At 59.8% G+C, this 113,297-nt stretch carries 113 protein-coding genes, 1 tRNA gene and 2 pseudogenes (1 of these 116 only partly in view); 70 read left to right on the top strand and 46 right to left on the bottom strand.

Translation table 11 applies throughout. The annotated features are described in order from the left end of the window. From AC1D2R_RS13590 to rsmA, 4 genes are all read left to right on the top strand, one after another. Positions 1-594 carry the final stretch of an LPS-assembly protein LptD gene (locus tag AC1D2R_RS13590; RefSeq protein ID WP_477967792.1) on the top strand. Its footprint begins 1,761 nt before the window's first position, so only the last 594 of its 2,355 coding nucleotides appear in the window; its start codon lies off the left edge, out of view; its stop codon occupies positions 592-594. Between the two features lie 185 nt (positions 595-779). Beyond that, a complete protein-coding gene (locus AC1D2R_RS13585) occupies positions 780-1,733 on the top strand; it encodes a SurA N-terminal domain-containing protein (RefSeq protein ID WP_477967791.1) in 954 nt (317 codons plus the stop codon). 4 nt (positions 1,734-1,737) lie between these two features. Next, complete coding sequence (pdxA, locus tag AC1D2R_RS13580; protein ID WP_477967790.1) at positions 1,738-2,763, top strand: 4-hydroxythreonine-4-phosphate dehydrogenase PdxA; 1,026 nt, start codon at positions 1,738-1,740, stop codon at positions 2,761-2,763. Beyond that, positions 2,763-3,590, top strand: coding sequence for a 16S rRNA (adenine(1518)-N(6)/adenine(1519)-N(6))-dimethyltransferase RsmA (gene rsmA / locus AC1D2R_RS13575; protein WP_477967789.1), 828 nt, complete (start codon positions 2,763-2,765; stop codon positions 3,588-3,590). The genes pdxA and rsmA overlap by 1 nt, the downstream gene beginning before the upstream one ends. Before the next feature lie 101 nt (positions 3,591-3,691). On the opposite strand, the gene gmk is transcribed toward rsmA, so the two are convergent. From gmk to fabD, 7 genes are all read right to left on the bottom strand, one after another. Next, positions 3,692-4,354 (bottom strand): guanylate kinase, encoded by a 663-nt coding sequence (gmk, locus tag AC1D2R_RS13570; protein ID WP_477967788.1) that lies wholly within the window; start codon positions 4,352-4,354, stop codon positions 3,692-3,694. Positions 4,355-4,357: 3 nt separating this feature from the next. After that, a complete protein-coding gene (locus AC1D2R_RS13565; RefSeq protein WP_477967787.1) occupies positions 4,358-5,245 on the bottom strand; it encodes a YicC/YloC family endoribonuclease in 888 nt (295 codons plus the stop codon). A gap of 13 nt (positions 5,246-5,258) precedes the next feature. Further along, positions 5,259-6,491 (bottom strand): endolytic transglycosylase MltG, encoded by a 1,233-nt coding sequence (gene mltG / locus AC1D2R_RS13560; protein ID WP_477967786.1) that lies wholly within the window; start codon positions 6,489-6,491, stop codon positions 5,259-5,261. A gap of 116 nt (positions 6,492-6,607) precedes the next feature. Continuing rightward, positions 6,608-7,870, bottom strand: coding sequence for a beta-ketoacyl-ACP synthase II (gene fabF / locus AC1D2R_RS13555; protein ID WP_477967890.1), 1,263 nt, complete (start codon positions 7,868-7,870; stop codon positions 6,608-6,610). A gap of 95 nt (positions 7,871-7,965) precedes the next feature. After that, positions 7,966-8,202: an acyl carrier protein gene (locus AC1D2R_RS13550; RefSeq protein WP_003502080.1), complete on the bottom strand. Its 237-nt coding sequence runs from the start codon at positions 8,200-8,202 to the stop codon at positions 7,966-7,968. A gap of 289 nt (positions 8,203-8,491) precedes the next feature. After that, entirely contained in the window at positions 8,492-9,229 is a 738-nt protein-coding gene (gene fabG, locus AC1D2R_RS13545) for a 3-oxoacyl-[acyl-carrier-protein] reductase (protein WP_477967785.1), read from the bottom strand. A gap of 29 nt (positions 9,230-9,258) precedes the next feature. Further along, positions 9,259-10,203 carry an ACP S-malonyltransferase gene (fabD, locus tag AC1D2R_RS13540; RefSeq protein ID WP_477967784.1) on the bottom strand — a complete coding sequence of 315 codons (945 nt, stop codon included), beginning with the start codon at positions 10,201-10,203 and terminating at the stop codon, positions 9,259-9,261. Between the two features lie 204 nt (positions 10,204-10,407). On the opposite strand from fabD, the gene AC1D2R_RS13535 reads away from it, so the two are divergent. The 6 genes from AC1D2R_RS13535 to rplI all read left to right on the top strand — a co-directional run bounded on the left by AC1D2R_RS13535 (position 10,408) and on the right by rplI (position 16,169). Further along, positions 10,408-11,451, top strand: a complete 1,044-nt coding sequence (locus tag AC1D2R_RS13535) for an aldo/keto reductase (RefSeq protein WP_477967783.1) — start codon at positions 10,408-10,410, stop codon at positions 11,449-11,451. Between the two features lie 216 nt (positions 11,452-11,667). Further along, positions 11,668-13,425: an adenylate/guanylate cyclase domain-containing protein gene (locus tag AC1D2R_RS13530; protein ID WP_477967782.1), complete on the top strand. Its 1,758-nt coding sequence runs from the start codon at positions 11,668-11,670 to the stop codon at positions 13,423-13,425. A gap of 271 nt (positions 13,426-13,696) precedes the next feature. Continuing rightward, positions 13,697-14,167 carry a 30S ribosomal protein S6 gene (gene rpsF, locus AC1D2R_RS13525; RefSeq protein WP_057472085.1) on the top strand — a complete coding sequence of 157 codons (471 nt, stop codon included), beginning with the start codon at positions 13,697-13,699 and terminating at the stop codon, positions 14,165-14,167. A 12-nt stretch (positions 14,168-14,179) separates the two neighbouring features. Continuing rightward, positions 14,180-14,428, top strand: a complete 249-nt coding sequence (gene rpsR / locus AC1D2R_RS13520) for a 30S ribosomal protein S18 (protein WP_004680498.1) — start codon at positions 14,180-14,182, stop codon at positions 14,426-14,428. 157 nt (positions 14,429-14,585) lie between these two features. Then, the gene (locus AC1D2R_RS13515) at positions 14,586-15,569 is read left to right on the top strand and encodes a DUF2232 domain-containing protein (RefSeq protein ID WP_477967781.1); all 984 of its coding nucleotides are present in this window, start codon (positions 14,586-14,588) and stop codon (positions 15,567-15,569) included. A gap of 21 nt (positions 15,570-15,590) precedes the next feature. Continuing rightward, a complete protein-coding gene (rplI, locus tag AC1D2R_RS13510; RefSeq protein ID WP_477967780.1) occupies positions 15,591-16,169 on the top strand; it encodes a 50S ribosomal protein L9 in 579 nt (192 codons plus the stop codon). 56 nt (positions 16,170-16,225) lie between these two features. On the opposite strand, the gene AC1D2R_RS13505 is transcribed toward rplI, so the two are convergent. From AC1D2R_RS13505 to AC1D2R_RS13495, 3 genes are read right to left on the bottom strand one after another with little or no spacing between them, the layout of a single operon-like run. Beyond that, positions 16,226-17,290, bottom strand: coding sequence for an HlyD family secretion protein (locus tag AC1D2R_RS13505; RefSeq protein WP_477967779.1), 1,065 nt, complete (start codon positions 17,288-17,290; stop codon positions 16,226-16,228). A 16-nt stretch (positions 17,291-17,306) separates the two neighbouring features. After that, positions 17,307-18,944, bottom strand: a complete 1,638-nt coding sequence (locus AC1D2R_RS13500; RefSeq protein ID WP_477967778.1) for an MFS transporter — start codon at positions 18,942-18,944, stop codon at positions 17,307-17,309. 10 nt (positions 18,945-18,954) lie between these two features. Beyond that, positions 18,955-19,398: a MarR family winged helix-turn-helix transcriptional regulator gene (locus AC1D2R_RS13495; RefSeq protein WP_477967777.1), complete on the bottom strand. Its 444-nt coding sequence runs from the start codon at positions 19,396-19,398 to the stop codon at positions 18,955-18,957. A 338-nt stretch (positions 19,399-19,736) separates the two neighbouring features. Between AC1D2R_RS13495 and AC1D2R_RS13490 the strand changes: the two genes are divergently transcribed. Together AC1D2R_RS13490 and alr are read left to right on the top strand one after the other, a co-directional pair. After that, complete coding sequence (locus tag AC1D2R_RS13490; protein WP_477967776.1) at positions 19,737-21,233, top strand: replicative DNA helicase; 1,497 nt, start codon at positions 19,737-19,739, stop codon at positions 21,231-21,233. Positions 21,234-21,315: 82 nt separating this feature from the next. Continuing rightward, positions 21,316-22,500 carry an alanine racemase gene (gene alr, locus AC1D2R_RS13485; protein ID WP_477967775.1) on the top strand — a complete coding sequence of 395 codons (1,185 nt, stop codon included), beginning with the start codon at positions 21,316-21,318 and terminating at the stop codon, positions 22,498-22,500. Here the strand turns inward: alr and AC1D2R_RS13480 are convergent. Further along, complete coding sequence (locus AC1D2R_RS13480) at positions 22,497-23,132, bottom strand: LysE family translocator (protein ID WP_477967774.1); 636 nt, start codon at positions 23,130-23,132, stop codon at positions 22,497-22,499. The genes alr and AC1D2R_RS13480 overlap by 4 nt on opposite strands. A 151-nt stretch (positions 23,133-23,283) precedes the next feature. Here AC1D2R_RS13480 and radA point away from each other — a divergent pair, with 151 nt between their 5' ends. From radA to AC1D2R_RS13460, 4 genes are all read left to right on the top strand, one after another. Further along, a complete protein-coding gene (gene radA, locus AC1D2R_RS13475; RefSeq protein ID WP_477967773.1) occupies positions 23,284-24,687 on the top strand; it encodes a DNA repair protein RadA in 1,404 nt (467 codons plus the stop codon). 93 nt (positions 24,688-24,780) lie between these two features. Continuing rightward, the gene (locus tag AC1D2R_RS13470) at positions 24,781-25,407 is read left to right on the top strand and encodes a CvpA family protein (RefSeq protein WP_477967772.1); all 627 of its coding nucleotides are present in this window, start codon (positions 24,781-24,783) and stop codon (positions 25,405-25,407) included. A 146-nt stretch (positions 25,408-25,553) separates the two neighbouring features. Further along, positions 25,554-27,044, top strand: a complete 1,491-nt coding sequence (gene purF, locus AC1D2R_RS13465; protein ID WP_477967771.1) for an amidophosphoribosyltransferase — start codon at positions 25,554-25,556, stop codon at positions 27,042-27,044. A 75-nt stretch (positions 27,045-27,119) separates the two neighbouring features. Continuing rightward, positions 27,120-27,860 (top strand): SDR family NAD(P)-dependent oxidoreductase, encoded by a 741-nt coding sequence (locus tag AC1D2R_RS13460; RefSeq protein ID WP_477967770.1) that lies wholly within the window; start codon positions 27,120-27,122, stop codon positions 27,858-27,860. Positions 27,861-27,868: 8 nt separating this feature from the next. On the opposite strand, the gene AC1D2R_RS13455 is transcribed toward AC1D2R_RS13460, so the two are convergent. After that, a complete protein-coding gene (locus tag AC1D2R_RS13455) occupies positions 27,869-28,594 on the bottom strand; it encodes a glycoside hydrolase family 25 protein (RefSeq protein WP_477967889.1) in 726 nt (241 codons plus the stop codon). Positions 28,595-28,962: 368 nt separating this feature from the next. On the opposite strand from AC1D2R_RS13455, the gene cysS reads away from it, so the two are divergent. The 6 genes from cysS to cimA are packed head-to-tail and all read left to right on the top strand — an operon-like array spanning position 28,963 to position 34,386. Further along, on the top strand, positions 28,963-30,354 hold the full coding sequence (gene cysS, locus AC1D2R_RS13450) for a cysteine--tRNA ligase (RefSeq protein WP_477967769.1): 1,392 nt from the start codon (positions 28,963-28,965) through the stop codon (positions 30,352-30,354). After that, positions 30,351-30,827 (top strand): GFA family protein, encoded by a 477-nt coding sequence (locus AC1D2R_RS13445; protein WP_477967768.1) that lies wholly within the window; start codon positions 30,351-30,353, stop codon positions 30,825-30,827. Before cysS ends, AC1D2R_RS13445 begins: the two co-directional genes overlap by 4 nt. Next, the gene (locus AC1D2R_RS13440; RefSeq protein ID WP_477967767.1) at positions 30,824-31,309 is read left to right on the top strand and encodes a GFA family protein; all 486 of its coding nucleotides are present in this window, start codon (positions 30,824-30,826) and stop codon (positions 31,307-31,309) included. Before AC1D2R_RS13445 ends, AC1D2R_RS13440 begins: the two co-directional genes overlap by 4 nt. Beyond that, positions 31,306-31,782 carry a GFA family protein gene (locus AC1D2R_RS13435; RefSeq protein WP_477967766.1) on the top strand — a complete coding sequence of 159 codons (477 nt, stop codon included), beginning with the start codon at positions 31,306-31,308 and terminating at the stop codon, positions 31,780-31,782. The genes AC1D2R_RS13440 and AC1D2R_RS13435 overlap by 4 nt, the downstream gene beginning before the upstream one ends. Then, positions 31,779-32,738 carry a prolyl aminopeptidase gene (gene pip / locus AC1D2R_RS13430; protein WP_477967765.1) on the top strand — a complete coding sequence of 320 codons (960 nt, stop codon included), beginning with the start codon at positions 31,779-31,781 and terminating at the stop codon, positions 32,736-32,738. The genes AC1D2R_RS13435 and pip overlap by 4 nt, the downstream gene beginning before the upstream one ends. 31 nt (positions 32,739-32,769) lie before the next feature. Next, entirely contained in the window at positions 32,770-34,386 is a 1,617-nt protein-coding gene (gene cimA / locus AC1D2R_RS13425) for a citramalate synthase (protein ID WP_477967764.1), read from the top strand. A 3-nt stretch (positions 34,387-34,389) separates the two neighbouring features. Here the strand turns inward: cimA and AC1D2R_RS13420 are convergent, their stop codons facing one another. Next, positions 34,390-35,265: a protein-L-isoaspartate O-methyltransferase family protein gene (locus tag AC1D2R_RS13420; RefSeq protein ID WP_477967763.1), complete on the bottom strand. Its 876-nt coding sequence runs from the start codon at positions 35,263-35,265 to the stop codon at positions 34,390-34,392. Between the two features lie 114 nt (positions 35,266-35,379). Here AC1D2R_RS13420 and rarD point away from each other — a divergent pair, with 114 nt between their 5' ends. Continuing rightward, on the top strand, positions 35,380-36,294 hold the full coding sequence (rarD, locus tag AC1D2R_RS13415; RefSeq protein ID WP_477967762.1) for an EamA family transporter RarD: 915 nt from the start codon (positions 35,380-35,382) through the stop codon (positions 36,292-36,294). 9 nt (positions 36,295-36,303) lie between these two features. On the opposite strand, the gene AC1D2R_RS13410 is transcribed toward rarD, so the two are convergent. Further along, positions 36,304-36,930, bottom strand: a complete 627-nt coding sequence (locus AC1D2R_RS13410; protein ID WP_477967761.1) for an LOG family protein — start codon at positions 36,928-36,930, stop codon at positions 36,304-36,306. A 155-nt stretch (positions 36,931-37,085) separates the two neighbouring features. Here AC1D2R_RS13410 and AC1D2R_RS13405 point away from each other — a divergent pair, with 155 nt between their 5' ends. The 5 genes from AC1D2R_RS13405 to AC1D2R_RS13385 all read left to right on the top strand — a co-directional run bounded on the left by AC1D2R_RS13405 (position 37,086) and on the right by AC1D2R_RS13385 (position 43,179). After that, the gene (locus AC1D2R_RS13405) at positions 37,086-39,101 is read left to right on the top strand and encodes a LysM peptidoglycan-binding domain-containing protein (protein ID WP_477967760.1); all 2,016 of its coding nucleotides are present in this window, start codon (positions 37,086-37,088) and stop codon (positions 39,099-39,101) included. Between the two features lie 198 nt (positions 39,102-39,299). After that, positions 39,300-41,177 (top strand): ABCB family ABC transporter ATP-binding protein/permease, encoded by a 1,878-nt coding sequence (locus AC1D2R_RS13400; protein WP_477967759.1) that lies wholly within the window; start codon positions 39,300-39,302, stop codon positions 41,175-41,177. Between the two features lie 53 nt (positions 41,178-41,230). Beyond that, on the top strand, positions 41,231-42,013 hold the full coding sequence (locus tag AC1D2R_RS13395) for a phosphatidylserine decarboxylase (protein WP_477967758.1): 783 nt from the start codon (positions 41,231-41,233) through the stop codon (positions 42,011-42,013). A gap of 18 nt (positions 42,014-42,031) precedes the next feature. Continuing rightward, a complete protein-coding gene (gene pssA / locus AC1D2R_RS13390) occupies positions 42,032-42,880 on the top strand; it encodes a CDP-diacylglycerol--serine O-phosphatidyltransferase (protein WP_477967757.1) in 849 nt (282 codons plus the stop codon). A 158-nt stretch (positions 42,881-43,038) separates the two neighbouring features. Beyond that, positions 43,039-43,179: a hypothetical protein gene (locus tag AC1D2R_RS13385; RefSeq protein ID WP_477967756.1), complete on the top strand. Its 141-nt coding sequence runs from the start codon at positions 43,039-43,041 to the stop codon at positions 43,177-43,179. On the opposite strand, the gene AC1D2R_RS13380 is transcribed toward AC1D2R_RS13385, so the two are convergent. Then, positions 43,176-43,799, bottom strand: coding sequence for a LysE/ArgO family amino acid transporter (locus AC1D2R_RS13380; protein WP_477967755.1), 624 nt, complete (start codon positions 43,797-43,799; stop codon positions 43,176-43,178). The genes AC1D2R_RS13385 and AC1D2R_RS13380 overlap by 4 nt on opposite strands. Before the next feature lie 51 nt (positions 43,800-43,850). After that, entirely contained in the window at positions 43,851-44,615 is a 765-nt protein-coding gene (locus AC1D2R_RS13375) for an SOS response-associated peptidase (protein ID WP_477967754.1), read from the bottom strand. A 245-nt stretch (positions 44,616-44,860) separates the two neighbouring features. Here AC1D2R_RS13375 and AC1D2R_RS13370 point away from each other — a divergent pair, with 245 nt between their 5' ends. From AC1D2R_RS13370 to AC1D2R_RS13335, 8 genes are all read left to right on the top strand, one after another. Further along, a complete protein-coding gene (locus AC1D2R_RS13370; RefSeq protein ID WP_477967753.1) occupies positions 44,861-45,277 on the top strand; it encodes an NUDIX hydrolase in 417 nt (138 codons plus the stop codon). Between the two features lie 36 nt (positions 45,278-45,313). After that, positions 45,314-45,769, top strand: coding sequence for a TIGR02301 family protein (locus AC1D2R_RS13365; RefSeq protein ID WP_477967888.1), 456 nt, complete (start codon positions 45,314-45,316; stop codon positions 45,767-45,769). Positions 45,770-45,869: 100 nt separating this feature from the next. Beyond that, positions 45,870-46,127 carry a hypothetical protein gene (locus AC1D2R_RS13360; RefSeq protein WP_160005908.1) on the top strand — a complete coding sequence of 86 codons (258 nt, stop codon included), beginning with the start codon at positions 45,870-45,872 and terminating at the stop codon, positions 46,125-46,127. 17 nt (positions 46,128-46,144) lie between these two features. Then, positions 46,145-46,894 carry a hypothetical protein gene (locus AC1D2R_RS13355; protein ID WP_477967752.1) on the top strand — a complete coding sequence of 250 codons (750 nt, stop codon included), beginning with the start codon at positions 46,145-46,147 and terminating at the stop codon, positions 46,892-46,894. Positions 46,895-46,955: 61 nt separating this feature from the next. Then, positions 46,956-47,792 (top strand): CAF17-like 4Fe-4S cluster assembly/insertion protein YgfZ, encoded by an 837-nt coding sequence (gene ygfZ, locus AC1D2R_RS13350; RefSeq protein WP_477967751.1) that lies wholly within the window; start codon positions 46,956-46,958, stop codon positions 47,790-47,792. Between the two features lie 29 nt (positions 47,793-47,821). Then, positions 47,822-48,391: a YfbR-like 5'-deoxynucleotidase gene (locus AC1D2R_RS13345; protein ID WP_477967887.1), complete on the top strand. Its 570-nt coding sequence runs from the start codon at positions 47,822-47,824 to the stop codon at positions 48,389-48,391. Then, positions 48,388-48,951: a tyrosine phosphatase family protein gene (locus AC1D2R_RS13340; protein ID WP_477967750.1), complete on the top strand. Its 564-nt coding sequence runs from the start codon at positions 48,388-48,390 to the stop codon at positions 48,949-48,951. Before AC1D2R_RS13345 ends, AC1D2R_RS13340 begins: the two co-directional genes overlap by 4 nt. A 149-nt stretch (positions 48,952-49,100) precedes the next feature. Then, entirely contained in the window at positions 49,101-49,595 is a 495-nt protein-coding gene (locus AC1D2R_RS13335; RefSeq protein ID WP_477967749.1) for a hypothetical protein, read from the top strand. Between the two features lie 16 nt (positions 49,596-49,611). Here the strand turns inward: AC1D2R_RS13335 and AC1D2R_RS13330 are convergent, their stop codons facing one another. Together AC1D2R_RS13330 and AC1D2R_RS13325 are read right to left on the bottom strand one after the other, a co-directional pair. Next, positions 49,612-50,127: a superoxide dismutase family protein gene (locus tag AC1D2R_RS13330; protein ID WP_477967748.1), complete on the bottom strand. Its 516-nt coding sequence runs from the start codon at positions 50,125-50,127 to the stop codon at positions 49,612-49,614. A gap of 125 nt (positions 50,128-50,252) precedes the next feature. Next, positions 50,253-50,567 (bottom strand): hypothetical protein, encoded by a 315-nt coding sequence (locus AC1D2R_RS13325; RefSeq protein ID WP_477967747.1) that lies wholly within the window; start codon positions 50,565-50,567, stop codon positions 50,253-50,255. A 395-nt stretch (positions 50,568-50,962) separates the two neighbouring features. Here AC1D2R_RS13325 and AC1D2R_RS13320 point away from each other — a divergent pair. The 3 genes and pseudogenes from AC1D2R_RS13320 to AC1D2R_RS13310 all read left to right on the top strand — a co-directional run. Beyond that, positions 50,963-51,273 (top strand): annotated as a pseudogene (locus tag AC1D2R_RS13320) (EAL domain-containing protein); the annotation flags it as partial. An 88-nt stretch (positions 51,274-51,361) separates the two neighbouring features. Continuing rightward, positions 51,362-52,006: an HD domain-containing protein gene (locus AC1D2R_RS13315; RefSeq protein ID WP_477967746.1), complete on the top strand. Its 645-nt coding sequence runs from the start codon at positions 51,362-51,364 to the stop codon at positions 52,004-52,006. A 9-nt stretch (positions 52,007-52,015) separates the two neighbouring features. Continuing rightward, positions 52,016-52,870 carry an MOSC domain-containing protein gene (locus AC1D2R_RS13310; protein WP_477967745.1) on the top strand — a complete coding sequence of 285 codons (855 nt, stop codon included), beginning with the start codon at positions 52,016-52,018 and terminating at the stop codon, positions 52,868-52,870. On the opposite strand, the gene AC1D2R_RS13305 is transcribed toward AC1D2R_RS13310, so the two are convergent. From AC1D2R_RS13305 to rpoZ, 12 genes are all read right to left on the bottom strand, one after another. After that, a complete protein-coding gene (locus AC1D2R_RS13305; RefSeq protein ID WP_477967744.1) occupies positions 52,867-53,862 on the bottom strand; it encodes an aldo/keto reductase in 996 nt (331 codons plus the stop codon). The two genes, AC1D2R_RS13310 and AC1D2R_RS13305, sit on opposite strands and share 4 nt — an antisense overlap. Positions 53,863-53,970: 108 nt before the next feature. Next, a complete protein-coding gene (gene recO / locus AC1D2R_RS13300) occupies positions 53,971-54,732 on the bottom strand; it encodes a DNA repair protein RecO (RefSeq protein WP_477967743.1) in 762 nt (253 codons plus the stop codon). 67 nt (positions 54,733-54,799) lie between these two features. After that, on the bottom strand, positions 54,800-55,264 hold the full coding sequence (locus AC1D2R_RS13295) for a response regulator (RefSeq protein ID WP_477967742.1): 465 nt from the start codon (positions 55,262-55,264) through the stop codon (positions 54,800-54,802). A 134-nt stretch (positions 55,265-55,398) separates the two neighbouring features. Next, positions 55,399-56,151 carry a Crp/Fnr family transcriptional regulator gene (locus tag AC1D2R_RS13290; protein WP_477967741.1) on the bottom strand — a complete coding sequence of 251 codons (753 nt, stop codon included), beginning with the start codon at positions 56,149-56,151 and terminating at the stop codon, positions 55,399-55,401. A gap of 142 nt (positions 56,152-56,293) precedes the next feature. Next, a complete protein-coding gene (era, locus tag AC1D2R_RS13285; protein ID WP_477967740.1) occupies positions 56,294-57,235 on the bottom strand; it encodes a GTPase Era in 942 nt (313 codons plus the stop codon). 8 nt (positions 57,236-57,243) lie between these two features. Next, on the bottom strand, positions 57,244-57,963 hold the full coding sequence (gene rnc, locus AC1D2R_RS13280) for a ribonuclease III (protein WP_477967739.1): 720 nt from the start codon (positions 57,961-57,963) through the stop codon (positions 57,244-57,246). After that, positions 57,960-58,703 carry a signal peptidase I gene (gene lepB, locus AC1D2R_RS13275; RefSeq protein ID WP_477967738.1) on the bottom strand — a complete coding sequence of 248 codons (744 nt, stop codon included), beginning with the start codon at positions 58,701-58,703 and terminating at the stop codon, positions 57,960-57,962. Before lepB ends, rnc begins: the two co-directional genes overlap by 4 nt. Positions 58,704-58,819: 116 nt before the next feature. Next, a complete protein-coding gene (gene acpS, locus AC1D2R_RS13270; protein WP_477967737.1) occupies positions 58,820-59,224 on the bottom strand; it encodes a holo-ACP synthase in 405 nt (134 codons plus the stop codon). Further along, entirely contained in the window at positions 59,221-59,805 is a 585-nt protein-coding gene (locus tag AC1D2R_RS13265) for a DUF2062 domain-containing protein (protein WP_477967736.1), read from the bottom strand. The genes acpS and AC1D2R_RS13265 overlap by 4 nt, the downstream gene beginning before the upstream one ends. A gap of 141 nt (positions 59,806-59,946) precedes the next feature. Beyond that, entirely contained in the window at positions 59,947-60,096 is a 150-nt protein-coding gene (locus tag AC1D2R_RS13260; RefSeq protein ID WP_080725546.1) for a DUF3563 family protein, read from the bottom strand. 184 nt (positions 60,097-60,280) lie between these two features. Next, on the bottom strand, positions 60,281-62,527 hold the full coding sequence (locus AC1D2R_RS13255) for a RelA/SpoT family protein (protein WP_477967735.1): 2,247 nt from the start codon (positions 62,525-62,527) through the stop codon (positions 60,281-60,283). Between the two features lie 118 nt (positions 62,528-62,645). Next, a complete protein-coding gene (rpoZ, locus tag AC1D2R_RS13250) occupies positions 62,646-63,050 on the bottom strand; it encodes a DNA-directed RNA polymerase subunit omega (RefSeq protein ID WP_477967734.1) in 405 nt (134 codons plus the stop codon). Positions 63,051-63,342: 292 nt separating this feature from the next. On the opposite strand from rpoZ, the gene AC1D2R_RS13245 reads away from it, so the two are divergent. Further along, positions 63,343-63,927 carry a LabA-like NYN domain-containing protein gene (locus tag AC1D2R_RS13245; RefSeq protein ID WP_477967733.1) on the top strand — a complete coding sequence of 195 codons (585 nt, stop codon included), beginning with the start codon at positions 63,343-63,345 and terminating at the stop codon, positions 63,925-63,927. A 59-nt stretch (positions 63,928-63,986) separates the two neighbouring features. On the opposite strand, the gene smpB is transcribed toward AC1D2R_RS13245, so the two are convergent. Next, a complete protein-coding gene (gene smpB / locus AC1D2R_RS13240) occupies positions 63,987-64,466 on the bottom strand; it encodes an SsrA-binding protein SmpB (RefSeq protein ID WP_477967732.1) in 480 nt (159 codons plus the stop codon). 98 nt (positions 64,467-64,564) lie between these two features. Further along, entirely contained in the window at positions 64,565-65,449 is an 885-nt protein-coding gene (gene dapA / locus AC1D2R_RS13235; RefSeq protein ID WP_477967731.1) for a 4-hydroxy-tetrahydrodipicolinate synthase, read from the bottom strand. 215 nt (positions 65,450-65,664) lie between these two features. Between dapA and AC1D2R_RS13230 the strand changes: the two genes are divergently transcribed. Both AC1D2R_RS13230 and AC1D2R_RS13225 read left to right on the top strand, forming a co-directional pair. After that, complete coding sequence (locus AC1D2R_RS13230; RefSeq protein ID WP_477967730.1) at positions 65,665-67,737, top strand: lytic transglycosylase domain-containing protein; 2,073 nt, start codon at positions 65,665-65,667, stop codon at positions 67,735-67,737. A 60-nt stretch (positions 67,738-67,797) separates the two neighbouring features. Beyond that, positions 67,798-68,688 carry an alpha/beta fold hydrolase gene (locus tag AC1D2R_RS13225; protein WP_477967729.1) on the top strand — a complete coding sequence of 297 codons (891 nt, stop codon included), beginning with the start codon at positions 67,798-67,800 and terminating at the stop codon, positions 68,686-68,688. 89 nt (positions 68,689-68,777) lie between these two features. Here the strand turns inward: AC1D2R_RS13225 and AC1D2R_RS13220 are convergent, their stop codons facing one another. Further along, positions 68,778-69,872: a porin gene (locus AC1D2R_RS13220; RefSeq protein ID WP_477967728.1), complete on the bottom strand. Its 1,095-nt coding sequence runs from the start codon at positions 69,870-69,872 to the stop codon at positions 68,778-68,780. A gap of 724 nt (positions 69,873-70,596) precedes the next feature. Between AC1D2R_RS13220 and AC1D2R_RS13215 the strand changes: the two are divergent. Next, positions 70,597-71,109, top strand: a pseudogene (locus tag AC1D2R_RS13215) (integrase core domain-containing protein); the annotation flags it as partial. Between the two features lie 28 nt (positions 71,110-71,137). Here the strand turns inward: AC1D2R_RS13215 and AC1D2R_RS13210 are convergent. The 3 genes from AC1D2R_RS13210 to AC1D2R_RS13200 form a co-directional block, all read right to left on the bottom strand. Then, positions 71,138-71,227, bottom strand: a tRNA-Ser gene (locus AC1D2R_RS13210). A 75-nt stretch (positions 71,228-71,302) separates the two neighbouring features. Further along, positions 71,303-72,526: an NAD(P)/FAD-dependent oxidoreductase gene (locus AC1D2R_RS13205; RefSeq protein ID WP_477967727.1), complete on the bottom strand. Its 1,224-nt coding sequence runs from the start codon at positions 72,524-72,526 to the stop codon at positions 71,303-71,305. Positions 72,527-72,610: 84 nt separating this feature from the next. Continuing rightward, entirely contained in the window at positions 72,611-73,726 is a 1,116-nt protein-coding gene (locus AC1D2R_RS13200) for a Gfo/Idh/MocA family protein (RefSeq protein ID WP_477967726.1), read from the bottom strand. A gap of 200 nt (positions 73,727-73,926) precedes the next feature. Between AC1D2R_RS13200 and AC1D2R_RS13195 the strand changes: the two genes are divergently transcribed. The 5 genes from AC1D2R_RS13195 to iolB all read left to right on the top strand — a co-directional run bounded on the left by AC1D2R_RS13195 (position 73,927) and on the right by iolB (position 80,793). Further along, positions 73,927-74,781 carry a MurR/RpiR family transcriptional regulator gene (locus AC1D2R_RS13195; RefSeq protein WP_477967725.1) on the top strand — a complete coding sequence of 285 codons (855 nt, stop codon included), beginning with the start codon at positions 73,927-73,929 and terminating at the stop codon, positions 74,779-74,781. A 115-nt stretch (positions 74,782-74,896) separates the two neighbouring features. After that, the gene (locus AC1D2R_RS13190) at positions 74,897-76,831 is read left to right on the top strand and encodes a bifunctional 5-dehydro-2-deoxygluconokinase/5-dehydro-2-deoxyphosphogluconate aldolase (RefSeq protein WP_477967724.1); all 1,935 of its coding nucleotides are present in this window, start codon (positions 74,897-74,899) and stop codon (positions 76,829-76,831) included. Between the two features lie 192 nt (positions 76,832-77,023). Beyond that, a complete protein-coding gene (gene iolD / locus AC1D2R_RS13185; RefSeq protein WP_477967723.1) occupies positions 77,024-78,874 on the top strand; it encodes a 3D-(3,5/4)-trihydroxycyclohexane-1,2-dione acylhydrolase (decyclizing) in 1,851 nt (616 codons plus the stop codon). Between the two features lie 65 nt (positions 78,875-78,939). Continuing rightward, positions 78,940-79,857, top strand: a complete 918-nt coding sequence (gene iolE / locus AC1D2R_RS13180) for a myo-inosose-2 dehydratase (protein ID WP_477967722.1) — start codon at positions 78,940-78,942, stop codon at positions 79,855-79,857. 138 nt (positions 79,858-79,995) lie between these two features. Next, the gene (gene iolB, locus AC1D2R_RS13175) at positions 79,996-80,793 is read left to right on the top strand and encodes a 5-deoxy-glucuronate isomerase (protein ID WP_477967721.1); all 798 of its coding nucleotides are present in this window, start codon (positions 79,996-79,998) and stop codon (positions 80,791-80,793) included. A 100-nt stretch (positions 80,794-80,893) separates the two neighbouring features. Here iolB and AC1D2R_RS13170 read toward each other — a convergent pair whose 3' ends face one another. Continuing rightward, a complete protein-coding gene (locus tag AC1D2R_RS13170; RefSeq protein WP_477967720.1) occupies positions 80,894-81,325 on the bottom strand; it encodes a glyoxalase superfamily protein in 432 nt (143 codons plus the stop codon). A 349-nt stretch (positions 81,326-81,674) separates the two neighbouring features. On the opposite strand from AC1D2R_RS13170, the gene AC1D2R_RS13165 reads away from it, so the two are divergent. Then, complete coding sequence (locus AC1D2R_RS13165) at positions 81,675-82,007, top strand: hypothetical protein (protein ID WP_477967886.1); 333 nt, start codon at positions 81,675-81,677, stop codon at positions 82,005-82,007. A 62-nt stretch (positions 82,008-82,069) separates the two neighbouring features. Here the strand turns inward: AC1D2R_RS13165 and AC1D2R_RS13160 are convergent, their stop codons facing one another. After that, positions 82,070-82,516: a baeRF12 domain-containing protein gene (locus tag AC1D2R_RS13160; RefSeq protein ID WP_477967719.1), complete on the bottom strand. Its 447-nt coding sequence runs from the start codon at positions 82,514-82,516 to the stop codon at positions 82,070-82,072. Positions 82,517-82,673: 157 nt separating this feature from the next. Here AC1D2R_RS13160 and AC1D2R_RS13155 point away from each other — a divergent pair, with 157 nt between their 5' ends. The 3 genes from AC1D2R_RS13155 (at position 82,674) to AC1D2R_RS13145 (ending at position 84,797) form a co-directional block, all read left to right on the top strand. Next, positions 82,674-83,075: a DUF2177 family protein gene (locus AC1D2R_RS13155; RefSeq protein ID WP_477967718.1), complete on the top strand. Its 402-nt coding sequence runs from the start codon at positions 82,674-82,676 to the stop codon at positions 83,073-83,075. A 122-nt stretch (positions 83,076-83,197) separates the two neighbouring features. Then, positions 83,198-83,614 (top strand): PilZ domain-containing protein, encoded by a 417-nt coding sequence (locus AC1D2R_RS13150; RefSeq protein WP_477967717.1) that lies wholly within the window; start codon positions 83,198-83,200, stop codon positions 83,612-83,614. Between the two features lie 70 nt (positions 83,615-83,684). Then, positions 83,685-84,797: a pyridoxal phosphate-dependent aminotransferase gene (locus AC1D2R_RS13145; RefSeq protein WP_477967716.1), complete on the top strand. Its 1,113-nt coding sequence runs from the start codon at positions 83,685-83,687 to the stop codon at positions 84,795-84,797. A gap of 133 nt (positions 84,798-84,930) precedes the next feature. Here the strand turns inward: AC1D2R_RS13145 and AC1D2R_RS13140 are convergent, their stop codons facing one another. After that, positions 84,931-85,197, bottom strand: coding sequence for a sel1 repeat family protein (locus AC1D2R_RS13140; RefSeq protein ID WP_477967715.1), 267 nt, complete (start codon positions 85,195-85,197; stop codon positions 84,931-84,933). A 439-nt stretch (positions 85,198-85,636) separates the two neighbouring features. Between AC1D2R_RS13140 and AC1D2R_RS13135 the strand changes: the two genes are divergently transcribed. From AC1D2R_RS13135 to amn, 3 genes are all read left to right on the top strand, one after another. Continuing rightward, positions 85,637-85,975, top strand: coding sequence for a DUF2147 domain-containing protein (locus AC1D2R_RS13135; RefSeq protein ID WP_477967714.1), 339 nt, complete (start codon positions 85,637-85,639; stop codon positions 85,973-85,975). A gap of 282 nt (positions 85,976-86,257) precedes the next feature. After that, positions 86,258-86,434, top strand: coding sequence for a hypothetical protein (locus tag AC1D2R_RS13130; protein ID WP_196246752.1), 177 nt, complete (start codon positions 86,258-86,260; stop codon positions 86,432-86,434). Positions 86,435-86,511: 77 nt separating this feature from the next. Further along, positions 86,512-88,017 (top strand): AMP nucleosidase, encoded by a 1,506-nt coding sequence (gene amn, locus AC1D2R_RS13125; RefSeq protein ID WP_477967713.1) that lies wholly within the window; start codon positions 86,512-86,514, stop codon positions 88,015-88,017. 9 nt (positions 88,018-88,026) lie between these two features. Here amn and AC1D2R_RS13120 read toward each other — a convergent pair whose 3' ends face one another. Continuing rightward, positions 88,027-88,254 (bottom strand): hypothetical protein, encoded by a 228-nt coding sequence (locus AC1D2R_RS13120; RefSeq protein ID WP_477967712.1) that lies wholly within the window; start codon positions 88,252-88,254, stop codon positions 88,027-88,029. A gap of 155 nt (positions 88,255-88,409) precedes the next feature. Between AC1D2R_RS13120 and AC1D2R_RS13115 the strand changes: the two genes are divergently transcribed. From AC1D2R_RS13115 to AC1D2R_RS13100, 4 genes are read left to right on the top strand one after another with little or no spacing between them, the layout of a single operon-like run. Continuing rightward, positions 88,410-88,769 (top strand): YciI family protein, encoded by a 360-nt coding sequence (locus AC1D2R_RS13115; RefSeq protein WP_477967711.1) that lies wholly within the window; start codon positions 88,410-88,412, stop codon positions 88,767-88,769. A gap of 10 nt (positions 88,770-88,779) precedes the next feature. Then, entirely contained in the window at positions 88,780-89,139 is a 360-nt protein-coding gene (locus AC1D2R_RS13110) for a YciI family protein (RefSeq protein WP_477967710.1), read from the top strand. Positions 89,140-89,143: 4 nt separating this feature from the next. Continuing rightward, positions 89,144-89,503 (top strand): YciI family protein, encoded by a 360-nt coding sequence (locus AC1D2R_RS13105; RefSeq protein ID WP_477967709.1) that lies wholly within the window; start codon positions 89,144-89,146, stop codon positions 89,501-89,503. A gap of 3 nt (positions 89,504-89,506) precedes the next feature. Then, a complete protein-coding gene (locus AC1D2R_RS13100) occupies positions 89,507-90,748 on the top strand; it encodes an RNA polymerase sigma factor (protein ID WP_477967708.1) in 1,242 nt (413 codons plus the stop codon). On the opposite strand, the gene AC1D2R_RS13095 is transcribed toward AC1D2R_RS13100, so the two are convergent. Continuing rightward, positions 90,719-91,678, bottom strand: coding sequence for a lysylphosphatidylglycerol synthase domain-containing protein (locus tag AC1D2R_RS13095; RefSeq protein ID WP_477967707.1), 960 nt, complete (start codon positions 91,676-91,678; stop codon positions 90,719-90,721). The genes AC1D2R_RS13100 and AC1D2R_RS13095 overlap by 30 nt on opposite strands. A 69-nt stretch (positions 91,679-91,747) precedes the next feature. On the opposite strand from AC1D2R_RS13095, the gene AC1D2R_RS13090 reads away from it, so the two are divergent. Both AC1D2R_RS13090 and AC1D2R_RS13085 read left to right on the top strand, forming a co-directional pair. Beyond that, positions 91,748-92,764, top strand: coding sequence for a glycosyltransferase family 2 protein (locus tag AC1D2R_RS13090; RefSeq protein WP_477967706.1), 1,017 nt, complete (start codon positions 91,748-91,750; stop codon positions 92,762-92,764). Further along, positions 92,757-94,253, top strand: a complete 1,497-nt coding sequence (locus AC1D2R_RS13085) for a glycosyltransferase family 39 protein (RefSeq protein WP_477967705.1) — start codon at positions 92,757-92,759, stop codon at positions 94,251-94,253. The genes AC1D2R_RS13090 and AC1D2R_RS13085 overlap by 8 nt, the downstream gene beginning before the upstream one ends. Before the next feature lie 8 nt (positions 94,254-94,261). Here the strand turns inward: AC1D2R_RS13085 and AC1D2R_RS13080 are convergent, their stop codons facing one another. Further along, a complete protein-coding gene (locus tag AC1D2R_RS13080; protein ID WP_477967704.1) occupies positions 94,262-95,629 on the bottom strand; it encodes an aspartate aminotransferase family protein in 1,368 nt (455 codons plus the stop codon). Positions 95,630-95,712: 83 nt separating this feature from the next. Here AC1D2R_RS13080 and AC1D2R_RS13075 point away from each other — a divergent pair, with 83 nt between their 5' ends. After that, positions 95,713-97,059, top strand: coding sequence for a glutamine synthetase family protein (locus AC1D2R_RS13075; RefSeq protein WP_477967703.1), 1,347 nt, complete (start codon positions 95,713-95,715; stop codon positions 97,057-97,059). A gap of 15 nt (positions 97,060-97,074) precedes the next feature. Here the strand turns inward: AC1D2R_RS13075 and AC1D2R_RS13070 are convergent, their stop codons facing one another. Beyond that, a complete protein-coding gene (locus AC1D2R_RS13070) occupies positions 97,075-98,019 on the bottom strand; it encodes a diacylglycerol/lipid kinase family protein (protein WP_477967702.1) in 945 nt (314 codons plus the stop codon). A 312-nt stretch (positions 98,020-98,331) separates the two neighbouring features. Between AC1D2R_RS13070 and AC1D2R_RS13065 the strand changes: the two genes are divergently transcribed. Together AC1D2R_RS13065 and mgtE are read left to right on the top strand one after the other, a co-directional pair. After that, positions 98,332-99,543 (top strand): MFS transporter, encoded by a 1,212-nt coding sequence (locus tag AC1D2R_RS13065; protein ID WP_477967701.1) that lies wholly within the window; start codon positions 98,332-98,334, stop codon positions 99,541-99,543. A 369-nt stretch (positions 99,544-99,912) separates the two neighbouring features. Then, positions 99,913-101,289, top strand: coding sequence for a magnesium transporter (gene mgtE / locus AC1D2R_RS13060; protein WP_477967700.1), 1,377 nt, complete (start codon positions 99,913-99,915; stop codon positions 101,287-101,289). A 32-nt stretch (positions 101,290-101,321) separates the two neighbouring features. Here mgtE and AC1D2R_RS13055 read toward each other — a convergent pair whose 3' ends face one another. Next, positions 101,322-101,795, bottom strand: a complete 474-nt coding sequence (locus AC1D2R_RS13055; RefSeq protein ID WP_477967699.1) for an Lrp/AsnC family transcriptional regulator — start codon at positions 101,793-101,795, stop codon at positions 101,322-101,324. Between the two features lie 146 nt (positions 101,796-101,941). On the opposite strand from AC1D2R_RS13055, the gene AC1D2R_RS13050 reads away from it, so the two are divergent. Further along, a complete protein-coding gene (locus AC1D2R_RS13050) occupies positions 101,942-102,850 on the top strand; it encodes a DMT family transporter (RefSeq protein ID WP_477967698.1) in 909 nt (302 codons plus the stop codon). A gap of 60 nt (positions 102,851-102,910) precedes the next feature. Here AC1D2R_RS13050 and AC1D2R_RS13045 read toward each other — a convergent pair whose 3' ends face one another. Both AC1D2R_RS13045 and AC1D2R_RS13040 read right to left on the bottom strand, forming a co-directional pair. Further along, entirely contained in the window at positions 102,911-103,438 is a 528-nt protein-coding gene (locus AC1D2R_RS13045) for a GNAT family N-acetyltransferase (RefSeq protein WP_477967697.1), read from the bottom strand. 10 nt (positions 103,439-103,448) lie between these two features. Beyond that, a complete protein-coding gene (locus AC1D2R_RS13040; RefSeq protein WP_477967696.1) occupies positions 103,449-105,113 on the bottom strand; it encodes an electron transfer flavoprotein-ubiquinone oxidoreductase in 1,665 nt (554 codons plus the stop codon). Positions 105,114-105,366: 253 nt separating this feature from the next. Here AC1D2R_RS13040 and AC1D2R_RS13035 point away from each other — a divergent pair, with 253 nt between their 5' ends. The 5 genes from AC1D2R_RS13035 to AC1D2R_RS13015 all read left to right on the top strand — a co-directional run bounded on the left by AC1D2R_RS13035 (position 105,367) and on the right by AC1D2R_RS13015 (position 113,153). Then, positions 105,367-106,155 (top strand): SDR family oxidoreductase, encoded by a 789-nt coding sequence (locus tag AC1D2R_RS13035; RefSeq protein WP_477967695.1) that lies wholly within the window; start codon positions 105,367-105,369, stop codon positions 106,153-106,155. A gap of 219 nt (positions 106,156-106,374) precedes the next feature. After that, the gene (locus AC1D2R_RS13030) at positions 106,375-107,652 is read left to right on the top strand and encodes an efflux RND transporter periplasmic adaptor subunit (protein ID WP_477967694.1); all 1,278 of its coding nucleotides are present in this window, start codon (positions 106,375-106,377) and stop codon (positions 107,650-107,652) included. Beyond that, the gene (locus AC1D2R_RS13025; RefSeq protein ID WP_477967693.1) at positions 107,649-110,765 is read left to right on the top strand and encodes an efflux RND transporter permease subunit; all 3,117 of its coding nucleotides are present in this window, start codon (positions 107,649-107,651) and stop codon (positions 110,763-110,765) included. The genes AC1D2R_RS13030 and AC1D2R_RS13025 overlap by 4 nt, the downstream gene beginning before the upstream one ends. A gap of 163 nt (positions 110,766-110,928) precedes the next feature. Then, a complete protein-coding gene (locus AC1D2R_RS13020; RefSeq protein WP_477967692.1) occupies positions 110,929-112,221 on the top strand; it encodes an Hsp70 family protein in 1,293 nt (430 codons plus the stop codon). A 59-nt stretch (positions 112,222-112,280) separates the two neighbouring features. Then, complete coding sequence (locus AC1D2R_RS13015) at positions 112,281-113,153, top strand: uracil-DNA glycosylase (protein ID WP_477967691.1); 873 nt, start codon at positions 112,281-112,283, stop codon at positions 113,151-113,153. Positions 113,154-113,297 lie beyond the last annotated feature (144 nt).

The raw sequence follows: 113,297 nt of genomic DNA, 5'->3' as shown, positions 1-113,297 counted from the left end.
GACAACGGTTACAAACTGCACGGCATTTTCGGCCAGTCTTATCAACTGGCCGGACAAAATTCGTTCGACACGGACGATCTCGTGAACGTGGGCGCCGACTCGGGTCTCGAAACAACAACATCTGACTACGTTGGCCTCGGCGGCGTCGAGACACCCCAGGGCTTTGCCTTTGCAGCGTCGTATCGTCTAGACGAGAAGAGCTTTGAATTGCGCCGCGGCGACCTCACTGCAGGCTTCCAGACAGACGCATTCCAGAGCCAGCTTCTGTATACGCACGTCTCCGCACAGCCAGCCTACGGCTTCGATACGGATAACGACGAAGTCCAGGCAAAGGCAACGGTCAAGTTCAAGGACTACTGGTCAATTTTCGGCGGCGTCGCGTACGATCTGAACGAGAACATGGTAACCAGGCAGACCATCGGGCTGACTTACGAGGACGAGTGCACGATCTTCACGATCGCCTATTCCGACAAGCGGGACACGAGTGACGAGACCGCCAGCGATTGGAACATCGGCGCCAAGTTGACGTTCCGTACGCTCGGCGACATCAATGTCGGCGACCTGAGCGGTGCCAACTCAAACATCTACAATTAACGGGATTTACAGTGCGGCGAGAGAAGGAGAGCCTTTCTTTCGCCGTAACACTGTGCAGGACATTGTCGCCGGTTGACATCTGGGCATGCGCTGAATCTCGGCGGAAAGCAGCAATGTCCGTCTTGTCTTGATAAGTTAGGCACGCCGCGATGCGAAAGCGCGGCGTCTATGGGAAGGGTCGATAGATGATTGGCGCAAAGAGAACCGCAAAAACGATGATTGCCAGCGTGGCTTTTGCGATGCTGACGGCTTTGGCCATGCCGCAGGCAGGAACTGCTTTCGCCGCGAGCGAAGTCAGGGTCGTCGTCAACGGCACGGCGATCACCAGCGGAGACGTTGCCAAGCGTCAGGCTTTCCTGCGACTGCAGCATCAGAACGCCGATGCGAAATCTGCCGAGGACCAGCTCATTGAACAGGCGCTCAAACTGCAGGAGATTTCTCGCGTCCGTATGTCGGTCTCCAAGGAGGACGTCGACGCGTCGTTTGCGCGCTTTTCGTCCGGCAACAAGCTGACCACAGCGCAGATGACACAGATTCTCAATCAGTCCGGCGTCGGCGTGGAGCACTTCAAGGCATTCATCGCAGTCCAGATGAGCTGGCCACGGCTTGTCAATGCGCGCTTTGGCGCAAGCAACAAGATGTCTAATGCCGACCTCGTTGCCCGCATGATGCAGAACAACAAGCAGAAGCCCGAAACGACTGAGTACATTCTTCAGCAGATGATCTTCGTCGTCCCCGCAAGCAAGAAGGGGATTGTCGGCAAGCGCAAGAGCGAGGCCGAAGCGTCCCGCTCGAAATATCCGGGATGCGAGCAAGCCAAGGTTTTCGCCGCGACGATGCGCGATGTGTCCGTTCGCGAGCTTGGCCGTATCCTGGCACCCGAACTCCCCGCTGAATGGAAGCCCCTTATCGAGCAAGCCAAAGGCAACACCACGGCTACGCGCGTCACCGACCGGGGCGTTGAGTATCTCGCGATTTGCAGCCAGCGCCAGGTATCAGACGACCAGGCAGCGGAGATGGTTTTCCGTCAGGAAGACCTGGCCAGTGCGAAGGGAGGCAAGGGCGCTCCTCCCGAAAACGCAAACTCCAAGAAGTATATCGATGAACTGCGCAAAAAAGCGCAGGTTCTGCGCCCCTGAGACGATGGCAACTTCCTTCTCGCGCCCGCTTGCGCTTAGCCAGGGTGATCCCGCCGGGATCGGACCTGACGTTACTTTGATGGCCTGGCTGCGGCGGCGTGAGCTTGGCCTGCCTCCGTTCGTATTCATCGGCGATTCCGGCGTACTTGCGACAAGGGCGAGGCTCCTGGATCTGACGGTTGCAATCCGTGAGACGAGCTGCGCGGAAGCAAGCGCCATCTTTGCTGACGCACTGCCGGTCATACCCATCCCAGCCGGAATCGAGGTTGCCGCGGGTACGGCTCACGTGGCCACGGCAAAAGGAACGATTGCGGCCATCGAAACGGCGGTCTCCCTGACGCTGGACGGGGAGGCGCTCGGCGTCGTGACGAACCCGATCGCCAAATCCGTTCTATACGAAAGCGGCTTCCGCTTTCCCGGCCATACAGAGTTTCTGGCAGAACTGGCGACACGGTCGACCGGGAAGGCGGTTACCCCTGTGATGATGCTGGCGGGACCGAAGCTTCGTGCAATTCCGGTGACCATCCATATCCCGATCAAGGATGTGCCACACAAACTCACAGCAGACCTCATCATCGAAACCTGCCGCATCGCCCACGCCGATCTCCTCTACCGGTTCGGGATTGCACAGCCGCGGCTTGCCGTGGCGGGGCTCAATCCGCATGCCGGCGAAGACGGAACCATCGGCAAGGAGGACGAGACAATCATCCGTCCAGCCGTCCAGCTCTTGCGATCAGAGGGCATTGACGCAATAGGACCGCTGCCGGCCGACACGATGTTCCATGATGAAGCGCGTGCCCGCTACGACGTCGCAATCTGCATGTATCATGACCAGGCACTGATCCCCGCTAAGGCACTCGGCTTCGACGATGCCGTCAACGTCACCCTCGGTCTTCCTTTCGTGCGCACTTCCCCGGATCATGGCACCGCGTTCGGCATCGCCGGCAAGGGACTGGCTCGGGAAAGCAGCCTGGTTGCTGCCCTCAAGCTTGCCGCAAACCTTGGCCGCGTTGCGGAGGGCCACCGCTAATGGCCGCATTGGACGGGCTTCCGCCCCTTCGCGACGTCATACAGCGTCACGGCCTCGACGCGCGCAAGGCGCTTGGCCAGAATTTCCTGCTGGATCTCAATCTCACCCAAAAGGTTGCAAGGACCGCCGGTCCGCTTGAAGGCGTGACCGTCTTCGAAGTCGGCCCCGGGCCAGGCGGTTTGACGCGGGCAATCCTGGCGCTGGGCGCAAAAAAGGTCGTCGCCATCGAGCGCGATTCGCGATGCCTGCCGGCGCTGGCCGAAATTGCGTCTCACTATCCCGGTCGTCTCGATGTCATCGAGGGCGATGCGCTGAGAACCGACTTCGAGACTCTCGCGCTGGAAGGGCCGGTGAAGATCATCGCCAACCTCCCCTACAACGTCGGCACGCAGTTGCTCGTTAATTGGCTGTTGCCGAAGCAGTGGCCGCCTTTCTGGCAGTCGTTGACCCTGATGTTCCAGAAGGAAGTCGGCCAGCGTATCGTCGCGACGGAAGAGGACGACCACTATGGGCGCCTTGGTGTCCTCTGTGGCTGGCGCACGAGTGCAAGCCTGGCGTTCGACATCTCGCCGCAGGCCTTCACGCCGCCGCCGAAGGTGACCTCCACGGTGGTTCACCTGACGCCGAACGAACACCCGATCCCCTGCTCCGTCGCCAATCTGGAAAAGGTCACACACGCAGCCTTCGGTCAGCGCCGCAAGATGCTCAGACAGAGCCTGAAGCCGGTCGGCGGCGAGACATTGCTTCAGAAGGCTGGCATCGACCCACAGCGGCGCGCGGAAACGCTATCGGTGGCTGAATTCTGCCAGTTGGCAAACAGCCTATAGGAGCGGCTTCCTGGACGAACGATGCCGCCCTCCTCGGCCGACGTCACTCGGAAGACACAAAGCAGATATGAACCCCAGGGATGCCCAGGCTTCATCACGCCTCAGAGAACCGGCGTTTCTTCAAGCAGTTTGCTGACGAAATCGAACATGCCGTAGCGCCGGTCACGACGCAGCCGCTCTGCACGGACGATCGACTGCACCGCTTCGAAGGCGGTATTTAGGTCGTCGTTGACGATGACGTAGTCATATTCCCGCCAGTGTCCGATCTCGGAACGGGAGTTTGCAAGTCGGGTCGCGATCACCTCTTCGGAATCTTCGGCACGGCGATGCAGGCGGGACTGCAGCTCGGTCATGGTCGGCGGCAGCACGAAAATGGAGACGACATCCGCCGACATCTTTTCCTGCAGCTGCTGTGCGCCCTGCCAGTCGATATCGAACAGCATGTCACGGCCCTCGGCCATCGCCTGCTCGACGGGCTCCCGCGGGGTGCCGTAGAAGTTGCCATGTACCTCGGCCCATTCCAGAAGTGCGTCGGAATCGCGCAAGCGCTCGAATTCCCGCACCGACTTGAAGAGATAGTGGATCCCCTCGATCTCGCTTGGGCGGCGCTGGCGCGTCGTGACGCTGACGGACAGTCCGATCTGTTTGTCAGTCTCGAGCAGCGAGCGGGCGATCGTCGACTTTCCGGCGCCCGACGGTGAGGAGATGACGAGCATCAGACCGCGGCGTGCGATCGGGACTGACACGGTTTTCGCCGGCTTCATGGTCTACTCCAGGTTCTGAATCTGTTCGCGGAACTGGTCGATGACGACTTTCAGCTCGATTCCAGCGGCGGTTACCGCCGAGGCATTCGACTTCGAACAGATGGTATTCGATTCGCGGTTAAATTCCTGTGCAAGGAAATCGAGCTTTCGACCGACGGGGCCGCCCTTGGCAAGCAGTTCACGTGCTGCCACGACATGCGCCTTCAGGCGATCGATCTCCTCGCGAAGATCGGCCTTCGTCGCGAGCAGCGCGGCCTCGGCGTGCAGCCTGTCCCGATCGAACTTTCCAGCGCCGTCCATCAGCATGGACACCTGGGCGGAGAGCCGGGCCGCGATCTCGCGGGGCGAGCGTGACGGGTCTCCTTCGATAGTCCCGGTCAACCCTTCGATTGTCGAAACGTGGTCGTTCAGGACGCGCGCGAGCGCGGAACCTTCGTGTTCGCGCATAGATCGCAGGTCGGAGAGAGCGACCACTAGCCCATCGGCAACATCAGCGTCACGAGCGGCGAGTGCGTCCTCGCTGTCTTCGGTCTCGCGAAATTCGATGATCCCGCGGATAGACAGCAGCGTGTCCAGCTGCAGCGGCGTCGGATCGATGATGCCGCCGAGCTGGTCGCGCAAAGCGAGAACCGCGGCAAGCGCTTCCTGATTGAGAACCGTCTCGAAACGATTCTCTGCCGCCGACACGGAGAGCGACGCCTGCATGTTGCCGCGGCTGAACTGTTCGCCAACGAGCCGCCGAACGTCGTTTTCCAACCGCTCGAGGCCTTGCGGCAACCGAATACGGACATCCAGCCCCTTGCCGTTGACAGAGCGCAGTTCCCATGCCCAACGCCAGCGGCCGGTCGTCCCTTCACGCCGCGCAAAACCAGTCATGGACTGCAAAGCCATGCGACCTCCGAAATCAGTTGGTTTTCTTTTTCTTCTGTACAGGAGCGGCAGGCGCCTCGACCGGTACCGCTCCATCCGGCTGTCCGTCGACAGCGATATTGGGGTCAGCCCCCTTGTCCGCTTCGAGCTCGCGCCAGCGCTTGACGTTGGCGTTGTGCTCTTCGAGCGTGGCCGCGAATACATGGCCGCCTGAACCATCGGCCACGAAATAGAGGTCCTGTGTCTTCCACGGATTGGCAACAGCCTCCAGCGCGTCACGTCCGGGGTTGGCGATCGGCGTCGGCGGCAGGCCTTTGATAACATAGGTATTGTAGGGCGTGTCCTTCTTGAGGTCGGACTGGTAGATCGGCCTGTCAGCGGGCTTGCCGTCACCACCGAACAGCCCGTATATGATCGTCGGATCGGACTGAAGCCGCATTCCCTTCCCCAGGCGGTTGAGGAAAACAGACGCCACATGCGCACGCTCGTCCGGAACGCCTGTCTCCTTTTCCACGATCGAGGCAAGTGTAACCAGTTCGTCCTTGGACTTCAGCTGGAGCGACGGATCGCGCTTCTCCCAGACCTGATCGACCAGCTTCTGCTGGGCGGCCGCCATCTGCTCGATGATCTCGCCGCGCTTCGTACCGCGCGAGAATTTGTACGTATCCGGGCGCAGGCTCCCTTCGCTCGGAAGCACTGCCGGCAGGTCGCCTTCGAGCACCCCATCCTCGTTTATCCGGTTGAACATCTGGCGCACACTCAGCCCCTCAGGGAAGGAAACCGAATAGAGGATCGATTTGCCTGACTTGAGGAGCTCCATAATATCGTTCATCGAGGCATGCGCCTTGATCTCGTACTCGCCCGCCTTTAGGCTTTCGCCGTCATTGAGGTGGGTGGCCGTCAGATAGCGGAAAACACGCCCGTCGGAGATGATGTTGTTGCGCTCGAGGTTGAAGGCGATCTCGGTGACACCGGCCCCGTTGCGCACGATGAAATTCGTGTTCGCTTCCAAAGGACCCGGGCCCTGATAGGCCGAAATGGCGTAGTAGAAGACCAAGACTGCGACGGCGCAGCCGAGCACGACGAGCGTCATCAGGAAGTTCAGGAAGATGATAACCTGGCTTCGTGCCTTCTTGGAGCGCCTGGGCGGCTCCGGAACGCGTTCCGGACGCAATGCCTCGTTGGGCGATTTGGGAATGATCGGTCCGCTCTGCGACTGCTGGCTTTGTTGGCCAATCGTGTCGTTGCTCTGGTTCGTGTCGCTCACCGGCAATCCTCTAAACTTGGCCTCAAGTCCTGCTTCTTACGAAGCAATGCGGCAAAATGCAGGTGGGCAGCTCTGTCTAGCGCTGCCCTGCCCGTCAGGAAACGTCAAGCTTAACCTCAAGCGACGTAGCGGCGAAGCACCAGCGATGCATTGGTACCGCCGAATCCGAACGAATTCGACAGCGCCACGTTGATCTCCCGCTCCCGCGCTTTGTGCGGAACGAGATCTATCGCCGTCTCGCGCTCGGGGTTGTCGAGGTTGAGCGTGGGCGGCGCGATGTTGTCCCGAATGGCAAGCGTTGCGAAGATCGCTTCAATCGCACCGGCAGCACCGAGAAGATGGCCGGTGGCGGACTTCGTAGACGACATCGAGATCTTCGAGGCGGCATTGCCGACCAGACGCTCGACAGCTCCAAGCTCGATCGTATCGGCCATGGTGGACGTGCCGTGGGCATTGATGTAGTCAACGTCGGCAGGCGTCAGGCCCGCGCGCTTCAGCGCAGCCGCCATGCAGCGTCCGGCGCCTTCGCCGTCTTCCGATGGTGCGGTTATATGGTAGGCGTCGCCGGAGAGGCCGTAGCCAACCACTTCGGCATAGATCTTGGCACCCCGCGCCTTCGCATGCTCCAGCTCTTCAAGAACGACGATACCGGCGCCCTCGCCCATTACGAAGCCGTCACGGTCCCTATCGTAGGGACGCGAAGCCCTGGTCGGATCATCATTATGCTGTGTCGAAAGCGCCTTGCAGGCGGCAAAGCCGGCAAGCGAAATGCGGCTAACGGGAGATTCGGTGCCGCCGGCGACCATGACGTCAGCATCGCCGAACGCGATGAGACGGGCGGCGTCGCCGATCGCGTGAGCGCCGGTCGAGCAAGCCGTGACGACGGAGTGGTTCGGCCCGCGCAGCTTGTGGCGGATCGATACCTGGCCGGACACGAGATTGATCAGGCGGCCGGGAATGAAAAAGGGTGAGATGCGGCGTGGACCCTTGTCGCGAAGGGTATAGCCGGCCTCGACGATGCCTTCGATGCCTCCGATGCCGGAGCCGATCAGCACGCCCGTCGAGATCTGCTCTTCATCGGTTTTCGGATGCCAGTTGGCGTCATTCAGCGCCATGTCGGCGGCGGCCATGCCGTAGATGATGAAAGGATCAACCTTGCGCTGTTCCTTCGGCTCCATCCAGTCATCGGCGTTGAATGTACCGTCTGTGCCATCACCAACAGGAATGCGGCAAGCGATTTTGGCAGGAAGGTCGTCCACTTCGAATTCAGTGACCAGGCGGGCGCCGTTTTGACCCGCAAGCAACCGGGACCACGTCACTTCCGTTCCGCATCCCAATGGCGATACCATCCCGGTACCTGATATGACGACCCGTCTCATCGACTGCATTTCCCCCGCCTTTTGTGTTTTATGGAGAACCATGCCGGAAATAAAAAGGGCGGACTCTGGGTCCGCCCTTTCTCAATTGCTCAGGATTAAGCCTGGGCCTTTTCGATGAACTTCACAGCATCGCCGACCGTCAGGATCGAGTCAGCAGCGTCGTCTGGAATTTCAACGCCGAATTCTTCTTCGAACGCCATGACCAGTTCGACGGTGTCGAGCGAGTCGGCGCCCAGATCGTCGATAAAGCTGGCGCCTTCGACAACCTTGTCGGCATCGACGCCAAGATGATCAATAACAATTTTCTTTACGCGTTCTGCGATATCGCTCATGTCGGTTTCCTCGACCTTATGTCCTGATCAGAATGTCTCGTGACATCCCTACCCTGTTTCAGCCTGCGGCGCCCTAAAGCCACCTTCGGCAAACTCGTTGAACCCGGCTTCCAGAGATGTCCCAGGCTTGCACAAAAGCCCGCCGGTCCGTCTGCTTTCTCGGGAGACTGTTCACAGTCATGGCCCGCTTAACACGGTTTAAGTCTGCCGCAAAGCCAGAAAATCAACCCCGTCGGGTTGGTCAACACGCTATTGCGGGGAAAATCCGCCCGGAGGGCAGTTTCCCGTTTCAGATCATGGCCATGCCGCCATTTACGTGCAAAGTCTGGCCTGTCATGTAGGCGGCTTCCGACGATGCCAGATAGGCAACGGCAGATGCGACTTCGGCACCCGTGCCCATCCGCTTCATCGGGATAGCACCCATGATCGCGTCCTTCTGCTTGTCGTTGAGCTTGCCGGTCATTGCGGATTCGATGAACCCCGGCGCTACACAGTTCACCGTGACGTTGCGGGTCGCGATTTCCTGCGCCAGCGACTTGGTGAAGCCGATCATTCCGGCCTTGGAGGCACAATAGTTGGCCTGCCCCGGATTGCCGGTGACGCCGACGATGGACGTGATGTTGATGATGCGGCCATAGCGGCGGCGCATCATCGGGTGCGTCAGCTCGCGGGTTAGGCGGAACATCGACGTCAGGTTCACCTCGATGACGTTATCCCAGTCCTCGTCGCTCATGCGTACGAACAGGCCGTCCTTGGTGATGCCGGCGTTGTTGACGAGAATGTCGACACCTTGCAGTTCGGCTTCGGCCTTGACGCCCAGCGCCTTGACCTCATCGCGATCGGCAAGGTTCGCCGGCAAGATCATGACGCGCTCGCCCAGTTGGTTGGCCAGCGCTTCGAGCTTTTCGACGCGGGTTCCATGTAGACCGACGATGGCGCCCTGCCGATGGAGAATACGGGCGATTTCTTCGCCAATGCCACCGGATGCGCCGGTAACGAGAGCCTTGCGGCCGGAAAGATCGAGCATGGAAGCGTTCCTTATAATCGTTAAATCAATCAGGCCATGAGGGCGGCGACGGCCACATCGATATCGGCAGATGTGTTGACCGCGATGCCGTTGACGGTTTTGTCGATGCGGCGCGCAAGGCCAGTGAGAACCTTGCCGGAGCCAAGCTCGTAAAGGGTTGTGACACCATTGGCGCCGAACCACTCAACGGTTTCGCGCCAGCGGACCTGGCCAGTGACCTGCTCGACAAGCAGCTTGGCGATTTCGTTGGCGTCCGTCACCGGTGCTGCTCGGACATTGGCGATCAGCGGAACGACCGGGTTCGACTTTGCGACACCTGCGAGAGCTTCGCGCATGGCGTCGGCAGCTGGGGCCATCAGCGTGGAATGGAAGGGAGCGGAAACCGGCAGGAGGATCGCCCTCTTGGCGCCCTTTTCCGTTGCGAGTGCAGCGGCCTTTTCAACGGCAACCTTCTCGCCGGAGATGACGATCTGCCCGCCGCCATTGTCGTTCGCTATCTGGCAAGAGCCAACGGCCGATGCATCCTCGCAGACGGCGATCACATCAGCATGGTCAAGACCGATGATCGCGGCCATGGCGCCGACGCCGACCGGCACGGCAGCCTGCATGGCGTTGCCACGAATGCGCAGCAGCCTGGCGGTGTCGGCAAGCGAGTAGGTTCCGGCGGCACAGAGTGCGGAATATTCGCCGAGCGAATGACCGGCGACGTAGGAGACCTTTGCGTGGAGATGCACCCCTTTGGCTTCGAGCACACGTACGACCGCCATGGAAACCGCCATCAGGGCGGGCTGCGCGTTGGCCGTCAGGGTCAGCGTATCCTCGGGACCGTTGAACATGGTCGTGGAAAGCTTCTCGCCCAGAGCGTCGTCGACTTCTTCGAAAACGGCACGGGCTTCGACGAAATTGTCGGCGAGTTCCTTGCCCATGCCGACGGCCTGGCTGCCTTGTCCCGGGAAGGTGAAAGCGATGGTCATTCTTTGTCCTTTTATATGGACCCTGGTTATTTCGCCTCCAATTGACATTCTTTCCCGCAGAGTCAAGGGCTCGGCGCCTGCGTTCCAAGGCTTTCGCGGCTGCGAGAAAGCTTAGCTCTGCCTCTTGCGCTTGCTCAATTCCGGCCTAAATTGCCCCGTCCTTCCAGACCCATTTCCTTTCCCGATCACCTTCAAGGCACCCAGATGAGATACAAGAAACTTGGCCGCACCGATATTTCCGTGTCCGAAATCTGCCTCGGCACGATGACATGGGGTACGCAAAACACCGAGGCTGAAGCGCACCGGCAGATGGACTATTCCGTCGAGAACGGCGTCAACTTCTTCGATACAGCCGAGCTTTACCCAACGACGCCACTCTCTGTGGAGACCCAGGGCCTGACGGAGGAATTCATCGGCAGCTGGCTGCAGAAGACCGGCAAGCGCAAGGACATCGTCCTTGCCACCAAGGTCGCGGGCCCCGGCCGTGCCTACATCCGCGCCGGCGAAGGTGCCGATGCCAAGAACATCCGTCTTGCTATCGAAGCGAGCCTCACGCGGCTGAGGACCGACTATGTCGACGTCTACCAGATCCATTGGCCGGGCCGTGGTCACTTTCATTTCCGTCAGGCATGGCACTACGATCCCTTCAAGCAGGATCGTGCCAAGGCTCTGGCGAACATCTCTGAAATCCTGGAAACGATGGGCGCACTGGTGCAGGAGGGCAAGGTTCGCGCGTTCGGCCTCTCCAACGAGACGACCTGGGGTACGCAGAAGTATTTGACGCTTGCCGAACAGCTGGGGCTGCCGCGCGTGGTGAGCATCCAGAACGAGTACAATTTGCTCTACCGCCACTACGACCTCGACATGGCCGAACTCTCCCATCACGAGGATGTCGGCCTGCTCGCCTACTCGCCACTCGCCGGCGGCATCCTGGCAGGCAAGTATCTCGGTGGCGCCAAGCCGGAAGGGTCACGCGGGTCTATCAACGGAGACATCGGCGGCCGGCTGCAGCATCTTCAGGAAGCACCGACGAAGGCCTATATCGAGATCGCTGCCCGCCATGGTCTCGATCCCTCTGCCATGGCAATCGCGTTCTGCCTGACGCGCCGTTTCATGGCATCGGTGATCATTGGCGCGACGACGATGAGACAGCTTGAGACAGACGTAGGTGCAGCGAGCCTCAAACTGTCGCACGACGTGCTGGCCGAAATCGAGAAAGTGCATCGCCAGTATCCGATGCCGATCTAAGACGTCGTTCAAACTTTGCCGGCCCTTTGCCGCACGAAGGGCCGGCACTGCAAATCCAACCTCAGCGTCAATCTACAGTCTCCCGGAACGACGTGTATCCGACACAACGAGAGGCTTTGAGGAGGCTGTCGCCATTTGCAATTTGCCGCTTCTACAGTTTCCTCATTTAAGCTAATTTCGGATGGCCCTGGCAAATGCCGCAGGAGTGCCATCCCCGTGGAGCGCAAGCTTGCAGTCATCCTTGCCGGCGACGTCGCCGGCTATAGTCGCCTCGTTGCCACCAACGAGGAAGAAGCCCTTGCGACGCTTGCCACCTACAACGCCACTATCGGCGACCTCGTGTCGGAGCATGGTGGGCGGATTTTCGGCAGCGCCGGCGATAGTGTCGTGGCGGAATTTCAAAGTGCTGTGCAGGGTGTGCGCGCAGCCGTTGCCATCCAGCGCGCCCTTCATCGCCGAAACGCCGACTTGCCGACCGACCGCAGAATGGAGTTTCGCCTCGGGCTCAATCTCGGCGACGTCGTCGTCTCGGGAGGAAACCTGCTCGGCGACGGTGTGAACGTGGCGGCGAGGCTACAAGAGGTCGCGTTGCCAGCTGGAATATGCATCTCGGGTGCAGTCCGGGATCAGATCGAAGGCAAGCTGGATTTTCCGATGGTGCGGATGGGCGATCGCACTCTAAAGAACATCCCGCGCCCCGTCCCAGTCCACAGGGTACACTGGGGTCGAGAGGACCCGGTTGAGGCTGGCGCACTCGGCGGGCCACTCCGGCTGCCCGACAAGCCCTCGATTGCCGTGCTCCCCTTCGTCAACATGTCCGACGATCCCGAGCAGGAGTTTTTCGCCGACGGTCTCACCGAAGATATCATAACGGCTCTTTCGCTCTATCGATGGTTCTTCGTCATCGCGCAGAATTCGTCCTTTGCCTACAAGGGACGCGCCGTTGACGTGAAGCAGATCGGCCGCGACCTCGGGGTTCGCTATATTGTCGAAGGAAGCGTCCGCAGGGCGGGAACACGAGTCCGCGTAACCGGCCAGCTGATCGAAGCAGAAAGCGGGGTGCATCTCTGGGCGCAACGCTACGATCGGGAAATCACGGACATCTTTGCCATCCAGGACGAACTCACGCAGAACGTGGTTGGGGCGATCGAACCTGAGATCCTCATTGGGGAAAGCCGAAGGGCCCAGCAGAGGACTACGGACAATCTCGACGCCTACGAGAGCCACATGCGCGGCACGTGGCTCCACAATGCGCAAGACACCGCAGAGCACTTCGTGGAAGCGATTAAATGGCATCGCAGGGCGATTGCCCTCGACCCGGATTTCGGCCGCGCCCATATGATGCTTGCCCGCTCGCTCTACGCGCGATGCTTTCATGGTTTCAGCGTTGATGTCGATCGCGACAGTGTCGAGCTGCGCATCGCCGCGGAGCGCGCCGTGGCGCTCGACAACCGCGACCCCTATTCGCACTATGCGATGTGCCTTGCTCATTTCGTCGGACAGAATGCGCCTGCGGCGGTCGAGGAGGCGCAGCAGGCGATCGACCTCAATCCGAATCTTGCGTTGGCGCACATGGGGCTCGGCTGGGCGCGCATATTCACCGGGCATTTCGCACAGGCGCTCGATCCGCTGCACATGGCGCTACGGCTCAGCCCGCATGATCCGCTCACCTATCTCATTCTCGATCGCATCGCGCTTTCGCACTACCATCTCGGCAACTACGAGGAGGCAGTCCATTTCTCGGAACGAGGACTTTCGCTCCGCCGCGCATATTTCAACCGTGTCGTGCTTCTCGCGAGCCTCGGCCAACTCGACCGACAAGCCGAGGCGCGACGGCTCGTTCCCGAGACGCTGTCCAACGTGCCGGCCGACATCGAACACTACTGGAAGGTTCTGACGCCCTATGTCGATCAACGCCACCGCACGCATTTCCTCGAAGGGCTGGGCAAGGTGGGCTTCCCGGTCGTGAGCTGACGAGCAACATTCTCGCCCGCCCCTTGCCTTTCCATGAAAAACCCGTATAAGCCGCCCTGTTCGCAAACCCGGTCTTCTGGCTGGTGGCTGAACGGAGGGCCGGTTTTCGCAAGGAGATCGTCGGAACGGAAGCGTTCCAGCCTCCCGTGTCTCCGCTCTCGACCGTCTCGGAACGCTTTTCTTGCTTGGCGCTTGTCGTCTCTCAGGAGCAGTCGTTGAGGCTTAGCCGCCGAATATCGGGTTGAACCAACGCAAGAAAGGCAAAGCTGTCATGGCTCTTTATGAACATGTATTCCTTGCCCGACAGGATATTTCCGCTCAGCAGGTCGATGCCCTCGTAGAACAGTACAAGGGCGTGATCGAAGCTAACGGCGGCAAGGTCGGGCGCATCGAAAACTGGGGCCTCAAGTCCCTCACCTACCGCATCAAGAAGAACCGCAAGGCTCACTACGCCCTGATGGACATCGATGCACCGGCAGCTGCGATCCAGGAAATGGAACGCCAGATGCGCATCAGCGAAGACGTCCTGCGTTACATGACGATCGCTGTTGAAAAGCACGAAGAAGGCCCGTCGGCCATGATGCAGAAGCGCGACCGCGACGACCGCGGCCCGCGTGATGGCGCCCGTGGCCCGCGTGAAGGCGGCTTCGGCGATCGCGACCGTGGTCCTCGCCCTCCGCGTGAAGGTGGCTTCGGTGACCGTGAAGACCGTCCGCGCCGCCCGCGCGAAGACCGTGTATAAGGAGATCTGAGAATGTCTGAAGCTTCCTCCGCTCCGGTCCGTCGCCCGTTCCATCGTCGTCGCAAGACCTGCCCGTTCTCCGGCGCAAACGCTCCGCGGATCGACTACAAGGATGTTCGTCTCCTGCAGCGCTACATTTCCGAGCGCGGCAAGATCGTTCCTTCCCGCATCACAGCTGTTTCGCAGAAGAAGCAGCGCGAACTCGCTCAGGCGATCAAGCGCGCTCGTTTCCTCGGCCTGCTGCCGTACGTCGTCGCTTAATCAGGTGACGCGGCCCGAATAGAGGGAAGGCAGCGATGCCTTCCCTTCTCCCTTTCGCGATGGGCGCGGATCGGAACTCTTAAAACCCATGTTGAGGCCTTTCTGAAACTGATTCAGGAAAGTCCCTCTAACTGCTTGATGAAGCAGGACAGCGACCTTGAAACAATTGAACACTAAAATGCTGGGTATCGGCGCGCTCGCCGGATTGACCGCTGCACTTCTGGTGCTCGGCGCGAGCCTGCAGCCATCGTTCAGTTCCGTTCTCTATGCTGCCTCCGCTCTTCCGATCCTTCTGGTCGGCCTCGGCTGGGGCAACCTCGCGGCCATTTCTGCGGTGGTTACCGCTGCCGTGCTCGGCGCGATCGCCATCTCGCCGTCATTTGCACTGATGATGACGCTGGTCACCCTCCTGCCGGCGGGATGGATCAGCCATCTTGCCAATCTTGCCCGGCCTGCCGCCGAGCTTGGTGGACCCGACCACCTGATCGCATGGTATCCATTGTCCGACATCCTGCTGCATCTCTGCGCGCTTGTGACGGTTGCCGTCATCGTGGTCGGCGTGATGATCGGCTACGGCCCGGATCTTATCGATCGGCTGGTCGACGTCCTGTTCGGCTCGATCGCACAACAACAGTCGGAATTTACTCCTGACGCGGCGACGATCGCGCAGACCAAGTCGCTGGTTCTTCTGCTGCTCCCGGCCATTCAGGGCGGCATGTGGGTGATCATGCTGTTTGCAGCCTACTACATTGCCACGCGCATCGTCAGCGCCTCCGGCGGCGGCCTGCGCCCGCGCGAGGATATTCCATCCTCGCTGAGGATGAACCGCAACTCGATCTTCATCTTCCTCGTCGGACTTGCAGCCACTTTCTTCGGCGGCATCCCGGCGATGATCGGAGCAACGCTTGTCGGCACATTCGGCGCCGGCTTCCTGCTCTCCGGTTTTGCCGCGCTGCATTTTCGCACGCGCGGCAAGGATTGGCGCGTGCCAGCGCTGATCCTCTGCTACCTGGCATCGCTTCTGCTGATGGTGCCAGCCTTTTTCATCCTCGTGGTGGGTCTCAGCGATACCCGGAAGGCGATCGCTCTCACCCCGAACAAGGATGGTGATGCCCCCAAACAGACAGATACGAAAATCTAGAGACACGAAAGGAACACGAAGATGGAAGTCATTCTTCTCGAACGCATCTCCAAGCTCGGCCAGATGGGCGAAACCGTAAAGGTTCGCGACGGCTTTGCTCGTAACTACCTCCTGCCGCTCGGCAAGGCTCTGCGCGCCAACGCTGCGAACAAGACACGTTTCGAATCCGAGCGCGCCACGCTCGAAGCCCGCAACCTCGAGCGCAAGTCGGAAGCCCAGAAGGTCGCCGACGTTCTCGAAGGCAAGTCGTTCATCGTCGTTCGTTCGGCTGGCGAAACGGGCCAGATGTACGGCTCGGTCGCCGCTCGCGACGTCGTTGAAATCCTCGCTGCAGAAGGCTTCAACATCGGCCGTAACCAGGTTCACCTGAACACCCCGATCAAGGCAATCGGCTTGCATCAAATCGAGCTTCAGCTTCATGCCGAAGTCGAAATCAAGATCGAACTCAACGTTGCACGTTCGGCCGAAGAAGCCGAGCGCCAGTTGAAGGGCGAGACCCTCACCTCCGTCGACGCCATCTACGGTGTCGACGAAGACGCCCTGCGTCCGGAAGACTTTTTCGATCCGGAAGCTGACGGCAACGCAGAAGACGACGAATAGTATTTCTGGAGAGCAATCTCCGGAATGCAGAAAGCCCGGTTCGCGCCGGGCTTTTTCTATTTCGCCGCGGCGTTCTGTTCCGGCGTGACGCTCTTGTCGACGTTGACCACGACGGACAGGCCGGGCGTCAGGCTCTTGGCGATAGGCTGGTCCGGATCGATGCTGATGCGCACCCCGACGCGCTGGGCGATCTTGATGAAGTTTCCGGTCGCATTGTCCGGCTTGATAACAGCAAACTCCGAACCCGCGGCTGGCGAAAAGCGTTCTATGCGCCCAGTCAGGCGCTGCTTTCCGAGAGCGTCGACGATAACCGACACCGGCTGCCCCACTTCCATCCCTTCAAGCTGGGTTTCCTTGAAATTGGCGACGACCCAAACGTCTTCCGGGACCACGGCCATAAGTTGCGTGCCGGCCGCCACATACTGTCCCAGGCGAACGCCCACTTCGCCGAGACGGCCGTCGCGCGGCGCCACGATCGAGGTGTTATGAAGGTCGATTTCCGCCAGATGCACCGTGGCTTCCGCGCTTGCCACATTGGCTTCCAGCAACGAGCGATTGACGATGATCGTCGCAAGGCTCTGCTTGGAAACCTCCAGCGCCGCTTGCGCCTGGTTCAACGCGGCCTTGGCCTGCTCCAACGTTGCCTGCGCCTGCTCGGATTCGCTCGCAGATGTGATCCCGCGATCGTTGAGATTGCTTATTCTGTCCCAAGCGAGTTGCGCGCGCTTCAGCGAAGCGTTGGCGCTGTCGATTTGCGCCTCGCTGGACGCGATGGTTGCCCTGGCGGAGAGTTCCGACTGACGCGAATTGTCGAGTGAGGCCTTCTGGCCATCCAGCGCGGCACGCGCTTGTGCGAGCTTCTGGACATAGATCCTGTCATCGATCCTTGTCAGCAGTTGCCCCTGCGTCACCTGCTCGTAGTCCTTAACCGGCACATCGACGACGTAGCCGCCGACCTGGGGGCTCATGATCGTCACGAGGCCTCTGACATAGGCGTTGTCGGTGGTCTCAACGGAAGTGACGAACGGCGGAAGGCGCCAGGCGTAAAGCACGAGCAGCACGCCCGCTATGCCTGCCAGGAAGGCGATCATGCTTGTCGGAGACCGGAAAAATTTCAACATGCGCGGAACTCTGGGATCAGGTTTGGTTTGCGGCGGCGTCCTGCCCACTTTCCCGAGACCAGGGCAGCCGGCGCAACGCTTGATGAAGGAGAAGAACAGCCAGCGCCAGAAGCGAGGCAAGGCAGATCACAAGGAACGTGTCGTTATAGGCGAGGACATAGGCCTCACGCGTGACCTGCTGGCCAAGCAGGGCGACGCCTTCCGCGCTCAGCAGAGTCGTGTCGGTAATGACCTTGCCATAGGCGGCCGCCAGTTGGGAGACGCGCTGCGCGACCACCGGGTCTTGCAGGAGGATGTGTTCGACCATTGCGTTCGAGTGGAATTTCTCACGAATGGTCACGAAGGTTCCGAGCATCGCCGATGCGAAAAGCGAGCCGATGCTCTGGGTGAACAGAAAAATCGCCAGGAAATTGACGATGAAGGGCGTGCCGCGCGCCATCGCCGCCTTGAATCCACTTGCCATCACCGGAGGGAGGAACATGGCGGCGCCGGCGGCGACCATTGCCTGGCTCAAATACATCTGTTCCGGGCGCGTCAGGCTGGTCGATTGACTGTCGATATAGGCGCCAGCCGCGATCAGCGTCAGGGCAAGAATATGGGCAGTCTCGACGTAGCGCGTCGTCATGAGCAGCGTGCAGAACAATCCGCCGAGCAGCGATGCAAGCAGGATAACCGCATAGAGCGTGACGGTCTGATCGTTGAGAACGCCAAGCTGCTGATAGAGATTGGCGGCCGTGGAGGACTGTTCGGAAGATACGAAACGGAAGAGAAGGAGCGCGCCCGCCATCCGCATGTTCGCACCCGACAGCAGCCAACGGAAGTCGAGCATCGGATTGTCGCGCGGCAACTCGATAACGAGCATCAGGGAGAGAGAGCCGACCGCAACGGCAAGCAAAACGCCGAGCCATGGCGCTTCGAACCACCAATAGAGACGCCCAAGCGTCAGGACGACCGCAAGGCAGCCGAAGCCGATCGCAAGCAGGAGATAACTCAGGACATCGAGCCGCTGGATCACCACAGAGCGCGGAGGTGGGGTGAGCGGCATTGTATAGATAATCGCGAATGCGATCAGCGCGAGTCCCATCTCGAGCATGTAGAGAGCGTGATACCCGCCAAAATCCAAAAGGGACGGAGAAACGATTCGCGCAACGGGAGCAGCAAAAAGCGTGCACATCAGCGCGAGGCTTATTCCGACCGAAAGCTTCTTCTCGGGCGGGAAAGCCTCCAGCATATAGAGAAAGCCGAGCGTGGATAGCGGAGCAGCGGCCATGCCGCTGATCGCCCTCACAACGATTGCGGAATGCAGATCGGTGACGAGAAGGTTGAGGCCCGCAGCGACAACGAAAGAGATGATACTAAGCTCGGCAAAGCGCCTGAGGCCATACTGCGTGCGGATTTTGAAGAGGGCGATCGACAAGCTGGCGTAAGGCGCCATGTAGGCTGCCGAGAGCCATGAAACCTCCGCGGTGGTCGCCGAGAACGACCCCTGGAGCTGATAGATGTTCGCGGTGAGGAGGTTCATGCCGAGCCCCTGCGTCAGAAACAGCATGAGCGATGCGCCCATGTACATCGACGGTGTCGGCGGCGGCTTGACGGCGCCCTCTTCCGCCGCCTTCGGCGCAACCTTGTCGTTGCCGGTCTCGGCGAGGCTCATTCACACAACCTCATACACCGCGGATGACTTGAAGATTGGCCTGCATGGCCCGTATCACATTCAAGGTAGTCTTCAGATCGCTTTCGGAAATACCGGCGATCACCTGAGCGCGTACATTGACTGCAATATCGTCGATCTCGCCCGCAACCACCTTGCCGGTCTCGGTAATGTAGATTTCCTTGGCGCGACGATCCGAGCCGGCAATGCGGCGCTCGACGAAGCCCTGCCCCTCCATCGCATCCAGGATCCTGACCAGCGTTGGCGTCTCCAGCTCCAGGCGATCGGCGAGCTCCTTCTGGTTGATGCCGTCCTTCTTGTTGAGCGTGAAGAAGACGCGTGCGCGCGGCAGCGTCATGTTGCGCTCCCGGACGATCTTGTCGAAGACGGCCCTGAGCTTTCGATTGAACGCCGCCAGGTCTTCGATGAGTTCACGTCCGAGAACGGGATTTGTCATTACATTTAGTCCATTTCGTTAGTGCGCTAATTATATATATACTACCTATCATGTTTTCTAATTTGTTCAAGGGCCATCGACACGAGTTTTGGATGCAACCCTCGCCCGTCCAGCATAAACTAGCACGTACGCTGGCCAAAGTGAGTCGTTTTGTGTCGTGTCCTCAAGGTGACACTTTCGGTATTTTTGATTTGACCGCAAGTTCGGCTGTGGAGAAGTCGAACAGTGTGCAAAGCCTCCCCGTTTCGACGGCGTAGCGAAGGCATCGCCCGCCTGACACTTGATTTTGCACCCGGTGCGCTGCACACCCGAAGCTGAAAAAGACAGAACGGATCAAGATGAACGACGTCGCTCGAAAGATTGCCGCTGTTGCTCCGGCGGAGCAGCACTATCGCGAAGCACCCAACAACATCGAAGCCGAGCAGGCACTGCTAGGCGCGATCCTCATGAATAACGATGCCTACTACCGGGTGTCGGACTTCCTCAAGCCGCCACATCTCTATGAGCCGCTTCACCGCAAGATCTACGAGGTCGCCGGCGACATCATCCGCATGGGCAAGATCGCCAATCCGGTGACGATCAAGACCTTTCTGAAGGCCGACGACAAGGTCGGGGACATGACTGTCTCCGAGTATCTTGCTCGTCTCGCCCGCGAAGCCGTGACGATCATCAACGCTGAGGACTATGGCCGCGCGATCTACGATCTGGCGCTGCGCCGCGCGCTGATTACCATCGGCGAGGATGTCGTCAACATCGCCTACGATGCGCCGCTTGACATGCCGCCGCAGACGCAGATCGAGGACACCGAGCGCCGCCTGTTCGAACTCGCCGAAAACGGTCGCTATGACGGCGGCTTCCAGGCTTTCAACGATGCCGTCGCGCTGGCGATCGATATGGCGGCCGTCGCCAAGGAACGCGATGGCGGCCTCTCCGGCATCTCGACCGGCATTCACTCGCTCGATTCCAAAATGGGTGGTCTGCAGCGCTCCGACTTGATTGTCCTTGCAGGTCGTCCGGGTATGGGCAAAACCTCGCTTGCGACCAACATCGCCTACAATATCGCCGCCGCCTATGAGGGCGAAGTCCAGGCTGACGGCAGCATGAAGGCGAAGAACGGCGGCGTCGTCGGATTTTACTCGCTCGAAATGTCGTCCGAACAGCTCGCCACCCGCATCATCTCCGAGCAGACGGAAGTCTCCTCGTCGAAGATCCGCCGTGGTGACATCAACGATGCCGATTTCGAAAAGCTCGTCGCCTGCTCCATGATGATGCAGAAGGTGCCCCTCTACATCGACCAGACTGGTGGTATCTCGATCGCCCAGCTTTCGGCCCGCGCCCGCCGTCTCAAGCGCCAGCGCGGTCTCGACTGCCTGGTCGTCGACTACATCCAGCTCATGACCGGCTCAGGCAAGTCAGGTGAGAACCGCGTGCAGGAAATTACCCAGATCACCACCGGCCTGAAAGCCCTCGGCAAGGAACTGAATGTTCCGATCATCGCCCTCTCCCAGCTCTCGCGTCAGGTCGAAAGCCGCGACGACAAGCGTCCGCAGCTCTCCGACCTTCGCGAATCGGGCTCGATCGAGCAGGACGCCGACGTGGTTCTGTTCGTGTTCCGCGAGGAATACTATGTCAAGAACAGCGAGCCGCGCGACATCGCCGATCCGAAATATCCTGAATGGGAAGCACTGTTCGACAAGGTGAAGGGGACGGCGGACGTGATCATCGCCAAGCAGCGTCACGGACCGACCGGAACCGTGAAGCTCGCCTTCCAGTCGGAATTCACACGCTTCGCCGACCTCGCCGATCCGTCGTTCATTCAGTACGAGGAACACTAAGTCGCCCTGATTCAACTCGGCCTTTCGTTCTTCACAGTTGACGTCTAAGCTGGCCGGAGACTCGTCTCCGGCCAATTTTTTGATGTGGATCATGACTGACATTTCCGACGCATTCGAAGACGATCCTTTTGCCTCTGCCGGCTTGCGCGTCACTGTCGACCTGACTGCGCTCACCGAGAACTGGAAGGATATGACCCGCCGCTCCGGCAGTGCGCGGGCCGCAGCCGTGGTAAAGGCCGACGCCTACGGCACGGGCATCGAGGACGCCGGCGAAGCGCTCTACATGGCCGGTGCGAGGGACTTCTTCGTTGCCACGGTCGATGAAGGCGTGACGCTCAGGCTTTATGCGCCGGACGCCCGCATTTTCGTTCTTGCCGGTATATGGCCTGGCACCGAACGCCGTTTCTTCGAGAACGATCTGGTCCCGGTGATCTCCTCGGAGGAACAGCTTGCTTTCTGGATGGCCGTATTGTCCAACTATGGCGATTACCCCTGCGCGCTCAACGTCGATACCGGTTTCAACCGCCTGGGAATTGCCATGGACGAGGCGATGGCAATTGCCGACGACGTCTCGCGTCCTGCGAGCTTCGCGCCGGTTCTCGTCATGAGCCACCTTGCGTGCGCTGACGACCCCACGGCGGCGATGAACAAGCAGCAGCTTGAATCATTCCGCAAGGTTAGCGCCGCGTATGAAGGTATCGATTCAAGCCTTGCGGCCTCGGCAGGCATCTTTCTCGGCAGCGACTATCACTTCGACCTCACCCGCCCCGGGATCTCCATCTATGGCGGCGAGGCCGTCAGTGGGATGGCCAATCCGATGAGGCCTGTGGTGACCGCGCAGGCGCGGGTCGTCCAGGTTCGCACAGCCAACGCCGGCCAATCCGTCAGCTACGGCAGCACGGTGCGTTTGACGCGCGACAGCCGCCTGGCGATCGTTTCCGCCGGCTACGCTGACGGCTATATGCGCAGCCAGTCGAGCGGCGGTGTGCCGCTGCGCCAGAGCGTGCCACAGGGTGGGCAAGGCTTCGTGGCCGGCCGGAAGGTACCCGTCGCAGGGCGCATCACCATGGACCTGACGATCTTCGACGTCACGGGTCTGCCGGAAACCGCAGTGCTCGCAGGCGATTACGTAGAACTATTCGGAAAGAACATTGCCGTCGACGATGTCGCGCGGGCAGCGGGAACGATCGGCTACGAGATCCTGACCAACATCGGGCTGCGCCATGAGCGGCGTTACGTCGTGGAGGACGAAAGCGACGCGGTCTAGCGCGTCGTCAGAGCCAACCGCACGCCAAGGGCCACCAGCAAGGCTCCAAGCCCACGGTCGAGCCACAGGCCGACGCTCCGCCGGCGTTTGATCAGATCCGCAATGCGGCCACCGGCCAGAATGAGCGGAGGCTCGATGAAGACTGCGACGACGATGATCAGGACGCCGTGAACCGCAAGTTGGAGCCATGTAGGGCCAGCTCCCTCGACCACGAACTGCGGTAGGAAGGCCAGAAAGAAAATCGCGACCTTTGGATTGAGCAGCGAGACGAAAATCCCCTGCCGATAGACGCGACGCCAGGGCAAGGCGTCCCCCGCGTCCTTGACGAGGCCTCCCTCTCCGTTCGAGCGCAAAGACTGGATCCCGAGCCAGACCAGATAGAACGCGCCGACCCACTTCACGGCCGAGAACGCCGTCGCAGACGCGGCAAGGATTGCCGAGAGGCCGAATGCCGTGGTTGCCACATGCAGGCATGCGCCGGTCCAAACGCCGAAAAGCGCTGCAAAGCCCGTACGTATCCCACTCTTGATCGTATGGCCGAGGATGAACGCCATATCCGGCCCCGGCGACAGATTGAGAAGTACTGCTGCCGAAAGAAACGTGATCCAGTGTGCGAGCGAGTAATCGAGCATCGTCCAGCCTCTGAGAAAGTGGAGAATTGATGCCACCGAGACCTCTGATAGGAAAATCATTAGTTTTGATCGATGCCGCGAATGATTATCTGAGCAACCAGACTGATTCGAGCCGGCAACAGCCCGGCCGTTTGAACGAAAGCGGCAATTGATGGCGAAGGCCAGGACACAATTCATCTGCCAGAACTGCGGCGCGATTCACAACAGGTGGGCGGGCAAGTGCGAGGGCTGCGGCGAGTGGAACACCATCGTCGAGGAAGACCCGATGGGCGGAATCGGCGGCGGCCCGGCAAAGACACCGAAGAAGGGCCGTGCGGTGGCGCTCACAGCGCTTTCCGGCGAGATCGAGGAAGCACCCCGCATCCAAACCGGGATATCCGAACTCGATCGGGCGCTCGGCGGCGGCTTCGTACGCGGCTCGGCCGTGCTGATCGGCGGCGACCCCGGCATCGGCAAGTCGACGCTGCTGATGCAGGGGGCGGCAGCGCTTTCGCGTCGCGGCCATCGGATCATCTATGTCTCGGGCGAAGAGGCGGTCGCACAGGTGCGACTTCGCGCGCAACGACTGCAAGCTGCCGATACCGATGTGTTGCTGGCGGCGGAAACCAACGTCGAGGACATTCTGGCCACGCTCGCCGAAGGCAAGCGGCCGGATCTCGTCATCATCGACTCCATCCAGACGCTATGGAGCGAGCTTGCAGAATCCGCACCCGGCACGGTTACCCAGGTGCGCACCGGCGTGCAGTCGATGATCCGCTTTGCCAAGCAGACCGGTGCCGCGATGGTGCTTGTCGGGCACGTCACCAAGGACGGCCAGATCGCCGGTCCGCGTGTGGTCGAGCATATGGTCGATGCCGTTCTCTATTTCGAAGGGGATCGCGGTCATCACCACCGGATCCTGCGTACGGTCAAGAACCGCTTCGGGCCAACCGATGAAATCGGCGTCTTCGAGATGTCCGACAGGGGCCTGAGGGAAGTCGCCAATCCATCCGAGCTCTTTCTTGGTGAACGCAATGCGAAATCGCCGGGTGCGGCAGTTTTCGCGGGCATGGAAGGAACGCGTCCGATTCTCGTCGAGGTGCAGGCCCTGGTGGCGCCAACATCGCTCGGGACACCGCGCCGGGCGATCGTCGGTTGGGACTCCGCGCGCCTGTCGATGATCCTCGCCGTGCTTGAGGCCCATTGCGGCGTGCGGCTCGGACAGCACGACGTCTATCTCAACATTGCCGGCGGCTACCGCATTTCCGAGCCTGCAGCCGACCTTGCGGTCGCCTCGGCTCTGGTTTCATCGCTCGCTGGTATTGCCCTTCCCGCCGATTGTGTCTATTTCGGCGAAGTCAGCCTGTCGGGCGCCGTCCGGCCGGTTGCGCACACCGCCCAGCGCCTCAAAGAAGCCGAGAAGCTGGGGTTTTCTGCAGCGTTGCTGCCGTCAGGGTCCGCCGAACTGCCGAAGGGCACAAATGGTCGCTGGAGCGAGATCGAAAGCCTGCCGGATCTGGTTGCACGGATCGCGGGCTCCAAAGGCGCACTGCGACGTGTGGAAGATGAGGTTTGATCCTTTCATCGCCGCCATCGGTGATGATATAGGAAGCACGCAATGAGGCGCGACTGAGCCGCGGTTAAGCGGACGTCCTGGAGTTGAATTTATATGCCCATTACGATTTTCGACGGTATTGTCATCGGCGTCGTTCTTTTCTCCGCCGTACTTGCAATGGTGCGCGGCTTCTCCCGCGAAGTTCTTTCGATCGCCAGCTGGGGCGGCTCTGCGGCCGCGGCCTATTATTTCTATCCGTACCTCGTTCCCTATGCGAAGAAGTACACCGATGACGATCGCATCGCGATCGTCGGTTCGGCAGCCGTGGTGTTCCTGATCGCACTGATCGTGATCTCCTTCATCACCATGAAGATCGCAGATTTCATCATTGACAGCCGCATCGGCGCGCTCGACCGCACTTTGGGCTTTCTCTTCGGCGCAGCAAGGGGCATACTTCTGCTCGTCGTCGCCACCGCCTTCTGGAACTGGCTCGTTGATGTCGATCACCGCCCGAACTGGGTCAACAGTGCGAAGTCCAAGCCGTTCCTGGATTCGATGGTCGTGAAACTGCAGTCGGTGTTGCCGGCTGAGTTTGCCCAAATGGTGCGGGCAAGCGTGATGGAGAAGATTCAGCCGCAGGGCGGCAATTCGGAAGGTGGCAATGCGCCTGCATCCGATCAGGCGCCGGCCGAAGATGCCACGCCCGCCCCTGCAAATGGTGCACAGCAGCCGTCTAATTGACGCAGTGTTCAACAGCTTGACCCGGCACATGGCAATTGCCATTTGAGCGGGACGTGACTAAAGGTCCGGCCGGGCATCCGCTCCGTCGGGCCTCAGCCGTTTTTGGAAATGCCGATCCATTCTTGTGAGAGCAAAGGCCCGCATCAATGAACCAGTCCCCTTCCTCCACGCTCAACGATGAACTCGATGGCGATACGCTCCACGAGGAATGCGGAGTGTTCGGCGTTCTCGGGCACCCCGACGGCGCGACGCTGACGGCGCTCGGCCTGCATGCGCTGCAGCACCGCGGTCAGGAAGCCGCCGGCATCGTCTCCTTCGACGGCAAGCAGTTCCATACCGAAAAGCGGATGGGTCTCGTAGGAGACCACTATACCGATCCGGTAACGCTTGCGAAGCTTCCAGGCTTCATCTCGATCGGCCATACACGTTACTCCACGACGGGCGAAGTGGCGCTGCGCAACGTCCAGCCGCTTTTTGCCGAACTTGAAGTCGGCGGCATTGCTGTAGCCCATAACGGCAACTTCACCAACGGCCTGACGCTCCGCCGCCAGTTGATTGCAGACGGCGCCATCTGTCAGTCAACCTCGGATACCGAAGTCGTTCTTCACTTGATTGCCCGCTCCAAGCAGGCTTCTTCCTCAGACCGCTTCATCGATGCGATCCGCCAAATGGAAGGTGGCTATTCAATGCTGGCGATGACGCGCACGAAGCTTATTGCCGCACGCGACCCCATCGGCATCCGCCCTCTCGTCATGGGCGAACTCGATGGCAAGCCAATCTTCTGTTCGGAAACCTGTGCGCTCGACATCATCGGCGCGAAGTACATTCGCGACGTCGAGAACGGCGAAGTCGTCATCTGCGAGATCCAGCCGGACGGCTCGATCACCATCGACGCCCGCAAGCCGGACGCGCCGAAGCAGGAGCGACTGTGCCTCTTCGAATATGTCTACTTCGCCCGTCCCGACTCCGTCGTCGGCGGCCGCAGCGTTTATGTTGCCCGCAAGAACATGGGCATCAACCTCGCAAAGGAATCGCCCGTCGAAGCAGACGTCGTCGTACCGGTTCCGGACGGCGGTACACCGGCAGCACTTGGCTTTGCCCAAGCAAGCGGCATTCCTTTCGAATACGGCATCATCCGCAATCACTATGTCGGCCGAACTTTCATCGAGCCGACGCAGCAGATCCGCGCTTTGGGCGTCAAGCTGAAGCATTCCGCCAACCGGGCGATGATCGAAGGCAAGCGTGTGGTTCTGGTCGACGACTCGATCGTGCGCGGCACCACCTCCCTCAAGATCGTCCAGATGATTCGCGATGCCGGCGCCAAGGAAGTGCACATCCGCGTCGCCAGCCCGATGATCTATTTCCCCGATTTCTACGGTATCGACACGCCCGACGCGGACAAGCTGCTGGCCAACCAGTATACGAGCCTGAAGGCGATGTGCGACTATATCGGTGCAGACTCGCTCCAGTTCTTGTCGATCGACGGCCTCTACCGCGCGGTTGGCGGCGAAAATCGCGATAACGCCAGCCCGCAGTTCACCGACCATTATTTCACCGGCGACTATCCGACCCGTCTGCTCGACCAGGACAGCACCAGCAACGTGCGCAAGCTGGCCGTGATGGCCAGCAACGGCTGATCCGGGTCGTTTCATTCCCGTGGAGGGGCATACTGCGCCCCTCGCATCTCCCTGCGAAATTCGGAACAAGGCATAATGAGCGTCAATCTCAAGGACAGGATCGCACTCGTCACCGGTGCGTCGCGTGGTATCGGCTACTTCACGGCACTGGAGCTGGCCAAGGCCGGCGCCCATGTGATCGCCTGCGCCCGCACCGTGGGCGGCCTTGAGGATCTCGACGACGCCGTCAAGGCGGTTGGCGGCTCCGCGACGCTCGTTCCCTTCGACCTCGCCGACATGAACGCCATCGACGCGCTCGGCGCCTCGATCTTCGAGCGCTGGGGCAAGCTCGACATTCTCGTTGCCAATGCCGGCGTGCTCGGCGTGATCTCGCCGATCGGCCACATCGAGGCGAAGACCTTCGAGAAGGTGATGACCATCAACGTGACGGCCACCTGGCGGCTCATCCGCTCGGTCGATCCGCTGCTGGCACGCTCGGATGCGGGTCGCGCGGTCATCCTCTCATCGGGTGCCGCCCACAAGTGTCGTCCGTTCTGGGGTCCCTACTCCGCTTCCAAGGCGGCAGTCGAGGCGCTTGCCCGCACCTGGGCTGGAGAGAGCCAGAGCACGCAGCTTCGCATCACCAGCGTCGACCCGGGCGCTACGCGCACAGCGATGCGCGCACAGGCCATTCCGGGGGAAAACCCCGAGACCCTGCCGCATCCATCCGAAGTCGCGAAGGCGATCCTGCCGTTGGTGGGACCCGATGTGACCGAGACCGGCAAACTGTTCATCGTGCGCGAGAGCAAGCTCGTGGATTACCGGCTACCCGAGTAATCCTCGGGTTACTCAGAAGTCATTGTCGGGAACAGATGAGCCAGATCTGCACCAGACGGGCATAGCGCATTGAGATCGACCGGCCTCCCGATGCCGTCCAGCGTTCCGTTGTCGGCAAATTGCCATATCGACCAATGGCCGCAATCGCCCCGATCCGGCTCAGCCGCAATGCTTCGCAGCCAGAGATGGTGCTCTGGAAAGCTTGCTTCGTTGCCCTTCAGATATTGATCGAAGAATTGCTGGTTGAGGTAGAAGATCGGCTTGCCGGGATAGGCTGCCTTCAATACGCCGAGAAAGTCGTTGATCTCCGCACTCAGCTCTTCGCGTTTCGGAACCTTGCCGCAATTGCCGGTGAATTCGAGATCGATCGCGATCGGCAGCGTTCCGGACTCCACCGGGACCGTAGAGAGCACGTTCTGCGCCTGCTCGCGGCCGGGGCGGCAGAAGGTGAAAAAATGATAGGCGCCGCGCACGATGCCCGCTTCCTTCGCCGCCTGCCAATTCTCTGCAAATCGCGTGTCCCTGTGATCTCCACCCTCGGTCGCCTTAATGATGGCGAAGCGGACATTCGGCTGCGCGGCGAGCTTTTTCCAATCGATGCTGCCCTGGTGGTGGCTGATATCTATACCCTGAAGGGGATAGTCTTCGAGCGATGGAGGAGCGAAAGGAGCCATAGCGCGATCGTAAGCGAGGTACGACGCGGATGCGACTGCCAAAATCGCGATACCCGTCATGGCTTGGTTCAGTGGCTTCACGCGGATTCCTCGAGCCGGGTTTGGTTCTTGTCTAGCAGAATTTTGGGTCGCCGTGATATTTGGCGACCTGCCGGCCTGTGCTTTCGCTTAGGGCGTTCGGGGCTTCAATCGATTCGCTGGATCGATTGCTCAGGCAACGCCGTACCGCATCTCGCCCCTTGACCAAACACCAAAGCCGGGCCATAAAACCCGCCATGAAAACGGTTACCTGCATCATCTGCCGGAATATTATTCGCTAGCGCGCTCGCTGGCCTGGCCGTTTTCGTCTCCTAAAAGTCCAAGATGAGAAACGCCCCGGCCCGCCGGTGGAAGTATTTTTCGGATCATTGCATTTTGGGAGAGTAGACATGGCCGGTCAGCCGGAATCAAAGACGCCGGAACTGAAGCTGTACAACACGCTGACGCGGGAGAAGTCGGCCTTTGCGCCCATCGATCCGCAGAATGTCCGCATGTATGTCTGCGGTCCGACCGTCTACGACTTCGCCCATATCGGCAATGCGCGTCCGGTCATCGTCTTCGACGTGCTGTTCCGATTGTTGAATCACGTCTATGGCGGCGATCGCGTGACCTACGCGCGCAACATCACCGACGTCGATGACAAGATCAACGCCCGGGCGTTGCGAGACTATCCCGGCCTGTCGCTCAACCAGGCAATCCGGGCCGTGACCGAGAAGACGGAGAAGCAGTTTCTGGACGACGCCACGTCGCTCGGCTGCCTCGATCCGACCGTGCAGCCGCGCGCGACCGACAATATCGCCGAAATGATTGCTATCATCGAGAAGCTGATCGCCAACGGCCATGCTTACAAGGCCGCCGGCGAAGTTCTGTTCGATACCAAATCCATGGCGGAGTACGGGCAGCTTTCGAAGCGCAATCTCGACGAGCAGCAGGCGGGTGCCCGCATCGCCGTCGATGCGCACAAGAAGAACCCCGGCGACTTCGTGCTGTGGAAGCTATCGAGCCCGAGCGAGCCCGGCTGGGAGAGCCCATGGGGCCGCGGCCGTCCCGGCTGGCACATCGAATGCTCGGCCATGAGCGGGCGATATCTCGGCGACGTCTTCGATATCCACGGCGGTGGGCTGGACCTGATCTTTCCGCACCACGAGAACGAGATCGCGCAATCGCGTTGCGCCCATGGCACCAAGGTCATGGCGAATGTCTGGATGCACAACGGCTTCCTGCAGGTCGAGGGCCGCAAGATGTCGAAGTCCGAAGGCAACTTCGTCACGATCTACCAATTGCTGCACACCGAGAAATTCGGCGGACGCCGATGGCCGGGTGAGGTGTTGCGCCTCGCGATGCTGATGACGCACTACCGCGAACCGATCGATTTTTCGATCAAGCGGCTGGAAGAAGCTGAGCGGCTGCTTTCCAAGTGGCCGGCAGCCGAAGCGGGTGATGCAAAGCCGGATCCGGCGGTTGTCGACGCTCTGGCCGACGACCTCAATACGGTCGCAGCGATCCAGGCGCTGCACGCACTTGCCCACTCCGGCGATCACGCGGCCTTCGCCGCAAGCGCCGACTTGCTTGGTGTTCTGCCACAAGCTGCCGAAATCGACGAGGCTGTCGCCATCGAGATCGACAGGCGCGTCAGGGCGCGGCTGGACCTGTTGCAGGCGAAGAACTTCGCCGAGGCAGACAGCATCCGTGACACGCTGCTGGCAGAAGGCATCCAGCTTAAGGACAGCAAGGATGCGACGACCGGCGAGCGCGTCACGAAGTGGGAGTTGAAGCGATGATCGACTATACCGGTGGCTGCCAGTGCGGGGCGATCCGATTTCACGTCCGCGGGGCGCTGAAGGATTCGTCGATATGTCATTGCCGAATGTGCCAGAAGGCGTTCGGTGCATATTATGCGCCGCTCGTCTCGGTGCGCGACGCGGCGTTGGAATGGACGCGCGGCAAGCGGAAGAAATTCCGCTCGTCCAACTATGTGGAGCGCGGCTTCTGCGGCGATTGCGGCACGCCGCTGACCTACGAGGCGCCCGACGGCATCGCGATTGCGGCCGGCGCATTCGACGACCCGGCTGCCCTGCCACCAGTCATCCAGTTTGGAACCGAGCGCAAGATCGGTTTTGTTGACCATCTGCACGAGCTTCCCGCGCGCGTTACCGAAGACGACGCCCAGGCCGCCCCTTTCGTGCTGGAGATCGTCTCCTATCAGCATCCCGATCACGACACGGCCGCGTGGCCGGAAGGAGAGCGCGCGTGACAAGTCCTGCGGCTCTTAGCGGAGGGTGTCAATGCGGCGCGGTTCGTTATCGCGCCGCCGGCGAACTCGACTATCCGCATCTCTGCCATTGCCGCATGTGCCAGAAGGCGGCCGGAAACTACTTCATGCCACTGGCTGCCGCGCAGAAATCGGACTTCGCGCTGACCCGCGGAACACCCACGTGGTTTCATTCCTCGGATGTCGTGCGACGTGGCTTCTGCGGGACTTGCGGGACGCCCCTCTTCTACGACCTTCCAGGGGCGGATTTCATCAATATCGTGCTTGGATCACTCGACGATCCGGAAAGAGTGAAGCCGGTAATGCAATCGAACACCGTGCGTAAAATGATCTGGTTTCACGAACTGGACGGCCTGCCGATCGAACCAGATGCCAAAACGCCCGATAGAGAAAACGCGATTGTGGCAACCAATCACCAGCACCCCGATCACGACACCCATTGGCCAAGCGGAGCATCGTCATGAATGAACCCATCCGAACCGGCGGTTGCCAGTGCGGCGCCGTGCGCTTCCGCATTAGCGGTAAGCTCGGGCGGCCATCGATCTGCCATTGCCGGATGTGCCAGAAGCAATTCGGCGGCTTCTTCTCTGCGCTGGTGACGGCACCTGACGAGGGCATGGAATGGACGCGCGGCGAGCCCAGCTATTTCCAGTCGTCGATCAACATCGAGCGCGGCTTCTGCAAGAACTGCGGCACGCCGATGACCTACCGGCATCCCGGTGGGCTGGAGCTTGCAATCGGTACGTTTGACGACCGCAGCGATCTGGCGCCGCAGATTCAGGTGAACTACGCCGCTCGCATTCCGTGGGTCGAGACGATCTTCGACCAGCCGGTTCACACCGACCCTGATTTCTACTCGCGGCAGGAGGCGATCATTTCCTTCCAGCATCCCGACCACAATACCAATATTTGGCCATCCGAAGGCGTTAAGTTATGACTGAACTCCTGCGTACGCTCTATTCCGAAATCGAACCCTATGCTTCCGGTCACCTCGATGTCGGCGATGGCCACGTCATCTATTGGGAGCGCTCCGGCACGCCCGGCGCCAAGCCGGCCGTCTTCCTGCATGGCGGCCCTGGCGGCGGATTTTCGGCTAGCCATCGCCAGCTTTTCGATCCCGCCCTCTATGACGTCACGCTGTTCGACCAGCGCGGCTGCGGCAAGTCCACGCCGCATGCAGACCTCAATGCCAATACGACCTGGGACCTGGTTGCCGACATGGAGCGGCTGCGTGAGATGGCCGGTGCCGAGAAGTGGCAGGTCTTTGGCGGCTCATGGGGCTCGACGCTGGCGCTAGCCTATGCAGAGAAACATCCCGAGCGCGTCTCCGAGCTGATTGTACGCGGCATCTATACGCTGACAAAAGCGGAGCTCGACTGGTACTATCAGTTCGGCGTCTCCGAGATGTTTCCAGACAAGTGGGAGCGCTTCATCGCGCCGATCCCACCGGAAGAGCGCCACGAGATGATGCTCGCTTACAACCGGCGGCTGACGCACGCCGACAAGACCGTGCGCCTCGAAGCCGCCAGGGCCTGGAGCATCTGGGAAGGCGAAACGATCACGCTGCTGCCGGAGCCTTCGACGAGCGGCAAATTCGAGAATGCCGAGTTCGCATACGCCTTCGCCCGCATCGAGAACCACTTTTTCGTCAATGCCGGCTGGATGGATGAGGGGCAACTCCTCAGGGATGCAGGCAAGTTGAAGGATATTCCCGGTGTGATCGTGCACGGCCGTTATGATATGCCGTGCCCGGCACGCTATGCCTGGGCGCTCCACAAGGCCTGGCCAAAGGCGGATTTCCATCTGATCGAAGGTGCTGGCCATGCTTATTCGGAGCCCGGCATTCTCGACAAGCTGATCCGTGCGACGGACAGATTTGCCGGAAAACAATAGCGAGCCGCAGGGCAACGACGGGAGGAACGCCATGACACGCGAAAAGATCTACCTCTTCGACACGACGCTCCGCGACGGGCAGCAAACGCCGGGCATCGATTTTTCGGTGGAGGACAAGATTGCAATCGCCATTCTGCTGGACGAGTTCGGTCTCGACTACGTCGAGGGCGGCTACCCCGGCGCGAATCCCACGGACACCGCCTTCTTCAGCGAGAAGCGGACATCACAGGCCTCCTTCGTTGCCTTTGGCATGACGAAGCGCGCCGGTGTTTCCGCTTCCAACGATCCGGGGCTGGCGAGCCTGCTTCAGGCCCAGAGCGACGCGATCTGTTTCGTCGCCAAGAGCTGGGACTACCACGTCAAGGTTGCGCTCGGCTGCACCAACGAGGAGAATCTGGAGAGTATCGCCGAAAGCGTCAAGGCCGCCGTCGGGGCCGGCAAGGAGGCGATGGTCGACTGCGAGCATTTCTTCGATGGCTACAAGGCGAACCCGGCCTATGCGCTCGCCTGCGCAAAGACCGCTTATGATTCCGGCGCGCGCTGGGTCGTCCTTTGCGACACCAATGGCGGCACCCAGCCGCCGGAGATCCGGGCCATCGTCGAAGCTGTCATCGCGGCTGGCGTTCCCGGTCACTGTCTTGGCATCCACGCACATAACGACACCGGCCAGGCAGTCGCCAATACGCTGGCGGCTGTTGAAGCCGGCGTGCGGCAGATCCAGGGCACCCTCAACGGTATCGGCGAGCGATGCGGCAACGCCAACCTCGTGACGCTGATCCCGACGCTGGCGCTCAAGGAGACCTATTCGTCCCGGTTCGAAACCTCGATCGATGCCGATCGGCTGTTGAACCTCACTCGCCTGTCGCATGCCTTTGATGAACTTTTGAACCGGTCGCCGGATCACCAGATGCCGTACGTCGGGGCGTCGGCGTTCGCGACGAAGGCCGGAATCCATGCCTCGGCGCTGCTCAAGGATCCGCGCACCTACGAACATGTGACACCCGAAAGCGTCGGCAATCTCCGCAAAGTCATGGTCTCAGATCAAGGCGGAAAGGCTAATTTCATCAACGCGCTGAAACGGCGCGGCATCGACGTCGGCAAGGACGATCCGAAACTCGATCGGCTGATCGCGCTGGTCAAGGAACGGGAAGCCTTCGGATACGCCTACGAAGGTGCCGATGCGAGCTTCGAACTGCTTGCCCGCCGGACGCTCGGCACCATCCCGCAATTCTTCGCTGTCGAGGGCTTTCGCGTGATGGTCGAGCGGCGGTTCGATTCGCATGGGCGCGTGAAGATCGTCTCGGAAGCCGTCGTGAAGTTGGTCATCGACGGCAACACCGTGATGTCGGTTGCGGAAGGCGATGGTCCGGTCAACGCACTCGACCTCGCGCTGCGCAAGGACTTCGGCAGATATCAGCACGAGATCGACGACCTGGTCCTGGCAGACTTCAAGGTGCGCATCCTCAATGGCGGCACCGAAGCGATCACACGCGTCTTGATCGAATCGACCGATAGCGACGGCGTTCGCTGGTGGACAGTCGGCGTATCGGAGAACATCATCGACGCCTCCTTCCAGGCACTGATGGATTCGGTCATCTACAAGCTTATGAAGAACCGCCACCTGGCCGGCAAGATCGCGGCGGAATAGATCTCAGGGCAGAGGCCCGGTGGCGAGACCCCAGTCAGGTTGCGAATACCATTCCTCGCCCGTGCGCTCCTTCTTCCAGCGCAGGGCGCGGATGCCATGCATCCCGCCCTTGCGGAACGCCGCCTCAAGCTCTCTGTAGCTTTCGAACGTTCCGCTGGTCGCTTCTCCCCAAACGAAGGCTACGGGTCCGAGAAACTCGACCGCGTAGCCTTGCAGCCGCCGATCCACCAGTATGAAACCCGCATAGGACGCAAGGCCGGTCGCCCCCCCATCGCCGTCGACATCAGGAACTCCCAGAGGAAAGATCAATCGGCCACCGACGTTCAAGCGCTCGATCCATGGATCAGCAGGACGGGGAACAGCGAAATTCACGTAAATCGCGTTGGTCGCTTCCCGGGGCCACTCATGCCCATTGTCGCAGACGACATCAACGTTGGCGTAGTCCCTGAGATTATCACTCGCGCGTTTGGCAAGCGCCTCATCGAACTCGACAGCGGTGACGCTGCCGTGCGAGCCGACGATCAAGGCCATCATGGCGGTATAGTAACCGCTGCCGGCACCTATGTGGCACACTCTATCACCGTTTCGGAGCGCGAGCCTGTGCAGGCCTCGCGCGTGCAGGCTGGGACTACCGTTGTTCACATGACGCTCGCGTTGGAGCGCAAATAGCGCATCCTGGTAAACGGCAGCGGGATCGCTCGAGGGAACATTCACGTAGCCACCCCAATGTGCCATTTTCCAGGGCGGCGGCCCGAGGAAGCGCTCGCGCGGAACCGTGGCGAAGGCATCCAGCAGAGCGTCGTCGTCTGCAATACCCTCTTTCGCTAGCATATGAACGGCAAATGCATTGCGGCAGATCGCGAGAGCTCGTTTGTCCATCTTGCTCACCCTGTTGTTAAATAGGGGCCGGCATCCGTTCACCGAAATGAATTGGCCCATTCACAGCCGTTGCGATAATCGGCTCCATAGTTAGAACAATGATGGAAACACTCGATGTCCGCCGATGCAAGTGCTCCGCTGATCAAGAACGAAGATAGTCCGCGCGGCTTTGTCTTCGCGCTGACGGCCTACCTGCTGTGGGGCTTCCTGCCGATCTACATGAAAGCGGTCGCCCATATCTCCCCCGCTGAAGTAATAGCACACCGCATCCTGTGGTCACTGCCGCTGGCGGGACTGGTGCTGCTCGTTCTCGGTCGCACGCAAGATATCCGCCTTGCGCTGCGCTCACCGCGGATGTTGGCGATGGCTTCGCTGACCGCTGTGCTCATCACCATCAACTGGGGAACCTACGTCTGGGCCATTGGCGCCGGCCACTCGCTCGATGCAGCGCTCGGCTACTTCATCAACCCGCTGTTCAGTATTTTCCTCGGAGCCGTTCTGCTTCAGGAGAAGCTGCGTCCTGCCCAGATTGCGGCGATCGCTTTGGCCGGAGTTGCCGTCGTCATCCTCGCCTTCGACAATGGCGGCATTCCGTGGGTCGCGCTCACGCTCACGATCTCCTGGGGCCTCTACGCCTTTTTCCGCAAGACGCTTCCGCTTGGCCCAAATCAGGGATTTTTCCTGGAAGTGATGCTCCTGAGTGGACCGGCGCTGATCTACATCCTGTACCTGGAATTTGGCAGCGGCGATGGACACTTCTATCGCACAGGCATGGCGGATACCGTCCTGTTGCTCGGTTGCGGCATCATTACCGCCGTGCCGCTGATGATCTATGCAAACGGCGCCAAGCTGCTTCGCCTGTCGACAATAGGCATCATGCAGTACATCGCGCCGACGATTATCTTCCTGATCGCTGTCTTCATCTTCAAGGAGCCGCTCGGGACTGCGCGGATGATCGCGTTCCCGCTCATCTGGGCCGGCCTTGTTCTGTATACTTGGTCGATGCTCAAAGGGAGCCGCGACAGATAGCTCCCGGCCTCACATCTTCGAGATAACCGCCTCCTCGCCGTCGCGATCGGCGGATGCCAGTTCCGCGGCCCTGGCCATGATCGCCGGGATGATCTCGGACACGTCATCGATGACGAGCGGCTGGACGCGATGGGCAGTGTGTACGAAGCCCTCGTCCGTCATATGGCGCAGCAGCTCCATCATCGGATCCCAGAAGCCGTTGACGTTGGCAAACACCATCGGCTTTTCATGGCGCCCGAGCTGTGCCCAGGTCATGATCTCGATGATCTCCTCAAGCGTGCCTATGCCACCCGGCAGAGCGACAAAGGCATCGGAGCGTTCGAACATGGTGTGTTTGCGCACATGCATGTCCGGAGTTACAATCAGTTCGTTGAGCTGGCCGAGGGAGTGGCGCGTCGCCTCCATGTCGATCAGGAACTCGGGAATGATGCCGGTCACCTGACCGCCGTTTGAAAGGGTGCCGCTCGCAACCGCTCCCATGATGCCCTTTGTGCCTCCGCCATAAACGAGGCGCAGGCCGTACTCGGCTATTTCCTTGCCGAGAGCACGGCCAGCGGCCATGTGGCTGGGATCACGACCGGGGCGCGAACCGCAGTAGACGCAAATGGAGCGAACGGAATGAGATTGATCTGTCATAACCGCAAACAACTATCCTCTCCGCGTCCAGTCAAGAAAAATGACGGAAAACCTGCGTCTTACATTTGCATGGCTAGTTTGACTGCTTGTGCAAAGCACCGGGAATCGCTAGCAATTTCAGGAAGTCCGGCACATTTGCCGCCTGGGGAGACCTGATGATGAAAAACCGTGCCGGCTTGCTGGCCCTTGCAGTGCTCGTAATCGCAATTCTGTTGATGGTCTTTTTCGTTATGCCCCGCATCGGAGGCGAAGCAGCGAAAGTTGGCGACGCAATCAACCAGGCCGGCTCCGAGGTCAAGAATACAGTTACGGAATCTGCAAAGACATCGCGCTCCTCCGCACCGGACGATGCCGCCACGACCCAGGAATTCGGCGCTGTGACGGCAACAGCCGGGCAAGCGCTATCAGAACTTAAGGCGCTCTTCGCCGATGGCAAGGGGCCGACCGAAGAGGTTTTCGGAGCCGCCAAGTCCAAGGCGACGACATCTCTGCAGGCTATCGCCGACTTCGCCGTGCCAGAGGGGACAAGCCAGGCTACCGCAACGGCTGTTCAGAAGGCGAAGGATGGGGCATCCAAGGCGCTCGCTATCGTTCAAGCGCTACCGGAAAATATTGCGGACGCTGCCGCTGCTATTGCCAAAGCCGAAGCGGCGCTGACGGGTGCGCCTGCGTCTACTGCTCCAGCGGCAGGCAACCAGACGCAGGGCAACGGAACCCCAGGCAACGCCGGCTCTGCTCCGGCAACATCTGCCAACACCGGCCCGAAGCTCCCCACCTTCGACGTTCTGCGTGTCGAGCCGGACGGCTCGACGGTGATCGCCGGTTCAGCAGAGCCGAACAGCAAGATTGAAATCATCGACGGCGAAAAGGTCGTTACGACCACCGACGCCGGCCCCAGCGGCGACTTTGCGGCCGTCCTCGAAAATCCGCTTCAGGCAGGCGACCATCAGCTGCTGTTGAAGGCAACCGGCAAGGACGGAAGGAGCGCGACTTCCGAGGAGGTCGCTACCGTTTCGGTTCCGAAGAACGGCAAGGGTTCGGAACTGCTTGCAATGGTCTCCAAGCCGGGTACCGCAAGCCGCATCATCACGGGTCCTACTGCGGATATTCCCGCGGTTGCCAGCAACACTCAACCTGCGGATCAGGCTTCGACAGTGCCGTCTGACCAGACGGCCGCCCCTTCAGCCGTTGCGGGCGCGCCCGCGGCTGCCGCTCCCGCTGCAACCGACGTCATGGTCAACGCCGTAGAGATCGAAGGTGACAAGATTTTCGTCGCTGGTACGGCAAAGCCTTCCGCGCAGGTGCTTGCCTATGCGGATGACAACTTGATCGGCAAGGCCACTGCCGGCCAGGACGGCCATTTCGTCATCGACGGCGTGATGCCGCTGGCTGTCGGCGACCACAAGATCCGTGTCGATGTCTTGGACAGTGCCGGCAAGGTTGCCGTTCGCGCCTCGGTTAATTTCAATCGTCCTGCGGGAAACCAGGTGACGGTCGCGGCCCAGAGCGGGACCGCTGGCGCCAACAGCTCCGCCCCTGTTATCTCGCTCGACGAAGCCGCACTCGGCAAACTGAAGAACGATGTCAGCAAAGCATTCGCGCTGTTGAGCGGCTTGTTTTCCGATGGCAAGATCCCGGGCGCTGAGCAGCTTGCCGCTGCCCGTTCCGCCAACGAATTTGCACTGCGCTCGATTATCGATTTCCGTGCTGCGACAGATGCGACGGCAGATTTCAAGGAACGGGCAGCAAACGCCTCGATGGTGGCCACCAACGCACTGAAGATGCTGCAATCGCTGCCGAGGGATGCTAGGTCCGTCGGCGACGCGCTCCGCAATCTCGGCATGATGCTCGCAGAACTCGCGCCTCCGGCGGCGGCTCCTTCCGCCCCAGCGACGAATGAAGTGGCGAGTGGCCAGCCGGCAACGATCGAACAGGCCCCGCTGCAGGAGAGCAAGGACACCATCATCATCCGCCGTGGCGACACGCTTTGGCAGATCTCCCGACGCGTCTACGGTCTCGGCGTGCGCTATACGACGATCTACGTGGCCAATGAGGACAAGATCACGAACCCCGACCGCATTTTGCCGGGCCAGATCTTCGGCCTGCCCAAGGATGTCTTGCCGAATGCCGAGGAGCTGCACCGCAGACGGATGTCGGACCAGCATCGATAGGAAGCAACAAGCGCCGGCCGGGGTCAACATGACAGCCGGCCGGTCTTTTCCTGTCCTATCCACTTGTTGTATTGCTCCGGTCGGCACCCTATCTGGCGGTGACGGCGACACGTTCGGCGGCGGTTTTCCGAAGCGTCGCCCCTGCCAATTTGCCGAGATCGCGACACGGCCAGAGCCCTTTGTGGGCCGGAGACATGCATGGCAAACGGCAAGACGGTTTCAGACTCCAACCTTCTCCAGACACTCTTGAACCTTTGGCCTTACATGTGGCCCTCCGGTCGTCCGGATCTGAAGATGCGAGTGGTCTGGGCGTCGGTCTTTCTGCTTGTCTCCAAGTTCGTGCTGCTACTGGTTCCCTACTTCTTCAAGTGGTCGACAGACGCGCTGAACGGAAAGATGGACCTTGCCGGCAAGGTGCCGGATCTGTTCGTTGGCGCGACGGCGCTGGTGATCGCGTATAATCTCACCCGCCTCATTCAGCTCGCCCTCAACCAGATGCGCGACGCACTGTTTGCCAGCGTCGGCCAGCATGCGGTTCGGCAGCTCGCCTACAAGACGTTCGTGCACATGCATGAGCTCTCGCTTCGCTTTCACCTTGAGCGCAAGACGGGTGGCCTTTCCCGCATCATCGAGCGCGGCACGAAGGGCATAGAAACGATCGTGCGCTTCACGATCCTGAACTCGGTGCCGACGCTCATCGAATTCCTGCTGACGGCCGTTATCTTCTGGTGGGGTTACGGCTTTTCGTACCTCGCGGTGACCGCCTTCACGGTCTGGGCCTACATCTGGTTCACTATCCGGGCGAGCGACTGGCGCATCTCCATTCGCAAGTCGATGAACGACAGCGACACCGACGCCAACACCAAGGCGATTGACTCTCTCCTCAACTTCGAGACCGTCAAGTATTTCGGCAACGAGGAGATGGAGGCGAAACGCTTCGATGCGTCGATGGAGCGCTACGAGAAGGCGGCGACGAGCGTTTGGACGTCACTCGGCTGGTTGAACTTCGGGCAGGGAGTGATCTTCGGTCTGGGAACCACCGTCATGCTGATCCTCTCTGCTCTCGCCGTTCAGCGCGGCGAGCAGACGGTCGGCGATTTCGTCTTCGTCAACGCCATGCTGCTGCAGCTTTCGGTGCCGCTGAATTTCATCGGCTTCGTCTACCGCGAAATCCGACAGGGGCTGACAGATATCGAGCAGATGTTCGATCTTCTGGAGGTGCAGGCAGAAGTGAAGGATGCGCCCGGGTCGGTGGCTTTGAACATTGGCCAGGGTGCTATTGCCTTCAGGGACGTCCACTTCGCCTATGATGCGGCGCGACCGATCCTGAAGGGGATCTCCTTCGACGTGCCAGCCGGCAAGACAGTCGCCGTCGTCGGGCCTTCCGGCGCCGGCAAATCAACGCTGTCGCGCCTGCTCTATCGTTTCTACGACATCCAGAGCGGTTCAATCACGGTGGATGGCCAGGACATTCGGGACGTCACTCAAAAGAGCCTACGGACGGTGATCGGCATGGTTCCGCAGGACACCGTGCTGTTCAACGACACCGTCGCCTACAACATTCGCTATGGCCGCCCTTCGGCCAGCGAGGCGGACGTCAAGGCGGCAGCGGAAATTGCTCAGATCGCCCATTTCATCGATCTCCTGCCCGAAGGCTTCGATACCAAGGTCGGCGAGCGCGGCCTAAAACTCTCCGGTGGCGAAAAGCAGCGCGTTGCGATCGCCAGGACCATCCTCAAGGCGCCGCCGATCCTGATCCTGGACGAAGCCACCTCTGCACTCGACACCACGACAGAGCGCGAAATCCAGGCTGCGCTCGACGTCGTTTCGAAGAATCGCACAACCCTGGTCATCGCCCACCGCCTGTCGACGGTCATCGGCGCAGACGAAATCATCGTCTTGAAGAGTGGTGAGATTGCCGAACGCGGTACCCACGCGGAGCTTCTTCTCAAAAACGGCCTCTATGCGTCGATGTGGAGCCGCCAGCGGGAGGCCACGCAGGCAGAGGAGCATCTGAAGCAGGTACGCGAGAGCGACGACTTGGGTGTCGTGAACAGACTGGCGCCGGCAACCTAAATCCTGGACGGATCAGGCGCGTCGGCGTTTTGCTGTTCAGAAACCATCCATAGATGTGCATGAGGGGGCACCAGCATTGCCCCCGCCAAGGTTTCCCTGTAACCAGCGGATACGAAAACGCTAGGAGAGCGGCATACATGAGCTTGTTCAATACGGTTCGCAACACGATCGTTCCGGTGCACAAGGAAGGCTACCCCTTCATCGCCGCCTTCTTCGTCGCCTCGTTGCTTCTGGGCTGGGTGTTCAAGCCGCTGTTCTGGATCGGCCTGATCCTGACGGTATGGTGCGCCTATTTCTTCCGCGATCCGGAGCGCATGACGCCTCAGGACGACGATCTCGTGGTCTCGCCTGCCGACGGCAAGGTCTCGTCTGTCCAGATGGTCATTCCGCCGGCTGAACTCAGTCTCGGCTCTGAGCCGATGCTGCGGATCTCGGTCTTCATGAACGTCTTCAACTGCCATGTGAACCGCGCTCCGATGCGCGGCCGCATCGTCAGCGTCAACTACCGATCAGGCAGCTTTGTGAACGCCGAACTCGACAAGGCGAGCGAAGACAATGAGCGCAATGGCCTTGTCATTGAAACAACACACGGCCAGATCGGCGTCGTTCAGATCGCGGGTCTCGTTGCGCGCCGTATTCTTTGCTGGGCAAATGCGAATGAGCCGCTGGATGCCGGCGAGCGTTTCGGCCTGATTCGTTTCGGCTCCCGCCTCGATGTCTTCTTGCCGGCAGGTGCCTCACCGCGCGTTACCCTGGGGCAAACGGCGATTGCCGGCGAGACTGTGCTTGCCGAGTTCGGCTCCGCTAAGGGCCCCGTCGTAAGCCGTCGCAGCTAAGAACCATTGGAGCGCGACATGGAAACGCCCTTCCCACCTTTCGAACCAAACGGCCCGCTTGACGATTCGGCGCGCGGGCCGCGGCTTCGCGAGATACCGCTTCGGCTGGTCGTTCCCAACCTCATCACCATTCTGGCGATCTGCGCAGGACTGACCGGCATTCGCCTCGCCTTCGAAAATCGCTACGAGCTCGCCGTGGGCATGGTGCTTCTGGCAGCATTTCTCGACGGGATCGACGGTCGTGTCGCGCGCCTGATGAAGGCGACGTCGAAGTTCGGCGCCCAAATGGATTCGCTTGCCGATATCGTCAATTTCGGGGTCGCTCCGGCGCTTGTGGTGTATGTCTTCGCTCTGGATCAAGCCCGCTCGATCGGATGGATCGCGGCACTTATATACGCCATCGCAGCTGGACTTCGCCTGGCCCGTTTCAATGTCATGGCCGAGCGCGAAAACAAAGCAACGTGGCAGTCGGAGTATTTCGTCGGCGTTCCGGCTCCGGCCGGCGCCATGCTCGTGCTGCTTCCTGTTTACGTCGGCTTCCTGGGGCTGACCACTGACAAGACCTTCGCCTATATTTCCGCCGCCTATACGGTCCTCATCGCGTTCCTGCTCATCAGCCGCTTACCCGTCTGGTCAGGAAAGTCCGAGGGAAGCAAGTTGAGGCGCGATCTCGTACTGCCCATGATGCTCGGCGTCGTTCTCTATGTCGCGCTGCTGTCGAGCTTTACTTGGGAGGTCATGGTCGTCACAGCCGTTATCTATTTGCTGACGCTTCCCTTCGGCGCCCGAAAGTGGAAGCGCAAGTATGGCACGCTGACGATCGAAGAACCGGGCGTCGGCGAAGACGACATCGGTCGTCATATCTGAAAGTCTCTCACGCTCCTCAATCGAAATGCTTGGCTCAAGGCTCGCGAATTATGGTTTGCGTACATAATTCCTGATGGGGATTGCCTCCATTTTGTCGCTATTACAGACAAAAGAGCAATAAATATAAGAGTCTAGGGACAGCACGTAAGGAGAGAGTTGTGACCCCGACGAAGACAAGCGCCCAACAGCCTCAGGCGACCGATCTCAGCGCAAACTACCGCCCGCTCGGCCTCAAGGCCGTTCTTGCCGCGGCCCTGATGCTGAAGAGCAAGCCGGCCCTGGTGAAGAAGACCGCCTAAGCGCCGACGAAAAATCGGACAAGTAGGCTGGTTGCTAGCAACCCCATGACAATACCGATGACCCCGTCCAGAACCCGCCATGCGGCGGGTTTCGCGAAAACCGGCTGCAACAGACGTGCGCCGTACCCCAATCCGAAAAACCAGATAAATGAAGCCGCTGCCGCTCCGGTGCCGTATGCTACGCGGTCCATCCCCTCGTAGGCGGCCGACAGACTTCCGAGCAGCACGACCGTGTCCAGATAGACATGCGGATTGAGAAACGTGAACGCCAGGCAGCTAGCCAATGCTGCTTTCAGTCCAAGCACCTGAGGTGCGCCTGCCTGCATTGCGCCCGGATGAACCGCACGCCTGAAGGCCAGGGTGGCATAGCATCCAAGGAAGACCGCGCCGCCGAGGGTAACCACCGAAATCATCACGGGCGAGCGAGATACCAGCGTTCCGAGGCCCGCTATACCGGCGGCAACAAGAAGGGCGTCGCATAGTGCGCAGATCAGGCAGAGAACGAAGACGTGTGATCGCAGCAGCCCCTGGCGCAGAATGAAGGCATTCTGTGCGCCGATTGCGATGATGAGAGAGGCACCGAGGAGGAAACCGGAGAGCGCGGCCGAGATGGAGAACATGTGATTTTCCGGAAATGAGCAAGCCAGGAATATGGAACCAGGAATACGGGATCAGAAGAAGCTTAGCTGGCCGTCATCCGGCTTCTTCTTCTCTACCGGCGAGGGCAGCATCTCGACGGCGACGGGTGTCTGCAGATCGGAGCCCATATTGGCAACCTTGTTGACCTTGTCGGAGACCGGGATCGCCTCGAAAAAATCCGCCTCGACCGGACGCATGAGATCGGCGACATCGCGCGGCTCCTGCGTCTTGCAGTCGAGCCAACGGGAGAAGTCCTCGGGTTTGATGACCACAGGCATGCGATCATGGATCGGCGCGATGGCGGAATTTGCAGCCGTCGTCAGAATGGCACCGGTATCCACCTCCGAACCGTCGGCCGAGGACCATGTCTCCATCAGGCCGGCGAAGGCAACGATGCCGCCGCGACGAGGCTTGATCCAGTAAGGCTGAGATTTCTCACCGCTCGCCTTGGATGGGCGATGCCATTCATAGAAGCCGGAGGTGGGAATGAGCACGCGCCGGTGCCGCATTGCGGCGCGGAACGATGCTTTGCCGATCGCGGTTTCGGAGCGGGCATTGATCAGAAGCGGGAACGCTTTGGGATCCTTTACCCAGCCCGGCGTGAAGCCCCAGCGTACCAGCATGGCACGCCGGTCGGGAAGGTTGCTCCCTCTTTCCGGTGCATCGCCGGAGACGACAACGAGAATCGGCTGCGTCGGGGCGATATTGTAGCGCGCAGGAAAATCATCGAGGTCCACCACTCCGAGGATTTCCATCAGCTCTTCTGGGGACACCGTTAGCGCATATCGTCCACACATGGGGATGTCTTTGCACCCTGCACTTTTCCAGTCAAGCGCGGCTCAGCCTCGAGGGGCGAAGAGGATGGCCGCTGTTCCGCAAAGACAGGCAAGCGCGCCCCATCCCGCAATCTCGAACAGGGCGGCTGCCGCGTAGATGATATAAGTCAAGAGACTCCCGTCGAATCGCTCCGCTCACCATCCGGTGGTTCGAGCGCGGAGCCAAGCAAGCGCAACGACCGACACGCAACAAACGGTATCCCTTCATGAGTTCCCTTCCCACGGCGGCTTCCTCTGGCATCCTGCAACGCGACGGGCGATTTCTTTTGGTACTCCGGCGCAATCCGCCGTCCGCCGACATGCATGCCTTCCCTGGCGGGCGAGCCGAGCCCGCCGAGACACCCGAGGAAACGGCATTGCGCGAGTTCGAGGAAGAAACAGGTATCTGCGCTCGCGATCCACGGCTTTTCGCGACCTATGATCTCAAGACGTATGATGCCGACGGCAGCTTGCGCAGCCACTTCTTTCTCTCCGTCTTTCTCGTAGACGCGGACGAAGAAGCCGTTGCGGTCGCCGCGGACGATGCTGCTGAGATTGGATGGTACACCGTCGATGAAATCCGCAGGCTGCCGACGCCGCAGAGCGTGCTGGAATGCGCCGAACGAATAGCGCGGGGAGAATAAGCAGGTGGAAATCCAGCGCGATGCCTTGTTCCCGTCATCGTGAAGGTATCAACTATTTCAATGATTCCCGTTCGACGCGTGTTCCTGTCTGTTGTTCTCTGCGCCGGCACGGCGATACCGATATATGCCTGGGCACAGGGCCAAACGGCGCCGGCGGTTCCGGAAGCGGATGCACCAAAAACGGTCACCGTACCCTATGACGACAAGCTCGCGCGCCTCGCCGAAGTGCTGGGGTCCGTCCATTATCTACGAACGCTGTGCAAGGCGGAAAACGGAGACAAGTGGCGGTTGCAAATGCAACAACTGCTTGATTCAGAAGCGAAAGACGAGCCACAGCGCAAGGAGAAGTTGACAGCAGCCTTCAATCGCGGTTATCGCGCCTTCGCCTCGGTTTATACCGATTGCACACCGGCCGCTATCGTGGCAGAAGAGCGCTACCGTAACGAAGGTGCAACACTCGCCACAGAAATAACGTCTCGCTTTGGAAATTAACGTTTAATTAACCTCTTTTCACTCGCGGACGTGTCGTTTTGGGAAAAGGCTGATAGAGTTGTTAACTAGGCAGTAAGGCATGCAGTTCGAGGAAAAAACAATGGAACCGAGCCTCAATGACATCGACGATATGATCGTCCACGAAAAGATGCAGGCGGCCTTGGAGTACCATAATGAAGCTTGGGCCGATGGCATGGCAGACGGCATCGAGCCGGAGATCATTGCCGACACGGCCATCATTCATGCCCTTCGTGAAACTATTCGCCTTCACGGCGAAAACAGTGCGGAAGCCTTGCTGGAATCGCTGCGCGAACGCATGCTTGCCGGTGAGTTCTCTCCGACCCGCACCCTGCAATAATAGCCACAGAGAGTTTAATGCGCACCGATAAGGACAATGCTTCGCGGCTTGCGATCGCGCCGCTTTTGCTTGCAATCAGCGTCGGTGCTACCAATTTGTTGAGCGCGACGACTGCGTCAGCACTCTCCGAACTGAAGAAAACGCCCGGCCTTACAGACGGCGCCGCATCCGATCAAAGCAGCGGCAAGCCCGCAGCATCTCCGGCAACGCCTTCCGGAATCCCTTCGCCCGGCGCACTGATCGACAAGCCCGCGGCACAAGGCTCCGACACCACTCCCGGCGCCCAGGACACTTCCAAGCCCGTGGACGTGATCTACGATATCACCAAGGTACCGGAACCTGTTCGGCGCATGCGCGAGCAGATCGTCGAAGCTGCTGCGTCGGGCGATCTCGAGCGACTACGCCCGTTGCTCGGAACCGGCGCAAACCAGACGCAAGTGACCGTGGGAGAGCCGGCGGACGACCCGATCAGTGCGCTCAAGGACCTCTCCGGGGACCCGGACGGTGACGAAATTCTTGCGATCATGCTCGACATCATCTCGACGGGTTTCGTTCACGTCGGTCAAGGCACGGCGGACGACATGTATGTCTGGCCATACTTTGCCGAGAAGGATCTCAAGACCCTGACTCCGCCGGAGCGAGTCGAACTGTTGCGCATCGTGACGGCGGGCGACCTGGCCGACATGCAGGAGTTCGGCGGCTACAATTTCTACCGTCTCGGCATTACAGCGGACGGCAAGTGGAAGTACTTCACCGCGGGCGACTGACGCTTGCGATCCTGTCCCCGAAGACATACTTCTGAGCGACAACAACGCGACAGGTGCGACCATGCCAGCCGTCTTTCTGAGAGACCGTGCACTCATCCGGGTGACCGGCGCCGAAGCTCAGTCCTTCCTGCAGAATCTGATTACCACCGACATTGTGTCGCTGGGCGCTGATGAAGCCCGACCAGGCGCCCTTTTGACGCCCCAAGGGAAGATCTTGTTCGATTTCATGATTTGGCGTGATGGCGACAACTATGTGATGGAGACGGATGACAGCCAGCGGGACGCCCTGTTGAAGCGGCTGGCGATGTACAAGTTGCGAGCCGCCGTCGATCTCAAGGCGGGCGGCGAAGGCGTTACGGTTTCATGGGATGACGGCCCTGGGTCGGGATGGAGAGACAGCCGTTTTGCCATGGCGGGAATCGCAGTTTCGCGTAGCGCCGGCGAACATGGCAACGGCGATCTTGCCTTGTATGTCGCGCTGCGTGCGGCGCACGGGGTTGCGGTAGCGGGTTCGGATTACGCGCTGCAGGATGCCTTCCCTCACGACGTGCTAATGGATCTCAACGGCGGCCTTTCTTTCAAGAAGGGCTGCTATGTCGGCCAAGAAGTCGTATCGCGCATGCAGCACCGGGGGACGGCCCGTCGTCGTGTCGTGACTGTGACGAGTACGGAGCCGTTGCCTGCCTCTGGCAGCGAGATAACGGCAGCTGGCAAGCCCATCGGCATCATCGGCTCTGTCGTGGGACATACCGGCCTTGCCATCATACGTACAGACCGCGCGGGCGAAGCAATTGCCGCTGGGACACCGCTTCTTGCGGGTGCGATCCCGGTTACAGTGGCGTTGCCGATCTGGTCCGGACTTGTCTTCCCGTCGGCTGCCGACGAGGCCACCGCTTGACCGCAAAGGCTCCGCGCGCGTGGCAGCGCATGCTTTCCGGTCGCAGGCTCGATCTACTCGACCCCTCACCTCTTGACGTCGAAATCGGCGACATTGCCCATGGCCTTGCGCGCGTTGCGCGATGGAACGGCCAAACATCAGGCGACCACGCCTTCTCCGTCGCCCAGCACAGTCTTGTTGTTGAGGATATCTTCCGACGCCTCAATGCGATAACGCCCGAGGAGTGTCTCATGGCACTGCTGCACGATGCCCCGGAGTATGTGATCGGTGATATGATATCACCGTTCAAGTCGGTCGTCGGGGGCGGATACAAGGCTGTCGAGAAGCGATTGGAGGCGGCGATCCACCTGCGCTTCGGCCTGCCACCCCACCCCTCACGCGAGTTGAAGGACAGAATCAAAAAGGCTGACACGATTGCCGCCTACTTCGAGGCATCGCAGCTTGCAGGGTTCAGCACCGCCGAAGCCCAGCAATTCTTCGGTCAGCCGCGTGGCATCACCAAGGAGATGCTGCTAATCACCCCCCTGCCAGCGATCGAAGCCCAGCGTCTATTCTGCGAGCGCTTCGATGCGCTCGAAATGTTGCGGAGTAAATCATGACCGCGATCATCGTTGCGCCGCTTTCCCGTATTGCCGAAATAGCGGTGAGGCACGGCGCCCGTGAAATGATCAGCCTCATGGCGAAGGAACAGGCTTTTCACAGGCCCGCCGTCATCAAAGCGCATCGCCACCTGCTTCTCAACATGAATGACATCACCTTCAAGGGAACCGGCAACCTCGTTGCCCCCGACGAGACGCATGTTCGGCAAATCATCGACTTTGCCAGGCATTGGGATCAGGGTGCGCCGCTTCTCCTCCATTGCTGGATGGGCGTCTCCAGGTCGCCGGCGGCGGCACTAATTGCTGCTCTTTCCTTGGTGCCGGATCAGAGCGAGGCCACACTTGCCGGCCGTCTACGCGCTGCATCGCCGTTTGCAACGCCGAATATGCGGATCGTTGAAATCGGCGACGATATTCTCGGCCGGAATGGACGACTGGCCGATGCCGTTCGCGCAATCGGGCGTGGCGCAGATACCGGTGGCGACGCGCCGTTCGTCCTGACGCTCCGGGAGCTGCAAGACAGGGGCACTTTTGACGAGAGGAGTTTGCCAATACGCTGACGCTCGACACTTAGGTAAAGGTGGAACGTTTTTGGGTGACATCTGTTTTTCTCCAAAGGAGATAATCGATGTTACTACCGAACTACCGGGACACATATGTCCGATGCCTAAGCGCCTTGAAGAGCGTGACTAATTTGTCGGACGACTATGTGCGCTTCAACTGGCAGGCGGTGTATCTCACGCGCGAGCGTTTCTACTATTTTTTCCGCGGCACGCTTGCGGATTTACATGTGAGTTCGTTCGGCCAGCAGATTGACCTGATCAGCGGTGAGGCCAGTCCGGTACCTTTCCGCTCAGTAACACTCTATGGCGCGACATTTGGGCTGAACGAAGCAATCACGGCCTACAGCGGCCCCACGGACTCGGTCATCGACGTCGCTCACGCGTTTCACGAAGCGAGCGAAATGGATTTTCGTCCCGAGTTCTTCTATGTCCGGATGAATATCCTGCGCGCCGGCAACGATGGTCGAATAGTCAGAACGACGGATCCGCACCTTCGCGAAAACACCAACCTCATCTTTGTCGGGCTGGAGGACAGCGCGACAGCCGATTTGCTCGAAGAGAGTGACATTGCGCACTGGCTGGCAACCGAGCAGCCGATGGTCTCACGGAAGTGGTACGCGGAGCGATTCTATTACAGGTGACACTGCGGTCGCAGCGCTACTTGATAACGGCACAAGCAAGTCGTTCGCCAGCGTCGCCTGCAGGCTGGCTGCGATAATCGTCCGAATTTGCATGGATCAACAATGCTCGTCGGCGAATGCCGTTCTGCTTCCCATCGAGCGTCACCATGCTGTCGAAGACCTGAGCCCTAAGCGTACCGTCCTGGCCGACATATTGGTTTGGCATGTCGCCCGCATGCGGACCCTTTACGGCCAGGAAACCATGTTCGGTATTGGTCGGATTGAAATGCTTGCCGGCCGATTCGTGGTGGCTGGCCGCATCACATTTTCCGATCTCGTGAACATGGAACGCTACCCATTTGTTCGCAGGTAGACCCGAGACTTCGAGTTCGATCAATACGCCTCCGCTCGCCGCTGCAGTGATGGATGCGCGCCCGGTCTCCTTGCCATCCTTGCCTATGAAATTCGCCACCGCTGTCTGCTGGTCCTGAGCTGTCGCAATAGTCGTGATGGCGACAAAGCTCGAAAATGCAATCAATCGCATCGCTCCCACGGGAATCTCCCCCCTTTTTGGCCACCGATGCAAAACGCGCGGCGACTGGAGGCGTTCCCCGATCAGGGACAAAGAAAAAGCCGGCACACGGCCGGCTTTCCAAACAGACTAATCACAGGTCTCAATCAGGAAGCGATATCCAGATCATACTGACCATAGGTGTTCCTATACAGATCGTCGGACACGATGTTCTGGCGCTGGGAGGATAAATTCACGCTGCCCATCTCCTGCGTTCCCATCATGAACGCGAGCACGCCGTTAGAAAGCTTCGGCGAGGGTTCTTGTGATTCCTCCCCTTCATTCAACTGCTTCAGGATTCCGGGCTTATCATCAGCCGCCTTTTCGCCACGGCTCAACACGCCGTCGCCATTCATGTCCAGCCTCGAGAGTGTCGCCAGATACGCGTACGAAGTATCGTTGACAGATGAAATACGGCTCATACAAACCTCCGTTCACCGCTATACCGGTGATGTTTGTACGCAATACAAATAGGGAAAATCACAACTAGGTGGTTCAGGTAAACTGATTTGCGTCCCCGGTCAATAAGTTGTTAATACCGCATTAACGATAATTGACAGAGTGTTACCCCGGGGCAGCGCGCGGCCTGCCCGAAACCGCAAGGCCATGGGTTTCAGCCCCGCCAGGCCAATTCGCGGCTTCGAAGCAATATAGCGCCCACGACATATTTTATGTCACTGCAAATCGAATACTAAAGTGAGCCGGAGATTGTAGCCGAACAATTACACTTCTTTATTTCAATCAAAAATTGCAAAACAGGCTACGTCAGATTTCAGGAATTTCTTTAGATGTCCTGTCCACCGCATAGAAATAGATTGTTGGAAACGATGATTTCGGCACCGGCTATTCATTCTGAGTTACCTCAGCAGCTTTCCCTTCGACGAGATCAAGATCGACAAGTCCTTTGTGATTGACATCGTCCAGAACAGGGAAGCCTTTGCAATCATGCGCGCCATCATCCTTCTCGGCGATGCGCTTGGCATGCGGGTCACTGTCGAAGGCGTGGAAACTGCACAACAGCTGGTGTTGCTCCAACGAGAATCCTGCAACGAAATACAGGGCTATCATATCAGACCACCACGCCCTGTAGCAGACTGCGCTACTTGCTCAGCATGCAACGAGGCATAAGCAATGCCAAGACCAACTGAGCGGATTCATTGCGACTCGGACCGCCCGCCTCTATGAGGAGGTATTGCCGTTGCTGTCAGGTGCACCCATGTTCGAGGTCAATGCCTTCTCTCCATTTGAAACGCTTGCGGCGGAACTCATCCCCCACTCGCATGAAGGCGATGACGGCTCTCACGATCTCGCGCATATCCTGCGCGTCTTCAAGAACGCGATGCGGATCCAGGCAAGTGCGGGCGGAGATGCGAGGATCCTCGCCGCCGCAGTTCTGCTGCACGACTGTGTCGCCGTCGAGAAAAGCTCGCCGCTTCGGGAGAAGGCCTCGGCACTGGCCGCGGAGAAGGCGTCCAGCGTTCTTGCCGACCTCGGCTGGAGTTGCCCGGATATTGCTGCGGTCGCACATGCCGTGACGGCACATAGCTTTTCCGCAAATATCGAACCCGATACGCTGGAGGCGAAGATTCTGCAGGATGCCGACCGGCTCGATGCGATCGGAATGGTCGGCGTCGGACGCTGCTTCTATATCGGCGGACGAATGTCGTCGGCGCTTTACAATCCTTTCGATCCCGCCGGCAAAACCCGCCCCCTTGACGACCGGCGCTACGTTATCGACCATTTCCAGACCAAACTCTTCAAGCTGGCCGATGGATTCAAGACCGACGCCGGCCGAGCACTTGCCGCAGAGCGCGATAAGCGGCTACGAGACTTCCTTGAGGCCTTCATGGACGAAATCTAGGAGTATCCGATGCGCGTCAGCGATCTCTTCATCTACCCTCTCAAGAGCGGCCGCGGCATTGCCATGTCGACCGCGGAGATCGACGCGTTCGGATTTCCCGGAGACCGCCGCGCGATGATCACCGACCCGGATGGGCACTTCATCACGCAACGTGAATTGCCAGAACTCGCCCGGATCGATGCGCGGACAGATGCTTCTTCCCTTCGACTGTCAATGGTGGACAAGGAATTCCTCGTACCGCTGCCAAGCGCCGACCGTCGTATTGATGTCTCGATCTGGAAATCCATCGTCAGCGCGGCGCTTGCCGACGACGACAGCAATCGAACGCTCTCGCAGTGGCTTGGCCGCGATGTCAGGATCGTCTTCTTCGACGAGGGCGCCAGGCGCACAGCGAGCGCGGAGTGGGCTGGCGACGGTACTCCGGTCGCGTTTGCAGACGGATACCAGATTCTCGTAACGACGACGGGATCGCTGAAGGCATTGAATGCAGACCTGCAGGCGCATGGCGAGGGCAGCGTCGGTATGGAGCGTTTTCGGCCGAACATTGTGATCGATACAGAGGAAGCCTGGCCGGAAGACCGCTGGGCAGCAATCGAGATCGGCGGAATCCGCTTCGATCTCGTCAAGCCCTGCGCTCGCTGCATCATGACCACCCAGGACCAGCAAACCGGCTCACGCGACGTTCCCAATCCGATGCCCGCCATGGGCCGCATCCGTATGTCTGCCGACCGCCGGGTTCCCGGCCCCCTCTTCGGCTGGAATGTCACCCCTCGCGCAAACGGCAGGGTCGCCATCGGAGACACAGTAAAGGTCCTCGAAGTGCGGCCGGAAGGCTGGGCGCTGAAAGTCCGCAACCGCGGTTAAGTGCGCGCCAGCACCGCGTCGATCTCGCTCATCACTTCGGCAGACAAGGGCCCCTTGTCCAGTGCACCGGCGTTCTCTTCGACTTGCGCGACCGTGCGGAACCCTGGGATCGGCAACGCTCGCGACGATCGAGCCCAAAGCCATGCCAACGCACCCTGGGTCAGCGTTCGACCGCCTGACGTCAGCAGGTCGCGCACGGCGTCCAGCCGCGCGGCAAATTCAGGAGCGACCCGCCCATCCCTGAAATAAACCATCCAATCGAGGGTTGCGCCGCGCACGTCCTTGGCACCGACCGTCCTGTCGGGGGTGAACTTGCCACTCAGCAAGCCCATGGCGAGCGGCCCGCGATTGATCGACACCAGACCATGGCGCTCGATTACCGAAACGATCTCCGGCACGGGCTCGAACACATTCATCGTGTGCTGGACCGCAACGAAACCTGAGCGCGTCGCATGGCGTGCCGCACGATCGGCGAAGTCCGTGCTCCAGCCGAATGCATCGATCTTACCCTCGCCGCGCAATGTTTCCAGCGAATCAAAGACATCGTCCGATTGCTCAAGCGGAAAGTCGTTCAGGTGGAGCTGCAGCAGATCGAGACGTTCGCGCTTCAGGCGGCGCAACGAGGTTTCGACCGAGCGTCGGATGAATGGTGCATCGGTAAAGGCACCGATAGCCTGCTTGGTCACAGGATCGGTAGCAAAGCCGAATTTGGTCGCGATGACGATGTCGTCGCGGGCGCCGACCGCGCGGCCGAGAACTTCTTCCGAGTGCCCTGCCCCATAATTCGACGCGGTGTCAAAGAAGCGGATGCCGAGTTCGATGGCGCGATCGATGGCGGCTACGGACTCATTGTCGTCAACATCACCCCAGCCGAGCGGAATATCTCCTGCAAAGAAGGGGCCGCCAATCGCCCAGCAGCCCATCCCAAGGCGCGGGATCTCGCGACCATTCCAAAGCTCCATCATCGTCTGCATATCCGGCTTCGTCAGCATGGCGTCCTCCTTCGGCTATAAGCGTCACGTCAGCCAGATAAGGAGGCATGCGAGGCTCGTAAAGCGCGCGATTCGAAAAGCGTCATGCAGCAGTAAAAAACGATCGGCTCAGGCGGACAGCTCGTCAGCCTTGCGGACAGGCTGCCGCAGCGCCTTGAGAGCGGCCTGCACAAAGCCCTCGCGCGCGTCTGCGGCTTCCACCCCGCGCGGTTCGTAAACGTGCCGATGCAGGAAGAAGGCCGTCAACCGGAAGGCGGCAGCAAGACTTTCGAAATCAGCGGCCTGACTTTGCTCCGTGATCAGAAATCGCGGCAGGGCGAACATCTTGTCAGCCCATGGCGCGCCTGCGGCACGGCTCACCGCACGGCCGGACTTCGGCGAAACATAGGCAAGATCGGAACGGGTGCCAGTTGCCGCGCATTCGCGGAGATCAAGGCCAAAGCCAAGATCGTTCAACACAGCCAGCTCGAAGCGGACGAACAACTCGCCCGCGTCGACGGGATTGTGCAGATTTTCCAGAATGATTTCGAGCGCTTCGAAGAGATGGGGATGCGGATCGCGCTCGGGCAACAGCCGCAGCAATGCCCCCATTGCCTGTACGCCATAGACCGCGGTTGCCGTCTCCATCAGCTGGGCTGCACGCAATCTGACCGGTTCGACACGGAATTCCCCGAGATGCTCGTCGAGGCGCGCGCGCCAGGTAACCTCCACTTCGTTGCCTGGCTGTAGAACAGGCTGCATCGTGCGCGAACGGCCCGACCGGACCATTCCGAGATGTCGTCCCCGCCCAGGTGTCATCACCTCGACGATGACAGTCGTCTCGCCATGGCGTTTCACCCCCAAAATGATCGCCCGATCCTGCCATTGCATCGCAAAATAAACCTCACGCCAGCGAACCTATCCTAACGCAAGACGACGGGCCTGTCATGGAAGGCGACTACACTTCGGACAGTGAAAGCCGCCGAAGAAACTCTCGCATCGCTGTTTCGTCAAACGGCTTGACCAAAAGCGGCGTGTCTTGCAGATCCTGCGGAAAATCAAGCGTGTCCGAATAACCGCTGACAAAGCCGAAGGGAATATCGACGCTCACGAGATGGCGGGCGAAGTCGAAGCTCATCACGTCCCCGAGGTTGACGTCCAGCAACGCAAAATCATAGCGATCAGCCGCGACTGCCTCCATTGCCTGATGGATGCTGTTGCAGATGCTGATCGTCTCGACGCCGACGGTGCGCAGAATATCTTCCGCCTCCATAGCGATGATCAAGCTGTCCTCAAGGACCAGAACACGCCTCGCGCTCATGATCGGCACGACCTCCGCCGGGCGCCGCTTTCGGCGCGCCTCGCACACTTCACCCGCATTTTTACCTCTTACGCGCCACGGCTCGTTGGTCGAACAGCCCATGCTATCCTTGCTTGCATAGCCGTTTTTTCCCTCTCGGTCGATAAGAAGCAAAACCGGAGAAAAAATGGCACGACCATGACCTTATGTTCCAATTCTTCGAATTGCATTTAAAAAAGACATAGAGATAGGGCAGTTCACAGGAACGGGCGCGGCTTTCCATCCAGTCCCTCCCAGCCCGCAATCGCCATGAGCGCATCGCCATCGAGCACCTCGCAGGCCCGCTCCTGCCACCGGATCAATCGACGAACGGCAAGCTTTTTCAATGTCTTGTTGGTATGAACGATCGACAGGCCGAGCGTGTCCGCAATGTGTTGCTGGGTTATAGGAATGGCGCTGTGGTCGCTGAAAAGCTTCAGCTGTTTGCCCCGCTGAAACAGGAAAGCAATGAGATATGCGGCTCTCTCCAACGCCGTGCGGCGACCTATGCTAAGAAGGTGTTCGTCGAGCATCCGCTCCTCCTGCGCCGCAATCCAGGTGATGTCGAAGGCGAGCGAGGGATGCTTGTTGTATAGTGTCATCAGCTTGTCGCGTTCGAAGACACAGAGCGAGACGGGCGACAGCGCTTCGACCGAGTGCTGCATCTCCCCCATGATCGTCCCTTGCAGTCCAATCAGGTCACCCGGCATCAGATAATTCAGGATCTGCCGCCGGCCGTCCTCCAGCGTCTTGTAGCGAAAGCCCCACCCCGAGAGAACCGTGAACAAATGCGCGCTGTGAGCGCCTTCCACCAGGATTGTGGCGCCGGCATCCGCCGCCAGCTCACCTTTTTTGAACTTGGAGACGAATTCGAGTTCGTCGCTGGCAAACTCCCTGAATTGCGGCAACGTCCGTAATGGACACTGTTCGCACGGTGTCTTGAATGAATGCGTCGGTCGACTTGTCGCCATGCGTGCCCCGGCAGCCCGAAAGGCGGCGTCTCGATATCAAGACGCCGCCTCCTAAAACACGCTGCGTGGCAGTTCGTTCCCGCGTACCCAGCATTTTATCGTGAAATGACGCGCCTACCCGACTAACGCAAACGGATTGTGGTCACGAGCGTGGGAAATCCAGCCCCATTTCACGGAATCGTTCGGGATCGTCGCCCCAATTTTCGCGGACCTTGACGAACAAGAAAAGGTGAACCGGCTGTTCGAGAATTTCCGCCAACTCTTTTCTTGACGCGGTGGAAATCGCCTTGATCGTTTCACCGCCCTTGCCCAAGGCGATCTTCTTCTGGCTGTCGCGCTCGACGTAGATCACCTGTTCTATGCGAACCGATCCGTCCTTGCGCTCTTCCCATTTTTCCGTCTCGACGTGCGACGAATAGGGAAGCTCCTGATGCAGACGCAGAAACAGCTTTTCGCGGGTGATTTCGGCGGCAAGCTGACGCATCGGAAGATCGGAGATCTGGTCTTCCGGATAGTACCACGGTCCCTCTGGCAGGGTTTTCGCCAGATAGTCCATCACGTCATCGCAACCAGAGCCGTTCTCAGCCGAGATCATGAATGTCTGATCGAATGCAATCTTCTCGTTGGCCGCCGAGGCTAATGCCAGGAGATCCTCGCGCTTGACACGATCGATTTTGTTGAGGGCGAGGATCTTGCGCTGGGGGACGTCCTTGAGACCCTCGAGGATCGCATCGGCGTCGCCGCGCAGGCCGCGCTCGCTGTCGATCAGCAGCATGATCACGTCGGCATCCTTGGCGCCACCCCAGGCGGAGGTCACCATTGCACGATCGAGCCGGCGACGTGGCTTGAAGATGCCTGGCGTGTCCATGAACACAATCTGCGCGTTGTTGTGGATCGCAATGCCGCGGACGACCGCCCGGGTCGTCTGCACCTTGTGGCTGACGATCGACACCTTCGCACCGACCAGGCGGTTTAGCAGCGTCGACTTGCCGGCATTTGTAGGCCCGATTAGGGCAACGAAGCCCGAATGCGTCGGACCAGCAGGTTCTGCGGCGCTATCCGCGATGTCGTGTTCTTCGGTCATTGTTCCTGTCAATTTCCGGCAGACGATTTCTGCCAAATGCCTTCGCGTTCAAGCATCTTCGTGGCGGCGACCTGCTCGGCGGCGCGCTTGGATCGCTCGACGCCCGTTTCCGGCTGAACGCCGGCAACCTCGACCGTCACCTTGAAACGCGGATCATGATCCGGTCCGGTGCGTTCTTCAACCCGGTAGGTTGGCGTCACGGCGAATTTGGCGTGCGCCCATTCCTGCAATTCGGTCTTCGCGTCGCGCCGTGCGCCGTCCGCTCGGGCCGCCCTCTTTTCCCAGTACTTCAGGATAAAGCTCCGCGCGACTTCCAAACCACCATCGAGATAGACTGCGGCGATCAGGCTTTCGACAACGTCGGCGCGAACATTCATCATGCGCTTACCGGTCAACTTCTTCACGTCCGCGCCAGTCCGGATGAAAAGATGCAGTCCAAGTTCATCGGCGACTTCTGCACAGGTGTCCGCACTGACCAACTGGTTCAGCCGGACGGAAAGCTCGCCTTCCGTGGCCACGCCGAATGTGCGGAAGAGCAATTCCGCCACACAGAGGCCGAGCACGCGGTCGCCAAGAAACTCCAGCCGCTCGTAGTTGCCGCCTTTTTGCGTGCGGGCGCTGGCGTGAGTCAGTGCGCGGTCAAGGCGTTCTTTCTCGGTGAACTCATGACCGATAAGGGCTTCCAGCCTTGTCCGGTCCAACGCCGAGAGCGACTGCGCCTTGCTCATTCAACGCCCTTGAAAAGGCGATCCCAACGCATATTGGCCGGCCACTTCCAGATTTCACGGAACGACGTGTCGTTGCCGAGCGAGAAGAAGATGACGCTGGCGCGGCCGACCAGGTTCTCGGCAGGAACGAAACCGACATCGAAGCGGCTATCGAGAGAATTGTCGCGGTTGTCGCCCATCATGAAGTAGTGGCCCTCAGGCACGATGAACTCGCGGGTGTTGTCGCCGCGCGAAACAGGTGACTGGTCAAGCGTGTCGTACGTCACACCGTTGTCCAGCGTCTCGCGGAACACGGGCACGTCCTGGCCCGGATCCTGCGCGTAATCGGAATTGAACGTCCCGTCCGGCACCTTCGGAACAGGCTTGCCGTTGACATGGAGCACGCCTTCGGTCACCTGAATGTGATCGCCCGGAAGACCTACGAGACGCTTGATGTAATCAACCTCGGGATTCGGCGGGAAGCGGAAGACAACGATGTCGCCACGGTTCGGTTCGCTTGCAAATATGCGCCCGGTGAACAGGTTCGGCGAGAACGGCAGCGAATACTTGGAATACCCGTAGGCGAACTTGTTGACGAAGATGTAGTCGCCGACAAGCAACGTCGGCATCATCGAGCCAGAAGGGATCGTGAAAGGCTGGAATAGGACCGTGCGAATGACCATTGCCAAAATCAACGCCTGGACGATGACCTTGATGTTTTCCCAGAGGGCGTTGGGCTTGGTTTCAACTTTTTCGGACACGCAGATCTATTCCTTCAGGGCACCTTTTCGGGCGCAGCACTTGTTTGGTTCTCTGTAGCGGCTTCAGCCGATTGCGGCAATGGCGCGATCACTAAAAGCGACGACTCGCCGCCGCTTCAGGCACTTGCCGGTAGCGCTTCGATGATGACGAAGGCCTGTGCAAGGGGATAATCATCAGTAATTGTCAAATGAATGGCGGCACGATGGCCTTCCGGCAGCATGGAGTTCAGTATATCGGCCGCACCACCTGTGAGCTTCATGGTCGGCTTGCCGCTCGGCAGGTTGACTACGCCCATGTCCTTCCAGAAGACGCCCTGCGCAATACCCGTGCCCAGCGCCTTGGAGCAGGCCTCCTTGGCCGCGAAGCGCTTGGCATAGGATGCCGCTCGATTGGCGCGACGATCTGATTTCGCCCGCTCGATCTCCGTGAAGCATCGCGTGGTAAAGCGTTCGCCGAATCGTTCGAGCGATTTTTCGACACGACGGATATCGATCAGGTCGCTGCCAAGGCCGATGATCATACTGTTTCCTGCATGGGGCTGGAGAGGCGCAGGCGCGCGCGCTCCAACAGGTGAGCGCGGCGTCGGCTCTGGAAGCCTTTCACGGTGTAGAACGTCGCAAAATAGAGGACTACGGAGCTCACCAACGCCGGAGGGATGGAGCCGATCAGCATCGGCTCAAGGACGGGGCGCCAAAGTTGAGTGAAATGAAGCTCATGCAATAGGGCCGCCAGGTCCAAGGAATGCCCCTGCAGAGTGTCCTTCCGGCTGAGGAGGAGGTGACCTATCTCCCAGGTCGTACCCCATATGAAGGGATAGGTCAGCGGATTGCCAAACGCCGCACAGCCAAGGGCTGCGGCGACCATGTTTCCGGAGAACAGATAGCTCAGAACAAAGGCCATGATGAAGTGTACGCCGATGAACGGGGTCCAGGAAACGAATATCCCGGCCGCCACTCCCATGGCAACAGCGTGCGGAGACGCCCGCAGCCGCAAGACACGCATCACAAGATAGCGGGGCGGTCGCATGAAGCCCTTACGTGGCCAAAGCAACTCTCGCAACTTTTCAGGAAATCCGGCAGGTTTTCGACGTCGAAACAACATGGCGCGTATGTAGTGCAACCCGCACCGGCATGACAAGAGCGTCAAACCACCTCGGTCACTATTTGATTGGCATCGACCGGGCACTCACCAGGGGCGCGATATGCGAAACGCCCCTTTTACTCTTCCAGTATAAATCGGGTATTAGCGACTGCGGAACAGACCCCGGTCAACCTGACGCTGGCGATACTCGAGATCAATACGGTCAAACGAGCCGTTCAGGTATGCCAATTCGCGTTCTTCTGCACTCGGAGCGCGCAGAGCACGGGCGAACTTCTTGATCGGTTTAAACATTTGCTTGCCTCATCTTCGTTTCATTTCGTGATAACCAGAAGATAGGCGCTGTCGTTGGTGATTACCAACGCTCTTACACTCCGTCAGGCATGCATCACATGCATACCTAGCCTTTTATCTGCGCGATTTCGGTCATGAAACGATCACAAAATGTGCAAGTGGAGACAAAACCCGCTCTTCAAGCCTATTCGTAAAGACGACGCACCGTCGCTACGCAATCCAGATCGGCCAGCTGCGCAAGCAACTGATTGAGCTGACGGAGATCCCAGACCTCGACGTCGAGGGTCATCTCCGTGAAGTCGGTCGCAACGCGGACCGTATTGAGCACCCGAATGTTCACGTCGACGCCAGCCACGGTCTGCGCAAGTTTGGCAAGCGTGCCGGGCTCATTCAGTGCATTGATCATTATGCGCGCCATGAAGCGGGACTTGTTTGCCTCGTCCAGATCCCAGCGGACATCGATCCAGCGGTCCGGCTGCTCGTCGAAGCGCTGTAATATCGGCGACTGGATCGGGTAGATCGTGATGCTCTTTCCGTCGTTCGTCGCGGTCATGATCCCGACGATACGATCGCCCGGGACAGCGCCGGTGGGCGCGAACTGCACATCCACACTGCTCGATATGCCGCGGATCGGAACGGCATCTGCATCGATGGCTGCCTCGATCTCCGTCGGCGCCCCCTCACCGGGTTTCGACTTGCCGGGGATCTTGAAAATCATGCCGGACGCGCTGCGAACGTTGAACCAGCCGTCATCGCCGGTCGGTTTGGCGGTCACCCGCTCCTCTTGGTGATCGGGATACACGGCGCGCAAGACATCGAGCGACGACATTTCGCCGCGACCGACTGCCGCGATCGCATCCTCGACATCCTTCTGGCCTAGACGGTGAAGGGCAGGCTTCATTGCCTCGCGGGAGAATATCTTGCCGGCGCGGTCGAACGTCCGCTCGAGGATACGGTGGCCCAGCCCCGCATATTGCTTTCGGATCGCCATGCGCGTGGCGCGGCGGATGGCAGCGCGGGCTTTACCGGTGACGACGATCTCTTCCCAAGCCGCAGGCGGCACCTGCACGCCCGAACGAATGATCTCCACCTCGTCGCCGTTTGCTAGCCGGGTCACCAAAGGCATGATGCGGCCGTTGATCTTTGCACCGACCGTCGTGTCGCCAATGTTGGTGTGGACCGCATAGGCGAAATCGATCGGTGTCGCACCTCGCGGCAGAGCGATCAGCTTGCCCTTCGGCGTGAAACAGAAGACCTGATCCTGGAAAAGCTCGAGCTTGGTGTGCTCCAGAAATTCTTCGGGGCTGTCGCCTTCGGCCAGCGCCTCGATCGTGTGCCGCAGCCACGAATAAGCATTGGACTCGCGCGACAGAATATCGCCGTCGGCGTTGGATGCACCGTCCTTGTACAGCGTATGCGCGGCAATGCCGAACTCGGCGATCTCATGCATTCGCTTGGTGCGGATCTGCAACTCGATGCGCTGGCTCGACGGTCCGACGATGGTCGTGTGCAGCGAGCGGTAGTCGTTTTGCTTCGGCGTCGAGATGTAGTCCTTGAAGCGTCCCGGCACGACGCGCCACCGCGTGTGGACGATGCCGAGCGCGCGATAGCAGGCGGGAATGTCGTCGACAATGATTCGGAAACCGTAGACATCGGACAGCTGCTCGAAGGACAGCGACTTCGACTGCATCTTGCGGAAAACGGAGTAAGGCTTCTTCTGCCGCCCCTTCACGTAGACATTCGTCAGGCCGCTGGCGACCAGGAGATCGCGCAGTTCGGTCTCGATCTTCTTCACAAGCCCTTCGTTGCGCCGCGACAGCTCTTCAAGGCGCTTGGTGACGGTCTCGTAGGCTTCTGGATTGATGTGCCGGAAGGAGAGGTCCTCCAGCTCCTCGCGCATATCCTGCATACCCATGCGGCCGGCCAGCGGCGCGTAGATATCCATCGTCTCCTCGGAAATGCGTGCGCGCTTTTCCGGCGACATGTGATCAAGCGTGCGCATGTTGTGAAGACGGTCGGCCAGCTTCACCAGAAGGACCCGGACGTCGTCGGAGATGGCGAGCAGCAGCTTGCGCAGGTTCTCTGCCTGCTTGGCTTTCTTGGTGACCAGATCGAGCTTCTTGATCTTCGTCAGACCCTCGACGAGCCGACCGATATCCTCCCCGAAAAGCTCGTCGATTTCGGCGCGCGTTGCCGTGGTGTCTTCGATTGTATCGTGAAGCAGGGCCACAGCGATCGTCGACTCATCGAGATGCATGTCCGTGAGTATGGCTGCAACTTCGAGTGGGTGGGAAATGTAGGGATCGCCGCTGGCGCGCTTCTGCTGCCCATGCTTCTGCATTGCATAGACATAGGCTTTGTTCAGCAGTGCTTCGTTGGCATCGGGCTTGTATTGCTGAACCCGCTCCACGAGCTCGTACTGCCGCATCATCCCGAAACCACTCCATTACAAAAGAAAAGCGCGCCAATCGCAGATTGGCGCACACGATAATCAATCATATGCCGAAGCATTAATGTTGCAAGATTGACGATTGGTAACCGTCGCTCTCTTAGTAATCGTCGCTCTTCTCGGGGGGCACGAGACCTTCGATGCCAGCCAAAAGCTCTTCTTCCGACATCTGGTCGAAGGTGACGGTCTCCGGAACGTCGTCCTGCTCTTCGCCTTCGGCACCAGCAACGGCGCCGGCGGCGATGAGGCTTGCAGGATCGGGCTCGGGCTCATCCACTTCGACATGCTTCTGCAGCGAATGGATCAGATCTTCCTTCAGGTCGTCCGGCGACAGCATCTCGTCGGCGATCTCGCGGAGTGCAACGACAGGATTCTTGTCATTGTCGCGATCGATAGTGATCGAAGCGCCTTGTGAAATCAGCCGGGCGCGGTGGCTGGCAAGCAGAACCAGCTCGAAGCGGTTCTCAACTTTGTCGATGCAATCTTCAACTGTGACACGGGCCATTGCCTGTCCTTTGCGGTCATGGATCTCGGGATTAGCACCGCGATACAATTAAAACCGGGCAAATTCAAGTTTTTCGTGAAACTCCCATTCGACGGCGCGATGAAGCTTGCAATTTTAGAGATAATGCGGGGATTTCCACCAGTAGTTGCTTGGAATATCCCGATTCGTGCCCTAGATCTTTCTTATATGAATAGTTCATAAATTAAGAATTGTTCCGGCCTCTCAGGTAACTCGTTGTTTTTACGGGTTTTTGGCTATGGCAATTTAGATTTCTCAAGCGGATTGGTAAGGAATGTTTGACCCACGCGAAAAAATTGCTCTTTTCATCGATGGCGCCAATCTCTACGCCGCATCCAAAAGCCTAGGCTTCGATATCGACTACCGAAAACTTCTAAAGGCATTTCAGAAGCGCGGATATCTGCTGCGCGCCTATTATTACACTGCGCTGATCGAGGATCAGGAATATTCGTCCATTCGCCCGCTGATCGACTGGCTCGATTACAACGGCTACAAGGTCGTCACCAAGCCCGCCAAGGAATTCACGGATTCCATGGGCCGACGCAAGATCAAGGGCAACATGGACATCGAGCTCGCGATCGACGCCATGGAGCAGTCGGAAACCGTCGATCATCTGGTGATCTTCTCAGGCGACGGCGACTTCACGACACTCGTAGAAGCCCTGCAGCGACGAGGCCGAAAGGTCTCGATCATTTCAACGATGGCAACGCAGCCGCCGATGATTGCCGACGATCTTCGACGTCAGGCGGACCATTTCATCGATCTGTTGTCGCTGAAGAGTGAAATCGGCCGGGATCCTTCGGAGCGGACGCCACGGCCGAGCGAAACGGCGGCAGCGACAAGCGATTTTGAGGCCTAGGACAACCCAGGATTGTCGTGGCCGTCTCCGAGACGGCATTCCCGACCGCAGGCTTGCGATCAGCCGTTGTCCTTGAGCAGCCGGCTCTTCTGCCGGTTCCAATCGCGCTCCTTCTCAGACTGGCGCTTGTCGTGAAGCTTCTTGCCCTTGGCGAGCGCCAATTCCATCTTCGCGCGACCGCGATCATTGAAGTAGATCTTCAATGGGATCAGCGTCATGCCTTCGCGGTTGATACCGACGCGCAACCGGTTGATCTCCCTTCCCGTCAACAGAAGCTTGCGTCGACGGCGGGGTTCGTGGTTGAAGCGGTTCGCCTGCAGATATTCCGGCAGATAGGAATTGATCAGCCAGATCTCGCCGCCTTCGTCAGACGCATAGGATTCGGCAATGTTCGCCTTGCCCTCGCGCAGCGACTTGACCTCGGTACCCATGAGAACGATCCCGGCTTCATAGGTGTCGATGATCTCGTAGTTGTACCGGGCCTTGCGGTTTTCGGCCACAACCTTGTTCACGACGCGCTGGCTGCCTTTGGGGGCCATGACGAAATTCCAATCCTACGGGCGCGAAAGTCGCGCCCTCATTTCTTGCACGTATGTAGGAGAACGGCCCGTTCTTGTGAAGAGGCGCGTTCAATTGCTCAGTTCAGCAAGCCGGCATGACGCATGGCCGCATCCAGAGCAGCCTCAGTGCCGGGCTCAAGCGTGGGGATCAGCGGCGAGCGCACGTTGCGGCTCATCCGGCCGAGCTTCGAAAGACCGTACTTCGCACCACAGAGGCCAGGTTCCAGGAAAATTGCCTTGTGCAACGGCATGAGGCGATCCTGATACTCCAGAGCCTTTGCATAGTCGCCGCCAAGCGTCGCGGCCTGGAATTCGGCACAGAGGCGCGGCGCAACATTCGCCGTCACGGAGATGCAGCCGACGCCGCCATGGGCGTTGAATCCGAGAGCCGTTGCATCCTCGCCCGACAATTGCCGGAAATCCTTCCCGCAGGCGATGCGCTGCTCGGAGACGCGTTCGATCCTGCCGGTGGCATCCTTGACACCGACGATGTTCGCATGCGCCTTGGCGAGCGCGCCCATGGTCTCGGGGGTCATGTCGACAACCGAGCGGCCGGGAATATTATAGATATAGATCGGCAGCTTCACGGCTTCGGCGACCGCTGAGAAGTGGGCAAAGAGACCCTTCTGCGTCGGCTTATTATAGTAGGGGGTAACAACGAGAACGGCATCCGCGCCCGCCTTTTCGGCGTGCTGGGCGAGTTCGACGGCTTCGCGCGTGTTGTTCGACCCGGCTCCGGCCATAACCGGGACGCGCTTTGTCGCGGCTTCGATGCAAAGCTCCACAACCCGTTTGTGCTCGGCGTGAGACAGTGTCGGAGACTCGCCGGTCGTGCCAACCGGAACAAGACCGCGGCTACCTTCCTTGATCTGCCAATCGACATGAGCGGCGAACGCCGCTTCATCGACCTGTCCGGCATCTGTGAAGGGCGTGACGAGTGCGGGAATGGATCCCTGGAACATGCAGAACTCCTTGCGACCGCAATCCATGCTTCGGCCGCATTCCTTGAATATGAGGAGCGCACCATAGTGCGGCGAAAACGCTGCGACAAGCGCGTAGAGGTCGGTTTGGGGCAAATTCCGATAGCAAATGTGAACGAATTTTAACCGCTTCGGTAAGGTTTCGTTAATATGCGTCCGACCAAATGGAAGGACGTGTTTCCATTGAGAGTACCGGTATGAAGAGAGCTGTTCTGATCCTCTCCGCCCTCGGCTTGACGGTCGCCGCTTGGAGCAGCGTCGCCTCGCCGCTTCCGGGCGAGGACATTCCGGTGCCCGATGTAAAGCCGATCGGCTTCCTGCCGCAAACGTCGATGCCGGAATCGATCATGACCGGCGCCATTCCGCGAAGCCAGACGGTTGCTCCTGTCAGCGACGACCTCAAAGCCGGCCTCGACGCGCTTTCCGCCAAGGACCCAATGCAGGCATTGGCCATTCGCGACAGCATGCGCCCGGGAACTCTGGATCGACATATCGTGACCTGGGCGATCGCCGTGTCCGGTCAGAAAGGCGTTCCCTCCGTTGAAATCGCCGCCGCCGCACAGGAACTTCAGGGCTGGCCCGGCCTTGCGAAACTGCGCGCCTATTCCGAACGCGCACTTTCCGACGAGAACCCGGCCCCCGACGCCGTGCTGAGCGCCTTCGGCGAGACGGCGCCCGAGACAACAGCCGGCGCAATGATCTTATCCCGCGCGCTTGTCGCAACCGGCAAGCAGAGCCAGGCGGCCAAATACATCCGCAAGGTTTGGCGCGGCGATGGCCTGGACAAGCCGACAGAGGACAGGATCTTGGCCGAATTTTCCGGCCTGCTCACCGTCGCCGATCACCAGGCGCGGATGGAGTATCTTATGTACCGCAACCGCTCCGCTCAGGCGAAACGCTTCGGCGATCTCGGCCAGGCGCAGTCGCTCTACAAAGCCTGGGATGCGGTGATCACCAAGGCGCCGAACGCCGGAGTGCTCCTGGGCTCCGTCGACGGAAAATGGAACGGCGATCCGGGTTATCTGTTCGCGCGCATAGAGTTTCTGCGCAAGCAGGAGAAATACGGGGAAGCGGCAAAGCTGCTGCAGCAGATGCCGCGCGACCGCGACGAACTGGTCAATGCCGGCGAATGGTGGAATGAACAGCGGATCGTCAGTCGCGGGCTGGTGGACCAAGGCGACTTCAAGGCGGCCTACCGCATCGTCGCCAACTATGCCGCGACGACGCCGACCGACATCGTCGAGGCGGAATTCCACGCCGGTTGGTATGCGCTTCGCGGATTGCAGGACGCAAAGACCGCCCAAAGCCACTTCAGGAAGATTCTCGACTTCTCCAATGGGCCTATTTCAGTTTCACGCGCGTGGTATTGGATGGGTCGCTCAACAGAAGCTGGCGCGCCCGGCAAATCGGGTGAGTTCTACGCCAAGGCAGCAAGCTTTCCGACCACCTTCTACGGTCAACTGGCCGGCGAGAAACTGGGCCGCAAGGCGCTGAACGTCAGCTACCCCGCCCCGACGCAAGCCGACCGCCAGCGTTATCAATCAAGGGAAGCCGTGCAGGCAATCGCGCGCCTGGAAGCTGCCGGCCACGGCTGGCGGGCGAACGGCCTCTATCTCGCTCTCGCGGACCAGATGCAGAGCCCGGGCGAGCTGGCGATTCTTAGCGCGCAAGCCGAGCGCACCCGCGATCACCACCTTTCGCTGCAGATCGGCAAGACCGCTTATGCCCGCGGCATCGATGTGGCCGCCCTCGCCTTTCCGCTTGGCGTCATTCCTGGGAATGCGAACATTTCGGGCTCCGGCAAGGCACTTGCCTACGCGATAGCGCGGCAGGAAAGTGCTTTCAACCCAACTGCGGTCTCCATTGCGGATGCCAGGGGTCTGCTACAAATCCTGCCGGGGACTGCCAGGGCCGTCGCCAAACGGCACAACATCACCTATTCGGAGGACAAGTTGACGGGGGATGCGGGTTATAACGCCACGCTTGGCGCACATTATCTCGGCGAGCAGATCGACGCGTTCGGCGGCTCCTACATCATGACCTTCATCGCCTACAATGCAGGACCGAGGCGGGTGCCGGAATGGCTCGAGCGTTATGGCGACCCACGCGGCAAGTCGATCGACGCCGTCATCGACTGGATCGAACGCATCCCCTTCCCGGAAACGCGCAACTACGTCCAGCGCGTCATGGAGAACTACGAAGTCTACAAGGCCCGACTCGGCCAGCCTGCCGACATCGAACGAGACCTGATCGGCGGACGCTCTTCCTGAGCCGTTTGCCAACTGCGTGGAGAGCGCTAGTGTTTCTTCGGGACAACGAGGAAGGCATGCATGGACACCACCAATCGGGACTTTATCGGACGGACCTATCGTTCTGACGACGGACTAACACTTCATCTTCGGGACTACGATCCGCAGGTGTCGCGTGCGCGGGGGCTACTGCCGGTCATTTGCCTGCCAGGCCTGACCCGCAACAGCCGGGACTTCCACCAGCTTGCGGTGCTGCTCTCGCAGGATGCAGTCGCGCCGCGCCGCGTCATCGCCCTCGACTATCGCGGGCGTGGATTATCCAACCGAGACGAGGAAAAGGCGAACTACAATCTCCGTGTCGAAGCCCAGGATGTACTGACAGCATGCGTGCACCTCGGCATCGACAAAGCTGTCTTCATAGGCACCTCACGCGGTGGTTTGATCCTTCATTTTCTTATCGAGATGGAGCCGGATCTGGTCGCAGGCGTCATTTTCAACGACATCGGGCCCGAGATAGAGGCTGAAGGCCTGATACAGATCCGCGACGACCTCAACGGTGCGGCTGGCCCGAATGATTGGAGTGACGCGGCCGCCATGCTCAAAGCACGTCACGCCTCCCGCTTCCCGGCCCTTGATGACCGTGACTGGGACGAGATGGCGGTTGCCATCTACCGCGAGGTGGACGGCAGACCGAGGGCCGACGTTGATCCGGCCATCGCCGAACAGTTGATGTCGATCGACTTCGGCAAACCGCTCCCCACACTATGGCGGCACTACGACGCGTTTGCGGACTGCCCGCTGATGGTGATCAGAGGGGAGAACTCGGCGCTGCTTGCCGAAAAGGCCGTGGCGGCTATGGCCGCGCGCCATCCGCAGCTCAGCGTGGTTTCGGCGCCCGGCCAGGGCCATCCGCCGTTGCTGCATATCGAGCCGGTGCTTCAGCGCATCAGGTCATTTCTGGCTGACCTCTAGCGTCTCTTCAGCTGCACTGTCGTCAACGCAACACAAAAAAGCCCGGCTCGAGAGCCGGGCTTTCCCGATTTGACCGAAGTCAGATCAGATTAGAATGCACGCTGCAGACGGAAGTAGCCAGAGAAGCTATCGTCGTCATCCGACGCGCTCGTGTGATCCTGATACTGCAGCGACGCCTTGGCGTAGAAGTTTTCTACGATCTGGTAGTCAACCGTCAGACCAGCCTTCCAGATGTCAACATCCGAGAAGTCCGTCGTGTTCGTAACGCCGCTTACGTTGGCGTCGTTGCTGCCGTAGCCACCATTGCGGATGTTGTCGAAGTACTGAACACCAGGCGTCAGGGTCAGCTTGTCGGTCGCCTTGATTGCGTATTCAGCAGCGATCGTCCACTCAGACTCTTCGTAGTAGGCGTTCGGGCCGCTTGCCCAAGCAGCAGCGAGGCCGAAGGTGCCGGGGCCGAAGGCAACAGTGCCCATGGCGCGGATCGCACCTTCTTCAGTGTCGGTGTCGTAGCCACCGATCAACTGATAGGTGAATGCGCCGGCCTTGCCGCCGAGACCAGCAGCGATACCAACGTTGTTGCGGGTTTCGCCGAGACCGAACGAACCATCAGCGTTTTCGACCAAACGAGTTCCGTGGATCGAATCTTCCAGCTCGTCAACAGACAGACCAGCATAGAAATCGCCGCTCTCATACTGATAACGGATCGAGTTATGCAGGGTCGAACCGCTGGCCAGGTTGTCGGTTTCGCCGCTCAGACCATCGTCCCACCAGCTGTAGAACAGACCAGCGCGGAAGCCAGCAATGTCCAGGTAAGCCGAGTCGAGGATCGTTTCCTGGTCGCTTGCATTGTTCGCATTGGCCTGCAGGACGATTACGCCAGTGAGCGGACCATATTCGGTGTCGCTCTTCGACGTGAACTGAACCTGACCGCGGGTCTTTGCGTTCCAGTCCGAAGTGCCGGACAGATGATCGCCGCCGTCAACCTGGAAACGGATGTAACCTTCGATCTTCAGGCAGGTTTCCGTGCCCGGGATGTAGAAGTAGCCAGTGCCGTAAGCGTCGCAGACGCGGACGTATTCAACTGGTTCCGGCTCGGCAGCAACGATAGCGTCAGCAGCCTGAGCACCGGAAACTACTGCGAGAGCAGCAGCGGAGCCGAGAAGTAGGCTCTTGATGTTCATATTGACCTCCAATTCAAAGTTTCGATCGGGTCTGGGTTTTTCGCCGTTAGAGCAGCGTTCCCTGCCCCATCCCCATGTTTCAAGAAGTCGGACGATCAACCGCCCTCGCTTCCGAAGTTGAAAATACAAGACCGGGACTGTCACGCAATCACCAACTTGCCCGTTTGGGGTATTTGCGACAGCCTTACGTATGCGCTGTTGCTGAAAGGTCACAAATGCGGCATCCGCCCCTGCTGTTTCTTTATACTCTGTTAAGAAAGTGCTGAATTTGCGGGTATTTACCAACATCCGCCCCCCTGCACATCCAGGAGAATGTGCCACATTGAAACCAGTTTCCGGCCGGATTCGGCGCTTTGGGCGTAGCGGCAAGACATTTACGCTCGGCCGCACGGGCGGCGATGCAACGCCGATAGCGCAGAATCAGTTTTGCTGAACGTTGGCGATTCTCTTTTCGATTCCGTTGACACGAAATCCGGATGAGGATCGATGATTGCCGAAACTGTCTTTCCCGAGAGAGGGTGACAGTTCACATCGGAGACATGGGCTACACTTTTTGGCTTTGCGAGGAGCGAAGGTGCCTTGGCAGGAGTGCAACCGCATGGACGAGCGTCTCAAATTCGTTGCGCGGGTTCTGGATGGCGAGAAGATAGCGGCGCTGTGCCGCGAATTCGGCATCTCCCGCAAAGACCGGTCACAAGATCATCAGCTGCTATTGCGACAGCTGCTCGCCGTCTGGTGGATCATGCTCGGTATCGACATCGAGCGCATCAAGCCGGGCAACCCGCACCAGAACGGCCGCCATGAACGCATGCATCTGACACTGAAACTTGAGACAACTAAGCCGGCCGGAGACAATTTCCTGCAGCAGCAAGCCCGCTTCGACGACGTCGTCGAGGAGTTCAACACCGAGCGGCCCCATCAGGCGCTCAACGTGGCTTGCCCGGCAGAGCGTTACGGCGCTTCACCGCGCACCTACCGTGGTCTACCCGATCTCGACTACCCCGTTCCACGACCAGACAGTCACCGTCACAACATGCGGACGCATCTGCTACAAGCGGAAAAAGATCAATCTCAGTCTGGTCTCGCCGGTCAGGCTGTCGGCATCAAACAGGTCGAAGACCATATCTGGCTTACAAGCTTCATGGATTACGACGTCGATGATGAGACATGCAGGCTTGAACCTTTGCCGAACCTTTCGGTTCAAAAGCGTTACCTATGTCTCAAGAATAAACCGTAACCTGTGTCCAGAAGAGACCAAGCGTAAGTGGCGGAGAAGATGGGATTCGAACCCACGATACCCTTCCGGGTATACTCCCTTAGCAGGGGAGCGCCTTCGACCACTCGGCCACCTCTCCGGTCGAGAGCCTGATAGAGTCATTCGCCGGGTGACGCAAGCGCTTTTTCGGCTTTCCCAAGGAAGAAAATCCGGCTCAGCCCCGGGCCAGCAATTGCTTGAGATCGGCCGATGCGTCAGCGAGGATCGCCTTGTCCGGGTTAATGCCCGAATCCAGCATTTTCTTGCCGCTTACATAGGCCTTGGCGTCATTGATCGCATCGACGGCAATGAAGGTGCCGTTCTTGAAATACCAGATCGAATGCGCGCCCTCGCGAGCACCGGGGCGCAGAAGGGTCTCGTCGTATCCGAGATTAAAGCCTGCAATCTGCAGCTTCACGTCATACTGGTCCGACCAGAACCAGGGTTTCGGTTCGTACGGTGCGTTGCCGCCCGCGATGACTGCCGCGGCGGCATCGGCCTGATCGACGGCATTCTGCACCGATTCGAGACGGATCCGGCCGCCCTGCCACGGAAGAACCGCACAGTCGCCCGCGGCGAAGATCGAGGGATCGGATGTGCGGGCAAAGTCATCAACGACAATGCCGTTCGCCACTTCGAGCCCGGCTTCCTTGGCAAGCTGGTCGTTCGGCACGACGCCGATGCCGACGATCGCGAAATCGATGTCGATGGTCGTTCCGTCGGAAAGCTCTGCGCCGACGACCTTGCCATCGCGGCCGACCAGCTGCTTCAGTCCGGTCTTTTCGCGGATCACGACATCATGCGCCTCATGAATCACGCGCATGATGTCTGCCGTCTCCTTGGCAGCGACGCGCTGCAGGATTCGGTCGGCCATCTCGATGACTGTCACTTCAAGACCGCGATGGCGAGCAACAGCGGCGGCTTCCAGGCCGATATAGCCTCCGCCTATAATAAGGACACGGCGGCCCGGGCGCATCTCACCTGCAAGGAGATCGGCGTCGCGCTTGTCCCGGGCGACATAGACGCCGGCGAGATCGCCGCCGATCGCAGAGGGAAGACCGCGCGGCGTCGAACCCGTCGTCAGGGCCAGCGTGCCATAGCCGAGAACGGAGCCATCCTGCAGCAACACCTGCTTGGAATCGCGGTTAATCTGCTCGACCCATGTGGAAAGCCTGATCTCCACGTCGTTGTCGGCGTACCAATGTTCCGGGCGGAACAACAGGCGGTCGAAGCTCATCTCGCCGAGCAGATATTTCTTAGTAAGAGGCGGACGCTGATAAGGCAAAGCGTCTTCTGCACCGATGATTGTGATGGGGCGCGTATCCTTGAGGGCGCGCAGTTTGGCTGCCAGTGCAAAGCCTGCCTGACCCGCACCGATGATCACCAGTCTGTCCGTCACGTCGTCACTCCCGCCATACGTTCGCGCGCTGGGCAAAGGCCTACCCCCTGCCCTTTACGTCGTCAACTGCAAGCGGATCGACCTTCAGCCGATCTCGATCCAGCGACGTTCGTGAAATGACTGTGCCATGGCATGAACCGACTTTTCTATCCTGAGACCGTCTTCGAATGTGACGACAGACGACGGCTCACCGGAAATTTCGCGGATGAGTTCGCGGCATTCAATTATCTTCAGATCGTTGAACCCCAGCCCGTGGCCTGGGGCCGGAATGAAACGGTCGAAAGGCCGGTGGGCGGGTGACGTCAGGATCTTGCGGAATCCCTGCTCCGTGCCACGGCCTTGCGCCTGATAGAGCTCGAATTCGTTCATGCGCTCCTGGTCGTAGGAAATGGAGCCAGCAGAACCAAATATCTGCAGCGCGATCCGGCCCTTGCGGCCCCAACCGGCGCGGTTTGCCATCAATACGGCCGATATACCCCCGGCAAGGCGCATGAGCACGGTGGCTCCATCGTGGTTCTCGACCGCGCGCCGGCCGCCTTCTTTCAGCGGTCGGTCGGCATAGGGCTTTACCATGTCCGCGATGACGGTCTCGACATGGCCGAAGAGATACCAAAGGAGGGACAGAGGGTGGACAGCGAAATCGTCGAGCGCGCCGTAGCCAGCCGAAAGCTCGCTCTTCCAATAGAAGAATGTGTCCGGATCGGCCATGAAGTCCTCGTCCATCTCGACGCGGATGTGATTGACGGCACCGATCGCTCCTTCGCCGATCAAGACCTTGATGTGCCGCATGATCGGATTCTGGATATAGTTGTAGCCGAGCACCGCGGTCCTGTTCGCAGCCTTTGCCGCCTGCCACATCCGCTCGGCATCTGCATATGCCGGCGCCATCGGTTTTTCGCACCAGACGTGCTTGCCGCCTTCAAGCGCCGCAATTGCCATCTCGGCATGAAAATGGTTTGGCGTGGTAACGGAGACGACATCGACTTCAGGATCGGCGATCAGTGCGCGCCAGTCGTGAGTGGCCCTTTCAAATCCGAATTCGGAGGCGCGCGCTTGCGCCAGGTCGGAATTCGCCTCGGCCAGATGGACCAGGCGCGGGCGCTCGACGTCACCGAAGACAGCCTTGACGGCATTCCACGCAAGCGCATGGCACTTGCCCATATAACCCGACCCGATCAGGCCGACGCCAAGTGGCTTCATCATAACTCCTCCATCCCGAGCGAATTTTGGAATGTTTAGATCATTTTAGCAAGTGTCTTTGCGCGCCGCGCGCATCACAGAAAACCATCAACAGGCTAGAAATTCATATTCCTCAGCAGATAAAAACCGATAGGCCGAAAGATCGAAATCATCTATGGTCCGAAATATGGAATATACGTTTCATTTCGCGGATTGCACACATGGACACTGACCCCAAGACTCAGGCGCGTGTTCCGCGCGATTTCGAAAGCCTGCGCAGCGCGATCATCGAGCGCAAGGCCAGCATGCCGAAGCGGCTTGCACAGGTCGCCGCCTTTGCACTCGGCAATCCCGACGAGATCGCATTCGGGACGACAGCAAGCATCGCGGCCGCCTCCGACGTGCAGCCCTCGACTCTCGTGCGCCTGGCGCACCACCTCGGCTATGACGGCTTCTCCGACCTGCAGAGCATCTTTCGCGAGCGCCTGCGCGACAGGACGCTGACCTATGAGGAGCGGCTTGTCACCCTCGAGCAATCCAGCGGCGACGACGAGGATGCAAACCTTCTCTCCGGCTTCATCTCGGCAGCCGGGCAGTCGATCAACCGGCTGGCCGCCACGCTGCAGACCGAGACATTCGCAAAAGCAGTCGATATTCTGGCGGCTGCGGATACGATCTTCCTCATCGCCAAGCGGCGCTCCTACCCGCTGACCGCGCATATGAGCTATGCCTTCTCCAAGTTGAACATTCGCCACCAGATCGTCGCTTCGCCGAACGGCGTCGACGTCGAGACAGTGCAGTTCGCGACGCCCAAGGATGCTGCCATCGCGGCGAGCTTCTCGCCGTACGCGGCCGAAAGCCTCGGCCAAGCAGAGGCATTGGCAGGTCGCGGCGTACCGGTCGTCGCGATCACCGATTCAGCCTTCTCGCCGCTCGCTGCCAGCGCGACATGCTGGTTTGAGGTTGCAGAAGCGGATTTTGCCGGGTTCCGATCGCTGTCGGCGTCCATGGCACTGACGATGGCCCTTCCCGTGGCGATTGCCGAGCGGAGGCGCAAGCGCGTCCACAAAATCTAGCACAAGCCAAAAATAGAACAAACATTCTGAATTGACATTTAAACGGAACCGATGTTTCATTGATGAAAATCCTCGGCATGCTGCGACGCCGGGCTGAAACTATCGGGAGGACATCATGGTACAATCGAATCCGGGCTCGCAACCGGAGCTGTCGCTTGATGTAATCACAATCGGCCGATCGTCGGTCGATCTGTACGGCCAACAGATCGGGTCGCGCCTAGAGGACATTGGTTCCTTCGCCAAATCGGTGGGCGGCTGCCCGGCCAATATCGCCATCGGCACCGCCCGCCTCGGCCTCAAATCCGGCCTGATCACCCGCGTCGGCGACGAACAGATGGGACGCTTCATCCGTGAGCAATCGGCACGCGAGGGTGTCGCTACGGACGGAATCAGAACTGACAAGCAGCGACTGACGGCGCTTGTGCTTCTCGCGGTGGAAGCCGAGGGCGTTTCGCCGATGATCTTCTATCGCTCCGACTGCGCCGACATGGCCCTTGAGGAAGACGATATAGACGAGGCCTTCATCAAATCCTCGCGCGCCGTCCTTGTTTCCGGCACGCATTTCTCGCGCGCGAACACGGAAGTCGCGCAGCGCAAGGCGATCCGCATCGCCAAGGCGAACGGCCGCAAGGTGATCTTCGACATCGATTACCGGCCGAACCTCTGGGGCCTTGCCGGCCACGCCGAAGGCTTCGAGCGCTATGTGAAGTCCGACCGCGTTTCGTCCAAGATGAAAGAGACTCTGCCGGACTGTGATCTGATCGTCGGTACAGAAGAGGAAATTCTCATCGCGTCCGGCGCAGACGACGTGCTCGGCGCGCTCAAGGAAATTCGCCGCCTATCGCCTGCGACGATCGTGCTGAAGCGCGGCGCGATGGGCTGCATCGTCTATGACGGCCCGATTGCCGAAGACCTCGAGGCCGGCATCATCGGCGAGGGTTTTCCCATTGAGGTGTTCAATGTGCTTGGCGCCGGCGACGCCTTCATGTCCGGCTTCCTGCGCGGCTGGTTGAAGGACGAGCCGCTGAAGACATGCGCGACCTTCGCGAACGCCTGCGGAGCCTTTGCCGTGTCGCGCCTGCTCTGCTCGCCGGAATATCCCACCTGGGCCGAACTCGACTTCTTCCTGAAGAACGGCAGCAAGCATCGGGCGCTTCGCAAGGACGAGGCTATCAATCACATCCACTGGGCATCGACCCGCAAGGGCGAGACTCCGTTGTTGATGGCGCTTGCGATCGATCACCGTTCGCAATTGACCAGCGTCTGCGACGAGCTCGGTGTCGACCATAAGCAGATCGTCGCCTTCAAGCGGCTTGCCGTCGAATCAGCGGCGCGCGTCGCGAACGGCCGCAGCGGCTACGGCATGCTGATCGACGAGCGCTTCGGCCGCGATGCCTTCTTCGATGCGGCGACCAAGAACTTTACGTGGATCGGCCGCCCGGTCGAATTGCCGGGCTCCAAACCACTCAGATTCGAATTCAGCCAGGATATCGGCTCGCAGCTTGTCGAATGGCCGCTCGACCACTGCATCAAGTGCCTGTGTTTCTATCACCCCGACGATCCGGTGGCGCTGAAGACGGAGCAGCAGGAAAAGCTGCGCACGCTGTTCGAGGCTGCGCGCAAGGTCGGTCGCGAGCTTCTGGTCGAAATCATTTCGAGCAAGAACGGACCTCTGACCGACGATACGGTCTCAACTGCCATGGAGGAGCTCTACGCGCTTGGCATCAAGCCGGATTGGTGGAAACTCGAGCCGCAGGCTTCCACCGCCGCCTGGAAGAAAATCGATGCGGTGATCGCCAGGAATGACACATGGTGCCGCGGTATCGTGCTGCTCGGGCTGGAGGCGCCCGCCGACGATCTCGTGAAGGGTTTCGAGGCAACGCTTGCGGCGCCCTCGGTCAAGGGCTTTGCTGTCGGCCGCACGATCTTCGCGGACGCTGCACGTGCTTGGCTTTCCGGCAACATGAACGACGAGGAAGCGATCGCCGATATGGCCGGACGCTTCCAGCAATTGACTGAGGCGTGGCTCAAGACGCGCGGGCTTAATTAGAGAAAAGACCCCTCTCCAACCCCTCCTCACGAGGGGCGGGGCCTAACCTGTGTCACTGCCTCGCACAATCGTAATCGCCCTCCCAGCGGAGAGCAGTCTAGTGTGCAAAGCGGTACGGCAGACTAACCCCTCCCCCTCGTGAGGAAGGGTTGGGGAGGGGAATTTGTGGACGAGAATTGCGGGAGGTGCCCCATGGGCAAGACTGTACGATTGACGATGGCGCAGGCCGTCGCGCATTTCCTGAAGAAACAGATGACTGTGATCGACGGCAAGAAGGTGCCGATTTTCGGCGGCGTCTGGGCGATCTTCGGGCATGGCAACGTCGCCGGCATGGGCGAAGCGCTCTATCAGGTGCGCGGTGAGCTGCCGACCTACCGCGCTCACAACGAACAGGGCATGGCGCATGCGGCGATCGCTTATGCCAAGGCGAGCTTTCGCCAGCGCTTCATGGCCTGCACGACCTCAATCGGCCCCGGCGCCCTCAACATGGTAACGGCAGCGGGTGTTGCCCATGTCAACCGCGTCCCGGTCCTCTTTCTACCCGGCGATGTCTTTGCCAATCGAGCGCCGGACCCGGTGCTGCAGCAGATTGAAGATTTCGGCGACGGCACGGTTTCGGCCAACGACGCCTTCAAGCCGGTCTCGCGCTATTTCGACCGCATCACTCGCCCGGAGCAGATCATGTCGGCGCTGAAACGCGCCATGCAGGTGCTGACCGACCCGCTCGATTGCGGGCCGGTGACGCTATCGCTATGCCAGGATGTGCAGGCCGAAGCCTTCGATTATCCGGAGAGTTTTTTCGAGGAACGCGTCTGGAGGACGCGCCGCCCGCGCCCGGACGCCGATGAACTCGCCAATGCCATTGCTCTTATCAAGAAGTCCGAAAAACCCATCATCATCGCTGGCGGCGGCGTGCTTTACTCGCAGGCAACGAAAGAGCTGGCGGCATTCGCAGAGGCGCACGGCGTTCCCGTCGTCGTCACCCAGGCCGGCAAGTCGGCCATCGACGAGCGGCATCCCCTGGCGCTCGGCTCCGTGGGCGTGACAGGCACGTCGGCCGCCAATGCCATCGCGGAGGAAACCGATCTCGTCATCGCCGTCGGCACTCGTTGCCAGGATTTTACAACAGGTTCATGGGCGCTGTTCAAGAACGAGAAGCTGTCCATTCTCGGCCTCAACATCGCGGCCTATGACGCTGTCAAGCATGACGGTCATCCTCTGGTCGCTGATGCGCGTGAAGGCCTCAAGGCGCTGTCGAGCGGGCTTTCCGGCTGGAAGGCTCCTGTAGCACTTGCCGCAAAGGCCGAGAAGGAAAAGGAGGTCTGGGTGGAGGCAGCAGCCAAGGCAACGGCAACCACAAATGTCGCCCTGCCCTCCGATGCGCAGGTGATCGGCGCTGTCGCCCGTTCCATCGGCGGCGAGAAGACGATCGCGCTTTGCGCCGCAGGCGGCCTGCCGGGCGAGATGCACAAGCTATGGCAGGCAACTGTTCCCGGCAGCTATCACATGGAATATGGCTTTTCTTGCATGGGATATGAGATCGCCGGCGGCCTTGGCGCCAAGATGGCCCATCCGGAAAAGGATGTCGTCGTCATGGTCGGCGACGGGTCCTATATGATGATGAACTCGGAGCTGGCTACCTCGGTGATGCTCGGCCTCAAGCTCAACATCGTCGTGCTCGACAACCGCGGCTATGGCTGCATCAACCGGCTGCAGATGGGCACCGGCGGAGCCAACTTCAACAACCTGCTTAAGGACTCCTTTCACGAGGTGATGCCGGAGATCGATTTCCGCGCGCATGCCGAAAGCATGGGCGCGATTGCGGTCAAGGTGGCCTCCATCGCGGAACTTGAGAAGGCGATTGCCGATTCGCGGAAGAACGATCGCACCTCCGTCTTCGTCATCGATACCGATCCGCTCGTTACAACCGAGGCCGGCGGCCACTGGTGGGATGTCGCGGTGCCCGAAGTCAGCCCGCGCGAACAGGTCAACAAAGCGCACAAGGCTTACGTCGAAGCGCGCGCCGCCCAGCGTATCCGCTGATAGATTGTGATCGTTTTTCGGAAAGCGCCCCCCGCTTTCCGACAATGCCTTTAAGGAGAATGTTGATGAAGGCCAAACTCGGCATGTCGCCCATCGCGTGGTGGAACGATGATCTTCCTGATCTCAGCGACGATGTATCCCTCGAGGAATGCCTGCACCAATCGCGCAGTGCTGGCTTTACAGGCATGGAAAAGGGCCGTCGCTTCCCCGACGATCCCGCGGTAATGCTGCCCATTCTGCGCGCCGCCGACGTGACGCTGTGCGGTGGCTGGTTCTCGGGCACGCTGGTCAACGAGGATCTCGCCGCCAACAAGGACCGCATCGCACCCATGATCGAACTCTTCAAAGCGGTCAATGCGCCCTGCATCGTCTATGGCGAGGTAGGCCGTTCCATCCAGGGCGATCGCTCCAAGCCGCTCGCAACCAAGCCGCGCCTCTCCGATGAAGAGATGAAGGCCTATGCCCGCCGTGTCACCGAGTTCGGGGAATGGTGCGCCGAACAGGGCATGCCCCTCTCCTATCACCATCATATGGCCGCCGTGGTCGAAACGGAGCCTGAACTCGACGCCTTCATGCGCTTTTCGGGCGAAGGCATTCCGCTCCTGCTCGATGCCGGGCACCTGGCCTTTGCCGGCGGCGACGTGTTGCGCGCGATCGGCAATCACCACGCCCGTATCAACCACGTTCACGTCAAGGACATCCGCAAGCCCGTGGTGGATGGGCTCGACCGCAGTAGGCAGTCTTTCCTCGATGCGGTGGCGCTTGGCGCATTCACAGTGCCAGGCAACGGCTCGCTCGATTTCGGCGCCATCGTCCAGCGGCTGGCCGATCACGGCTACGAGGGATGGTTCGTCGTCGAGGCCGAGCAGGACCCGCGCAAGGCCCCGCCGCAGAAAATGGCCGAGATCGGCCACGCCGAATTGATGCGCGTGATGACGGCCGCGGGCTATACCGTGGAAACGGAAGGTTTTCCGAAGGGGTAACGGGAAAGCCTGCTTACTTCCGGACCGCTGGAGCAAGACGCCCCCTCATTCGCCCTACGGGCCCTTTCTCCCAATGGGGAGAAGCGGAAATGGAGCCGGATGAGGGGGCCGCACCCACAACTTACGAGGAGAAACACCATGCCGAATCTCAAGGTCAAGCCATCCGGCCAGAACGGCCGGGTCACCCACGTCACGCCGGAAACCGCCGGCTGGACCTATGTCGGGTTCGACATGTACCGGCTTAAGCCTGGCGAAACGGCGTCGGGCGAGACCGGTGATCGCGAGATCTGCCTTGTCTGGGTGAGCGGAAAGGGCAAAGCCATGGCCGGCACGAAGGACTTCGGCATGCTCGGCGAGCGGATGAGCCCCTTCGACGGAGCGCCGCATGCGCTCTATATCCCGATGGAATCTGCATGGTCGGTTACGGCGGAGACGGATCTCGAACTCGCCGTCTGCTCCGCTCCGGGCGGCGGCACCTACGAGGCCAAGGCGATCCCGCCCGGCACGCACCCGGCACTGACACGCGGCAAGGGTACGAACGTCCGCCACGTCCACAACATCATGCCCGAGGACGATGCCTCAGCATGTTCGCTGCTGGTCGTGGAGGTCATCACGCCGGGCGGGCATACCTCGTCCTATCCGCCGCATAAGCACGATCAGGACAATCTTCCGAACGAAAGCTTCCTCGAGGAGACCTACTATCACCGCCTGAACCCGCCGCAAGGCTTCGGCTTCCAACGCGTCTATACAGACGACCGATCGCTGGACGAGGTAATGGTGCTCGAAGACGGCGACGTGACGCTGGTCCCGAAAGGCTATCACCCCTGCGCCGCCTGCCACGGCTACGACCTCTATTATCTGAACGTTATGGCCGGCCCGAAGCGCGTGTGGAAATTCCACAATGCGCCAGAGCACGAATGGCTGCTGAAGGCCTGATTTGAAGCCGCGCCTCAAGCGCGGCTTTCTTCTCCATGCGGGCAAAAGCCCGCATCACCAGCCGCGCCCCCTGCCTTGTTCAATGAATGACCAAGAGATCTCAGATGCCCAGAACGAGGTGCGGCACACCGTTCGAGGTCTTGCGCGGGGAGACACCGTTGCCATTGATCTGCGCGTTGATGCGCTGCCGGAAGGCCGAGAAGCTCTCGAAAGTCACCACGTCCACCGGACTGTCGAAATGAATGGTGATCCTGTGAAGGCCGCCGGCAAGCTCGGCGAGTGCCAGAACCTTGCCGGTGAACGGCTGATCCAAGTAGCGGCCGCTCACCTGTGAGCCGACAGCGATCGAAGCAACCGGCTGTGGATTCGATTTGGCGGCGAGTGCGGCAAGGGTGTTCCAGTCGCGTGTGCCATGCTGCCTGGCGACGAGTTCGAGAGCAGCGCTGTGAGACACGGAGGTCCCATTCGTCTCCATGGCCTGACGCAGCCGTCTTGCCTGGACCTTCAGATCATCGATTGAGGGATAAGTCATAGGTTCAGCCTTTCGAAAAGGCATGCTATCTCGACTGTAAAAGGGGCTCGCCTTGCCGTAAGTCAGCATGCACAACAAGGGCTGTGTCCATTTACTGCGAGGCCTTCACCATGGATTTTCATCCGCGAGCGGCTGGCGCCTCAAACCACCCCTGATATGCCGCAACATCGCCAAGACTGTCAAGTTGGGCAAACTTACAGCCAAAAGCTCCAAGTGGAGTCCAATAGCGAGGCAATCTGTCGTCAAGGCACCATAAGGTTCGGATCTTAAAGACGTTATTCAGAATTTGGCAGCATTCTTGAGCTAGATTGAAACCGGACAACAAATGGAGGCTAGCATGGCCTTTCAGATGAACCTCGATACCGAGCATCCCCACCCTGAGGAGGCGTACCGGGAGTTTTCCCTCGACCGGCCCGGCAAGATCATCTTCGTTGGCCATCACCTCAGCACGGGCACACAGGTCCGGTGCCTGATCCGCACGATCACCCTTGCCGGCGCCGTCCTCGAAGTCAGCCCAAATCTCGAAGTGCCGAACCACTTTTTCTTGGAGATCCTCGGCATTCGCGATGAGATCGGTTCGACCGTCGTCAAGCGCGAAGGCGAGCTGGTAACGATCAGCTTCAATATGCTGATCAACCCCGAATTCTTGCATCATGTGCTGCGGCTGGATTTCGAAAGCTGACGTGTTTCGGCGATGGGAAAGCGAACTCAGCGCCCGCTTTCCCGCGGCTTCGCAATTGGTGGTCAGGCGGCCAATCGCCGCTCGATCTGATCGATCGGCAAATTGGTATAGTCCTTCGCCAGTTCTGCCGAGATCGCCGCCTGCGCCCCGGGACTGAGATTTACTCTCAAGGTGCCGAGTGCCCTCGGCGGCGCGACAAGCACGATATGTTGTGCGTCCCTCTCCCGAACCAGCAGATCCAATCTCGATGCGACCTGCTTCAGAAATTCCACTTCGGCCTGTTCGTGCCAATCGGTTTCCTCGACCGCGCTTCCGCTCATGCCATCAGCTGCATGTGTTCGCCCTGGCTTGCCGGTCCCGAGTTCACGATCCGGTTCATTCGGCTGGCTCAACGTCTCCGTCACTCTCAGATTTACACCTCCTGCGTCGCCATCGTTCTGCATGATCAGAGCCTTCCCTCCGTCGCAAACAACCACCCATGATTTCCGCGGCACCCTGATGTCAGCCATGTTCATTTCCTCGCTGGTTATTCGGGCGCTGCTGCGCCCCTTACTCAATGCAAACGTGTAGGTGTCGAAAGAGTTCGGCCGCCCGGGAAGAATTCGCGCTGAAGACGATCCAATCCCGTTTCATCGCGTAGAAGGAAATACTCACGGGAGAACTCAGATGAAGTCTGCAGTCATTGCCTATGCCGGTTCGCTCGCTACGCTGCTTGTCCTCGACGCGATCTGGCTCGGCCTCGTCGCGCGGACGTTCTACCGCGATCAGCTCGGAGATCTGGTGTTGCCGTCACCAAATCTGGCGATCGCGGCAATTTTCTACCTCTTCTTTGCTGCTGCAGCGGTGATTCTCGCCGTGCTTCCCGCGCTGACTTCCAATTCCCTCATCACGGCGGTCGCCTATGGTGCCATTCTCGGACTTGCCGCTTACGGGACTTACGACATCACCAATCTTGCCACTTTGAAGAACTGGCCGCTCGCGATGAGCCTGGTGGATCTTGCATGGGGCGGGGTCGCAACTGCGCTGACGGCTGCCGGCGGTTTCCTTTTCGCGCGCGCGTTGGCGTGATGCGAGCGAACAAAATCCTGCTTCCCTAAAATTGTATGTTCTTCTTTGATAAATGCGAAAATCATTCGTGTGAGGGTCTGCCTGCAAGACTAGGATTATCTTGGTCTCGGGAGCCAGCTGCCATGTCGATGCTTCGTGCCACACACCTCGCGACCGTAAAGTCGGCAGTCTATGAGACGCGTTGGGAACAGTTCACCGTCAGGCGTCCCGCCCGCATCGTCGCCGTTCGTCCCTGCCTGACCGGAATATCAGTGCGCAGCGCCGAGATCATCGATATCTCGCGCGGCGGCGCCACCTTTCTCGTTTCGTCGACGACGGGGCTGCCGAAGCACTATTATCTGAACATTCTCGGACTTGCCTATCGGATCGGCTGCGCGGAAGTATTTCGTCGCAATGAACGGATCAATGTTCGCTTTATCAACACGATCGAACCGGATGTACTGCGAGACGTCGTCCGCGCCGACTTCATGATCGGCAACATGGAAGCCATCCAAGCGGGCCGCACGATCAGCATGCATTCGGGCCTTGTCGGCGAATAATCTTCCTTGCCTTGGCAATGTCAGCGCCTATTGTTGGCGCGATTTTCACAGCCTTGGGAAATGCCTTAGAATGTCCGCCTTCTCGCGCTTCACACCGCTTGCCAGTTCCCTTCCCTCCACCGTTCCCTTTGTGGGACCCGAAGCGATCGAGCGCCAGTATGGGCTTGTCGTCAAAGCCCGCATCGGCGCCAACGAAAACGGCTTCGGCCCCGCGCCCTCGGTGCTTGCGGCCATGCGCGAACAGGCCGGCGACATCTGGAAGTACAACGACCCGGAAAATCAAAGCCTGAAGGAAGCGCTTGCCGCGCATCTCGGCACGACGACTGCGAACATCGCGATCGGCGGCGGCATCGATGAGCTGCTCGGCCAGATCGTGCGACTGGTCATCGAACCCGGTGCTTCCGTCGTGACGTCGCTTGGCGGATATCCGACCTTCAACTTCCATGTCGCCGGCTTCGGCGGCAAGCTGTTCACGGTTCCCTACAAGCAGGACCGCGAAAATCTCGAAGGGCTTCTCGATGCCGTTAAGCGAGAGAATCCACCACTTGTCTACTTCGCGAATCCGGACAATCCGATGGGAAGCTGGTGGGACGCCGACAGTATCGTCGCTTTTGCCAAGGCTCTGCCGGAAACGACGCTTCTGATCCTCGATGAAGCCTATAGCGAAACCGGTCCGGCTGCGGCGCTGCCCTCAATCGCGTCGCTGATCGACCTGCCCAACGTCATTCGGACGCGTACCTTCTCGAAAGCATATGGCCTTGCCGGCGCCAGGGTGGGATACGCCATCTCTACGCCGGGCACAGCTTTGGCTTTCGACAAGATCCGCAACCATTTCGGCATCAACCGGCTGGCAACCGCCGCGGCGCTCGCGGCCCTGAAGGACCAGGCATATCTGTCCGAAGTGCTTGCCAATATCCACGCGGCGCGCGAACGGATTTCCGCAATAGCAAGAACGAATGGCCTGATACCCCTTCCGTCAGCCACCAACTTCGTTGCCATCGATGCCGGGCGGGATGGCACCTATGCACGTGCGATCGTCGACGGGCTCATGCAGCACGGCGTCTTCATCCGCATGCCGGGCGTTGCGCCGCTCAACCGGTGCATTCGCGTCAGCGTCGGTCCTGAGGCCGACATGGCCTTGTTCGAGGAAGCCCTGCCGAGCGTTCTGACGTCGCTCGGCTGATCGCAAACGACACGAACCGCGCCGGCCTTGTGCCGGTCGCGGTTGCTCATTTCAGGCATCGACCCATGCAGGCCCTGCCATCCCCTCTTTTGAGGTTGTTGTTCTTATCTCTCAGTCATGTGGTCGGCGATCCTCAGTGGATCGTCATCCATTCGCGAGCGGCACGAAGCGCTTCGGCAAGCTGCATCTTGTCCATGCTTGCGGCGAGATCGGCGCGGAGTTCGGCCGCACGATCGTTGCCCTTGATTGCGGCGATATTCAGCCACTTGTGCGCGGCGACCAGATCGACGGCACAGCCGCGGCCGGTCGCATACATCAAACCCATTTCGCAGAAGACATCGACGTTTTTATCCCCACCCATGGTGGCCATTTCAGCATTGTGCATTTCAAAGCGTGCCATCGGTTCTATCCCTGTTTAGTCTGTTGTCGACTTGCCCTGTTTTACCGTCCGGGCCTTGCCGTCTATCGCGGCGTTCGGTCCCTTGGGTTCGGCGGGTTTGCCCGCTCGTTTGATGCCTTCACTATGCAGGAGCGCCTTCAAAAAACGCCTAAAATGCATGATTAATTTGAGACAAACAAAGTGCAAACGCTTGGTAAAATTGGGTTTTCGTTAAACATCGGATACCTTGCAAATTAAGGATTTTGGCGCCAGATTTACGAAGAATTCATATTTGAAAATCAACCCTTTGTTCACCACGACATGAGCAGCTAAACTTGGAAGCGCCAATATTCGTTCGTTCGAGGCGGCTGAATTTCCACCTTTATGCGCCCCTACCATATTTACCTTTACGTTCGCGTCAGTTATTTACCGCGCCGTTTGGACATCAGGGGAGGAACAGATGATCCGCAGCTTCATTCTCGCAGGCGCATTGGCGCTTTCGGCGGCACTTGCCCATGCAGAAGAGCCTATCGTGGGCAAATGGAAGACCATGGCTGGGGATACGGCAGTGATCACATCCTGCGGCGGAAGCTATTGCATCACGTTGAAAACTGGCAAATTCGCAGGCCGGAAGATCGGCCGGCTCGCGGGAAGCGACGGAACGTACAACGGGGAAATCACCGATCCAGCCAATGACAAGACCTATAGCGGCTCGGGCATCATCTCCGGCAGCACGCTGAAGATGAAGGGATGCGTCATGTCTGTTCTCTGCAAGTCGCAGACCTGGACGCGTCTCTGAAACGACTGCTTGACGTGAGGCGTCGGTCGAGATGGGCGCCCTATTCAGTTTTCTCAGCGTGCACGCTGAGAAAACAGCACCTTTCGTGCCTCCTTCTCACCGGAAAGATTGCTGCGCTCGCGAAACGCCGGCACTGCCTCAGCTGGCCCGCTCCCTGAACGGCGGATGAACCGCCATCTCAGCACCGGTTCAGCCGGACCATGGCAAAACAGTTCCACGCTAAAGCACGGCGCATAGCAAATGCAGTGACGCGCGCTTTACACCTCGCATATGGGCAGGGACATGGACGTGTTGATTCTGGCAAGACGCTTCACCATCATTACGCTCTTCGCAGCGATCTTCGCCGTTTCGTTTTCGGCGGCCGTCAACCGCAACGCAGGCGGCGGCGCTCAGTCGCACTTCGGTGCCAACTATACCTGCCTCGACAAAAACAGCCCGCTCTGCACGGCGATGAACTGACGCGCCGCCGACCGAAATCTATGCGTTCTCGTAGAGCGCGTCGTTTGCTTGTCAAAAACAACGCTCTATAATGTCTCATGAGCAAACGAATCTCTCCTTCTGCCCCTCTCGACATTTTTTCTCCCACGCCCTTCGTGCCGCAGACGTTCGACGATCCTGTGGAAGCAGTCGATGCGTTGACTGCGCTATACGAGCGCAATACCGCCTTCCTGATCGAGAACTTCTCCGCACTCGCCAAAGGCGCGCCGATCACATCGCGCTACCGCGCCTTCTATCCGCAGGTCAGCATCGAGACGACGAGTTTCGGTCACATCGATACACGCCTGTCCTATGGACACGTGACAGCTCCAGGCGTCTACACAACGACAATCACCCATCCGCAGCTCTTCAGGCACTATCTGAAACAGCAGCTCGGTCTTCTGATGCGAAACCACAACGTCCCGGTAGTCGTTTCGGAATCAACGACGCCGATTCCGCTTCATTTCGCCTTTGGCGAAGGCGCGCATGTAGAGGCATCCGCTTCCGCCTTTCTGGACGTTCCGATGCGGGACCTCTTCGACACGCCCGACCTGAACACGACGGATGACGAGATCGCCAACGGCGAATATCTGCCGCCGCCAGGCGAACCGTCGCCGCTAGCACCGTTCACGGCGCAGCGCATCGACTATTCGCTGGCTCGTCTTTCGCACTACACGGCGACAAGCGCGCAGCATTTCCAGAACTTCGTGCTGTTCACCAACTACCAGTTCTACATCGACGAGTTCTGCGCCTGGGCGCGCAAGCTGATGGCGGACGGCGGCGGCGATGGCTACACGTCATTTGTCGAGCCCGGCAACATCGTCACCCATCCCGGCTGCAGCCAGCCTGAAACGGACGTGACGCTCACGCGCTTGCCGCAGATGCCGGCCTATCACCTCAAGAAGAAGGGGCATGCCGGGATCACCATGATCAACATTGGCGTTGGCCCGTCCAACGCCAAGACGATCACGGACCACGTGGCGGTTCTGCGGCCGCATGCCTGGCTGATGCTCGGCCACTGCGCGGGACTGCGCAACAGCCAGAGGCTCGGGGACTATGTTCTGGCGCACGCCTATATGCGCGAAGACCACGTTCTTGACGACGACCTGCCGGTGTGGGTGCCGATCCCGGCGCTGGCCGAAGTGCAGGTCGCTCTCGAAGCCGCCGTTGCCGAGATCACCGGCTACGAGGGTTTCGAGCTGAAGCGCATCATGCGCACCGGCACCGTCGGCACGATCGACAACCGCAACTGGGAACTGCGCGACCAGCGTGGGCCCGTCAAGCGGCTGTCGCAAGCCCGTGCCATCGCGCTCGACATGGAATCGGCAACAATCGCTGCCAACGGCTTCCGTTTCCGCGTCCCCTACGGCACGCTTCTTTGCGTTTCCGACAAGCCGCTGCATGGCGAACTCAAGCTGCCGGGCATGGCGACCGCATTCTACAGAACGCAGGTCAACCAGCATCTGCAGATCGGCATCCGCGCAGTCCAGAAACTCGCCGCCATGCCGCCGGAAGCGCTGCATTCGCGCAAGCTCAGAAGCTTCTTCGAGACGGCCTTCCAATAGGCCGTTTCCTTACTGTCGCGAAGCGGCAACAGTGCTTCCTGTGAAGGCTCGCTGCCCGTAGCGATCGCCGGCAAGTTCCAGTGCGGCGATGGATACCGCAAAAACCGTCAGAACAGCCGCCAGCCGCACGATAACGGCTCGCACGCTCGGGAGACCCCGTTCGAGCGGATCCACTGGCTTGTCTTGATGGCGACGTGCCCAGATCTGGTTCGCCAGCGCAATCTCGAAGATGCTCATGACCGTCACTCCATGTTGTTGACGGTCTGTGGTCGAACTCGGTCTTCCCGATTCGACGCCGACAACTGCGGAAAGATATTTTCCCTTACTGTCGAAATCCGCCTAGGCTCAACGTCAAGAGACTGTTGAGGTACAGTTCGGGGAGAGCGGCCGCCATGATATATCTATGCCAAGTCTGGTTCGACCCTGCGGAGATCGAGGGCATGGCGAGCGCGGAAAAGAAGAGGCTCGATAGGGCCTCCCTCGCCTATGACGAGGATCTGGTCCAGAGCGGACATATGATTACCGCTCAGGCACTGCAATCTCCGAAGAGCGCCGTGACCGTTCGCGTCCGGAATGGCGAGATATCGGTGACGGACGGTCCCTACGCCGAGACGAAAGAACAGCTCGGCGGTTTCATCCTCATCGAGGCGAAGGACTTGAACGACGCGATCCGCGTGGCCGCGGGCATTCCCCTTGCCAGAATGGGATCGATCGAAGTCCGACCGATCTACGAAATCCCTATCGCGAATTGAGGAGAATGCGATGAAGTTCCTCTGCCAGGTCTGGTTCGACACCGAAAAAAGCAAGCTCGTTCCGCAGGAAGAATGGGATGTACTCACCCAGGAGTGCATCGTCAGCGACGACCAGTGGCGCGACCGCGGCGTTCTGCAGACGGCACTCGCGCTCCAAGATCCCCCGACTGCCATTACCCTGCGCATCAGGAATGGAGCCACGACTGTCACCGATGGGCCATTCGCTGAAATAAAGGAGCATCTTGGTGGCTTCGTACTGATCGAAGCGCCTGACATGGCCGAGGCAAAGGCGATCGTCTCCACGTTCCCGATACTGAGATACGCCTCCGTGGAAATACGCCCGGCCTATTCGATCAAGGAAGGGAGATGATACCATGCGTTATGTCTGTCTTATCTACAACTCCGCAGACGTCGATGGCACGCTGACGGCAGCGGAGACCGACGACATCGTCCGTGCACATTTTCGTGTGGATGAAGAACTGCTGCGTGCTGGCACACTGATCCACGCTGATGCGCTGGAGCCCCCTGAAACGGCCGTCGTCCTGCGCATTCGCAACAGCGAACTCAGCACCACGGATGGCCCCTATGTCGAGACGAAGGAGCATCTTGCCGGACTTTACGTCATCGACGCGCCCAACATGGAGACGGCCAAGGCGGTCGTAGCGCGTATACCCTGTGCACGGGTGGGAGCCGTGGAGATTCGCCCGGTGAGGACGCTGACGTTTCCGGAGTGAACCTTGGAAAACGTGATCGAAAACATCTACCGATCGCAGTCTCGCAGGGTATTGGCGACCCTCATCCGCCTGCTCGGCGACTTCGACAAGGCGGAAGAAGCCCTGCATGACGCATTCGCGGCAGCGGCACGCACATGGCCGCGCGACGGCGTCCCGGCGAACCCGTTTTCATGGCTGGTGTCGACAGGCCGCTTCCGCGCGATCGACCATATTCGTCGCCGTTCGCGCTTTGATGCTTCGTTCAAGGACATCGAGGACAGCCTCTATCCTTCTGCCGATGAAGAGGAGATCGGCGACATGGACCTTATCGAAGATGACATGCTCCGGCTGATCTTCACCTGCTGCCATCCGGCGATCCCGTCCGATGCGCAGATGGCAATGGCGCTTCGCGAGGTCTGCGGCCTGACCACGGAGGAGATCGCGCATGCGTTTCTGGTTCCCGCGCCAACGATGGCGCAGCGGATCGTCCGCGCCAAGAGCAAGATTCGCGCGGCGGGAATTCCCTACGAGGTGCCCGCGCGCCAAGAGCTGCCTCAGCGTCTAGACCGCGTGCTGCATGTGATCTATCTCGTCTTCAACGAGGGGTACTCCGCCTCCTCCGGTAGCGAGATGATTCGTACGGATCTTGCCGTCGAGGCGATCCGGCTTGCCCGGCTGTTGGCTGCTCTCCTGCCTCATCCGGACGTTTCGGGATTGTTGTCGCTCATGCTGCTGCAGGATTCCCGCCGCCTTGCGAGATCCGGTCCGAATGGCGAACTCGTGCTCCTCGCCGATCAGAATCGAACGAAGTGGGATCGCGGCATGATCGCCGAAGGGCTGAAGCTGCTTGGGGAAGTCATGGCCCAGGGGGAAATCGGGATCTATACGCTGCAGGCGGCCATCGCCGCCGAACACGCGCGGGCGAAAACGCCGGAAGATACGGACTGGCGGCAAATCGCGGCCTACTACGATCTTCTGCTATCGGCCCAGCCCTCGCCGATTGCCGAACTCAATCGAGCCGTCGCTGTTGCCATGCGGGATGGACCGGAAAAGGGGCTGGATCTGGTCGACGCGATTCTCCAATCCGGCGACCTCGGCTCGTACCACCTCGCCCATTCCGCGCGCGCCGACTTCCTGCGGCGGCTTGGACGCAAGGAGGAAGCTGTCGCGGCTTACGAGATGGCGCTGACACTCTGCCGGCAAGCGCCGGAACAGGCGTTCCTGAGGAAACGGATTTCAGACCTTGCGACGACCGAAGGGCAGTGAGATTGCCGTTCCCATGAGCGCGGAGACCAGAATCAACAGATGGGCATTGATACTCGCCTGGGCCAGCGCCGCAATGGCACTCTTGTCGGTCGGCGCGCCGAAAGTCATTGCACCGGCAGTTATGCCGGCCGGATAGGTTCCGACCCCGCCCGGCGCATGCACAGGAAGAACCGACGACAACTCGCCGCCGAGCGCGCCGCCAAAGCTGGCTGCCGTAGGTGAAACGCCCATAAGGCGCAGCGCCCAGGCCAATACCAAAACCTTTACCAGCCAATTGACCACCGTCATCGCCCAGGCCCGCGCAAAGGCAGAGGCATTTGCCGGCAGGCCGTGCTCGATCTCGACAACAAACGTCCGCGCCCGAGAGGGGAGCATTTTGCCACCGAGTTGCAACAGCGGCTTACGGGCGGCGAACGCGCCCACCGGGAGCATGAGAAAGAGACCCCATGCCAGCCACGCCAGAATGCCGTGCGGCGATGCGATGGCAAAGCCGATGCCAGCCGCAGCGAGCAGAGCGTGCAGGTCCAAAAGTCGCATGACGAAAAGCGCCGACGTACCGCGGGCCAACGGAATACCGAACTCCGTGCGCATCAGCAGCGGAAAGCTGGTCTCGCCTGTTCGAAACGGCAGCATGATATTGAGGAGGTTATGAACCTGCGTGACGCGGAACAGCGCTTGGAAGCGGCCGGAGGTCTCACGCGGAAAATAGTCATAGATGCGCCAGGTCCGCAAGAAATACGTGCTGGTGAGAAGGGCCAGCGCGGCAACCACCGGCAATGCACCGACCTTAGCCCACTGCGCCAGGATGGACGACCACCCCCAGAACCATTCGATGAAAAGCGCATAGGCGACAACAATCGTCACCGTCAACAGCGCCATTCGATTGCGTGCAAACCAGGATTGGCGGCTGGCAACAACCGGAGACTTCATGTACTAGCTTCCTGACTTCGATCACCAAAAGAGCGGCGCGACTGCGCTGCGTTTTAGGAGAAATTAGAGTTGCAGACAACGGCAGAGTCGCTTTCAGACGCCATCAACGCGGCAGTTCCGCTCGCACTGTCGCTGGTCGTTCCTGTCTTCAACGAAGAAGAGAGCGTTGGTCCACTCATCGATAGCATCTGCGCGGCCATGACGGGCTATCCGGGTCGCTGGGAGCTCATTCTGGTCGATGACGGAAGCACGGACGCGACACTTGCTAACGCTCGCAAGCATGTCGGCCGGGATGAGCTTGCGCTGAAGATCGTCGAACTGCAGAGGAATTTCGGCCAGACGGCCGCCATGCAGGCCGGCATCGACACGGCTGTGGGCCGCCTCATCGCCACGATGGATGGCGATCTGCAGAACGATCCGAAAGACATCCCCGCGATGGTTGTCGAACTGGAGCGACGCGAACTTGACCTCCTCGTCGGCTGGCGCAAGAATCGGCAGGACGGACTGCTGCTGCGCAAGATCCCTTCATGGTGCGCCAACTACCTGATCGGCCGCACCACGGGTGTCAAGCTCCACGACTACGGCTGCAGCCTCAAGATATACCGCGCTTCGGTCATCAAGCAGGTCAAGCTGATGGGCGAGATGCATCGGTTCATTCCGGCGTGGGTCGCCGGAGTGGTCCCGAGCTCGCGCATCGGCGAGATGGTCGTGACCCACCATGCCCGCGAGCACGGCCAATCGAAATACGGCATATCCCGAACCTTCCGCGTCATCCTTGACCTGCTTTCGGTTATGTTTTTCATGCGATACAAGGCTCGCCCGGGGCATTTTTTCGGTTCGCTCGGTCTCGGGCTCGGCGCCATTTCGGCGTTGGTGCTCATCTACCTATTCTTCGACAAGTTCATCATGGGCAACGACATCGGCAGCCGACCGATGCTCATGGTCGGCGTCGTCCTGCTGCTATCGTCCGTGCAGTTGATCACGACCGGCATTCTGGCCGAAATGATCGCGCGCACCTATTATCGCGATGACGCTTCGCCGAACTATATCGTCCGACAGATATTCGATGGAAGCGAGAATGCGTAATCTGCTGGCACGCAGGCCAGACGCAATAATATTGCTTTTGGCGGGATACTTTTGCCTGGCGTTTGTTACTCGACTGCTGATGCCCCACGGCATGCGCTTCGACGAATCGCAGCAAGCCTTTTTCTCGCAATGGCTGGCGTTGGGCTACGATTCCCAACCGCCGCTCTACAACTGGTTTCAAACCGCAGTGGTGTCGGTGTTTGGGCTGTCACTCGTGACGGTCTCCGCAACCAAGAACCTGGTGCTGTTCCTCGTCTATCTTAGCTACTACAAACTCGCCCGCGAGGTGCTTGAGGACAAGCTTTTTGCTGCGATCGCGACACTGTCCCTGCTGACAATTCCGCAGCTCTTTTGGGAAGCACAGCGGGATCTGACGCACACCGTCGCGCAGTTGCTGACGATCAACCTCCTTCTCTACGGTGTCATCAGGACCCTGAAGGCGCCCTCGCTTGCATCCTATGCGTTCGTTGGCATCGCTCTCGGCTTGGGAATGCTGTCGAAGTATAATTTCGCCCTCGTCGCGATAGCCGTTCCGATCGCGGTCTGGTTGCATCCGGACGGAAAGGCTCGCCTCCTCGACCGCCGCTTTCTGTTGTCGCTGTTTATCGCCCTCCTGATTTTCCTTCCACATTGCCTGTGGCTGCTCGACAACCTTTCGATCGCCTCCACTCGCACGCTCGGCCTCATGGAGCAGGACGCTCCGAAAGCCGCGCTGGCAAAACTCGTGCAGGGGCCGTTCAAGTTCTTCCGGCTCATCGTCGTCATCCTGGCTCCCACCGTGGTCGTCTACGCCATCGTCTTCGGAAAGTCGTTTCTGCGAAGTGCGCGTTCCGTTACTGTTTGGACGCGTTTCTTCGATGCGGTGTTCGTGACGATCGCGCTGCTAGTCCTGGTCCTGATCCTGACAATTGGCATGACCTCGTTGCGAGACCGCTGGCTGTTGCCATTCCTGTTTCTTATGCCGATCTATTTTTGCTTGAAGATGCAGGCATCGGGCATCCGGCCGGAGGATTTCGCGCGCCGGTTCTTCTGGGTGCCGCTGGTCATGATGATTGTCATTCCGGCGCTGCTTTTGACGCGAACGAGCTTCCCGACCTTGTTCCACAGGTACGAGGCCTACAATATTCCCTATGCCGATTTTGTCGCGAAAATCGTTGCAGAGGAGGGCAGGAAGCCGGGCCTAGTCCTGACCGACGACTGGATCCCGGCGGGCAACCTGCATCTCCAGACGCCTGATGTCCCCTTGATGTCGATGTTCTTCCCGAACCTGAAGGTCGACTATGATTGGACGAGCGACAAGCCGATACTGCTCGCTTGGCTTTCCTCCAGCGACCAGACTGTCGTACCGGAATCACTGACCAAGTGGGTCGCGGCCAATCTCGGCTCCCAATACACGGCGGTAGAGGTCAGGAAGGCGGCTTTCGGATACGCTCGCGGCAATCCGGAGGACAAGCAGCGCTTCGGCTATGCCTGGATCTATCCCAGGTAACCGGCGCTTCAGACCTTCAGTTCCATCCAGGCAGCGTCCAGCGCGATCTCTGCAATTCGCCCCATTTCGTCGACTTCGTCATGAGTGATGATCAACGGTGGCGAGGCGAGCATGCGGTCGCCGGTTGCACGGAGAACGAGGCCGTTTGCCAACGCATGGTTGCGAACAAGCGCACCGACTGGATCCGGCCTTTCGAAACGTGTGCGAGAAGGCTTGTCCGATGTGAGCTGAAGAGCGCCCATAAGCCCGATGCTCACAGCCTCACCGACAAGCTCGTGCTCGCCGAGGGCGCTCCAGACCTTTGCAAAATATGGACCTATATCGTCCCGGACGCGATCGACCAGCTTCTCGTCCTCGATGATCCGCAGGTTCTCGAGTGCCGCCGCAGCACAAACGGGATGGCCGGAATAGGTAAATCCGTGGTTGAAATCGCCAACGTCGTTTATCAGGACCTCGGCGATGCGGTCGCTCACCAGCACGCCGCCTATGGGCAGATAGCCTGAAGACAGGCCCTTGGCGATCGGAGCGAAATCCGGCTCGACGCCGAAATACTGATACCCGAACCATTCTCCGAGGCGACCGAAGCCGCAAATCACTTCATCGGTTACGAGCAGGATGTTGCGGGCTTTGCAGATGCGGGCAATTTCCGGCCAGTAGGTTTCGGGCGGGATGATCACGCCGGCCGCACCCTGCACCGGTTCGGCGACAAACGCCGCGACGTTCTCCTCACCGAGCTCGTCGATCTTGGCGTCCAGCTCGCGAGCGACCTTCAGGCCGAACTCAGCTGGCGACAAGGCGCCTCCTTCGCCGTACCAATAGGGCTGGCCGATATGGACAATGCCCGAGATCGGCAAATCGCCCTGCTCGTGCATGTATTTCATGCCGCCGAGGCTCGCGCCAGCGACGGTCGAGCCGTGGTAGCCGTTCTTGCGGGCGATGACGATCTTCTTCGATGGCTTTCCGATCGCGCTCCAATAGACACGCGCCATGCGGAACCAGGTGTCGTTGGCTTCAGAGCCGGAGCCCGTGAAGAACACGTGATTGAAGCGCGGACCGGCGTGAGACGTCACCTTCTCGGCAAGCAGGGTCGCAGGTGTCGTCGTGGTGCCGAAAAAGGTGTTGTAGTAGGGCAGCTCATTCATTTGCCGTGCGACGGCATCGGTGATTTCCTTGCGGCCGTAGCCGACGTTGACGCACCAGAGCCCCGCAAAGCCATCCAGATACTTGTTGCCGTGACTGTCCCAGATATGCACGCCTTCGCCGCGCTGGATGATGCGCGTGCCGTCTGCATTCAGCTTCTTCATGTCTGAGAACGGATGCAGGTGATGGAAAGCATCGACAGCGGCGAGGTTGGAGCGGGCGTAAGTATCGGACATGATTTGCAAAACACCTTCGGAGATTGAAAGCCTCTTCCCAATGGGTTACGACCTTGGACTTGTCCGAGGGGATTTTCAAGATCATGGCAAACGACAAATTGCACGGCAAAGCTGGCGATCCGCGCATCGAAATCCTGCTTGTCGGCATGAACGGCGACCTGCGCGGCAAGCAGATCCCGCTGGACGCGCAGAAGAAGATCTGGGCCGGTGAAGTCCGCCTCCCGTCCTCCACGCAATCCCTCGACATCTGGGGAGACGACAACGACGATATCACCGGACTCTCGCTATCGGTCGGCGATCCGGATGGCAATTGCATTCCCGACAAACGCAGCCTGACGCCGATGCCATGGGCGCCCGAGGGCTCCATGCAGGTTCTCGCCACCATGCACGAGTTTGACGACACGCCGAGCTTCATGGACCCGCGCGCCATCCTTGGATCCGTCCTGAAGCGCTACGAGGAACGCGGCTTGACCCCGGTCGTCGCGACTGAACTTGAGTTTTATGTCTTGGCCGACGACTGGCGGGACACCGGCCGGCCATCGCCACCGAAGAGCCTTACCTACCAAGGCGAGCCGAACGGCTTCCAGCTCTACGACATGGGTGCCGTCGATGCGCTCGACGATTATCTGCAGACCGTGCGCTCCTATGCCAAAGCCCAGGGCCTGCCGGCGGATGCGACAACGGCAGAGTTCGGTCCCGGGCAGTTCGAGATCAACCTGCTGCATCGCCCGGACGCGCTGGCCGCTGCCGATGACTGCATCTATCTCAAGCGGATCGTCGAACAGGCGGCGCGCAAACATGGGTTGAAGTCCACCTGCATGGCGAAGCCCTATTCGGACCATGCCGGTTCCGGCCTGCACGTGCATGCAAGCGTTCTCAACCGGGACGGTCGCAACATTCTCGACGCCAAGGACGGCGAACCGAAGAGGCTCAAATCCGTCTGCGCGGGCATGTTGCAAACCATGCGCGAGGCGCAATTGGTCTTTGCTCCTTTCGCCAACTCCTATCGCCGCTTTCAGCCCGGCTCGTTTGCTCCTGTCGACCTTACCTGGGGCTACGGCCACAGGGGCACAGCGATCCGCATCCCTGACATGAACGGCCCGGCCGCGCGCGTCGAACATCGTGTCGCCGGCGCCGATGCCAACCCCTATCTTTTGATCTCGGCCATTCTCGGCGGCATGCTGCTCGGCCTCGACAACGAACTCGATCCCGGCGAGGAGACGACCCCCTCGCATATGCCCGAGAATACGACGAAGCTGACGCACGATTTTCTGACGGCAGTCGAGACATTCCGCGCCTCGCGTTTCATCTCCGATATCTTCGGGGAACCCTACCGAAAGCTCTATGGTGACACGAAACGCAAGGAGGCCATCGCCCATCTGCGGACGGTCTCCGATTTCGACTACCGCACGTACCTTCCGCGCTTTTAGCGATCTGGCAGACTGTCAGATTGTCGTTTCACGGCGGTCGGTTTCATCGACCTGTGCGGCAAGCCCCTGCTTCACGAGTACCTTCAGCTCTCCCGGATGCAACCGAAGGGACACATCGCGCTCGAGCGGCAGCAGCTCGCCGTCCATAACGCAATTGGCCTTGGCGTGCAGTTTCGGAAAATGCAGATGCACTTCCGCCGGATGCATGATCATGACGTCGGCGTTTTCACGAACTTTCCCTCGAAGCAGGTCGATCGCAAGACGTGCGACGCCCAGCGGCTTCAACGGCTTTGCAGTGTAAAAACCCAATTCGCCGCTGGTGAGGCTATCGGCATAGAGCAGCGCATTCTCACCAAAAGGATTGTTCGAAACAGACACGGCCGAAACCTTGCGGCGCTCACGGATACCTGCGGCTTCAAACTCGACCTCGAACTCAGGCGGATTGAGCACAACGCCAAAGGCCGCCCGCGTGCTCGCCCGCATCTTGCCGATACGCGAGCGATAGCTGTAGGAATTGCGGTAGCGCACCATGCGCGCATGCAGGCCCGCGGAAAACTGGTGAATGAACGGCCTGCCGTTGGCGCTGGCGATATCGACATTGTCGACCTCGCCGAACGCGAGGACATCAAGCGCTTGCCAGATATCAAGCGGGACACGCAACGACCGAGCGAAGAGGTTCATCGTTCCGGCAGGCACCACACCCAACGCAACACCGTTCTTCCAGGCTATCGATGCGGCGGCGGATATGGTTCCGTCCCCACCGCCCGCGACGATCCCGTCGATATCATCGCGGCGGGCAGCGCGCTCCATCGCAGGGACAATTTCATTGCCTGAGAAGACGACGGCATCGAAGTTGTGGCCAGCTTTCCTGAAGACCGTTTCGGCGTGCCTTTCGTAAGCCGCCATGTCGGTGGTCCGGAACGTACCGCCGTCTCGATTGAAAAAACCAATAAGTTTCATGCGGTTCCTGTGATCCGTCACCTAGAGCTCTCGCCTGTACCGCGCTGCTTAGAGATGGTTCTTGCTCCAGTGATTTCAAGCAGACGCTTCCATCACAGGAGAGCGCCGCCGCGCACGTTTCTGTTCAACGACGAACGTATGCGTGAACAGGGACGCTGCACTGCAAAAAACGCACGCGACGCCCCATACCAAATCACAGATAAAGGCGGTGTTGGGCGCAGTCCTATCCTCTTCTTTTCCTGCTTATTCGGCCCCGGCATCATCCTGCCATTGTCCCGTCATTCAAGCATTGCATGCTCAAGGAGCTCGCGCGTGAGCCAGATCGCCGTAAGCGATTCCATCGATACCAGCCCGGCAGTCGAGGTGCCCTCGCCGCTGGCGGTTGCCCTGGTGCAGATCGCGCTGGCCTGCGGCGGATTTGGAATCGGAACTGGCGAATTCGCGATCATGGGACTGCTTCCCAATGTTGCCGACACTTTTTCGGTAACGACGCCACAAGCGGGATACGTGATCAGCGCCTATGCGCTCGGCGTCGTTGTCGGCGCGCCTGTGATCGCCGTGCTCGCCGCAAAGATGGCCCGCCGCTCGCTGCTGCTGTTTTTAATGGGCATCTTCGCGGTCGGGAATATTCTGAGCGCGATGGCCCCGACATTTAACAGCTTCACCATACTGCGTTTCATCACCGGCCTGCCGCATGGCGCCTATTTCGGAGTGGCAGCCATCGTCGCGGCCTCCATGGTTCCCGTCCACAAACGCGCGCGAGCGGTCGGCCGGGTCATGCTAGGTCTCACCATCGCGACGCTGCTTGGCACGCCGCTCGCGACCTTTTTCGGCCAATCGCTCGACTGGCGTGTGGCTTTCACGTCCGTCGGCGTGATCGGTCTCGTGACGATGGCGCTGATTTGGTACTACGTGCCCCGCGATCAAGTGGCGGAAGGTGCAAGCTTCATCCGCGAACTCGGCGCTTTCAAGCGGCCGCAAGTGTTGCTGACGCTCGGCATCGCCGCGGTCGGCTATGGCGGCATGTTCGCCATGTTCAGCTACATCGCCGACACCACGATGAAGGTCGCAATGCAGCCGGCGAGCATGGTTGCCGTCATGATGGTCCTGTTCGGTGTCGGAATGAACGTCGGCAACGTGATCGGCTCCTGGCTTGCCGACAAGTCCATCATGGGCACGATCGGTGGCTCGTTGCTGTTCAATGTGGTGGTGCTGACGCTCTTCTCGCTGACGGCAGCGAGCCCCTTCATGCTGGCGCTTTGCGTCTTCCTCATCGGTTGCGGCTTCGCGGCCGGTCCTGCCCTCCAGACACGTCTGATGGACGTGGCGGCAGAGGCCCAGACGCTGGCAGCAGCCTCGAACCACTCGGCCTTCAACATCGCAAATGCACTCGGCGCCTGGCTTGGCGGCCTTGTTATCGCGTGGGGTTACGGCTTTGCCGCGACGGGGTATGTCGGCGCCGTTCTGTCCTTCCTTGGCATGTTCGTCTTTGCGGCGTCGCTACGCCTGGAGCGCCGCAGCTGACAAATACTCGGCCGCTAGAAGCGCAGCTGACGGACCTCGGACAGGCAAAGAGGCCTATTCGTCAACCGGCGATGCGGAGAGATTGAAGAATAGGCAACTCCTCAACCATCCTAGGAAAAATGCCGCGCCCGGAGGTGCGGCATTCTGGCGTTAACCGCCTCTGACACTTGACTTTTCGGAGGTTTGCGACCACCTACTGTTTCACGCGAACGACGTCCGTCTTTCGCGGATATCAACGGAGCCATCATCACGATGCCAAGCGACAGTAACAGTCGATTGCCTTTGCCGTACGCGGCCCTCGTGCGCTGACCGATCTCCGTCGGGCTCGCCCGTTGGACGCTACGGCGGATCGACGGAAAGGCGAGCTTAATGAACATCAATCGCTTCCCTCCACGGGTCGGCCATGCCGCCCGTTTCTTCACCGGTGACAATCTCGGCGCGATCACCACGGCCGAGCGTGTTGAGCGGCTGAACGCACTCGAAATATCCGACGCAGGGGCTATCCTCGCCACGCTGCCGCAGCAGAAGGCCGTCCGCATACTGGGGCGCCCCGAGCTGCACAATGCCGCTGCCATGCTGACAGACATGCCGACCGAGCAGGCAGCGCGGCTCCTGAATGCAACGGCAAACGACCGTGTGGCAGACCTCTTTCAGGAGATGGGCGAGGACGCGCGCGCACACCTTTTTTCCAAGCTGGATCGCACAACCTCGCTCGCCGTCCAGCATCTCATGGGCTATCCGCCGCGGACGGCCGGCAGCATCATGACGACGGAGTTCGTCAGCGTGCCAGCCACCTGGACGGTCGACCAAACGCTGGAGCATGTGCGCAGGGTCGAGCGCTCGCGCGAGACGGTTTATGCGATCTACGTTCTCGATGCCGAAACGCAGGCGCTGACGAGCGTCGTGACGCTGCGCCGCCTCATCACCGGCGAGCCGCAGCAACCGGTTCTAAGCGTTGCCCAGCAGGGCGGCATCGTGCGGGCCGACCCGCTGATGACACAAGAGGACGTGGCGAGGCTGATCCGAAAGCACAACCTGCTTGCGCTGCCTGTCATCGGGGAGGATGGGCATATTCTCGGCATCGTGACAGTCGATGATGTGATCGACACGATGATTGCCGACCAGACTGAAGATGCCCAGAAATTCGGCGGCATGGAAGCACTTGGCAAACCTTATATGAAGATCAGCTTTGCCGGCATGATCCGCAAGCGCGCGGGCTGGCTCTGCGCCCTGTTCCTTGGAGAAATGCTGACGGCAAGCGCCATGCAGCATTTCGAGGGCGAACTGGAAAAGGCGATCGTACTGACGCTCTTCGTGCCGCTGATCATGAGCTCTGGCGGCAACAGCGGGTCGCAGGCGACCTCGCTGATCATCCGCGCGCTGGCGCTCGGCGAACTGAAGCTGTCGGACTGGTGGCGCGTGCTGATGCGCGAACTGCCGACCGGCGTTGTGCTTGGCACTATCCTTGGCCTCGTCGGCTTTGCCCGCATCATTCTGTGGCAAAATGTGGGGCTCTTCGACTACGGCGAGCATTGGATCCTGGTCGGCTGGACGATCTTTGCAGCGTTGATCGGGATCGTGACGTTCGGTTCCATCGCCGGCTCGATGCTGCCGTTCGTGCTCCAGAGACTGCGGCTCGACCCGGCGAGCGCATCTGCCCCCTTCGTCGCGACGCTGGTCGATGTGACCGGCCTGGTGATCTACTTTTCCGTGGCGCTGATGATCCTCAGCGGCACACTGCTTTGACCACGTTGACGGGGCCTCCTCGGCCCCGTTTTTCATTTTGCCTCGGGCAATTTCAATGAGCCATGCGTCTTCATGCTGCGGATCGCGAAGTTCGATCTGATATCGCTGACGTTTGGCAGCATCAGCAAAGTCTCCGTGAGAAGCCGCTCGTAGGCGGCCAGATCCTCCACCACAACTTCCGCCAGGAAGTCGGCGGTTCCCGATATCAGGAAGCAGGACACGATTTCGGGAATGGCGAGGAGGGCCGCCTGCTGCGCCTCCGCGTTCTCGCGGCTATGATGCGCAACCTTGAACTCCACGAATACGGTCAGTCCAAGACCAACCTCCTTGCGATCGATATCGACACGATAGCCGCGAATGACGCCTGATTTTTCGAGGTTTCGAATACGGCGAAGGCAGGGGGATGGCGACAGATTGACCTTCTCTGCAATCTCGACGTTCGTGGCGCGCGCGTCCTCCTGCAGGCACCTCAGGATAGCGAGATCGAATTTATCGAGATTTGGCATAACCGGTAAATTCCACTAACAATATTGGCATATAATTGCGTATTATAATTCACTTTAGCCACATATGGCAAGGACATGCCTCTGTCACTCGTCTTACTCTTGTTGCCAGCCGGACTGTGATCCGGATGCGATGAGAGGATTGATCCATGACCGTTCTTGCATTCTCGAACACAAAACCCACGTCGGCTGCAGCAGGATACGCCGGGGCCGGAACCACCGTCCTGATCTGGGCAGCCTGGATTTTGGCGACCCGTCACAGCGTGGCGACGCAGCTCAGCACGATCGACATCGGCCTCCTACGCTATGGCGTTCCGGCGCTTGTGCTGGCGCCAGTCTGGCTAAAGATCGGCCTGCTGCCGAAGGGCGTTCCGCTGACGCTGCTTGCCCTGATGGTCGGAGGCGCCGGTGCCGTCTTCTTTCAGTTGACCACTTCGGCGATCCACTCGACACCGGCCGCCGCTGCCGGAATCCTGCTCGGTGGCTCCATGCCGCTTGCCACAGCCCTGATAGGCGTGGTGATCTTTGGCGAGCGTCCCGACAAAGCGCGTCGGCTTGGACTAGCGGCAATCGTCGCCGGCACGATCATTCTGCTTGCCCACAGCCTTTCCGGGACAGCTCTGCCTTGGAGCAGCTTCGTGCTCTTGCCAATGGGCGCGATCCTGTGGGCGGGCTATACCCACGCATTCCGCCGTTCCGGCCTGACTGCCATCCAGGCAAGTTCGCTGATCGCCGCGTGGTCGTTCCTTATTCATGTCGTCCTCGCAACTGTCTTCGGAACTTCAATGATAGAGGTGTCCTTGCCGGAAATAGGGCTCCAGGTGTTGAGCCAAGGTGTTCTTTCGGGCCTTGCCGCGACCGTTGCCTACGGTATTGCCGTGCAGTCTTTGGGCGGCACGCAAGCGGCAGCGTTCACGGCCATTACCCCCGTGCTGGCAACGTTAGGCGGCGCCTTCCTGCTTGGCGAGGACATCGGCGTCGCCGAAATTTCAGCGGCAGCGATCACCGGGATCGGCGTTGCGCTTTCGACCGGGATTGCTTCAAAGCGTCAATCGTAGACTACTGGGCGAGCCGGGTTCCCAAGCCCCGGCCTGCCCTGAAGTTGCGACACCCGCCTGCTAGAACACCAGAGACATGGCAACGCGGCGATCCGGGTCCATCCCCTTTTCGATCTCTTCGCGAAGCTTGTTGCGCAGAAACTGGGGCAAACGCTCCTCGTCCAGCAATTCAAAACCCAACGAACGATAGAACGGCGCATTGAATACAACGTGGCGATCAGTCGTCAGTGTCACTCCGACGAAGGTCCGCGTGCGCGCCGTCTCTATCGCCTCACGGACCAGGCGCCGGCCCACTCCGCGTCTCTGCCATTGCCTGGTCACATCGAGCTCGATGACGTAGAGCGTGCTTTCGATCTCGGTGCCCGCGAGAAACGCAACAGGCCGATCCAGGCCATCGACGGCGACCGTGAGAAGGTTTTCTTGAAGCGACCGGCCGAGGACGCTCCGCGGCAAAGCATGGGCATCAAGGGCAACACCCAATGCCCCAGCGAGAGTTGCGAAGGCGTCGATCTCGATGTCAGCCAGAAGCGGCAGCTCGTCGGGACGAGCCGGCCGAATGGCAAAGTCCCCACCCGGCACATCGCTCATGCCCCACCCCTCACATATTCGGATAGACCGGCCCCTCGCCGCCCTGCGGCGGAACCCAGTTGATGTTCTGGTTGGGATCCTTGATATCGCAGGTCTTGCAGTGGACGCAGTTCTGGGCGTTGATGACGTACGTCTCCTGCCCGTCCTTCTCGACCCACTCGTAGACGCCGGCCGGACAGTAGCGCGTTGATGGGCCGGCATAAATGTCGTGCTCCGACGACTTCTGCAGCGCCATGTCCTTGACCTGCAAATGCACCGGCTGGTCTTCCTCGTGGTTGGTGTTCGACAGGAAAACCGAGGACAGGCGGTCGAATGTAAGCACGCCATCGGGCTTGGGATAGTCGATTTTCCTGTGTTGCGAAGCAGGCTCCAGCGACTGCGCATCGGTCTTGCCGTGCTTSAGCGTGCCGAAGAAGGAGAAGCCGAGAAGTGTATTCGTCCACATGTCGAGGCCGCCGAGCGCCACRCCGATCGCYGTGCCGAACTTCGACCACAGCGGCTTGACGTTGCGAACCCTCTTCAGATCCTTGCCTATGTCGCTCGCGCGCCAATCGTTCTCGATCTCGATCACTTCGTCGTTGGAGCGGCCGGCGCTGATTGCTGCGGCAATGCGATCAGCCGCCATCATGCCTGAGAGAACCGCATTGTGGCTGCCCTTGATGCGCGGCACGTTGACGAAGCCGGCCGAACAGCCGATCAGCGCGCCGCCGGGGAAAGACAGCTTCGGCACCGACTGGTAGCCACCCTCGGTGATCGCACGTGCGCCGTAGGAGAGCCGCTTGCCGCCCTCGAAGGTGGTCCGGATCGCCGGATGCGTCTTGAAGCGCTGAAATTCCTCGAAGGGATAGAGATAAGGGTTCTTGTAGTTCAGGTGGACGACGAAACCGACGGCGACGAGATTGTCCTCGAGGTGATAGAGAAAGGAGCCGCCGCCGGTCTTCATGCCGAGCGGCCAGCCGAAGGAATGCTGCACCAGGCCCTGCTTGTGGTGCTCCGGCTTCACCTGCCAGAGTTCCTTGATGCCGATGCCGAATTTCTGCGGCTCGCGATCTTTCGAAAGGTCGAACTTGGCGATCAGCTGCTTGGCCAGCGATCCCCGCACACCCTCGCCGACCAGCACGTATTTGCCGAGCAGTTCCATGCCGCGAGTGAAGTTGGGGCCGGGCTCGCCGTTCTTTTCGATGCCCATGTCGCCGGTGACGACGCCGATCACAGAGCCCGCGTCGTTGTAGAGCATTTCCGTTGCGGCAAAGCCCGGATAGATCTCGACGCCCAGCGCTTCGGCATGGGTGGCGAGCCATCGACAGACGTTGCCAAGCGATACGATGAAGTTGCCGTGATTGTTCATCAGCGGCGGCATCATCATATTGGGCAGGCGGATCGAGCCCGCCGGGCCGAGCAGCAGGAAGTGGTCGGCCTTGACCTCGGTCCTGAAGGGATGATCCGCCTCGTCGCGCCAGCCCGGCAGCAGCCGGTCGATACCGATCGGGTCGACGACAGCGCCCGAGAGAATATGCGCGCCGACCTCCGCACCCTTTTCAAGCACGACGACCGATAGCTCGGGATTGACCTGTTTCAGACGGATCGCCGCCGAAAGACCCGCGGGACCGCCACCGACGATCACCACGTCGAATTCCATGCTTTCGCGTTCCGGCAGCTCAGTCGTCTCGGTCATCCATCCATCTCCGCTCGGCCGCCCTTGCGGCCAATTTCCCCGTGATGGGGTATGTCTTGTCAAAACGCAGAAGCATTGTCGAGCCGGGAAACGACAGCCAATCCTCCATTTTGCGCAACAGCCTTCCTCCGAACAGAAGAATTATATTACGCTTACGTTAACGTCAATAAACTGATGAAAATAACAAGCGCCTACCCTTCCCATTCCGTCTTCGTCCACCCTATAGATTGAACGGAAAATTTGGAGGCTTCAAATGGATCTCGGCATCAAAGGCAAGCGTGCCCTCGTTCTGGCATCGTCACGCGGACTTGGCCACGGCATCGCCGTTGCGCTGGCGCGCGAAGGCGCAAATGTCCTTTTGTGCGGCCGCAGCGGCGAAACGCTGGAGGCGAATTGCAAGGCGATCAACGCAGAGGGCAACGGCAAGGCAGACTGGATCTGGGCTGATCTGTTCGACGACAAATTCGTCGAGGGCGTGACGGCAGCGGCAAAAGTCAAGCTCGGAGGCGTTGATATCCTCGTCAACAACACCGGTGGTCCGACGCCGGGAACCACGGAGGATATGACACCGGAAAAGCTGGAGAGCTATTTTATCTCCATGGTGCTCCGTGTCATTACGCTCACCAATGCGCTGCTGCCGGTCATGAAGGAGCAGGGTTGGGGCCGAATTCTGACCGTCGCATCGTCGGGCGTGATCGAGCCAATCGGAAATCTCGCCCTTTCCAACACGCTGCGCCCTGCGCTTGCCGGATGGAGCAAGACACTGGCAACAGAAGTCGGCCGTTACGGAATCACCACGAATCTATTGCTTCCCGGCAGCATCCTGACCGGCCGCCTGGACGACCTCGACGGGGCAACGGCCAAGCGAACCGGCAAAAGCATGGACGAAATCCGAGCCAGCAAGGAGGCACTCATTCCGGTCGGGCGCTACGGAACAGTCGAGGAGTTCGCGGCCACAGCCGCTTTTCTCTGCAGCCAGCAGGCGAGCTATGTCACCGGCAGTCTTGTCCGATGCGACGGCGGCGGAGCGCGATCCGTCTGATTGCAAACGACAATCTGGCGCCACGTGGTGGCGCCAGATGCAGCACATCCTCAGCATGGCGAATATCTTTATATTACGAGTTTCTTTTATTACAAAAATTTAAGCTATAATAACCACTTAGTGATGGCCGTTGCAGAATTGTGTCTTTTTTGCGCCGCAATAAACGTGGTTCAATAGAGGCTGCATTTTCGCGCAACTCGTCCCTGACCGGTTTTACTCATGAAGAAACTTTGGATCACCATTTGTATCCTTGCCGCTGCCGGCGTTGCCGTCTGGCAAGATAGGGATCGCATTCCCTACCTCTCGCAGTTCGGCACGAAGGCAATACCGCAGGCAGATGCTGCAAGCGGCCATCAAGCCGGCAGCGATGGCACGCAACAGGGTGGCGACCAGACGGCTGGCAAGGGACATGGCCGCAGCAACGGCGGGCCAACCCTTGTAAAGACGGTTGCGGCGGTCAAAACGGTGCTGCCCCGTGACATCACGGCTTCCGGCTGGGCCGATGCCGACGACAACACGACGATCGCGGCTCAAGAGCAAGGACTTGTAACCGATATCGTTGCCACGGACGGCGCGACAGTCAAGCGTGGCGACCTCATCGCGAAGCTGGACGACCGTACCGCACAGGCCGCTGTCGACAAGGACAATGCGATGATTGTAAGGGACGCGGCGACTTTGGCGGAGACAGAAACCGCCCTGACGCGCGCTGCCGACCTGCTGACGTCCAAGGCCGGCACGCAGCAGACCTATGATCAGGCAAAGGCTGCACGCGACACCGCCGCCGCCACTGTTCAGGCCGACAAGGCAGCACTCTCCTCAGATCAGGTACTTCTCGAGCATACGCAGATAAGAGCGCCGTTCGATGGCCGCCTCGGCGATATCGCCGTCAGCCCAGGCGCGTTTCTGAATGCCGGCTCGGCAATCGTCACAATTGCCAAGTACGATCCGATCTATGTGAAGTTCCACCTCCAGGAGCGCGACCTCAGGCAATTGAAGCAATCGCTTGCTGCAGGCACTGTCGATGTCACCACGGTTCCGCAGTCCGACAAGGGCAAGCCACGAACGGGGCAGATCAGTTTCTACGACAATACCGTCGATCCGGCGTCTGGCACGATCCTGGCAAAGGCCAAGTTCGAGAATGCATCCGGCGCGCTTTGGCCGGGCCAGTCGGTCAATATCGTGGTCCACTTCAACAACAACGAGCAGCAGGTGGTCGTGCCGACCGTGGCAGTTAGCCCCGGTGCTGAAGGCTTCTTTTCATTCGTCGTGAAGGATGGGAAGACGCAACTGACCCAGGTCACGGTCGCACGTGCCAACGGCGGGTTCAGTGCCATTTCCGCCGGCCTTTCCGAAGGAGACCACGTGGTGATCGAAGGACAGGCTCAGCTTGTCGACAAGCAAGCGGTCAAAGAGGATTTCGACACCAAGGCGCTAGATGTCGCCGCTGCAAATCAGCCGAAGAAGACAGAAACCATCGTAGCGGACACGGAAGAATGATACCGAATTTCTGTATCCAACGCCCTGTCGCCACCACTCTGCTTGCAATCGGTGTCGTTCTTGCAGGTATTGCCGGCTACCAGCTTGTGCCAGTGGCAGCCCTGCCGCAGGTGGACTTTCCAACCATCAACGTCTCCGCCGCGCTGACCGGCGCTTCGCCCAAAACGATGGCGACATCGGTCGCCACGCCGCTCATCAAGCAGTTCGAGACTATTCCCGGCATCAGCGAGATCAGCGCCACCAATTCGCTCGGCAACACCAGCATCGTTTTGCAATTCGATCTGAACCGAAACATCGATGCGGCCGCGGCCGACGTTCAGGCCGCGATTTCGCACGCGACCCGCCAGTTGCCCGACAACCTGACGACACCGCCGAGCTATCGCAAGACCAACCCGTCTGATGCGCCGGTGATGCTGCTTGCGGTTCAAAGCGACTCGCTGCCACGAAGCAAGCTCGACGAAATCGCCGAGAACATCATATCACCATCGCTGTCGACCATTGCTGGCGTTGCTGAAGTTTCGGTCTTCGGCGCACAGACATATGCCGTGCGCGTCGAAGTCGACCCCAACAAGCTTCTCAACCGCGGGATTGGCATCGATACGGTGAACAACGCGCTGGTCGCTGCAAACAGCCAGGTCCCTGTCGGCACACTTCAGAACAACAGCCAAAGCATGACGATCAACGCCGACACCCAGCGCACAAACGCTGAACAGTTCCGTTCGCTGGTGATCGCCAATCCGGGCGGCGCACCGATACACCTGGGCGATGTCGCGGATGTTCAAGACAGCGTGGAAAATCAGAACACCGGCAGCTGGTACGACGGCAAGCAGAGCATCCTCCTGGCAATACAGCGCCAGCCGGATGCGAATACTGTCGAGGTCATCGATGCCATCAACGCCAAGCTGCCCGCTCTGCACGCGGAAATCCCCGCATCGGTGACGACGCAGGTCATGAACGATTCTGCCAAGCCGATCCGCGACGCGATCTCCGACGTCAAGTTCACGCTGCTCCTGACGATCGGCCTGGTGGTCCTGGTGATCTATCTGTTCACCGGCCATCTGACGGCAACCCTCATCCCGGGTCTTGCCGTTCCGCTGTCGCTGATTTCGACCTTCGGGATGATGTATGTGCTCGGCTACAGCGTCGACAACATATCATTGCTCGGACTGACGCTGGCAGTGGGCCTTGTCGTCGACGACGCGATCGTGATGCTGGAGAACATTCTACGGCATGTGGAAGAAGGAATGCCGGCACTCGACGCGGCGATAAAAGGCGCGGGCGAAGTGAGTTACACGATCATCTCGATGTCGGTATCGCTGATTGCCGTTTTCATCCCGATCCTTCTTATGGGCGGCGTCGTCGGTAGAATCTTCAACGAATTCGGCATGGTTGTGGCGATCGCCATCGTCGCCTCTGCGATCGTTTCGTTGACCGTCACGCCGATGCTTGCTTCGCGACTGGGCAGCGGCCACGAACAGCCGCCGTTCTTCATTCGCTGGTTCGATGCCGGCTTCGAGCGGACGCTCAGAGGCTACGAAAAGGCGGTCGGCTGGTGCCTTGCCCACCGGCCAGCCATTCTGGCGCTATTCTTCGCTTCCGTGGGGCTGACCGTCTATCTGTTTGAAACGCTGCCGGCGAGCTTCTTCCCGACCGAGGACATCGGTCGCCTCAGCATCTCGACACGCGCGCGGCAGGACATTTCCTATCCCGCCATGAAGGCGCTGCAGAACCAGGCTGCGGATTTGGTAAAGCAAAATCCGGCAGTGAACCACGTGATGTCGATCGTCGGCGGCAATGCACGCAGCCCGCTCAACAACGGCACGATGTATGTGGAGTTGAAGGACAAGGGTCAGCGTCCTCCGCTGGACCAGACATTGAGGGAGCTGCGCGCCAGCATCAGCAAGATTCCGGGCTTGCAGGCGTTCATCACGCCGCAGCAGAGCCTGCGCTTCGGCGGACGCCAGACAGCCAGCCAGTATCAGCTGGTCGTTCAGGCTCTGAGCGCCGACCAGACGAACCTATGGGCCGACAGGATCCAGCAGGCGATGCGCGCCGATCCGCGTTTCACGGACGTCACGTCCGATGCGCAGAACAACGCGCTGCAAGCCAACATCGTCGTGGATACGGAAAAGGCTGCGGCCTTCGGGATCGACGACAATCAGCTGCGCACGACGCTCCAGGAATCATTTGGCGGCTATGCGGCAACGCAGATCCAGTCTACCGGCGACAGCTATGACGTGATCGTCGAATACGACACCAGCAAGCCCTGGGATGACCAGAAGCTCCAGGAAATCCGCGTTGCATCAAGAAATGGAACCCTCGTTCCGTTGTCGACCTTTGCCGAGGTTCAGCGCAACACGGGCCCGGTGACGATCAACCAGACGGGGCAGCTCGTTTCGACCACGGTTTCCTTCAACCTGCCTGCGGGCGAAGCACTCGGAGACGCAACAGCTGCGGTCGATCAGATCAAGAAGGACATCAATCTGCCGGCGGACATCTTCACGTCCTACGGCGGTACCGCACAAATCTTCGAACAGTCTCAAGGCAATACCCCCCTGCTCATCCTGGCGGCCGTGCTGACGATCTACGTCGTCCTAGGCGTGCTCTACGAGAGCTTCATCCATCCGCTAACAATTCTATCGGGCCTGCCCGCAGCAGCCCTGGGTGCCCTGCTGGCGCTCAAGGTCATGGGCTTCGACCTGTCGATCATCGCATTGATCGGCCTGCTCATGCTGATCGGCATCGTCAAGAAGAACGCGATCATGATGATAGATGTTGCATTGGAGAACCTCCGCTCGGGGACCGGCATGACGTCCTCAGAAGCAATCCACGAGGCCTGTGTCAGACGTTTCAGGCCGATCATGATGACGACCTTTTGCGCGTTGCTCGGCGCGCTTCCGATCGCACTTGGCACCGGCGCCAGCTCCGAGCTTCGCCAGCCGCTTGGCATTGCCGTCGTTGGCGGCCTGATCGTGTCACAGGCGCTGACGCTGTTCATCACCCCAGTCATCTTCGTCGAGATGGGCAGGCTCAGCGATTGGCTGCTGAGCCTCGGCCGCAAGAAAAAAGCCGAGGAAGAAGAAGAGGTTCCTCGGGCGATCGCCGCCGAGTGACCCGACGGGCGCCAACGGCGCCCGTTTCATTTTTCAGCCGATGTCTTGAATAAGGCTGACCTCTGTGGCATCACGCGCCCTCCTTGAATTCGGGCGCCCTCCCGCGCCCCGGCGGAGCAACTGCTCCAGTCTCCGACAACAATCTGCATTAAGAGGTGCGAGCATGGCTCAGGCGCTGGGTTTAGACTTTGGCACGACGAACACGGTGCTTGCCACAGCGGATGGCGAAACGACCCATTCCATGGCATTCACCAGCGCTGCCGGCACCGCCGACAGCATGCGCACGGCCCTCTCGTTCATGAAGGACGGCCAACTTCGCACGTCGGCCCTCAAGGTCGAGGCTGGCCACGCGGCTATCCGCCAGTTCATCGACAATCCCGGCGACTGCCGCTTTCTGCAGTCCATCAAGACCTTTGCCGCCAGCGCCCTCTTCCAAGGCACCTTGATCTACGCCAAGCGCCATAGCTTCGAGGACCTGATGGAGGTGTTCATTCAGCGCCTGCGGAACTATGCCGGCACCAACTGGCCGTCGGATGTCAAACGGATCGTCACAGGTCGGCCGGTTCATTTTGCCGGCGCCAACCCCAATCCGGCGCTGGCGACCGAGCGCTACAACGAGGCCCTCTCCCGCTTGGGCTTTCCCGAAATCCACTATGTCTATGAGCCGGTGGCTGCGGCTTTCTTCTTCGCGCAAAACCTGAAGTCGGACGCAACGGTACTGGTTGCCGACTTCGGAGGCGGCACCACCGACTATTCGCTGATCCGCTTTGAGACGATCGCAGGAAAGCTAACAGCAACGCCGATCGGGCATTCGGGCGTGGGCATCGCCGGCGACCATTTCGACTACCGTATCATCGACAACATCGTTGCACCGCAGATCGGCAAAGGGAGTCATTTCAAGAGTTTCGACAAGATTCTTGACGTCCCCAGCAACTACTATTCAAGCTTCGGCCGCTGGAACCAACTCTCGATCTTCAAGACATCGCGCGAGTTCGAAGATTTGAAGAAGCTGGTGCGGACCGCCCTGGAACCGGAAAAGCTCGAGACCTTCATCGACCTCGTCGACCACGACGAGGGATATCCGCTCTACCAGGCGGTCTCCGCAACCAAGATGGCGCTCTCCACTGCTGATGAAGCCGCCTTCGACTTCGGTCCGCTAGGGCGCGGCGGCCACCGCACGGTGCGTCGCTCAGACTTCGACACCTGGATTGCCGACGACCTCGCCCGGATCGAGGGTGCGCTCGATGAGGTTCTGGAGAAGACCAACACCATGTCGACAGCCATCGATAAGGTATTCCTCACCGGCGGCACCTCGTTCGTGCCGGCCGTTCGTCGTATTTTCACCGAGCGCTTCGATCCCGGGCGCATCGAGACGGGTGGAGAACTGCTGTCCATAGCGCATGGTCTGGCGCTGATCGGCGAACGTGACGACATTGCGCAATGGACCGTGCAATAAACCGCTTGTGCACCTCGGCGCTCTTTCATTGACGGTGCGGCTTCGATAAAGTCGCCCGCATGATCTCCGTCAACGACCTCTCCCCGGGCGAACTTGCCGCACTTCTGCACTTTCACGCAGAAGCCGGAGTCGAGTGGCTGCTGGAAGACGAGCCCGTCGATCGGTTCGCCGAATTCGAGGAGATGAGGGCGGCAAGACGCACCGCCGCCCCTGCCCCACAGGGCGGAGAAAACCGCCCGCCGGCGTCTCGCCCGTCAGCACAAGCGCAGCCGCGCGTTGCTCGGCAGCCGGACGGTGCCGCCCAAAGGCCGCAGCCAGCCATTCCCGACAGCGAGGCGGTACAACAGGCACGTTTTGCAGCCGAAGGCGCCCGCTCCCTGACGGAGCTGAAAACTGCCATCGAGGCATTCAACGGCTGCAACCTGAAACACAGCGCCCGCTCGACCATCTTTGCCAGCGGCGACGCGGGAAGCAGAATCATGGTCATCGGTTCGGCGCCGAGCGCCGAAGACGATCGCGAGGGCCAACCCTTCGCAGGCAGACCCGGTCAGCTGTTGGACAAGATGCTTGCAGCGATCGGGCTCGATCGCAGCGGCATCGTCCTCACTCAGGTCATTCCCTGGCGCCCCCCGGGCAATCGGGTCGCATCTTCTGCGGAGATGGACATCTGCCGCCCCTTCATCGAGCGGCAAATCGCGCTAGCAGACCCGAAAGCGATACTCCTTCTGGGAAATTTTGCTGCGCGCGTGTTTTTTGGCGAAAGCGACACGATCCACGGCCTCCGCGGCCAATGGAAGGATATTGCGATCGGCGGGCAGACCATACCGGCGATCGCAACACTGCATCCGCAGGATCTCCTTACCGCGCCCGTCAACAAGCGCTTGGCGTGGAACGATCTTGTGACATTCAGAGAAAAACTTGCACATTACTAATCTGCATTAAAAATAGACAATTATAAACGCTTTATGAAATAACCTATGCGATTATCGCATATCAGTTGCGTGTTCTTGTGCGTTGCAAAGTTCATGGTGCACTGCAATATACGACTGTGTCTTGGGAGGAATCAAAAGGAACCA

The organism is Rhizobium sp. P1_C7, assembly GCF_056406295.1.
Note: the sequence above shows the minus strand (reverse complement) of the source record. Positions and strands in the feature narration are given on the sequence as shown.

Coding starts and splice junctions, on each gene's coding strand:
- AC1D2R_RS13585 (WP_477967791.1), top strand. CDS start 780: ATGATTGGCGCAAAGAGAACCGCAAAAACGATGATTGCCAGCGTGGCT.
- pdxA (WP_477967790.1), top strand. CDS start 1,738: ATGGCAACTTCCTTCTCGCGCCCGCTTGCGCTTAGCCAGGGTGATCCC.
- rsmA (WP_477967789.1), top strand. CDS start 2,763: ATGGCCGCATTGGACGGGCTTCCGCCCCTTCGCGACGTCATACAGCGT.
- gmk (WP_477967788.1), bottom strand. CDS start 4,354: ATGAAGCCGGCGAAAACCGTGTCAGTCCCGATCGCACGCCGCGGTCTG.
- AC1D2R_RS13565 (WP_477967787.1), bottom strand. CDS start 5,245: ATGGCTTTGCAGTCCATGACTGGTTTTGCGCGGCGTGAAGGGACGACC.
- fabF (WP_477967890.1), bottom strand. CDS start 7,870: ATGAGACGGGTCGTCATATCAGGTACCGGGATGGTATCGCCATTGGGA.
- AC1D2R_RS13550 (WP_003502080.1), bottom strand. CDS start 8,202: ATGAGCGATATCGCAGAACGCGTAAAGAAAATTGTTATTGATCATCTT.
- fabG (WP_477967785.1), bottom strand. CDS start 9,229: ATGCTCGATCTTTCCGGCCGCAAGGCTCTCGTTACCGGCGCATCCGGT.
- fabD (WP_477967784.1), bottom strand. CDS start 10,203: ATGACCATCGCTTTCACCTTCCCGGGACAAGGCAGCCAGGCCGTCGGC.
- AC1D2R_RS13535 (WP_477967783.1), top strand. CDS start 10,408: ATGAGATACAAGAAACTTGGCCGCACCGATATTTCCGTGTCCGAAATC.
- rpsF (WP_057472085.1), top strand. CDS start 13,697: ATGGCTCTTTATGAACATGTATTCCTTGCCCGACAGGATATTTCCGCT.
- rpsR (WP_004680498.1), top strand. CDS start 14,180: ATGTCTGAAGCTTCCTCCGCTCCGGTCCGTCGCCCGTTCCATCGTCGT.
- rplI (WP_477967780.1), top strand. CDS start 15,591: ATGGAAGTCATTCTTCTCGAACGCATCTCCAAGCTCGGCCAGATGGGC.
- AC1D2R_RS13505 (WP_477967779.1), bottom strand. CDS start 17,290: ATGTTGAAATTTTTCCGGTCTCCGACAAGCATGATCGCCTTCCTGGCA.
- AC1D2R_RS13500 (WP_477967778.1), bottom strand. CDS start 18,944: ATGAGCCTCGCCGAGACCGGCAACGACAAGGTTGCGCCGAAGGCGGCG.
- AC1D2R_RS13495 (WP_477967777.1), bottom strand. CDS start 19,398: ATGACAAATCCCGTTCTCGGACGTGAACTCATCGAAGACCTGGCGGCG.
- AC1D2R_RS13490 (WP_477967776.1), top strand. CDS start 19,737: ATGAACGACGTCGCTCGAAAGATTGCCGCTGTTGCTCCGGCGGAGCAG.
- alr (WP_477967775.1), top strand. CDS start 21,316: ATGTGGATCATGACTGACATTTCCGACGCATTCGAAGACGATCCTTTT.
- AC1D2R_RS13480 (WP_477967774.1), bottom strand. CDS start 23,132: ATGCTCGATTACTCGCTCGCACACTGGATCACGTTTCTTTCGGCAGCA.
- radA (WP_477967773.1), top strand. CDS start 23,284: ATGGCGAAGGCCAGGACACAATTCATCTGCCAGAACTGCGGCGCGATT.
- AC1D2R_RS13470 (WP_477967772.1), top strand. CDS start 24,781: ATGCCCATTACGATTTTCGACGGTATTGTCATCGGCGTCGTTCTTTTC.
- purF (WP_477967771.1), top strand. CDS start 25,554: ATGAACCAGTCCCCTTCCTCCACGCTCAACGATGAACTCGATGGCGAT.
- AC1D2R_RS13460 (WP_477967770.1), top strand. CDS start 27,120: ATGAGCGTCAATCTCAAGGACAGGATCGCACTCGTCACCGGTGCGTCG.
- AC1D2R_RS13455 (WP_477967889.1), bottom strand. CDS start 28,594: ATGACGGGTATCGCGATTTTGGCAGTCGCATCCGCGTCGTACCTCGCT.
- cysS (WP_477967769.1), top strand. CDS start 28,963: ATGGCCGGTCAGCCGGAATCAAAGACGCCGGAACTGAAGCTGTACAAC.
- AC1D2R_RS13445 (WP_477967768.1), top strand. CDS start 30,351: ATGATCGACTATACCGGTGGCTGCCAGTGCGGGGCGATCCGATTTCAC.
- AC1D2R_RS13435 (WP_477967766.1), top strand. CDS start 31,306: ATGAATGAACCCATCCGAACCGGCGGTTGCCAGTGCGGCGCCGTGCGC.
- pip (WP_477967765.1), top strand. CDS start 31,779: ATGACTGAACTCCTGCGTACGCTCTATTCCGAAATCGAACCCTATGCT.
- cimA (WP_477967764.1), top strand. CDS start 32,770: ATGACACGCGAAAAGATCTACCTCTTCGACACGACGCTCCGCGACGGG.
- AC1D2R_RS13420 (WP_477967763.1), bottom strand. CDS start 35,265: ATGGACAAACGAGCTCTCGCGATCTGCCGCAATGCATTTGCCGTTCAT.
- rarD (WP_477967762.1), top strand. CDS start 35,380: ATGTCCGCCGATGCAAGTGCTCCGCTGATCAAGAACGAAGATAGTCCG.
- AC1D2R_RS13410 (WP_477967761.1), bottom strand. CDS start 36,930: ATGACAGATCAATCTCATTCCGTTCGCTCCATTTGCGTCTACTGCGGT.
- AC1D2R_RS13405 (WP_477967760.1), top strand. CDS start 37,086: ATGATGAAAAACCGTGCCGGCTTGCTGGCCCTTGCAGTGCTCGTAATC.
- AC1D2R_RS13400 (WP_477967759.1), top strand. CDS start 39,300: ATGGCAAACGGCAAGACGGTTTCAGACTCCAACCTTCTCCAGACACTC.
- AC1D2R_RS13395 (WP_477967758.1), top strand. CDS start 41,231: ATGTGCATGAGGGGGCACCAGCATTGCCCCCGCCAAGGTTTCCCTGTA.
- pssA (WP_477967757.1), top strand. CDS start 42,032: ATGGAAACGCCCTTCCCACCTTTCGAACCAAACGGCCCGCTTGACGAT.
- AC1D2R_RS13380 (WP_477967755.1), bottom strand. CDS start 43,799: ATGTTCTCCATCTCGGCCGCGCTCTCCGGTTTCCTCCTCGGTGCCTCT.
- AC1D2R_RS13375 (WP_477967754.1), bottom strand. CDS start 44,615: ATGTGTGGACGATATGCGCTAACGGTGTCCCCAGAAGAGCTGATGGAA.
- AC1D2R_RS13370 (WP_477967753.1), top strand. CDS start 44,861: ATGAGTTCCCTTCCCACGGCGGCTTCCTCTGGCATCCTGCAACGCGAC.
- AC1D2R_RS13360 (WP_160005908.1), top strand. CDS start 45,870: ATGGAACCGAGCCTCAATGACATCGACGATATGATCGTCCACGAAAAG.
- AC1D2R_RS13355 (WP_477967752.1), top strand. CDS start 46,145: ATGCGCACCGATAAGGACAATGCTTCGCGGCTTGCGATCGCGCCGCTT.
- ygfZ (WP_477967751.1), top strand. CDS start 46,956: ATGCCAGCCGTCTTTCTGAGAGACCGTGCACTCATCCGGGTGACCGGC.
- AC1D2R_RS13345 (WP_477967887.1), top strand. CDS start 47,822: ATGCTTTCCGGTCGCAGGCTCGATCTACTCGACCCCTCACCTCTTGAC.
- AC1D2R_RS13340 (WP_477967750.1), top strand. CDS start 48,388: ATGACCGCGATCATCGTTGCGCCGCTTTCCCGTATTGCCGAAATAGCG.
- AC1D2R_RS13325 (WP_477967747.1), bottom strand. CDS start 50,567: ATGAGCCGTATTTCATCTGTCAACGATACTTCGTACGCGTATCTGGCG.
- AC1D2R_RS13315 (WP_477967746.1), top strand. CDS start 51,362: ATGTTCGAGGTCAATGCCTTCTCTCCATTTGAAACGCTTGCGGCGGAA.
- AC1D2R_RS13310 (WP_477967745.1), top strand. CDS start 52,016: ATGCGCGTCAGCGATCTCTTCATCTACCCTCTCAAGAGCGGCCGCGGC.
- AC1D2R_RS13305 (WP_477967744.1), bottom strand. CDS start 53,862: ATGCTGACGAAGCCGGATATGCAGACGATGATGGAGCTTTGGAATGGT.
- recO (WP_477967743.1), bottom strand. CDS start 54,732: ATGCAATGGCAGGATCGGGCGATCATTTTGGGGGTGAAACGCCATGGC.
- AC1D2R_RS13295 (WP_477967742.1), bottom strand. CDS start 55,264: ATGGGCTGTTCGACCAACGAGCCGTGGCGCGTAAGAGGTAAAAATGCG.
- AC1D2R_RS13290 (WP_477967741.1), bottom strand. CDS start 56,151: ATGGCGACAAGTCGACCGACGCATTCATTCAAGACACCGTGCGAACAG.
- era (WP_477967740.1), bottom strand. CDS start 57,235: ATGACCGAAGAACACGACATCGCGGATAGCGCCGCAGAACCTGCTGGT.
- rnc (WP_477967739.1), bottom strand. CDS start 57,963: ATGAGCAAGGCGCAGTCGCTCTCGGCGTTGGACCGGACAAGGCTGGAA.
- acpS (WP_477967737.1), bottom strand. CDS start 59,224: ATGATCATCGGCCTTGGCAGCGACCTGATCGATATCCGTCGTGTCGAA.
- AC1D2R_RS13265 (WP_477967736.1), bottom strand. CDS start 59,805: ATGTTGTTTCGACGTCGAAAACCTGCCGGATTTCCTGAAAAGTTGCGA.
- AC1D2R_RS13260 (WP_080725546.1), bottom strand. CDS start 60,096: ATGTTTAAACCGATCAAGAAGTTCGCCCGTGCTCTGCGCGCTCCGAGT.
- AC1D2R_RS13255 (WP_477967735.1), bottom strand. CDS start 62,527: ATGATGCGGCAGTACGAGCTCGTGGAGCGGGTTCAGCAATACAAGCCC.
- rpoZ (WP_477967734.1), bottom strand. CDS start 63,050: ATGGCCCGTGTCACAGTTGAAGATTGCATCGACAAAGTTGAGAACCGC.
- AC1D2R_RS13245 (WP_477967733.1), top strand. CDS start 63,343: ATGTTTGACCCACGCGAAAAAATTGCTCTTTTCATCGATGGCGCCAAT.
- smpB (WP_477967732.1), bottom strand. CDS start 64,466: ATGGCCCCCAAAGGCAGCCAGCGCGTCGTGAACAAGGTTGTGGCCGAA.
- dapA (WP_477967731.1), bottom strand. CDS start 65,449: ATGTTCCAGGGATCCATTCCCGCACTCGTCACGCCCTTCACAGATGCC.
- AC1D2R_RS13230 (WP_477967730.1), top strand. CDS start 65,665: ATGAAGAGAGCTGTTCTGATCCTCTCCGCCCTCGGCTTGACGGTCGCC.
- AC1D2R_RS13225 (WP_477967729.1), top strand. CDS start 67,798: ATGGACACCACCAATCGGGACTTTATCGGACGGACCTATCGTTCTGAC.
- AC1D2R_RS13220 (WP_477967728.1), bottom strand. CDS start 69,872: ATGAACATCAAGAGCCTACTTCTCGGCTCCGCTGCTGCTCTCGCAGTA.
- AC1D2R_RS13200 (WP_477967726.1), bottom strand. CDS start 73,726: ATGAAGCCACTTGGCGTCGGCCTGATCGGGTCGGGTTATATGGGCAAG.
- AC1D2R_RS13195 (WP_477967725.1), top strand. CDS start 73,927: ATGGACACTGACCCCAAGACTCAGGCGCGTGTTCCGCGCGATTTCGAA.
- AC1D2R_RS13190 (WP_477967724.1), top strand. CDS start 74,897: ATGGTACAATCGAATCCGGGCTCGCAACCGGAGCTGTCGCTTGATGTA.
- iolD (WP_477967723.1), top strand. CDS start 77,024: ATGGGCAAGACTGTACGATTGACGATGGCGCAGGCCGTCGCGCATTTC.
- iolE (WP_477967722.1), top strand. CDS start 78,940: ATGAAGGCCAAACTCGGCATGTCGCCCATCGCGTGGTGGAACGATGAT.
- iolB (WP_477967721.1), top strand. CDS start 79,996: ATGCCGAATCTCAAGGTCAAGCCATCCGGCCAGAACGGCCGGGTCACC.
- AC1D2R_RS13170 (WP_477967720.1), bottom strand. CDS start 81,325: ATGACTTATCCCTCAATCGATGATCTGAAGGTCCAGGCAAGACGGCTG.
- AC1D2R_RS13165 (WP_477967886.1), top strand. CDS start 81,675: ATGAACCTCGATACCGAGCATCCCCACCCTGAGGAGGCGTACCGGGAG.
- AC1D2R_RS13160 (WP_477967719.1), bottom strand. CDS start 82,516: ATGGCTGACATCAGGGTGCCGCGGAAATCATGGGTGGTTGTTTGCGAC.
- AC1D2R_RS13155 (WP_477967718.1), top strand. CDS start 82,674: ATGAAGTCTGCAGTCATTGCCTATGCCGGTTCGCTCGCTACGCTGCTT.
- AC1D2R_RS13150 (WP_477967717.1), top strand. CDS start 83,198: ATGTCGATGCTTCGTGCCACACACCTCGCGACCGTAAAGTCGGCAGTC.
- AC1D2R_RS13145 (WP_477967716.1), top strand. CDS start 83,685: ATGTCCGCCTTCTCGCGCTTCACACCGCTTGCCAGTTCCCTTCCCTCC.
- AC1D2R_RS13140 (WP_477967715.1), bottom strand. CDS start 85,197: ATGGCACGCTTTGAAATGCACAATGCTGAAATGGCCACCATGGGTGGG.
- AC1D2R_RS13135 (WP_477967714.1), top strand. CDS start 85,637: ATGATCCGCAGCTTCATTCTCGCAGGCGCATTGGCGCTTTCGGCGGCA.
- AC1D2R_RS13130 (WP_196246752.1), top strand. CDS start 86,258: ATGGACGTGTTGATTCTGGCAAGACGCTTCACCATCATTACGCTCTTC.
- amn (WP_477967713.1), top strand. CDS start 86,512: ATGAGCAAACGAATCTCTCCTTCTGCCCCTCTCGACATTTTTTCTCCC.
- AC1D2R_RS13120 (WP_477967712.1), bottom strand. CDS start 88,254: ATGAGCATCTTCGAGATTGCGCTGGCGAACCAGATCTGGGCACGTCGC.
- AC1D2R_RS13115 (WP_477967711.1), top strand. CDS start 88,410: ATGATATATCTATGCCAAGTCTGGTTCGACCCTGCGGAGATCGAGGGC.
- AC1D2R_RS13110 (WP_477967710.1), top strand. CDS start 88,780: ATGAAGTTCCTCTGCCAGGTCTGGTTCGACACCGAAAAAAGCAAGCTC.
- AC1D2R_RS13105 (WP_477967709.1), top strand. CDS start 89,144: ATGCGTTATGTCTGTCTTATCTACAACTCCGCAGACGTCGATGGCACG.
- AC1D2R_RS13095 (WP_477967707.1), bottom strand. CDS start 91,678: ATGAAGTCTCCGGTTGTTGCCAGCCGCCAATCCTGGTTTGCACGCAAT.
- AC1D2R_RS13085 (WP_477967705.1), top strand. CDS start 92,757: ATGCGTAATCTGCTGGCACGCAGGCCAGACGCAATAATATTGCTTTTG.
- AC1D2R_RS13080 (WP_477967704.1), bottom strand. CDS start 95,629: ATGTCCGATACTTACGCCCGCTCCAACCTCGCCGCTGTCGATGCTTTC.
- AC1D2R_RS13075 (WP_477967703.1), top strand. CDS start 95,713: ATGGCAAACGACAAATTGCACGGCAAAGCTGGCGATCCGCGCATCGAA.
- AC1D2R_RS13070 (WP_477967702.1), bottom strand. CDS start 98,019: ATGAAACTTATTGGTTTTTTCAATCGAGACGGCGGTACGTTCCGGACC.
- mgtE (WP_477967700.1), top strand. CDS start 99,913: ATGAACATCAATCGCTTCCCTCCACGGGTCGGCCATGCCGCCCGTTTC.
- AC1D2R_RS13055 (WP_477967699.1), bottom strand. CDS start 101,795: ATGCCAAATCTCGATAAATTCGATCTCGCTATCCTGAGGTGCCTGCAG.
- AC1D2R_RS13050 (WP_477967698.1), top strand. CDS start 101,942: ATGACCGTTCTTGCATTCTCGAACACAAAACCCACGTCGGCTGCAGCA.
- AC1D2R_RS13045 (WP_477967697.1), bottom strand. CDS start 103,438: ATGAGCGATGTGCCGGGTGGGGACTTTGCCATTCGGCCGGCTCGTCCC.
- AC1D2R_RS13035 (WP_477967695.1), top strand. CDS start 105,367: ATGGATCTCGGCATCAAAGGCAAGCGTGCCCTCGTTCTGGCATCGTCA.
- AC1D2R_RS13030 (WP_477967694.1), top strand. CDS start 106,375: ATGAAGAAACTTTGGATCACCATTTGTATCCTTGCCGCTGCCGGCGTT.
- AC1D2R_RS13025 (WP_477967693.1), top strand. CDS start 107,649: ATGATACCGAATTTCTGTATCCAACGCCCTGTCGCCACCACTCTGCTT.
- AC1D2R_RS13020 (WP_477967692.1), top strand. CDS start 110,929: ATGGCTCAGGCGCTGGGTTTAGACTTTGGCACGACGAACACGGTGCTT.
- AC1D2R_RS13015 (WP_477967691.1), top strand. CDS start 112,281: ATGATCTCCGTCAACGACCTCTCCCCGGGCGAACTTGCCGCACTTCTG.